This window comes from Ralstonia sp. 110700041-2 (assembly GCF_056280165.1).
On the sequence record NZ_JBSFAI010000016.1, the window covers coordinates 1 to 112097 of the forward strand.

The window sequence follows — 112097 nt, forward strand, 5'->3', positions numbered from 1 at the left end:
GACCCACAAGGCGGCCGACATCGCCGAACTGCTCCCGCATCGCTGGACGCCCAGCGCCACCTAGCTGGCAAGACGGGTTCACCGGGTGCTTACTCGAGCTCTTCGCGGCAACACATCCCAGCGCCTTCCCACCCAAAAACAAAAACCTCCCGCCGGAGGCGCTCGTGGTCTCGCACCAGGCGCCTTCGGTCAGCCGGCTAGAGCCCGTACGATCGTCCGCTCACGGCGGTGACGCGCTGGATACTCGAGGGCTGGCTGCGTTCGCTTTGTGCGGTGTGCAAGCGCCCTACATCGTATGTCTGTAGTTGTGTGGTGTAGGCCCGCCGTGGGGTCCCCGACCTTCCGTAGCTCTGCTTGCCGACTGCATTTGTGGCTTCCGAAGACGGCTACGCAAGCCCTTTGGCGGGTGCGTTGGAGGGAGGCACCGTGACGCCGCCCCCACTGGAGTGAACTTGCCGTATAAGGGTGAGAGCACCAATGCTCGAAATCTCGCGATTTCATCAAGGAACGCTTGACAGGGTGGCTTGATGGTCCCATAATCGCAAGTTCTCTTCGGAGAGGTGCCCGAGTGGCTAAAGGGGGCAGACTGTAAATCTGTTGGCTTACGCCTACGTTGGTTCGAATCCAACCCTCTCCACCAGAATTAAGCAGTGAGTTCGGTCGCAAGGCCGGGCGGCAAGGGAAGAAGTAACCCGGGCGGGTGTAGCTCAATGGTAGAGCAGAAGCCTTCCAAGCTTACGACGAGGGTTCGATTCCCTTCACCCGCTCCATTCACTGTTCGCAAGTTTTGCCCATGTGGCTCAGTGGTAGAGCACTCCCTTGGTAAGGGAGAGGTCGGCAGTTCGATCCTGCCCATGGGCACCACGCATCCACCAACGCAAATCGCTACCGAGACAGGAGTCGCGACATGGCAAAGGAAAAGTTCGAGCGGACTAAGCCGCACGTGAACGTTGGTACGATTGGTCACGTTGACCACGGCAAGACGACGCTGACGGCAGCGATCACGACCGTGCTGGCGACCAAGTTTGGTGGTGCCGCCAAGGCATACGACCAGATTGATGCGGCGCCGGAAGAAAAGGCACGCGGCATCACGATCAACACCGCACACGTTGAGTACGAAACGGCTAACCGTCACTACGCGCACGTTGACTGCCCGGGCCACGCCGACTACGTCAAGAACATGATTACCGGTGCCGCCCAGATGGACGGCGCAATCCTGGTGTGCTCGGCCGCTGACGGCCCGATGCCGCAAACGCGTGAGCACATCCTGCTGGCCCGCCAGGTTGGTGTGCCGTACATCGTCGTGTTCCTGAACAAGTGCGACATGGTGGACGACGCTGAGCTGCTGGAGCTGGTCGAGATGGAGGTGCGCGAACTTCTGTCGAAGTACGACTTCCCGGGCGACGACACCCCGATCATCAAGGGTTCGGCCAAGCTGGCGCTGGAAGGCGACAAGGGCGAGCTGGGCGAAGTGGCCATCATGAACCTGGCCGACGCACTGGACACCTACATCCCGACGCCGGAGCGCGCTGTTGACGGCACGTTCCTGATGCCGGTGGAAGACGTGTTCTCGATCTCGGGTCGCGGCACCGTGGTGACCGGCCGTATCGAGCGCGGCGTAGTCAAGGTCGGCGAAGAGCTGGAAATCGTCGGTATCAAGGCCACGCAGAAGACCACCTGCACGGGCGTGGAAATGTTCCGCAAGCTGCTGGACCAAGGTCAGGCAGGCGACAACGTCGGTATCCTGCTGCGCGGCACGAAGCGCGAAGACGTCGAGCGCGGCCAAGTGCTATGCAAGCCGGGTTCGATCAAGCCGCACACGCACTTCACGGGCGAGGTCTACATCCTGTCGAAGGACGAAGGCGGCCGTCACACGCCGTTCTTCAACAACTACCGTCCGCAGTTCTATTTCCGTACGACGGACGTGACCGGCTCGATCGAGCTGCCGGCCGACAAGGAAATGGTCATGCCGGGCGACAACGTGTCGATCACCGTCAAGCTGATCGCCCCGATCGCCATGGAAGAAGGTCTGCGCTTCGCTATCCGTGAAGGCGGTCGTACCGTCGGCGCCGGCGTCGTCGCTAAGATCATCGAGTAAGTGCTGTAACTCTTCCGTGCGGCTGCCAACCGGCCGCACGTGAAGTGCCAGAGTGGGGTTGACCGAAATGGCAACCCCAAAGCTGTTTTAGGGGTATAGCTCAACTGGCAGAGCGTCGGTCTCCAAAACCGAAGGTTGGGGGTTCGATTCCCTCTGCCCCTGCCAATTCATCAGCCGCGTCGCGCAGGAAAACGCGCCACGCGGCTTAGTCTCGTTTGGGAAACATGGCCAATCCGAACGTCGAAACCGTCAACACCGCCAGCGGCAAATGGTTGCTGGCCTTGGCGTTCCTGCTGCTGGTCGCTGGGGTGATCGGTTTTTACTTGCTGGCGCAACAGCCGAGCTATGTCCGTGCTGCCTCGCTGATTGGCGGGCTGGTGTTGGGCGCGGGCGTTGCGTTGGTGTCCGCACCTGGGCAAAGCTTCATCGAGTTCGCGCGCGAGTCGTACCGCGAAGTTCGCAAAGTGGTGTGGCCGACGCGCAAGGAAGCCGGGCAGATGACCGGTCTGGTGTTTGCGTTCGTCGTGATCATGGCCCTGTTCCTGTGGTCTGCGGACAAGCTCATTGAGTGGGTGATTTTCTCCCTCGTGCTGGGCTGGAAATAATCGGGTGAAGCCATGACGGATAACGTAGCGAACGACACGTCCACGGATTCGTCCGCACCGGCCTCAAAGAAGCGCTGGTATGTCGTGCATGCCTATTCGGGCATGGAAAAAAGCGTGCAACGCGCGCTGCAGGAGCGCATCGAGCGCGAAGGCCTGCAACATCTGTTCGGCCAGATTCTGGTGCCGTCGGAAGAGGTGATGGAGAGCAAGAGCGGTCGCAAGACCGTGACAGAGCGCCGCCTGTTCCCCGGCTACGTCTTTGTCGAAATGGAGATGACCGACGAGACCTGGCACTTGGTGAAGAACACTTCCAAGGTCACTGGTTTCATTGGTGGTACGGGCAATCGCCCCTCGCCGATCTCCAAGAGCGAAGTCGACAAAATCATGGCCCAGATCCAGGAAGGGGTCGAGAAACCGCGTCCCAAGACGCTGTTCGAAGTGGGCGAAATGGTGCGTGTGAAGGAAGGCCCGTTTACCGACTTCAATGGCAACGTCGAGGAAGTGAACTACGAGAAATCGCGCCTGCGCGTTTCCGTGACGATCTTCGGACGTGCAACGCCCGTCGAACTCGAGTTCGGTCAGGTCGAGAAGGTTTAAGAAATTTGGTGCGGTGGCGCAAGCCACTGCGCTAATCGCCCGGTCCACCGGACTTGGCGGGCAACGGTGGCGAAGCCGCCCGCGCCAACAGAGGAGCGTCGGCCTTGCGCCGATGCGTTACCACTCAACAGGATTGCCATCGTTGTTTGAACTGGGCAATCCGGATTGGAGTCAAGATGGCCAAGAAAATTATTGGCTTTATCAAGCTGCAAATTCCGGCTGGTAAAGCAAATCCGTCCCCGCCCGTCGGCCCGGCCCTGGGTCAGCGCGGTCTGAACATCATGGAGTTCTGCAAGGCGTTCAACGCGCAGACTCAAGGTATGGAACCGGGCCTGCCGGTGCCGGTGGTGATCACCGCCTTCGCCGACAAGAGCTTCACCTTCGTGATGAAGTCGCCGCCGGCGACCGTGCTCATCAAGAAGGCTGCCGGTATCCAGAAGGGTTCCGCCAAGCCGCATACCGACAAGGTTGGCAAGATCACCCGCGCGCAGGCAGAGGAAATCGCCAAGGCGAAGAACGCTGACCTTACCGCAGCTGATCTGGACGCCGCCGTGCGTACGATCGCCGGTAGCGCCCGTTCGATGGGTATCACGGTGGAGGGCCTGTAATCATGGCAAAGATTTCGAAGCGTGCGGCCGCGAACAAGGCCAAGGTCGAACGTACCAAGTTCTACCCGATCGACGAAGCGCTGAGCCTCGTTAAGGAATGCGCCAGCGCCAAGTTCGATGAGTCCATCGACGTGGCCGTGCAACTGGGCATCGATGCGAAAAAGTCGGACCAGGTGGTTCGTGGTTCGGTGGTGCTGCCTGCTGGTACCGGCAAGTCGGTGCGCGTGGCCGTGTTCGCCCAGGGCGACAAGGCCGAGCAAGCCAAGGCTGCCGGCGCTGAGATCGTCGGCATGGAAGACCTCGCCGAGCAGATCAAGGCCGGCAAGATGGACTTCGACGTCGTGATCGCTTCGCCGGACACGATGCGCGTGGTCGGTACGCTGGGTCAGATCCTGGGCCCGCGTGGCCTGATGCCGAACCCGAAGGTCGGCACCGTGACGCCGGACGTTGCCACGGCTGTGAAGAACGCCAAGGCTGGTCAGGTGCAATTCCGCGTCGATAAGGCCGGTATTATCCACGCCACCATCGGCCGCCGCTCGTTCGAGCCGGCAGCGCTGAAGAGCAACCTGGCTGCACTGCTGGACGCACTGACCAAGGCCAAGCCGGCATCGAGCAAGGGCGTGTACCTGCGCAAGGTCGCCGTCTCGTCGACGATGGGCGTGGGCGTGCGTGTTGACCAGGCAACCCTGGCTGCCTGATCGCTCTCGATCATTCGCACCGGGCGGCCCGATAACCATCCTGGTGTCAGCAGTTTTCTCTTGCGTGGCTTCGGCCGCGCAGACCCTCGAGGCTTGAGGGACAAGACTTTGGGCAGTGGCAGACGTCTGCGCAAGTAGGCAGACGCCACTGGTTATCAAAGACCGTTGGCGGTGTGGGGCTCCTCGGAGCCAACACCTTAATCGCGGCCCACTCCGGAAGCGGAGGGGACTTCAGCCAACGCAGATGGCGCCCCCGAAGGGAATGAGTGACTTTGGTATTGCCGAAGTGATTTGTGCCAATCGGACGCCGTACTTTTGGACTGACCGAGGTGACCGCAGCGACTGCGGAAGCCGACGTCGTTTTGGAGCTTAACCGTGGCACTCAATCTCGAAGATAAGAAGGCCGTCGTGGCCGAGGTAACGGCGCAAGTCGCCAAGGCCTCGACCATCGTCGTCGCCGAATATCGCGGTATCACGGTTGGCGATCTGACCAAGCTGCGCGCGCAAGCGCGCCAGCAAGGCGTCTACCTGCGCGTTCTGAAGAACACGCTGGCACGCCGCGCTGTTGAAGGCACGCCGTTTGCCGAACTCGCCGAGCAACTGACCGGCCCGCTGATCTACGGTATTTCCGAAGACGCAGTGGCCCCGGCCAAGGTGCTGAACGATTTCGCCAAGGGCAATGACAAGCTGGTGCTGCGCGCTGGTTCGTACGATGGCAAGGTTCTCGACGTCGACGCCGTGAAGGCGCTGGCAACGATTCCGAGCCGCGAAGAACTGCTCAGCAAGCTGCTGTTCGTCATGCAGGCGCCGGTGTCGGGCTTTGCCCGCGCCCTGGGTGCCCTGGCTGCCAAGCAAGGCGAAGGCGAGGCTGCAGCGGCCTAATAGGCTGCGGCACCACGTACAGATCGCACGATCGATACCGAATCACATTCTGGAGTTATTCAAATGGCAATCACCAAAGACGACATCCTGGAAGCCGTTGGCGCGATGTCCGTGATGGAACTGAACGACCTGGTCAAGGCGTTCGAAGAGAAGTTTGGCGTGTCGGCTGCTGCCGTGGCCGTGGCCGGTCCGGCTGCTGCTGGTGGCGCTGCTGCCGCTGAAGAGCAAACCGAATTCACCGTGACGCTGAAGAGCGCCGGCGCGAACAAGGTTGGCGTCATCAAGGCCGTGCGTGAAATCACCGGCCTGGGCCTGAAGGAAGCCAAGGACCTGGTCGATGGCGCACCGAAGCCCGTGAAGGAAGGCGTCGACAAGAAGACCGCCGACGAGCTGGTGAAGAAGCTGGTGGAAGCCGGCGCGGAAGCCGACGCCAAGTAAGTGCAGGTCTCGCGTGCCGTACCTGGTACGCGATGGAGGCTGGCAAAGGGAGATTTCCCGGCGCCAGCCTTTTTGCGCTTGTGGGGCCGATTGTTGAGCGATCCCGCAGTCACGCTATAAGTATCGTTGAAGTCTCTTTGCCGGGTTTTCCGGCAGCCGGCCAGGACAAGGCCAGCAGAGGCCAAACATCAGTGGCACACTAGGCAGTTCGCAGTCCGCTGATGTTTGTCTTCTGAACCGACTGCAGAAGGCAAGTTTGGTCGGGTGCTCCCCCGTCCGTAGCATGGGCTCCATGGGCTCATGTGCGGGTGGCGCGCGCAGTACCGTCAGCCAGAGGTTGGTAGCGGCCAACCGCCAAATCCCGTCACCAGTCGCTGAACACCTCAAGTGTCAGGCGTGCCTTATCGCCTTAAGTCCGTCGCGCGCACTTGCGATGATTCGGAGATCCCATGGCGTACAGCTTTACCGAGAAGAAGCGTATTCGCAAGAGTTTCGCGAAACGCGCAACGGTTCATCAGGTTCCCTTCCTGCTTGCCACCCAGATTCAATCGTATGCCCAGTTCTTGCAGGAGAACGCTCCTGTTGCACAACGCAAGAGCGAAGGTCTGCAAGCGGCGTTCAACGCCATTTTCCCCATCGTGTCGCACAATGGTCTGGCACGCATGGAGTTCGTGTCGTACCACCTGTCCAACCCGCCGTTTGACGTCAAGGAATGTCAGCAGCGTGGTCTGACCTTCCACTCGGCGCTGCGCGCAAAAGTGCGCTTGATCATCAACGACCGCGAGAATCCCACCAAGGTCAAGGAGATCAAGGAGCAGGAAGTCTACATGGGCGAAATTCCGCTCATGACCTCCACCGGTTCGTTCGTGATCAACGGGACGGAACGTGTGATCGTGTCCCAGCTGCACCGTTCGCCGGGCGTGTTCTTCGAGCACGACAAGGGCAAGACGCACAGCTCGGGCAAGCTGCTGTTCTCGGCGCGGATCATCCCGTACCGCGGCTCGTGGCTCGATTTCGAATTCGACCCGAAGGATATCCTTTACTTCCGCGTTGACCGCCGCCGCAAGATGCCGGTGACGATCCTGCTGAAGTCCATTGGCCTGACGCCGGAACAGATCCTGGCGCACTTCTTCGTGTTCGATAACTTCACGCTCAAGACCGAAGGCGCACTGATGGAATTCGTGCCCGAGCGTCTGCGCGGTGAAGTCGCTCGCTTCGACATTTCCGACAAGAACGGCAAGGTCGTGGTCGAGAAGGACAAGCGCATCAACGCCAAGCACATCCGCGACCTGGATTCCGCGGGCACCAAGCTGATCAGCGTGCCGGAAGACTACCTGCTGGGCCGCGTGCTGGCGAAGAACATCGTCGACCCGGACACCGGTGAAGTCCTGGCCAACGCCAACGACGAACTGACCGAAGGCGTGCTCGAGAAGCTGCGTGACGCCGGCGTGAAGGAAATCCAGACGCTGTACACGAACGACCTGGATCAAGGTCCGTACATGTCGGCGACGCTGCGCACGGACGACACCGCCGACCAGACCGCCGCGCGTATCGCCATCTACCGCATGATGCGCCCCGGCGAGCCGCCGACCGAAGACGCCGTTGAAGCACTGTTCCAGCGTCTGTTCTACAGCGAAGACTCGTACGACCTGTCGCGCGTTGGCCGCATGAAGGTCAACAGCCGCCTGAACCGCTCGAGCGGTACAGGCCCGATGGTGCTGACCGACGAGGACATCCTCGACACGATCAAGCTGCTGGTGAACCTGCGTAACGGCAAGGGCGAAGTCGACGATATCGACCACCTCGGCAATCGCCGTGTGCGCTGCGTCGGCGAACTGGCAGAAAACCAGTTCCGTGCCGGGCTGTCGCGTGTTGAACGCGCCGTGAAGGAACGTCTGGGCCAGGCCGAGACGGAAAACCTGATGCCGCACGACCTGATCAACTCGAAGCCGATTTCGTCGGCGATTCGCGAGTTCTTCGGTTCGTCGCAGCTGTCGCAGTTCATGGACCAGACCAACCCGCTGTCGGAAGTCACGCACAAGCGTCGTATTTCCGCCCTGGGCCCGGGCGGTCTGACGCGCGAGCGTGCGGGCTTTGAAGTCCGTGACGTGCACCCGACCCACTACGGCCGCGTGTGCCCGATCGAAACGCCGGAAGGTCCGAACATTGGTCTGATCAACTCGCTGGCGCTGTATGCACAACTGAACGACTACGGCTTCCTCGAAACGCCGTACCGCAAGGTTGAAAACGGCAAGCTGACCGATCAGGTGGATTACCTGTCGGCCATCGAGGAAGGTAAGTACGTGGTGGCGCAGGCCAACGCGACGCTGGACAAGGACGGCAACCTGATTGACGAACTGGTCTCCGCGCGTGAAGGCAGCGAGCGTGAAACCCGTATGGTCACGCCGGACCGCGTGCAGTACATCGACGTGGCACCGTCGCAGATCGTGTCGGCTGCAGCTTCGCTGGTGCCGTTCCTCGAGCACGATGATGCAAACCGTGCACTGATGGGCGCAAACATGCAGCGTCAGGCCGTGCCCTGCCTGCGTGCGGACAAGCCGCTGGTGGGTACCGGCGTCGAGCGCACCGTGGCAGTGGACTCGGGTACCGCCGTGCAGGCAACCCGTGGCGGCGTGGTCGACTACGTTGACGCGAACCGTGTGGTGATCCGCGTAAACGATGCCGAAGCCGTCGCCGGTGAAGTCGGCGTGGACATCTACAACCTGATCAAGTACACGCGTTCGAACCAGAACACGAACATCAACCAGCGTCCGATGGTCAAGGTGGGCGACGTTGTTGCCCGCGGCGACGTGATTGCTGACGGCGCCTCGACCGACATGGGCGAGCTGGCGCTCGGCCAGAACATGCTGGTCGCGTTCATGCCCTGGAACGGCTACAACTTCGAGGATTCGATCCTGATCTCGGAGCGCGTCGTGGCTGAAGACCGCTACACCTCGATCCACATCGAGGAGCTGTCGGTCGTTGCTCGCGACACCAAGCTCGGACCGGAAGAAATCACGCGCGACATCTCGAACCTGGCCGAAGCCCAACTGGCTCGCCTGGACGAATCGGGCATCACGTACATCGGCGCAGAAGTGGAAGCCGGCGACGTGATGGTCGGCAAGGTCACGCCCAAGGGCGAGACCCAGCTGACGCCGGAAGAGAAGCTGCTGCGTGCGATCTTCGGTGAGAAGGCGTCCGACGTGAAGGACACCTCGCTGCGCGTGCCTTCGGGCATGAGCGGTACCGTGATCGACGTGCAGGTCTTCACGCGTGAAGGCGTGGTGCGTGACAAGCGCGCCCAGTCGATCATCGATGAGGAACTGAAGCGCTACCGCCTGGACCTGAACGACCAGCTGCGTATCGTGGAAGGCGATGCCTTCCAGCGTCTGGAGCGTCTGCTGGTGGGCAAGATTGCCAACGGCGGCCCGAAGAAGCTGGCCAAGGGCACCGCGCTCACGAAGGAATACCTGGCCGATCTGGACAAGTGGCACTGGTTCGACATCCGCCCGGCAGAAGACGAAGTCGCGCTGCAGCTGGAAGCCGTGAAGGTTGCCATCGAGCAGAAGCGCCACGACTTCGACCTCGCGTTCGAAGAGAAGCGCAAGAAGCTCACGCAAGGCGACGAACTGCCGCCGGGCGTGATCAAGATGGTCAAGGTGTACCTGGCCGTGAAGCGTCGCCTGCAGCCTGGCGACAAGATGGCCGGCCGTCACGGTAACAAGGGTGTTGTGTCGAAGATCACCCCGATCGAAGACATGCCGTACATGGCCGACGGCACACCTGCCGACATCGTGCTGAACCCGCTGGGCGTGCCTTCGCGGATGAACGTGGGTCAGATTCTCGAAACCCACCTGGGTTGGGCCGCACGCGGTCTGGGCGAGCGCATCGGCAACATGCTCAAGGCGCAAGCCAAGGCTGCCGAGATCCGCAAGCTGCTGGGTCAGATCTACAACGAGAGCGGCAAGGTTGAAGATCTGGACAGCCTGTCCGACGCGGAAATCCTCGAGCTGGCCGAGAACCTGAAGAAGGGCGTGCCGTTCGCGACGCCGGTGTTCGATGGTGCGCATGAGGACGAAATCCGCCGCATGCTGGACCTCGCCTATCCGGAAGACATTGCGAAGGAGAAGGGCCTGACCGCTTCCAAGCAACAGGTCACGCTGTTCGACGGCCGCACCGGTGAAGCCTTCGAGCGTCCGGTCACGCTGGGCGTGATGCACATGCTCAAGCTGCACCACTTGGTCGACGACAAGATGCACGCGCGTTCGACCGGTCCGTACTCGCTGGTGACGCAGCAGCCGCTGGGCGGTAAGGCCCAGTTCGGTGGCCAGCGTTTCGGTGAAATGGAAGTGTGGGCACTCGAAGCGTACGGCGCATCCTACGTGCTGCAGGAAATGCTGACCGTGAAGTCGGATGACGTGAACGGCCGGACCAAGGTGTACGAGAACATCGTCAAGGGCGAGCACTCGATCGATGCCGGCATGCCGGAATCGTTCAACGTGCTGGTGAAGGAAATCCGCTCGCTGGGTATCGACATCGACCTCGAGCGCAACTAAGCGCCGATGCGGTGAGGGCATGGCGGCAACATCGCCATGCCCTGGTAACAGCAGCCATTGACGAAGATTTAGGGCCGGCGCCTTTGGGTCACACCAGGGCGCCAGCCTCAAACTCAAGGAGTTTGGAATGAAAGCATTGCTCGACCTATTCCGTCAGGTACAGCAAGAAGAGCAGTTTGACGCGATCAAGATCGGCCTCGCGTCGCCTGAGAAAATCCGTTCGTGGTCGTTCGGCGAAGTCAAGAAGCCCGAGACCATCAACTACCGTACGTTCAAGCCTGAGCGTGACGGTCTGTTCTGCGCCAAGATCTTCGGCCCGATCAAGGACTACGAGTGCCTGTGCGGCAAGTACAAGCGCCTGAAGCACCGTGGCGTGATCTGCGAGAAGTGCGGCGTTGAAGTGACGCTGGCCAAGGTGCGACGTGAGCGCATGGGCCACATTGAACTGGCTGCGCCGACCGCGCACATCTGGTTCCTGAAGTCGCTGCCGTCGCGTCTGGGCATGGTGCTCGACATGACGCTGCGCGACATCGAGCGCGTGCTGTACTTCGAAGCATTCGTCGTGGTTGAACCGGGCATGACCGCGCTCAAGAAGAGCCAGATCATGTCGGAAGACGACTACCTGGCCAAGTGCGACGAATACGGCGAAGGCGAATTCGTCGCCATGATGGGCGCCGAAGGCATTCGCGAGCTGCTGCGCGGCATCGACATCGAGAAGCAGATCGAGACGATCCGCGCCGAGCTGCAGGCCACGGGCTCGGAAGCCAAGATCAAGAAGTTCGCCAAGCGCCTGAAGGTGCTCGAGGCATTCCAGCGTTCGGGCATCAAGCCGGACTGGATGATCCTCGAAGTGCTGCCGGTGCTGCCGCCCGAGCTGCGTCCTCTGGTGCCGCTGGACGGCGGCCGTTTCGCCACGTCGGACCTGAACGACCTGTATCGCCGCGTGATCAACCGGAACAACCGTCTGAAGCGTCTGCTCGAGCTGAAGGCGCCGGAGATCATCGTGCGCAACGAAAAGCGCATGCTGCAGGAAGCCGTGGATTCGCTGCTGGACAACGGCCGTCGCGGCAAGGCGATGACCGGCGCTAACAAGCGTCCGCTGAAGTCGCTGGCTGAAATGATCAAGGGTAAGGGCGGCCGTTTCCGTCAGAACCTGCTGGGCAAGCGCGTGGACTACTCGGGCCGTTCGGTCATCGTGGTAGGCCCGACGCTGAAGCTGCATCAGTGCGGCCTGCCCAAGCTGATGGCGCTCGAACTCTTCAAGCCGTTCATCTTCCACAAGCTGGAAACGATGGGCATCGCCACCACGATCAAGGCGGCGAAGAAGGAAGTGGAAAGCCAGACGCCGGTGGTGTGGGACATCCTCGAAGAGGTGATCCGCGAACACCCGGTGATGCTGAACCGCGCACCGACGCTGCACCGTCTGGGTATCCAGGCGTTCGAGCCGGTGCTGATCGAAGGCAAGGCCATCCAGCTGCACCCGCTGGTCTGCGCGGCGTTCAACGCCGACTTCGACGGTGACCAGATGGCTGTTCACGTTCCGCTGTCGCTCGAAGCGCAGATGGAAGCGCGCACGCTGATGCTGGCGTCGAACAACGTGCTGTTCCCGGCCAACGGCGATCCGTCGATCGTGCCGTCGCAAGACGTGGTGCTGGGTCTGTACTACACGACCCGGGACAAGATCAACGGCAAGGGCGAGGGCATGACCTTCGCCGACATCTCGGAAGTGATCCGCGCCTACGAGAACAAGGAAGTCGAACTGGCTTCGCGCGTGAACGTGCGGATCACCGAGTATGAGCTGGTGAACCCGGAAGCCGACGGCGACGCCCGCTTCGCACCGAAGATCACGCTGCAGGCCACGACGGTTGGCCGCGCGATCCTGTCGGAGATCCTGCCCAAGGGTCTGCCGTTCTCGGTGCTGAACAAGCCGCTGAAGAAGAAGGAAATCTCGCGCCTGATCAACACGGCGTTCCGCAAGTGCGGTCTGCGCGAAACCGTGATCTTCGCTGACAAGCTGCTGCAGTCGGGCTTCCGCCTGGCAACGCGTGCCGGTATCTCCATCGCCATCGACGACATGCTGGTGCCGCCGGCCAAGGAGAAGATCATCTCCGAGGCAGCCGCCAAGGTGAAGGAATACGACAAGCAGTACATGTCGGGTCTGGTGACGGACCAGGAGCGTTACAACAACGTCGTGGACATCTGGGGCGCCGCTGGTGACCAGGTGGGCAAGGCGATGATGGAGCAGCTCCAGACCGAAGACGTGGTCGACCGCAACGGCAAGACCGTCAAGCAAGAGTCGTTCAACTCCATCTACATGATGGCCGACTCGGGCGCACGGGGTTCCGCAGCGCAGATCCGTCAGCTCGCCGGTATGCGTGGCCTCATGGCCAAGCCGGACGGCTCGATTATCGAGACGCCGATTACCGCGAACTTCCGCGAAGGCCTGAACGTTCTGCAGTACTTCATCTCGACCCACGGCGCACGTAAGGGTCTGGCTGATACGGCACTGAAGACCGCGAACTCGGGTTACCTGACCCGTCGTCTGGTCGATGTGACGCAGGATCTGGTGGTGGTGGAAGACGATTGCGGCACCTCCAACGGCGTGGCCATGAAGGCCCTGGTCGAAGGCGGTGAAGTGATTGAAGCCCTGCGCGACCGTATCCTGGGCCGCGTGGTCGTCAACGACGTGGTGAACCCGGAAACGCAGGAAACCGCGATCGAGGCCGGCACGCTGCTCGACGAAGACATGGTGGACCTGATCGACGCGCTGGGCGTGGACGAGGTGAAGGTTCGCACGCCGCTGTCTTGCGATACGCGCTACGGGCTGTGCGCCAAGTGCTACGGTCGCGACCTCGGCCGCGGTGTGCTGGTGAACTCGGGCGAAGCAGTGGGTGTGATCGCTGCGCAGTCGATCGGTGAGCCGGGCACGCAGCTGACGATGCGTACGTTCCACATCGGTGGTGCGGCATCGCGTGCGGCAGTGGCATCGAGCGTGGAAGCGAAGGCAACCGGTACCGTGCGTTTCACGGCGACCATGCGTTACGTCACCAACGCGAAGGGCGAGCAGATCGTCATCTCGCGTTCGGGCGAAGCGCTGATCACCGACGACCACGGCCGCGAGCGTGAGCGCCACAAGATCGTGTACGGCGCGACGCTGCTGGTCAAGGATGGCCAGTCCATCAAGGCCGGCACGCAACTCGCCACGTGGGATCCGCTGACGCGTCCGATCATTTCGGAGTACTCGGGCACCATCAAGTTCGAGAACGTCGAAGAAGGCGTGACCGTCGCCAAGCAGATGGACGAAGTGACCGGTCTGTCGACGCTGGTGGTGATCGATGCGAAGCGTCGTACCGCTGCCACGAAGGGCATCCGTCCGCAGGTGAAGCTGCTCGACTCGTCGGGCGCTGAAGTGAAGATCCCGGGCACGGACCACTCCGTGACCATCGGCTTCCAGGTGGGCGCGCTGATCACCGTGAAGGACGGTCAGCAAGTGCACGTTGGTGAAGTGCTCGCACGTATCCCGACCGAATCGCAGAAGACGCGTGACATTACCGGTGGTCTGCCGCGTGTGGCCGAGCTGTTCGAAGCCCGTTCGCCGAAGGACGCCGCCGTGCTGGCGGAAGTCACCGGTACGACTTCCTTCGGTAAGGACACCAAGGGCAAGCAGCGCCTGGTGATTACGGATCTCGACGGCAACGCCCACGAGTTCCTGATCGCCAAGGAAAAGCAGGTGCTGGTGCACGACGGCCAGGTGGTCAACAAGGGCGAAATGATCGTCGAAGGCCCGGCCGACCCGCACGACATCCTGCGTCTGAAGGGCGTGGAAGAGCTGGCGACCTACATCGTCGACGAAGTGCAGGACGTGTACCGTCTGCAAGGTGTGAAGATCAACGACAAGCACATCGAAGTGATTGTTCGTCAGATGCTGCGCCGCGTGCAGATCGTTGACACCGGCGACACCCGCTTCATCCCGGGTGAGCAGGTGGAGCGTTCGGACCTGCTCGACGAGAACGACAAGGTGATCGCGCTGGGCAAGCGTCCGGCGACCTACGAGAACCTGCTGCTGGGTATTACGAAGGCATCGTTGTCGACCGACAGCTTCATCTCGGCGGCGTCGTTCCAGGAAACCACGCGCGTGCTGACCGAAGCCGCCATCATGGGCAAGGTCGACGACCTGCGTGGTCTGAAGGAAAACGTCATCGTTGGCCGTCTGATCCCGGCCGGTACCGGCTTGGCCTACCACCGCGCCCGCAAGGCGAAGGAAGTGGCCGACCGCGACCGCGCTGCAGCGATTGCCGAAGAAGAAGCCGCTTCGATCTTCGAAACGCCTGCCGTTCAGCAAGAAGGCGACGCGTAAGCGAACGCAAGCAACACCATCAAAGCCCGGCCATGTGCCGGGCTTTTTTTTGTCCGCTTTTCGCCAAGGCGCCGTGTGCAGACGCCAAACAACACTGGTGCTGTCGGTTCCGTATTTTCTTGAGACGTTAACCCGCCTTAACATGCCAACCGCTATGATTTCCCGGTTATAGACCGGCACTTTTTACAATCTACGCGCCCTCCAGCGGAGCAGATTCCAGCAAGTCGCCGGCCCCTCCAGCCTTGCCGACGATTCCTCCATGAAGCTCACACGCAAGCAGATCGCCGTTGGTGCGGTCGCCCTGGTCGTTGCCGGCACGGCGGTGGTGCAGATGGTCTGGCACCCGTTTGGCCGTACACGCGCGCTGCACGCCCGCCAGGTCCAGCTCGATCTGACCTATCCCGACGCCCTGATCGACAGCCAAAGCCTGTCGCAACTGCCGCGCGACGTGCTGCGCGTGCCGCTGCTGCGCGATGTGCTGACCGAAGATTTCGTCGCCTATTACGAAGGCAACGACGACCGCCTCTCGGTGGCCGGTGCGCTGCGCCGCCTGGCGTACGAGCAGAAGCTCGATCTGGCCGAGACCGTGCTCAAGCATGTGTTTGACGAGCCCGCGCGCGTGATGCTGTGGCGGGGCCCGGACGACAAGCTGCGCTACTGGGTGCTCTCGATGCAGCGCAACGGCCTGGCCAAGGCGCTGGAAGCCGTCGCCACCGTGGCGACGAGCGACGCGCAGCTCAGCAAGGTCGCCGATGGGCTGGGCGATTCGGGCGCGCCGGTCTACGCGCTCAGGCTCTCGGCCACGCGTTCGATCCTGATTGCCAGCAAGGGCGACCGGCTGATCGCGCTGTCCGAGCCCGGCATGCTGCTGGATAAGGACGGCAAGCCGATTTCCAAGCAGGCGAACGCGCTGGCGGCCCTGTTTTCCGACGATGCCGGCAAGCGCAACGTGCAAGCCACGGCGTACGCGCTGCCCGCGCAGGAGCCGACGGGCCATCACGTTGTGGTGAGCGCCAACTATCTGTCATTCGGTTATCAGCAGTATTTTCCTGGCATTGAAGCGCTGCGTTTCGACTTCGGATCGGGTAAGGACGGCGCGGGCAACGGCTGGCAGAGCGCCGCGCTCATCGACCCGGCGCGGCTGTCGGCAAAGTGGGACAACGCCGCGCTTTGGCGCGCGTTGCCATCTGATCCTGCCGCGTGCGCGACACTGCCGGTCGACTGGAAGGCCGCCGGCACGCTGCTGAAGTCCGTGGCCGGCGACGCCAAGGAGATTAGCGAAGCCGCCGCGCACGTCGGCGATGCGTTTGCAGGGCCAGCCGCTGCGTGCTGGTACGGCAAGTCGTCGCTGGTGGCGCCGTTGTTCGTGGCGAAGCTGTCGTCGGCGTCGCAGGCCGAGGCGGTCAAGCCGGCGCTCGGCGCGCTGTTCGGCCAGATTGTCGGTTCGTACGAAGCCAAGGCGCAGGCCGACGACAAGTCCGGTCCGTACAAGCGCCTGCCGGTGACGACAAAGCCGGGCCCCGCCAACGCCACGCTGTGGCAGCGCCCGGTCAGCGCGCGCTACGGTACAGCGCAATCGGCCGGTGCACCGTTTGCGGCGCAGCTGTCGGCGGATCGCTACTTCCCGGTCACGCTGGCCATTGCGGGCGACGTGGTCGTGTTCTCGCCAGACGCGCGCCTCGTTGAAGACGCCCTGGCGGTGCTCGCGAAGCGCTTCCCCGCCGTGGCGGATAGCCTGCCGAAGGACAAGGCCGATCGCATCGTCCTGACGATGACGCCCGCGTCGCTCGCGCCGCTCGTCCGCCGCGAAGCCGGTGCCGCGCTGCCCGCCGATCAGGAAGCGGTGTTCCTCAACGCCGCGCAGACGCATCTGTTTCCCAAGCTCAAGGCGTTGTCGGGGTACGCGCCGGTGTCGCTGGCGCTGGATGGCGGTGTGCTGTCGTCGCGCGGCTGGGTGCCGGTGACGTGGCTGTCGAGCGGGCGCGGCCTGCCTGCCGGCGGAGATGGCACGCCGGCGGCGGTTGACGCAGCGGTATCGCCAGGGCCGTCGGCGGATGTGCCGGCCACGGCGGTGGCGCCCGCTTCCCAAGACAGCACCAGCTCGCAATGACGCTGCGCGCCCAGGCCGCTGCGTTGAACCGCCGCCGTTGGTTGACGGCGGTGGGAGCCAGCCTGCTCGCTCCGTCTGTGCATGCGCTGTCAGGCTGGGCCGATACGGCGCCCGCGGATGCCGATGCGCTCACGCCGGACCAATCCAGCATGTTCCGTGCGTGGTTCGTGCGCATCGTCAACGAGCAGCTCCGCCAGGGCCCGACGCCGCGCTGGACGCACCGCGACTGTGCCGGGCTGGTGCGCTTTGCCGCCGGCGAGGCGCTGCGCACGCACGACGCCCGCTGGCTGCGCGCCAACGGCATGCGCGATGCAGAATCCACACGGCAACTGCCGCCCGAGCTGAATCTCACGCCCGCCCAGCGCACGCTCACGCAGCGGTGGGCGCGCTTCGACGGCAGCACCGGCGCGTATGTGTCGGCGCTCGGGCTCATCCAGCAGAACAGCCGATTCATTGCGAAGGACGTCAACCAGGCGCTCCCTGGCGATCTGCTCTTCTTCGATCAAGGCGACGACCAGCATCTGATGATCTGGATGGATCGCTACATCGCCTACCACACCGGCACCGTTACCCGCACCGACAACGGCCTGCGTGCGGTCCCGGTCTCTGAACTGATGCAATGGAAAGACTCGCGCTGGCAGCCGCAGAGCGGCAACCCCAACTTCATCGGCGTGTTTCGTCTGGCCTTTTTGACACGGTAGAAAAACTCATGCGCAACCGTTGGCTGTCGTTCAATCTCGTTGCCGCCGTCTGCGTGACGGTGCTGGCGTTGGTCGCTTCGGTGTCGACAGCGCACGCGGCCGATGCGCAGGAAGCGCCGAACCCAACGCTGTTCGACGTGCCGGGCAGCGGCTACGAGCCGTTCAAGGGGCAGCCGTTCTTCCTGCTCTCGGATGCGAGCTACGGGACTGATCAGGAAGCGATGGTCCGCCTTGAAGCGCCGGGCCGCGAGTACAAGGACGAACTGTCCCGCTACGGCGGCGCGGACATCCTCGTCTACCGCGTGCCCCAGCCGCTGGAATTTCTGAAGGCGCAGAAGAACCTGCACCGCATCGACGTCAAGGCCAACTACACGGGCGAAGGTCTGGCCAACACGCTCGCCTATCTGTGGGACAACTGGACGCGCCAGGCCCGCCGCGCTTGGCAACGCGTGCTGTCGTTCGCCACGCGCAGCAAGGCCGTAGAGACTGCGCCGCAGTTCAGCATGGGCGATCAGATGACCGCGCCCACGCGCTTCTCGAACAACCCGCAGTACGCGCCGCTCAAGGGCTACGAACTGCTGGGCCGCTTTCGCTACCCGATCTGGGACGCCAAGCCCATCGCACCGCCCAAGGACGTGAAGCTCGAGGGCAGCAGCAGCGAATGGATGCCGCAGAACGCCGGCAACGTGATGATCCCGGTTGGCAAGCTGCCCGCCGGTTTGTACATCGTTGAAGCCGTGATTGGCGCGTACCGTGCGCACACGCTGCTGTTTGTGTCGGACACCGTGGCCGTCACCAAGGGCACTTCGCAAGGGATGATGGTGTGGACGGCCGAGCGCAAGAGCGGCAAGCCGGTCAGCGGTGCATCGGTGAACTGGACCGACGGCGTAGGCGTGCTCGCTTCCGGCACCACCGAGGTCGACGGCACGGCCGACCTGCGCCACGTGTCGCCCGAACGCAGCTACGTGATCGGCAGCGACCGCGCGGGCGGCGTGTTCATCTCCGAGAATTTCTATTACGACAGCGAGATCTACAACACCAAGCTGTACGCCTTTACCGATCGCCCGCTGTATCGCCCCGGCGACGAAGTCAGCGTCAAGTTCATCGGCCGCAATTTCAAGAACGCGATCGAATCGACCGTGCCGGCGGCCGGCGACATCAAGCTGCAAGTGCTTGACCCGAACGGCGCGCCGGTGGCCACCTCCACCACGGGGCTGGCGGGCGAGATGGGCGCCGACGCGCGCTTTACGCTGCCATCCAACGCACCGGCCGGTGGCTACTCGCTGCGCTTCGACTACAACGGCGGCACGTACGGCGGCGCCTTCCGCGTGGCCGAATACATCAAGCCGCACTTTGACGTGAGCCTGTCGCTGGACAAGGCCAGCTACGGCACGGGCGAAGCGGTCAAGGGCAAGATCAGCCTGCGCTATCCGGACGGCAAGCCGGTCAAGAACGGCAAGGTGTCGGTCAACCTGCGCGCACAACAGGTGACGATGGTGGAGGGCGAACTGCGTTACGCGGGCCTGTTCCCCGTCAAGCTGGAGCAGCAGGAGCTGACCACCGATGGTGACGGCAACGCCAAGCTGGAGTTGCCCGCCGCCAAGGAGCCCAGCCGCTACGTGGTGACCGTGTTTGCCAACGACGGCGCGGCGTACCGCGTGAAGGTCACGCGCGAATTGCTGATCGCGCGCGGCGCCACGCCGTACAAGCTGTCGACCACGTCGAACTTCACCACGCCGGGCCAGAACGTGTCGTTCACGCTCACGCCGATGCCGGTTGTCGGTGGCGCAAGCGGTGCCAGCGCGCCGCCCGCCAAGTGGGATCTGGTGCGCCTGGAAACGCGCACGCGCACCGAAGGCACGCTCGCGCCGGATGCCAAGGGCAACGCCACGTTCCCGGTCAAGTTCGACCAGCCGGGTTCGTACACGCTGTCGGTGCGCGATGCGGCCGGCAACCTGCTTGCCGCATCAAGCCACTGGGTGGCCGGCGATGGCGTGCAGACTGTGCCGGGCAACATCGAAATGGTGTTCGACCGCGATCGCTACCAGATTGGCGACACGGCCGAAGCGCTGATCACGTTCCCGCTGCCGGTGGACGATGCGCTGCTCACGCTCGAACGTGACAAGGTCGAGCACCACGCGCTGCTCACGCGCGGCGGCGAATGGCTGAGCCTGCAGAAGGTCACGCCGTCGCAGTACCGCGCCCGCATCAAGATCGGTGCGGAGTTCGCGCCGAACATGACGTTCTCGGTGCTATACGTGCGCGATGGCGACATGGTGTTCCAGAACGCCGGCATCGTCGTCACGCAACCGACGCTGGACCTGGGCGTGCATGCGGACAAGGCCGTCTACGCGCCGGGCGAGACCGTCACGCTGGACTTGACCAGCGCGCTGGCGGGCAAGCCCGTGCCGGCCAACCTGACCGTGTCGGTGGTCGACGAAATGATTTACGTGCTGCAGCCCGAAGTGGCGCCCAGCATCGTCGATTTCTTCTACCACCCCCGCCGCAACAGCGTGCGCACCACGTCGAGCCAGAGTTTCATCAGCTACGACCTGGCGCTCGCCTCGTTGCCGGGCAAGCCGGGCGGCACGTATGGCCGCCACAACGAGCGCGGCGTGAAAGTGCTCGAGCGTCCCCGCCGTGATGAGCAGGACACCGCTGCCTGGGTCGCCAACCTGCAGACCGGCGCCGACGGCCGTGCGCGCATGACCTTCAAGATGCCGGATTCGCTGGCGCGCTGGCGCATCACGGTGCGCGCGGTGTCCACCACCGGCGCATCGGACGGCATCGTCGGCCAGCGCACCGCGAGCATCCGCTCCGACAAACGGCTGTACCTGAAATGGACGGGCCCACAACGCTTCCGCGAGACCGACCAGCCGCGCCTGGACATGGTCGCCTTCAACCAAACCGACAAGGACATCACCGCCGACTGGATCGTCTCGGGCGCTGGCCTGAACATCAACCAGCGCGTGACGCTCAAGCGCGGCGCCAACTACCTGCGCGCGCCCGTCACGGCGCTGCAGGCGGGTGTGGTGAATGCCGAGCTGAAGCAGGACGACAAGGTTTCGGACCGCCTGCAGACCACGCTCAAGCTGGATGCGACCGGCTGGCTGGCCGACCGCGAAAACGTCGTCCCGCTCACGCAGTTGCAGGGCACGCGCCTGCCGCTTGGCCTGCCGGCTGATGCGCGCGACGTGCGCCTGCGGGTGGTCGGCAACACCGCCAGCCAGTTTGCTCGCGTGGCCGATGACCTCATCGAATATCCGTACGGTTGCGCCGAGCAGACGGCCAGCCGCCTGATCCCACTGGCACTCGCCCAGCAGAGTCTGGCAGCCACCGGCACGCGCCTGGGCGATGGCGGTCCGGCCGGCACGCAAGGCGTCGACGCGCTGCTGCGCACGCAACGCCAGCGTCTCGCACTGCTGGCAGGCACCAACGGCACCTTCGGCTGGTGGGGCGAGCTGACCACCAGCAGCGCGCTGATCACGTCGTATGCGTATTACGCGGATTGGCTTGCCAGCCGTTCGGTCGGCATCAGCCTGCCGGCAGACAACTGGAAGCAGGTGCTCGAAGCCTACAAGCGCACCAGCCAGAACGAGCCGCTGCTGCACCGCGCGCTGGCGCTGTGGTTTGCCAATGAGATGGGCCTGCCGGTGGCGACGCCGCTCTCAGGCGTGGCTAACGAGCTTGCGCCCAGTGGCGGCAAGGCGGCCAAGGCCACGGCTGATGCCGACCCCGCAGCGGGCGACAGCCTGATCTTCGTGGCGCCGGATTCGCCGCGCGGGCGCCAGGTCGCGACGGTGCTGACGGCACAGCTGATGCGCCAGATCGGTCAGCCGGTGCCGGAAGCGCTGGTCTCTGCCGAGATTGCTGCACGCAGTGCGCTGGCTGCCAACACCTCGCCGCTGGTGCAGAGCCTGTTGCTGATGGGCGGCGGGCGCTCGGCTGCCGACCCGGCGCCGCTGCTGGCGCGCGCCAGCGCGGCCCTGCCGACGATCGACCGTGCTGTCGCGCTGGTCTGGCTGCAGAAGGGTCTGGGTGGCCTGCAAGGCGCCAGCGTTGCCACCATCCAGCCGGCCGTCTCGGCGGGCGGTTGGCAGGCGACGCGCTCTCCGGTTGGTGTGCCGACGTGGCGCTGGACCGGCGCACAAGCCCCCGCCGCGCTGGACCTGACGGCGGCTCCGACCGACGTGACCACACAATCGGCCATCGTGTCGTACCGCAGCCGCGCGGCTGAGGCCTCCAAGCTGCCGATCACGGTGGAGCGCAAGCTGTACCGATTGGAGCCACTCGATTCGGCACCGGCCAAGCCGGACCCCAAAGCGCCCAAGCAGCCGGCGGCCGGCGCCAGCAGCAGCGGCATCGCCTTTACCGCCAAGCCGGTCAAGCCGGGCGACACACTCGACAGCAACGCACTCTACGTCGACGAGGTCGTGCTGACCCCGCGCCAGGGCACGTATCGTTACGGCCTGGTCGAAGTGCCGCTGCCGCCGGGCGCCGAAGTGGAGGCCACCACATGGGGCATCCAGATCGACGGCCTGAAGGGTGAGCCGAACGAAGGCAATGGCGCGCAGGCGTTCGAGCGCAAAGCCGCGTATGAAATGGGCCAGCTCTCGTACAACCAGCCGGTGCCCGCGCTGGAGCGCCCGACCGTGCTGCGCCAGCTGGTGCGCTTCTCGCTGCCGGGCCGCTTTGCACTGCCGCCGGTGCGCTACTTCCGCATGTACCAGCCGGAAGCCAAGGCGTTCCAGGGCGACGGCAAGACCGCCAGCTATCCGTTCAAGGTGGAGTGATCTGGCGATGCCTTCCCGCCTGCTCGCGCGCAGTGTGCTGACCGGCGTCCTCTGGGCCGCCGGCGCCTGCGCGCTTGCCGGGTACGCCATCGCTGCGCCGGTGGGCCAGTCACTTCCATCGTTGCGATATGCAGCGTTGCAAGGCGATGACGCCAAGCTATGGCAATTCAGCGTTGACCCCGCCGGCGGCGTGCCGCAGGCCACCGCGTTGCCGCGCGACACCGAAACACCGCTCGGCAGCGTCTGGAAGCTCTTCGTCTACAGCTATCTCGTCTCGCGGCGCATCAACACGCCCGACTACACGTGTCACGGCAACGACGCCGAAGAGGTCTACTGCTGCACCGCCGGCAACAGCATCGACCGCGAGCGCGCGCTCATCCAATCGTGCGGACGCTATTTCGAACCGGTGCGCCTCGGGCTGGACCGCGCGGACTGGCGCCGTTTCTGGCAGCAGGCCGGATCGCCCGCGTGGCTGCGTGATCTGCGTGCCATGCAGCCGACGCATCGCGTGCCGGTCGCCGATCTGCTCACCGCGCTGCGCAGCGTTCCGGCCGATGGGCGCGAAACTGCCGCGCAAACGCTCGTCTCTGTGCTGACCGTCGGGCGTGGCGAGGGCACGGTGTCGGACTTCGGCGGCCTGCTGCGCGCCAAGACGTGGACGATGCCCGACCCGCAGCACCCCGGCGCGTCGATCGGCGGCGCCGCGGGCTGGCTGGTCGACGGCACGCCCGTCTGGCTCGGCGGTGCCGGGTCGAGCAACCAGGTGCTGGCCGCTGCCGCCCCGCGCCTTACGCCGCTGATCGAGCAGACGCCCGTGCCCGACGACGATGCCTGTGTCGTGGTGGATTTCTTCGCGCGTTACCCGATTCGCGAAGTGCGCGACGCCAGCGGCAAGCCGGTCGCCGCCGGTCGCCTGGAAGGCCGCTACGCCGTGCGCTTCGTCAACGGCAACACGCTGCCCATCGAGAGCAAGGGGGAGCTGACGCTCGCGCACCAGAACAACGTGCCGGTCATTACCGGCCGCCTGGGCATGAACGATTACGTGGCACGGGTGGTTGAGCGCGAAGGCGAACTCGCCGAGCCCCAGGCAGCGCGTGCGTTGGCCGTGGCGGCGCGCAGCTACCTCGTGCAGCACGCCTCGCGCGACAGGGGCTGCTACCGAATCGCCGACAGCTCGCGCACCCAGCGTGTGCTGCCGCGCCCGCCGATGGCCGCCGCACGCAACGCAGCCGAATTTACCGACACGCTGGTATTGGCGGGCCAGTCCGTGCAATACCACGGCACCATCAGCGCGCGCGGCCAGATGAGCTGGACCGCCGCGCGCGCCGCTGCTCAGCGCGGCCAGGGGTTCGACGCCATCCTCGCGCAGTGGTGGCCGCAGGCGACGCTCACGTCATTTCAGAGCCCGGTGGCTGGGGATTGTTCACCCGTGGCAGGGGCACAGCAGTGGCTCCAGGCGCGTGCGCCCGGTTGGTCCGCGCGTCTTCGCGCAGAGGCGGGCTATGAGACGCCGCCGCTGCCCGCCGTGTGCGTCGTGCACGAGGGCCGGCCGTATGCCGATGCGCGCCGCAACCGGCTGTACGTGCACCGCCTTGCGACCGAGGAAGACCGCATCGCGCTGACGCACGAGTATCTGCACCTCGCCTTTGCGCGCCACCCGCGCGGGCAGGACGAACAGTTTGTCGAGGCGATGGCGCGTCGCCTGATTCGAGGGGAGGGTTTGCTGTGAAGAGTGGGATGACGCGCTTGGCGCTGTGCACTGTCGCGCTGCTGCTGGCCGCTTCGGCGCTGGCTGAGCCGGTGGCCGATCTGGAAGGGCCGATCGGCGGCTGGCGCAACAGCAAGCTGACCAACGAGCTGGAACAGTACACCGCGGCGTATCCGAAACCCCCCGTGGACCGTGGCGCGCAAAAGTACCGCACGCTCATCGCCGGGCGCATCCGCGCGGCCGGCAAGCAGCGCCGCCCGCCGGTGCTCGTCGTCAACGGCAACGCCATGCCGCTGTATGGCGATGGCGAAGGCCGTTTTGCGCGCCCCTGGGCGTTCGGCCCCGGCTCGAACAGCGTCGAAATCGTCGGCGCCGACGGGCAGTCACGCCAACGCCTGCAGTTCTACGAGGCCGACACCACCAAGACATCGGCCAAGCTGCGCGCCGTCCTCACGTGGGACGACCCGCGCGCCGAGGTCGACATGCACGTCATTTCGCCGATTGGCGACCACGCGTTCTGGGCGCAGCCGCTGCTGTCCGACGGCGGCGGCCTCGACGTGGACAGCGTCGACGGTGCCGGGCCGGAGATTTTCTCGACCGCCGCGCCACGCCCGGGCGTGTGGCTGTTCTACGTGAACTATTGGGGCAACTTCAACGCCGGCGGCTACAACTTCGACGAAAAGGCACATGACCGGGATCTCATCACCGCACAATTGACGCTGATCTATAACGAGAACACGCCCAACGAGCGGCGCGAGTTCGTCAGTGTGCCGCTGCGCAAGATCGGCGAGCTGGCGCTGATGAAATCGATCCGCTTCTGACGTGACGCACATGATGCCTTCCACTTTCCGTCTCGCCGCTGCCATCGCGCTGGCCGCGTTTGCGGCCGCTGGGAGCGTGCTTGCGCAAACCGACGCCGGCAATATCGAGATGACTGCGCCGCTCAATGGCTGGCGCAATTCGGCGGGCGATGAATCCCGCTACACGCAGGACGTGCATTACCCGGCCGTATCGGTGTCGACGCCCCAAGGGCAGGGTGTGGCGTCGATGATCGCCGGGCGCATCCGCAACCAGCCGAAGGCTGCTGCAGCAATGGACGAAAGCAAGCCGCGCCGCCGCCGTGGCGCCGACGGCTCGTCGGTGGGCACGCTGATCGTCAATGGCGTGGCCATGCCGCAGCGCATCGAGGCCGACGGTACGTTCTCGCGCCCGTATGCATTTGGCGCCGGCAGCAACAGCGTGGAGGTGCGCAGCGCGCGCGGCGACGCCAAGCGTGTGCAGTTCTACGACAGCTACGCCGGCAAGCAGCGTCCGCGTTTGCGCGTGGTCCTGTCGTGGGACACCGATGGCACCGATCTCGACTTGCACGTCATTTCGCCCGATGGCCAGCATGCCTGGTACGGCAACCGCGTGGTCGAAAACGGTGGGGCGCTCGACGTGGACGTCACCACCGGGTATGGTCCCGAGATCTATTCGAATCCGGCGCCCGTGCCTGGCACGTATCTCGTCTACGTGAACTACTACGGCAGCGGCAATGACAGCAGTGCGATCACCACCGCCACCGTCAGCATCATCACCGACGAGAACACGCCGTCCGAGCGCCAGCAGACGTTTGTCGTGCCGATGCGCAAGGCCGGCGATCTGACGCTGTTACGCAGTTTCACGATGAAATAGGATCGCCATGGACTCCCAGACTGTTGCCGCCTACGACACCCTTGCCGAAACCTTCGCGCAGGAGTGGCGCGATCAGCCGGCGCCTGAAGACCTGTATGCGTTGCTGCGCCGTGAGTTCAAGGCAGGCGGCGCCACCGCCGACATCGGCTGCGGCGCGGGCCGCGAGGTGGCGTGGCTCAACGCCAATGGTTATCCGGCCGTTGGCTACGACGCGTCGGCCGCGCTGCTGGAAGCGGCGCGCGAGCAGTATCCTGGCCTGTCGTTCCGGCAGGCGCTTTTGCCTGAATTGGTCGGCATTGCCGAAGGCGCGTTCGACAACGTCCTCTGCGAGACCGTCATCATGCATCTGCCGCCCGAGCAGATTGGCGCGGCGGTGCAGCGGCTGGTGTCGTTGTTGCGCGCGGGCGGCACGCTGTATCTGAGCTGGCGCGTCACGCCCGACGCCGACCAGCGCGATGGGCGCGGCCGGCTCTTCACGTCGTTCGATGCGGCGCCCGTGCGCGAGGCGCTGGCCGGCACTGAGGTGGTTTTCGACGAAGCGGCTGTCAGCCAGTCGTCGGGGCGGACGATCCATCGCATCGTTGCGCGCACGGTCTGATCGCTGCGTTGCCCACAATCCGACTGTCCTGATTGACCACCCCTCGGCGGGGTTTGTCACAATAGCGGTTTCGCCCAGCCCGCGCGTGACACTGCGCGCACCCGCCGTCCCGATGTACGACTCTCCCGCCATAGACCACGCGCTGCAGGCGCTGCCCGAAGACACCGCCGCCGCGACGCATGCGGTGCTGCACGATGTGTTCGGCTACAGCGCCTTCCGCGGCCCGCAGGCGGAAATCGTCGCGCACGTCGCCGACGGCGGCGATTGTCTCGTGCTGATGCCGACCGGCGGTGGCAAATCGCTCTGTTACCAGATACCGGCGCTCGTGCGGCACCGGCGCGGGCAGGGCGCCGGCATTGTGGTTTCGCCGCTGATCGCGTTGATGCAGGACCAGGTGGCCGCGCTGGAAGAAGCCGGCGTGCGCGCCGCGTACCTCAACTCCGCGCTGACGGGCGCCGAGGCCGCCCAGGTCGAGCGAGATTTGGCGGCGGGCCGGCTGGATCTCGTCTACGTGGCGCCCGAGCGGTTGATGACGCCGCGCTTCCTCGAGTTGCTTGAGCGATCGCGCATCGGCCTGTTCGCCATCGACGAAGCGCACTGCGTGTCGCAATGGGGGCACGATTTCCGGCCCGAGTACATCCAGCTTTCCGTGCTGCACGAGCGTTTTCCGCACGTGCCGCGCATCGCGCTCACCGCCACGGCCGATGCGGTCACGCGGGACGAGATCATCGAACGGCTCGCGCTCACGGGTTCCCGCGTCTTCCTCTCCAGCTTCGACCGCCCGAACATCCGCTACACCATCGTCGAGAAGGACAGCGCGCGGCAGCAGCTGCTGCGCTTCATTCGCGCCGAGCACATGGACGGCGACACCTGCGACGCCGGCATCGTCTACTGCCTGTCGCGCAAGAAGGTGGAAGAGACCGCGCAGTGGCTGGCCGAGCAGGGCATCCGCGCGCTGCCGTATCACGCCGGGATGGACTCCGACGTGCGCGCACGCCATCAGGCCATCTTCCGCAAGGAGGAAGGCGTCGTGATGGTGGCGACCATCGCTTTCGGCATGGGGATCGACAAGCCGGACGTCCGCTTCGTTGCCCACCTGGATCTGCCCAAGAGCCTGGAGGGCTACTATCAGGAGACTGGCCGTGCGGGCCGTGACGGCATGCCCGCCAACGCCTGGATGGCTTACGGTCTGGCCGACGTGGTGCAGCAGCGCCGGATGATCGACGAGTCCGATGCGGACGATGTGCATAAGCGCGTCTCAACCGCCAAGCTCGAAGCGCTGCTCGGCCTGTGCGAAGCCGCAACCTGCCGCCGTGTGGCGCTGCTCGCGTACTTCGGGGAAAGCAGCCAGCCCTGCGGCAACTGCGATACGTGCCTCACGCCGCCGCAAACCTGGGATGCCACACGCGAGGCACAGATGGCGCTGTCCTGCGCATACCGCGTCCAGCAAGCCAGCCGCGTGAGTTTTGGCGCGGGCCAGCTCATCGACATCCTGCGCGGCAACGCAACCGAGCGCATCAAGCAGTGGCACCACGAAACGCTGTCCACCTTCGGCATCGGCAGCGATCTGTCCGAAGCCGCTTGGCGCAGCGTATTCCGTCAGTTGGTTGCGCAGGGCTTGTTTGCGGTGGACCACGGCGGCCACGGTGCGCTGATCCTGACCGATGCCGCGCGCCCCGTGCTCAAGGGCGCGCAATCGGTGATCCTGCGCCGTCAGGCCGAGAAGGTGCGCGGCGCGTCGTCATCGTCGACGAAGAAGGAGCGTCGCGCCGATCCGGCCGCCGAGCTTTCCACCGAGGCGCAGGTGCGCTGGCAGGCGTTGCGGGCCTGGCGGACGCAGGCCGCGCGCGAGCACAGCGTGCCGGCGTATGTGATCTTCCACGACGCGACGCTTGCGCGCATTGCCGAGACCGATCCGGATTCGCGCGAGGCGCTCGGCGAGCTGCCGGGTATCGGCATGGCCAAGTTGGACCGCTACGGCCAGGCGCTGCTCGACGTACTGGAGAAGTGCCGCGAGCAAGCCTAGGCGGACAGCGGCAATGGCCCCATCACGGCGGTGCTGCGCAGGTGGTCGCCCAGAAAATCGACAAACGCCCGCACCTTTGGCAGCAGGTGCACACGCTGCGTGAAGACGGCGTGCAGGGGCACCTCCCGCGCTGTGTAGTCCGTCAGCACCGCCTGCAGGCGGCCGGCCGCAATATCGTCGCGCACCAGATACGCCGGCCCCAGCGACACGCCCAGCCCTGAACGCGCCGCCTCTCGCAGGACGAGGCTGTTGTTGGCTAGCATCGAGCCCGTAACGTGCGCGACATGGCGCTGTCCGTCGGCATCGGTAAGCACCCAGTCATAGGGTCCGTCGTAGTTGGCGTAGACCAGACAGTTGTGGTCGCGCAAATCCTCGGGCGACCGCGGAATGCCGTTCTTGCTGAAATACGATGGCGCTCCGTAGATGGCGTGCGCGCAATTCGCCAGCCGCCGCGCTACCAGCGACGAGTCCTCCAACATGCCAATGCGGATCGCCACGTCGATGCGCCCGGCGACAAGGTCGGCGTAGCGGTCGTTCATGTCCAGGTCGATCTGCACGGCCGGGTAGCGCGCCTGGAATGCGCCCAGGAGCGGCGCCAGCAATGTCACCGCAAACGAGGCCGGCGCCGACACCCGCAATGTGCCGCGCGCCTCATCGCGCAAGGCGCTCACGGCCTGCTCGGCTGCATCGACGAGCGCCAGGCCCTCGCGGCTTTTCTCGAAGAACGCCGCGCCCGCTTCGGTGAGTGACAGGCGCCGCGTTGTCCGCTGCAGCAGGCGCGTCTGTAACCGCGCCTCCAGCCGCACCAGCGCCTTGCTGATCACACCGCGCGATATGCCCATGGCATCGGCCGCCGCCGACAGGCTGCCGCGCTCCACCACCTGCACGAAGACCACCACGTCGGAGAGTCGATCCATATTTGCGCACTTATGGAAACAATATGGCGCCAGAGGCTACCTTAATCTGCGCGAATCGGCTGGCTAGGATGGGGTCTCCGATTCTTCGTCCCCTTCATCATGACCACCGAAGCCCCTGCCGTCGCCGTTTCCAACCCGTCGCCCGCCGACGCGCTCCCCCGCGGTGCCACGCCGTTGTTTGCAGCCGCCGTCGGGCTCATCGTCATCAACCTGTTCGGCATCCAGCCGCTTGTCGCCGAGATCGCCGCAAGTATCGGCTGGACCACCGCCGCCACCGGGCTGCTGGTGACTGCCACACTCGTCGGCTACGGCATCGGCCTGTTGCTGCTGATGCCGCTGACCGATTTGCAGGACAACCGCGCGCTGGCCTCGCGCACGCTGTGGGGCGCGGTGGCTTCGCTGGCGCTGACCACCGTAGCGCACAGCGGCCGGGTGCTGATGCTGGCCGCCTTCGCCATCGGCCTTACGTCGACGGTCATTCAGATGCTGATTGCGCTGGCAGGGCGCCTGGCCGCAGACCACCGGCGCGGGCGCGTGCTCGGCGACATCATGATCGGCCTGAACCTGGGCATCCTGCTGTCGCGCCCGGCGGCCAGCCTGATCGCGGCGCAATGGGGCTGGCGTGCGTTCTACGGCGCATCTGCGGTGGCGATTGCCGTGCTGGCCGTCCTTCTGCCGCGTGTGATGCCGACCTTCGTGCCGCCGCGTGCGCTGTCGTACGGTGCGTTGCTCAAGTCGTATGGCCATCTTCTGCGCACCGAACCGGTATTGCGTCGCCGCGCTGCCACCCAAGCTTTGCTGATGGCGGCCTTCACGCTGTTCTGGACCGCTGTTGCACTGCGGCTGGCGGCCGCGCCGTTCCATCTTTCGCAGAACGGCATCGGCATCTTTGCGCTGTGCGGCGCGGCCGGCGTCGTGGCGGCGCCCATCGCCGGACGGCTGGCGGATCGCGGCTTGGTGCGCGTTGGTACGCTGCTCGCGCATGGCAGTGCGGCGGCGGGTCTGCTGTTGGCGCTGGCTTCGGCGCTGCTGCCAGACCTGAGCGTCCCTGTCATGTTGGTGATGCTGGCCGCCGCAGCGTTGTTGCTGGACTTTGGCGCCATCGGCGACCAGGCGCTCGGCCGCTATATGGTCAACGCGTTGCCGCCCGAGGTCCGGGGGCGCGTGAACGGCCTGTACACCGGGGCGTTCTTCTTTGGTGCGGCTGCAGGCGGCGGTTTGGCCGGTGCGGCCTGGTTGCGCGCCGGCTGGATCGGCGTATCGGTTCTCGCGCTCGGGTTTGTGGTGGCCGCTGCGCTCGTTTTCGTATGGCCCACCAGTGCGCAGCGTGCCATCGGCGCCACACCGCGCCGCTGCTGACCAACTGGCTCATCGCCAGACTGGCGGCGCGCTTGACGCTTGCAAGACAGGCCGCTATAGTGCCAGATTCGAGTTTTTGGCTTCTGGTTTCGCGCGTCCATGCCCGGCAAATGCTGTGCAAGGCATCTGAAATCAGACGGGCTCGCGCTCTTTGGTCTTGATCTGTTCCCGCAGGTCCTCCCTTCAGAGCGTTCTGCTCGCCACTTCCATAAAACCCGATTGCGCCGTCCGCCTCACAAATGAGGCGTTCACGTTATGTGAGCCGGCGATTTTTCAAAAACCAAGCTGGATTGAACAATGCCAACCATCAATCAACTGGTTCGCAAGCCCCGCGTCTCGGAAAAGCTGAAGAGCAAGAGCCCGGCACTTGAGAACTGCCCGCAGCGTCGCGGCGTGTGCACCCGCGTGTACACCACGACGCCGAAGAAGCCGAACTCGGCACTGCGTAAGGTCGCCAAGGTGCGCCTGACCAACGGTTTCGAAGTCATTTCGTACATCGGCGGTGAAGGCCACAACCTGCAAGAACACAGCGTCGTGCTGATCCGCGGCGGCCGTGTGAAGGACTTGCCGGGTGTGCGTTACCACATCGTGCGCGGCTCCCTTGACCTGCAAGGCGTCAAGGACCGTAAGCAAGCGCGTTCGAAGTACGGCGCGAAGCGTCCGAAGGCGGCCTAAGTCGTCAGTGAGATCGCGCCGCTTTTGCGGTCACGGTCTTGTCATGAGCAGGCGGTACAACGGTGCGTTTTTTGACCGCACTGGCACCGTCGAGTAAGTGGTCACCCGGCTCAGATTGTTGGAAGACAAGCTAGTTGGTGGCCGGAGAACCGAAGCGGTTCTCAACTGAACAGAGAAGGAAAGAAGATGCCACGTCGTCGTGAAGTCCCCAAGCGGGAAATTCTGCCGGACCCGAAGTTCGGCAATGTGGAAGTCGCCAAGTTCATGAACGTCCTCATGCTGGACGGCAAGAAGTCGGTGGCTGAGCGTATCGTCTACGGTGCGTTCGACCAGATCGAGAAGAAAGCAGGCAAGGCGCCGATCGAGGTGTTCACGCTGGCTATCGGCAACATCAAGCCGGTGGTCGAAGTGAAGAGCCGTCGTGTTGGTGGCGCCAACTATCAGGTGCCGGTCGAAGTCCGGCCGTCGCGTCGTCTGGCATTGGCGATGCGTTGGCTGCGGGAAGCTGCGAAGAAGCGCAGCGAGAAGTCGATGGCCCTGCGTCTGGCTGGTGAGCTGCTCGAAGCCTCGGAAGGCCGCGGCGGCGCCATGAAGAAGCGCGACGAAGTGCACCGCATGGCTGAAGCCAACAAGGCGTTCTCGCACTTCCGCTTCTAAGCGACGCGAGACGTTGTTGGTTGCTGGGCGGGCTGTGTGCGCACATCTCGCCCATTTGTATTAGGGGCGCTTGGCCGTGGGCCAGCGCCCCGTTGACGAATCTGAGGATTAACCGTGGCTCGTAAGACCCCCATTGAGCGCTACCGTAACATCGGTATTTCCGCTCACATCGACGCCGGCAAAACCACCACGACCGAGCGGATCCTGTTCTACACCGGTGTGAACCACAAGATCGGTGAAGTGCATGATGGCGCCGCCACCATGGACTGGATGGAGCAGGAGCAAGAGCGCGGCATCACCATCACGTCTGCTGCGACCACCGCCTTCTGGAAGGGCATGGGCGGCAACTACCCCGAGCACCGCTTCAACATCATCGACACCCCGGGCCACGTGGACTTCACCATCGAGGTGGAGCGTTCCATGCGTGTGCTGGACGGCGCGTGCATGGTGTACTGCGCAGTGGGTGGCGTGCAGCCGCAGTCGGAAACCGTCTGGCGCCAAGCCAACAAGTACAAGGTGCCGCGTCTGGCGTTCGTCAACAAGATGGACCGTACTGGCGCGAATTTCTTCAAGGTCTACGACCAGCTGAAGACCCGTCTGAAGGCCAACCCGGTGCCCGTCGTGGTGCCCATCGGCGCTGAAGACGGCTTCCAGGGCGTCGTCGATCTGCTGGAAATGAAGGCGATCATTTGGGACGAAGCCAGCCAGGGCGTGAAGTTCGAATACCACGACATCCCGGCCAATCTGGTTGACGTCGCGAACGAGTGGCGCGAGAAGATGGTCGAGTCGGCAGCTGAAGCCAGCGAAGAGCTGATGGAAAAGTACCTGGGCGGCGAAGAGCTGTCCCGTGCTGAGATCGTCAAGGCGCTGCGCGACCGTACCATTGCCTGCGAAATCCAGCCGATGCTGTGCGGCACCGCGTTCAAGAACAAGGGCGTGCAGCGCATGCTCGACGCCGTGATCGACTTCCTGCCGTCGCCGGTCGACATTCCGCCGGTTCAGGGCATCGACGAAAACGACGAAGAGAAGAAGCTCGAGCGCAAGGCCGACGACAACGAAAAGTTCTCGGCACTGGCGTTCAAGATCATGACCGACCCGTTCGTTGGTCAGCTGATCTTCTTCCGCGTCTACTCGGGCAAGATCAACTCCGGGGACACCGTGTACAACCCGGTGAAGCAGAAGAAGGAGCGTCTGGGCCGTATTCTGCAGATGCACGCCAACCAGCGCGAAGAAATCAAGGAAGTGCTGGCAGGTGACATCGCCGCCGCGGTGGGCCTGAAGGACGCCACTACGGGCGACACGCTGTGCGACCCGAGCGCTCCGATCATTCTCGAGCGCATGGTGTTCCCGGAGCCGGTGATCTCGCAGGCTGTCGAGCCCAAGACCAAGGCTGACCAGGAAAAGATGGGCATCGCCCTGAACCGCCTGGCCGCTGAAGATCCGTCGTTCCGCGTGCGTACCGATGAAGAATCGGGCCAGACCATCATTTCGGGCATGGGCGAGCTCCACCTCGAAATTCTGGTCGACCGCATGAAGCGCGAATTCGGTGTGGAAGCCAACATCGGCGCGCCGCAGGTTGCCTACCGCGAAACCATTCGCAAGAAGGTTGAAGACGTCGAAGGCAAGTTCGTCAAGCAATCGGGCGGCCGCGGTCAGTATGGACACGCCGTGATCACGCTGGAACCGCTGGAAGAAGCAGAGAAGGCGGCAGCGAAGGCGGCGGCAACGACGGCAGCAGCAGCTGCTGCTGCGGTCAATGGTTTCGTGTTCGTCGACGCCATCAAGGGCGGTGTGATTCCTCGCGAATACATCCCGGCGGTCGAAAAGGGCATCGTCGACACGCTGCCGGCCGGTATTCTGGCGGGTTTCCCGGTGGTGGACGTGAAGGTCACGCTGACGTTTGGTTCGTACCACGACGTGGACTCGAACGAAAACGCGTTCCGCATGGCCGGCTCGATGGCCTTCAAGGAAGCAATGCGCAAGGCCACTCCGGTTCTGCTTGAGCCGATGATGGCTGTGGAAGTGGAAACGCCGGAAGACTACATGGGTACCGTGATTGGCGATCTGTCGTCCCGTCGTGGCATCGTGGAAGGCACGGACGACATGGTCGGTGGCGGCAAGATCGTCAAGGCCCAAGTCCCGTTGTCGGAGATGTTCGGTTATTCGACGTCGCTGCGCTCGGCCACGCAAGGCCGCGCCACGTACACCATGGAATTCAAGCAATACGCTGAGGCACCGAAGAACGTCGCTGACGCAGTAATGAAGAAGTCCAGCGAAGGTAAGTAATCAATGTGTTTTGGGTGATCGCGTGTGCGATCGCCCTCAATCAATATCTAGCAATTAGCCCATTCCGAATTGAGGAGCTGACATGGCAAAGGAAAAGTTCGTACGGACCAAACCGCACGTGAACGTTGGTACGATCGGTCACGTTGACCACGGTAAGACCACGCTGACCGCAGCGATCGCAACCGTGCTGTCCGCCAAGTTTGGTGGCGAAGCGAAGAAGTACGACGAAATCGACGCAGCGCCGGAAGAAAAGGCACGCGGCATCACGATCAACACCGCGCACGTCGAGTACGAGACGGCCAACCGTCACTATGCGCACGTTGACTGCCCGGGCCACGCCGACTACGTCAAGAACATGATCACCGGTGCCGCCCAGATGGACGGTGCCATCCTGGTGTGCTCGGCCGCTGACGGCCCGATGCCGCAAACGCGTGAGCACATCCTGCTGGCCCGTCAGGTCGGCGTGCCGTACATCATCGTCTTCCTGAACAAGTGCGACATGGTGGACGACGCTGAATTGCTGGAACTGGTCGAGATGGAAGTGCGTGAACTTCTGTCGAAGTATGAGTTCCCGGGCGACGACACCCCGATCATCAAGGGTTCGGCCAAGCTGGCGCTGGAAGGCGACAAGGGCGAACTGGGCGAAGTGGCCATCATGAACCTGGCCGACGCACTGGACACCTACATCCCGACGCCGGAACGCGCAGTTGATGGTGCATTCCTGATGCCGGTGGAAGACGTGTTCTCGATCTCGGGTCGCGGCACCGTGGTGACCGGCCGTATCGAGCGCGGCATCATCAAGGTCGGCGAAGAAATCGAAATCGTCGGTATCGCCGTGGACGGCGACAAGCCGAAGATCGACAAGACCACCTGCACGGGCGTGGAAATGTTCCGCAAGCTGCTGGACCAAGGTCAGGCAGGCGACAACGTCGGCATTCTGCTGCGCGGCACGAAGCGCGAAGATGTTCAGCGCGGTCAAGTGCTGGCCAAGCCGGGCTCGATCAAGCCGCACACGGAATTCACGGGCGAGGTCTACATCCTGTCGAAGGACGAAGGCGGCCGTCACACGCCGTTCTTCAACAACTACCGTCCGCAGTTCTACTTCCGTACGACGGACGTGACCGGCTCGATCGCCTTGCCGGAAGGCAAGGAAATGGTCATGCCGGGCGACAACGTGTCGATCACCGTCAAGCTGATCGCCCCGATCGCCATGGAAGAAGGTCTGCGCTTCGCCATCCGTGAAGGCGGCCGTACCGTGGGCGCTGGCGTCGTTGCCAAGATCCTGAAGTAAAAGGCGGATCGATGCGCTGTTCCTCGTAAGGGGTGCGGCGCATCGCCTGTTGCATCGCTCTTTCAATCTACCGGCGGCCCGACCGCCATGCTCTTTAAGGAAACATCATGCAGAACCAGAAGATCCGTATCCGCCTGAAGGCTTTCGACTATCGCCTGATCGACCAGTCGGCCGCTGAAATCGTTGAAACCGCCAAGCGCACTGGCGCGATCGTCAAGGGCCCGGTGCCCCTGCCGACCCGCATCCAGCGTTTCGACGTTCTGCGTTCGCCGCACGTCAACAAGACCAGCCGCGATCAGTTCGAAATTCGCACGCACCAGCGCCTGATGGACATCGTCGACCCGACGGACAAGACCGTTGACGCGCTGATGAAGCTGGACCTGCCGGCTGGCGTGGACGTCGAGATCAAGCTGCAATAAGCAAGACAACGCTACCGGACCCTTCCGGTAACGGGCAAACGGCGAGCTAAGTGCTCGCCGTTTTGCTTTTGAGCGCTGAATGTTGCATCGTCCGCGACGTCCGGACGTCTATCCGGCAATCGCCCTTGCATATTGTTCGTAACCCGGATATATTGTAGGGCTACCCCTTTAGTCAGGGGAGTGGGCTGGCCGTTTGGCCTCGCGCTGTCTCTTTAGGCGCAGTCCAGTTCAAGATTCGTAGTATCAATCAGCCCCGGCCAATCGCAGCTGGGAATGGAGCAAACCATGAGCCTTGGCCTTGTAGGTCGCAAGGTTGGCATGACCCGTATTTTCACGGACGACGGCGATTCGATTCCCGTCACCGTGCTCGAGGTCGGCGACAACCGCGTGACGCAAATCAAGACGGACGAGACCGACGGTTATACCGCGGTTCAAGTCACCTTCGGCACCCGACGCGCCAGCCGCGTCACCAAGCCGCTGGCGGGTCATCTCGCCAAAGCCGGCGTGGAAGCGGGCGAAGTCATCAAAGAATTCCGAGTGGATGCCGCTCGTGCCGCTGAATTCCAGCCGGGCGCGAACATCAGCGTCGACCTGTTCGAAGTCGGTCAGAAGATCGACGTCCAGGGTGTGACGATTGGTAAGGGCTACGCCGGTACCATCAAGCGTTACAACTTCTCGTCGGGCCGCGCCTCGCACGGTAACTCGCGCTCGCACAACGTGCCGGGCTCGATCGGTATGGCGCAGGATCCGGGGCGCGTGTTCCCGGGTAAGCGCATGACCGGTCACATGGGTGATGTCACCCGTACCGTTCAGAATCTGGAAATCGCCAAGATCGACGCAGAGCGCAAGCTGCTGCTGGTCAAGGGTGCGATTCCGGGCGCCAAGGGCGGTCAAGTCATCGTCACGCCGGCCGTGAAGGCCCGCGCCAAGAAGGCATAAGGAGCAAACGCATGGAACTGAAGCTGCTCCAGGACAACGGTCAACTCGGCGCTGGCGTTGCTGCCTCGCCGGAAGTGTTCGGCCGTGACTACAACGAAGCCCTCGTTCACCAAGTCGTCGTCGCTTATCAGGCCAACGCTCGCAGCGGTAACCGTAAGCAAAAGGACCGTGAAGAGGTCAAGCACACGACCAAAAAGCCGTGGCGTCAAAAGGGTACGGGCCGCGCCCGTGCAGGTATGAGCTCCTCCCCGCTGTGGCGTGGGGGTGGTCGTATCTTCCCGAACAGCCCGGAAGAAAACTTCTCGCAGAAGGTCAACAAGAAGATGTACCGCGCCGGCATGCGCTCGATTTATTCGCAGCTTGCCCGTGAAGGTCGCATCAACGTCGTTGACAGCCTGTCCGTCGACGCGCCCAAAACCAAGCTGTTGGCCGACAAGTTCCGCGCCATGGGCCTGGATTCGGTGCTCGTGATTACCGATAACCTGGACGAAAACCTCTTCCTGGCATCGCGCAACCTGGCGCACGTGCTCGTGGTTGAGCCGCGTCACGCCGACCCGCTGTCGCTCGTGCACTACAAGAAGGTGCTCGTAACCAAGGCAGCCGTCGCGCAGATCGAGGAGTTGCTGAAATGACGCAAGTTGCCAAGAACGACCATCGCCTGATGCAGGTGCTGCTGGCGCCTGTGGTGTCTGAAAAGGCAACCCTGGTGGCCGAGAAGAACGAGCAGGTCGTGTTCGAAGTGGCTCGCGACGCCAACAAGGGCGAAGTGAAGGCCGCTGTCGAGCTGCTGTTCAAGGTCGAAGTCGAGTCCGTCCAGATCCTGAATCAGAAGGGCAAGCAAAAGCGCTTCGGTCGCTTCATGGGTCGTCGTGACCACGTGAAGAAGGCCTATGTTTCGCTGAAGCCGGGCCAGGAAATCAATTTTGAAGCGGAGGCCAAGTAATCATGGCACTCGTCAAAACCAAGCCGACATCGCCGGGCCGCCGCTCGATGGTGAAGGTCGTTAACCCCGACCTTCACAAGGGCGCGCCGCACGCTCCGCTGCTGGAAAAGCAAATCCAGAAGTCGGGTCGTAACAACAACGGCCACATCACCACCCGTCATAAGGGTGGTGGTCACAAGCATCACTATCGCGTCGTCGACTTCAAGCGTAACGATAAGGACGGTATTCCGGCCAAGATCGAACGTCTGGAATACGATCCGAACCGTAGCGCCAACATCGCGCTCGTGCTGTTCGCTGACGGCGAGCGCCGCTACATCATCGCCCCGAAGGGCGCTGTGGTTGGCCAAGCCATCGCTAACGGCTCGGAAGCGCCGATCAAGGCCGGTAACAACCTGCCGATCCGCAACATCCCGGTCGGTACGACGATCCACTGCGTGGAAATCCTGCCGGGCAAGGGCGCTCAAGTTGCCCGTTCGGCCGGTACGTCCGCCGTGCTGCTGGCTCGCGAAGGCATCTACGCTCAAGTGCGTCTGCGCTCGGGTGAGGTGCGCCGCGTGCACATCGAGTGCCGCGCGACCATTGGTGAAGTCGGCAACGAAGAGCACAGCCTGCGCCAGATCGGCAAGGCCGGTGCAACCCGTTGGCGCGGTATTCGCCCGACCGTTCGCGGTGTGGTGATGAACCCGGTCGACCACCCGCATGGTGGTGGTGAAGGCAAGACTGCAGCAGGCCGTGATCCGGTGTCCCCGTGGGGCACGCCGACCAAGGGCTACCGCACCCGTCGTAACAAGCGCACTGACAGCATGATCGTTCAGCGCCGTCACAAGCGTTAATCGGTAGGTAGGAGCTTAGATATGACTCGTTCCGTAAAAAAGGGTCCTTTCATTGACGCCCACCTGCTGAAGAAGGTTGAGGCGGCAGTGCAGACGAAGGACAAGAAGCCCATCAAGACGTGGTCGCGTCGTTCGACCATTCTGCCGGACTTCATCGGCCTGACGATCGCCGTTCACAACGGCCGTCAGCACGTGCCCGTGTATGTCACGGAAAACATGGTTGGCCACAAGCTCGGCGAATTTGCGCTCACGCGTACGTTCAAGGGCCACGCTGCCGACAAGAAAGCGAAGCGATAAGGGGCAATCATGGAAGTTAAAGCGATTCATCGCGGCGCCCGTATCTCCGCACAGAAGACGCGCCTGGTCGCTGACCAGATTCGCGGCCTGTCGATCGAGCGCGCGCTCAACGTGCTGACGTTCAGCCCGAAGAAGGCGGCTGGCATCGTGAAGAAGGTGGTTGAGTCCGCCATCGCGAACGCCGAGCACAATGAAGGCGCCGACATCGACGAGCTGAAGGTCAAGTCGATCTACATCGACAAGGCCACGTCGCTCAAGCGCTTCACGGCGCGTGCGAAGGGCCGTGGCAACCGCATCGAGAAACAAACCTGTCACATCACTGTGACGCTGGGCAACTAAGGGGTCACGATGGGACAGAAGATTCATCCGACTGGCTTCCGTCTGGCTGTCAGCCGTAACTGGGCATCGCGTTGGTACGCGAGCAACACCCAGTTTGCCGGCATGCTCAAGGAAGACATCGAGGTTCGCGAGTTTCTGAAGAAGAAGCTGAAGAACGCGTCGGTGGGCCGCGTGGTCATCGAGCGTCCGGCCAAGAATGCCCGTATCACCATTTACAGCTCGCGTCCGGGCGTGGTGATCGGCAAGAAGGGCGAGGACATCGAACTGCTGAAGGCTGAACTGCAGCGTCGCATGGGCGTGCCCGTGCACGTGAACATCGAAGAAATCCGCAAGCCGGAAGTCGATGCGCAGCTGATCGCAGATTCGATCACGCAGCAGCTTGAGCGCCGCATCATGTTCCGTCGCGCTATGAAGCGCGCGATGCAGAACGCGATGCGTCTGGGTGCCCAAGGCATCAAGATCATGAGCTCGGGCCGTCTGAACGGCATCGAAATCGCTCGTACCGAGTGGTACCGCGAAGGCCGTGTGCCCCTGCACACGCTGCGCGCCGATATCGACTACGGCTTCTCCGAAGCGGAAACCACCTACGGCATCATCGGTGTCAAGGTGTGGGTGTACAAGGGTGACCATCTCGGTCGCAACGACGCACCCGTCGTGGAAGAGCCGCAAGAAGAGCGTCGCAAGCGTCCGGGTCGCCCGGAAGGTCGTCGCCGTGAGGGCGAAGGTCGCCCGGCCGGTCAGCGCCGCGGTGCTGGTGCGGGTGCCCGTCGTGGCACCGACGCGAAGACTGGAGAATAAACATGCTGCAACCTAAGCGCAGGAAGTACCGCAAGGAGCAGAAGGGCCGTAACACCGGTATCGCGACGCGCGGCAACGCGGTCTCGTTCGGCGAATTCGGTCTGAAGGCGATGGGCCGTGGCCGTCTGACCGCACGTCAGATTGAGTCGGCGCGTCGTGCGATGACCCGTCACATCAAGCGTGGCGGCCGCATTTGGATCCGGATTTTCCCGGACAAGCCGATCTCGAAGAAGCCTGCCGAAGTCCGTATGGGTAACGGTAAGGGCAACCCGGAATACTACGTGGCTGAAATTCAGCCGGGCAAGATGCTGTACGAAATGGACGGCGTTGGCGAAGAACTGGCACGCGAGGCATTCCGCCTGGCCGCTGCCAAGCTGCCGATCGCGACCAGCTTCGTGGTGCGTCAGGTCGGAACGTAAGGAGTACACACCATGAAAGCATCCGAACTGCGCGACAAAGATGTCGCTGGGCTGAACCAGGAGCTCTCCGAGCTGCTGAAGGCCCAATTTGGCCTGCGCATGCAAAAAGCGACGCAACAGCTGCAGAACACCAGCCAGCTGAAGAAGGTGCGTCGTGACATCGCGCGTGTCCGCACCGTGCTGGGCCAGAAGGGGAACCAGAAATGACTGAAGCCGCAACGTCCCTGAAGCGCACGCTCGTCGGTCGCGTTGTCAGCAACAAGATGGACAAGACCGTCACGGTCCTGATCGAAAACCGCGTCAAGCATCCGCTGTATGGCAAGTACGTGGTGCGCTCGAAGAAGTACCATGCGCACGACGAAGCCAACCAGTACAACGAAGGCGACAAGGTCGAGATCACGGAATCGCGTCCGCTCTCCCGCACCAAGTCGTGGGTGGTGTCGCGTCTGCTTGAAGCTGCACGCGTGATCTAAAACAACAGCGGAGCAGTTTGCTGTTGCACGGCCGAGATTATGTGATATAGTCTCGGTCTTTCCCTTTGTGAGGGTGGCTGGCAAATATGCTGGCGGCTCGGGTAAGGGGGAAAAGCGAATGGGCCAGGCGGCAATCGCCGTCGGGCAGCTACCGACTTCAAGTTGATCAACCCAATCGCAGTTGGCGCAATGCCAGCAGCCGGCGGGACCAAGACTGATCGCCTCTGCGCATTGTGCGTTTGGCGAATTAAGTTGGGACGAGAACACCATGATTCAGACAGAAAGCCGGCTCGAAGTGGCCGATAACACGGGTGCGCGTGAAGTCATGTGCATCAAGGTGCTGGGCGGTTCGAAGCGCCGCTACGCCAGCGTCGGCGACATCATCAAGGTCAGCGTCAAGGATGCTGCCCCGCGTGGTCGCGTGAAGAAGGGCGATATCTATAACGCCGTGGTGGTGCGCACCGCCAAGGGCGTGCGCCGTCCCGACGGCTCGCTCATCAAGTTCGACGGCAATGCCGCCGTGCTGCTGAACACCAAGCTTGAGCCGATCGGCACCCGTATCTTCGGGCCGGTCACTCGCGAACTCCGTACCGAGCGCTTCATGAAGATCGTGTCGCTCGCGCCGGAAGTGCTGTAATCGGAGGCCGCATGAACAAGATTCGCAAGGGCGATCGCGTCATCGTCCGTACCGGTAAAGACAAGGGCAAGCAAGGTACCGTGCTGGCCGTGCTCGCCGAGCATGTGACGGTTGAAGGCGTGAACGTTGCCAAAAAGCACGTGCGCCCGAACCCGATGCTGGGTACCACGGGTGGTGTGGTCGACAAGATCATGCCCATCCATATTTCGAACGTTGCGCTCGTGGATGCCAATGGCAAGCCGTCGCGCGTCGGCATCAAGGTTGAAGGCGGCGTGAAGACGCGCGTACTGAAGACCACCGGTGCTGCCGTCGGCGCTTGATTCTGGGCAATAGAGAGGAGTTGAGCATGACTGCACGTCTGCAAGAGTTTTATAAAGAGAAGGTTGTGCCCGAGCTGATCAAGCAGTTCGGCTACAAGTCTGTGATGGAAGTGCCGCGCATCACCAAGATCACCCTGAACATGGGTCTTGGCGAAGCCATCAATGACAAGAAAGTCATTGAGCACGCCACGGGCGACCTGATCAAAATCGCTGGCCAGAAGCCCATCGTCACGAAGGCCCGTAAGGCTATCGCCGGCTTCAAGATCCGCCAGGGTTACCCGATCGGCACGATGGTCACGCTGCGTGGCCAACGCATGTACGAATTCCTGGACCGCTTCATCACCGTGTCGCTGCCCCGCGTGCGCGACTTCCGTGGTGTGTCTGGTAAGGCGTTCGACGGTCGTGGCAACTACAACATCGGTGTGAAAGAGCAGATCATTTTCCCCGAAATCGAATACGACAAGATCGACGCACTCCGTGGTCTGAATATCAGCATCACGACGACTGCGAAGAACGACGAGGAAGCGAAGGCGCTCCTCAACGCGTTCAAGTTCCCGTTCCGTAATTAAGGGGTTACCGTGGCTAAATTGTCTCTGATCGAACGCGAGAAGAAGCGTGCCAAGCTCGTGGCCAAGTACGCTGAGAAGCGCGCCGCTCTCGAAGCCATCGTGGCCGACCAAAGCAAGTCGGAAGAAGAGCGCTACGAAGCGCGTCTGAAGCTGCAAGCGCTGCCGCGCAATGCAAATCCGACTCGTCAGCGCAACCGCTGCTCGATCACCGGTCGTCCCCGCGGTACGTTCCGTAAGTTCGGCCTGGCGCGTAACAAGCTCCGCGAGATCGCCTTCAAGGGCGAGATCCCGGGTCTGACGAAAGCCAGCTGGTAATCACGCACAGGCTACAGGAGAAACAGTATGAGCATGAGCGATCCGATCGCCGATATGCTGACGCGTATCCGCAACGCGCAAGCGGTGGAAAAAGCGTCGGTGGTCATGCCGTCGTCGAAGCTGAAGGTGGCAATCGCCAAAGTCCTGAAGGACGAAGGCTACATCGACGAATTCGCCGTGACCGAGCAGGGTGGCAAGTCCACCCTGACGATTGGTCTGAAGTACTACGCTGGCCGCCCGGTCATCGAACGCCTGGAGCGCGTCTCGAAGCCTGGCCTGCGTGTGTACAAGGGCCGTAATGAAATCCCGCAAGTGATGAACGGCTTGGGTGTCGCCATCATCTCGACCCCTCAGGGTCTGATGACGGACCGCCGCGCCCGCGCAACCGGTGTCGGTGGCGAAGTCATTTGCTACGTCGCCTAAGGGAGGGGAACCATGTCTCGCGTAGGTAAGGCCCCCATCGCGCTGCCCAAGGGCGCAGAAGTCAATTTCGCTGGTGGTCTGCTGACCGTCAAGGGCCCGTTGGGCACGCTGACGCAGCCGATCCACTCGCTGGTCAAGGTCAACACCGACAACGGCACGATCACGTTCGCGCCGGCAGATGAGTCGCGTGAAGCCAATGCGTTGCAAGGCACGATGCGCGCCCTGACCGCCAACATGGTCAAGGGTGTGACGACGGGCTTCGAGCGCAAGCTGAACCTGGTCGGCGTGGGTTATCGTGCATCGGTTCAGGGCACCGCCCTGAAGCTGCAGCTCGGTTTCTCGCACGACGTGATCCATGAGATGCCGGAAGGCGTGAAGGCGGAAACGCCGACGCAGACCGAGATCATCATCAAGGGTTCGGACAAGCAAAAAGTTGGTCAGGTCGCCGCTGAAGTGCGTGGTTATCGTCCGCCTGAGCCCTACAAGGGCAAGGGTGTGCGCTACGCCGACGAGCGTGTGATCCTGAAGGAAACCAAGAAGAAGTAAGGGTGCACATCATGAACAAAAATGACTCGCGTCTGCGCCGTGCACGTCAGACCCGCCTGAAAATTGCGGAACTGAGCGTCGCCCGTCTGGCTGTGCACCGTACGAACCTGCACATTTATGCGCAGGTCTTCTCGGAAGACGGCACCAAGGTCCTGGCTTCGGCCTCGACGGCGGAAGCCGAAGTCCGCAAGGAACTGAACGGCAACGGTGGCAACACCGCTGCTGCCACCCTGGTGGGTAAGCGTATCGCTGAGAAGGCGAAGGCTGCCGGCATCGAAGCCGTGGCGTTCGATCGCTCGGGTTTCCGTTATCACGGTCGCGTAAAGGCTCTGGCTGACGCGGCACGCGAAGCTGGCCTGAAGTTCTAAGCCGGCATAGAGGATATCGTCATGGCAAAAATTCAACCTAAGGTCCAAGGGGACGAACGCGACGACGGTCTTCGCGAGAAGATGATCGCGGTCAACCGTGTGACCAAGGTGGTCAAGGGCGGCCGGATTCTCGGTTTCGCTGCTCTGACTGTGGTCGGCGACGGCGACGGCCGTATCGGCATGGGCAAGGGTAAGGCTAAGGAAGTCCCCGTAGCCGTGCAGAAGGCAATGGACGAGGCTCGTCGCAAGATGGTCAAGGTCCCGCTGAAGAACGGTACGCTGCAGCACGAAGTGGTTGGCAAGCATGGCGCCGCAAAGGTGCAGATGATGCCCGCGAAGGACGGTACCGGCGTGATCGCCGGCGGCCCGATGCGCGCTATCTTCGAAGTGATGGGCGTGACGAACATCGTGACCAAGTCGCACGGTTCGACCAATCCTTACAACATGGTGCGCGCAACGCTGGATGGCCTGCGCAAGATGAGCACCCCGGCCGAAGTTGCCGCCAAGCGTGGCAAGTCGGTCGAAGAGATCCTCGGCTAAGCCGAAGGGATAGGTGAACGATATGTCGCAGAAAACCGTGAAAGTCCAACTCGTGCGCAGCCTGATCGGTACGCGCGAAGACCACCGCGCCACGGTGCGCGGCCTGGGCCTGCGCCGCATGAACTCGGTGTCCGAATTGCAGGACACGCCCGCAGTGCGCGGCATGATCAACAAGGTGTCCTACCTGGTCAAGGTCATCGGCTAAGGCAAGACGGAGAAGAACATGCAACTGAATAACCTGAAGCCGGCAGCCGGCTCCAAGCACGCCAAGCGCCGCGTTGGTCGCGGCATTGGCTCGGGCCTGGGCAAGACGGCTGGTCGTGGTCACAAGGGGCAGAAGTCGCGTTCGGGTGGTTTCCACAAGGTCGGCTTTGAAGGCGGCCAGATGCCCCTGCATCGTCGTCTGCCCAAGCGTGGGTTCACCTCGCTGACCAAGGAATTCACCGCTGAAGTGCGTCTGGGCGACCTGGCGGGGCTGCCGATCGAAGAAGTCGATCTGCTGTCCCTCAAGCAAGCCGGGCTCGTTGGCGAGATGGTCAAGAGCGCCAAGGTGATCCTGTCGGGTGAGATCGACAAGAAGGTAACTCTGAAGGGTATCGGCGCGACGGCTGGGGCGAAAGCTGCAATCGAAGCAGCCGGTGGCTCGCTGGCCTAATAGCCTGCTGTTTCACACTGACGGAGCATCCGTTTGGCCACGGCGAAACCTAATGTGATGGCCCAGGCCAAGAACACGGCCAAGTACGGCGATCTTCGCCGTCGGCTGGTGTTCCTGGTGCTGGCATTGCTGGTGTACCGGATCGGCGCGCACATTCCTGTGCCGGGTATCGATCCGGATCAACTGGCGCAGCTTTTCCAACGGCAGTCGGGTGGCATCCTCGGGATGTTTAACCTGTTCTCCGGCGGCGCGCTGTCGCGTTTCACAGTGTTTGCGTTGGGGATCATGCCGTACATCTCGGCGTCGATCATCATGCAGCTGCTGACGATCGTGCTGCCGCAGCTGGAATCGTTGAAGAAGGAAGGCCAGGCCGGCCAGCGCAAGATTACGCAGTACACGCGCTACGGCACGGTCATCCTGGCGACGTTCCAGGCGCTAGGGATTGCAGTAGCCCTGGAAGCGCAGCCCGGTCTGGTGCTGGATCCGGGTCTGATGTTCCGGGCCACCGCGGTGATCACGCTGGTGACGGGCACGATGTTCCTGATGTGGCTGGGTGAGCAGATCACCGAGCGTGGTCTGGGCAACGGGATCTCGATCATCATTTTTGGCGGGATTGCTGCAGGCCTTCCCAACGCGATTGGCGGGCTGTTCGAGCTGGTGCGTACGGGTTCGATGGGAATTTTCTCGGCGATCCTGGTGGTGGCGATTATTGGTGCGGTGACGTTTGTGGTCGTGTTCATCGAACGCGGCCAGCGCAAGATCCTCGTCAATTACGCCAAGCGGCAGGTTGGTAACAAGATTTATGGCGGACAGTCGTCGCATCTGCCGCTGAAGTTGAATATGGCCGGGGTGATTCCGCCGATCTTTGCATCGTCGATCATTCTGTTCCCGGCCACGATCGCGGGCTGGTTTACAGCTGGCAACTCGACGAATCCGGTGGCACGGGTTGTCAAGGACTTGGCAGCAACGCTGTCGCCGGGTCAGCCGGTCTACATCCTGCTGTATGCGGCGGCGATCATCTTCTTCTGTTTCTTCTACACCGCACTGGTTTATAACAGCCGGGAAGTGGCAGATAACCTGAAGAAGAGTGGGGCGTTCATTCCGGGCATCCGTCCGGGCGAGCAAACCACGCGGTATATCGACAAGATTCTGGTGCGTCTGACCCTGGCGGGTGCGATCTACATCACGCTGGTGTGTCTGTTGCCGGAGTTCTTGGTGCTGCGCTGGAATGTGCCGTTCTACTTCGGTGGGACGTCCCTGTTGATCATCGTGGTTGTCACGATGGACTTCATGGCGCAAGTGCAGTCCTACGTGATGTCTCAGCAGTACGAGTCTTTGATGAAGAAGGCGAATTTCAAGGGAAACCTGACACTCCGCTAGGAGTGATCGCACGAACCTGAAAGGACATGGCTAAAGATGACGTGATCCAGATGCAAGGCGAGGTGCTGGAAAACCTCCCCAACGCAACGTTTCGCGTCAAGCTAGAGAACGGCCACGTAGTGTTAGGCCATATTTCCGGCAAGATGCGTATGCATTACATCCGCATCTTGCCCGGGGACAAGGTGACGGTCGAATTGACCCCGTATGATCTGTCCCGCGCGCGCATCGTATTCCGGGCGAAGTGAGCGGACTGGAATTGAAGGAAGAGGAAAATCATGAAAGTGCTGGCTTCTGTTAAGCGCATTTGCCGCAACTGCAAAATCATCAAGCGCAAGGGCGTGGTGCGTGTGATCTGCTCGTCGGACCCGCGTCATAAGCAGCGCCAAGGCTAATTTCGCAAAGAGGATTGACGAATGGCACGTATCGCAGGGGTCAACATCCCCAACCACAAACATACCGTGATTGGCCTGACGGCGATCTACGGTATTGGCCGCTCGCGCGCTCAGAAGATTTGCGAGGCTACTGGCATCCCGACCGACAAGAAGGTCAAGGACCTGACGGATCCGGACCAGGACGCGCTGCGTAAGGAAATCGAGAAGTTCCTCGTCGAAGGCGATCTGCGCCGTGAAACGACGATGAACATCAAGCGCCTGATGGATTTGGGCTGCTACCGTGGCGTGCGCCATCGCAAGGGCCTGCCGATGCGTGGTCAGCGTACCCGCACCAATGCCCGTACCCGTAAGGGTCCGCGTAAGGCCGGCGTCGCGCTCAAGAAGTAATCCGTCGGGTAAAGGATAGGAACTATGGCAAAAGCAGCGAATACCGCCGCCCAGCGCGCGCGCAAGAAGGTTCGCAAGAACGTCGCCGACGGCATCGCGCACGTTCACGCGTCGTTCAACAACACAATCATCACGATCACCGACCGTCAGGGCAATGCTCTGTCGTGGGCGACGTCGGGTGGCCAAGGCTTCAAGGGCTCGCGTAAGTCGACGCCGTTCGCGGCCCAGGTGGCCGCTGAGAGCGCTGGCCGCGTGGCGCAGGACCAAGGCATCAAGAACCTGGAAGTGCGCATCAAGGGCCCGGGCCCGGGTCGTGAATCGGCCGTACGCGCACTGAACAACCTGGGTATCAAGATCCAGTTGATCGAAGACGTGACGCCGGTGCCCCACAACGGCTGCCGTCCGCCGAAGCGTCGTCGTATCTAAGTGATTCGGCCGCCCTCGCCAGTTGCTGGCGGGGGCGGTCTGCGGGTGCTATACTTGCCCGCCTGCCTGTCTTCCGGGTTTTCCGGAAGGCGGGTTTCGTCTTTTCATAAGCCCACTGTTCGCTGCGGTCCTGTTGTTAGGGCTGAGCAGGCGGACCATCCGAGGCCGTGTGCCACGGATGACTGATAACGAAGGAACGCAACGTGGCACGCTATACCGGCCCCAAGGCGAAACTGTCTCGCCGCGAAGGTACTGACCTTTTCCTCAAGAGCGCACGCCGCTCGCTCGCCGACAAATGCAAGCTGGACAGCAAGCCTGGTCAGCACGGCCGCACTTCCGGCGCCCGAACGTCCGACTACGGCAACCAGCTGCGTGAAAAGCAGAAGGTCAAGCGCATCTACGGTGTGCTGGAGCGTCAATTCCGCCGCTACTTCGCTGAAGCCGATCGCCGTAAGGGCAACACGGGTGAAACCTTGCTGCAACTGCTGGAATCGCGCCTGGACAACGTCGTCTATCGTATGGGCTTCGGCTCGACCCGCGCGGAAGCGCGTCAGCTGGTGTCGCACAAGGCGATCCTGGTGAATGGTCAAGCGCTGAACGTGCCGTCGGCTCAGGTCAAGTCGGGCGACGTCATTGCCATCCGCGAAAAGTCGAAGAAGCAAGTGCGTATTGCCGAGTCGCTGACGCTGGCTGAGCAGTCCGGCTTCCCGATCTGGGTTGCCGTGGATGCCAAGAAGATGGAAGGCACCTTCAAGCAAGCCCCGGATCGCGCAGATATCGCCGGCGACATCAACGAAAGCCTGATCGTCGAACTGTATTCGCGTTAATGACGACGCCCGTACCGCAGGTGCGGGCTCGTGTGCCTTTTTGGGGACGCTCATCGTCAACGACATTGTGTTCGTGCGCCAGCAGCACTTCGGTGTCGATCCAATCCGAATTGTTACGTGCCGCAAATCGATTGCGGCACGTGCGTCTTCCGTCGCAACGTTCGCGATGGAACCTTTCCAGTCCAATCCGTCAGCCTTATCGGTGTAACGAGCCGAGGGTATTGAAATAGGACAACCTAATGCAAACAGCACTCCTGAAGCCCAAAATTATTGCGGTTGAGCCGCTTGGCGATCATCACGCGAAGGTCGTCATGGAACCGTTCGAGCGCGGCTACGGCCACACGCTCGGTAACGCGCTGCGCCGCGTGCTGCTGTCGTCGATGGTCGGCTATGCCCCGACCGAAGTCACGATCGCTGGGGTCGTCCACGAATATTCCACCATCGATGGCGTGCAGGAAGACGTTGTCAACCTGCTGCTGAACCTGAAGGGTGTGGTGTTCAAGCTGCACAACCGTGATGAAGTGACGGTGTCGCTGCGCAAGGAAGGCGAAGGTGTGGTCACCGCCGCTGATATCGAGCTTCCGCACGACGTCGAGATCATCAATCCGGGCCACGTGATCGCCAACCTGTCGGCTGGTGGCAAGCTGGATCTGCAGTTGAAGGTCGAGCAAGGCCGCGGCTATGTGCCGGGCAATGTGCGCAAGTTCGGCGATGAGTCCAGCAAGGTCATCGGCCGCATCGTGCTTGACGCCTCGTTCGCACCGGTGCGCCGTGTGTCGTACGCGGTTGAGTCTGCGCGTGTGGAGCAGCGTACCGATCTCGACAAGCTGGTGATGAACATCGAGACCAACGGCGTGATCTCGCCGGAAGAAGCGATCCGCCAGTCGGCTCGCATCCTGGTTGATCAGCTGTCGGTGTTCGCTGCCCTGGAAGGTACCGAAAGCGCCGCTGAGGCCGCCGCCGCCCGCGCGCCGCAGATCGATCCGATCCTGCTGCGCCCGGTCGACGACTTGGAACTGACGGTGCGTTCGGCCAACTGCCTGAAGGCTGAAAACATCTATTACATCGGCGACCTCATCCAGCGCACCGAGAACGAACTGCTCAAGACCCCGAACCTGGGGCGCAAGTCGCTCAACGAGATCAAGGAAGTCCTCGCATCGCGTGGCCTGACGCTCGGCATGAAGCTCGAGAACTGGCCGCCGGCAGGTCTCGAGAAGTAAGTTGCAATTGTCGGCCGGTGCGCGAGCATCGGCCGGTTTTCCCGCCATCGCCGTTTGGGTGGCTTATTGGTAAGACTACCGGCCCGCGCCACGCAGCGTTATACGAGCGGCGGCGATAGAAGAGCTGGTCAAACACTCTTAAGAAGGAATCATCATGCGTCACCGTCATGGTTTGCGGAAACTGAACCGCACTTCGTCGCACCGTCTCGCGATGCTGCGCAACATGTCCAACTCGCTGCTGCAGCACGAGCTGATCAAGACCACCGTGCCGAAGGCCAAGGAACTGCGCAAGGTTGTCGAGCCTCTGATCACGCTGGCCAAGAAGGACACCGTCGCCAACCGCCGTCTGGCATTCGCCCGTCTGCGCGACCGCGACATGGTTACCAAGCTGTTCAACGAACTGGGTCCGCGTTTCGCGACCCGTCCGGGCGGCTACACCCGCATCCTGAAGTTCGGCTTCCGCCAGGGCGACAATGCGCCGATGGCGCTGGTGGAGCTGCTCGACCGTCCGGAAGTTGCCGAGGCTGTGGAAGTCGACGGCGCTGCCGAGTAAGGTCAGCTCAGGTTTGCCGGTGCGACATGGCGTCGCGCTGGCCAAGCCCCAGAATGCGTGCAGCCGCGCGCATTACAATGAAGCCAGGATCGTACCCTGGCTTTTTTGTTGCCTGCTTCGGTGGTCTGCCATCGGCGTGCGCTTCTGGAGTATCTATGTCTGCAGGAACCGAAGTGCTGCTGGTGCTGACCAATCTACCCGACGCCGATAGCGCGGATCGCGTGACGACGGCCGTGCTGGAATCTCGCGCAGCGGCGTGCGTCAATCGCTTGCCGGCTTGCGCGTCGACGTATTGGTGGAACGGCGCGATCGAGCACGCCACCGAGATCCCGCTTCTGATCAAGACCACGGGCGCAGCCTACCCTGCGTTGGAAGTCGCGCTACGGAAGGCGCACCCGTACGAGGTTCCCGAGATCATCGCTGTGCCGGTGGCTGCGGGGTTGCCGGCGTATCTTGCGTGGGTGGCCGACGAAACGCGCATGTCTTCCAATTGATGTTTGTTTGGCGTTGATATGACCTTCTCTTCGTTCGTGTCCGTGCGGCGTGTGATGCAGTTGGCGATGCTGCTGGTCGCGGTGGCGACGCTGTGCATGCCTGCACATGCTGCTGACGATTTCCTGCCACCCGAGCAGGCGTTCCGCTTCTCCGCCACGCAGGTCGACGGCCAGACCGTCGAAGTCAAGTTCGCGATTGCTGATGGCTACTACATGTACCGTGAGCGCTTCGCGGTGGCGGCGGATCCGGCAGCTGTCGCACTCGCACTCCTCGACATGCCGGCAGGCAAGGTCAAATTCGACGAGACGTTCAACAAGGATGTCGAAACCTATCGCCATGAAATCGCATTCCATGTGAAGGCGCGGAACGCGACGGCGCCATTCACGCTGATCGTCACGTCGCAGGGGTGCGCGGATCAAGGCCTGTGTTATCCGCCGATGAAGAGCCGGTTCCATGTGGAACCCGCAGCGGCTTCCCCGGCGGCGCCTTCCGCCGGCGGTGGCGACGCACTCGGCCGCATCGCCAGCACGCTGGGTAGCGGCAACCTTGGCGCGATTGCGGCGTTGTTCTTTGGGCTCGGTCTGTTGCTTACCTTCACGCCGTGTGTGCTCCCGATGCTGCCGATCCTGTCGGCGATCGTGGTCGGCGAGCACGCGACGCGTTCGCGCGCAGCGATCGTGTCGGTGGCCTACGTGCTCGGGATGGCCTTCGTCTATACCGCCGTAGGGGTGGCAGCCGGCTTAGCCGGGCAGGGCCTGCAAGCCGCGCTGCAGAACGCCTGGGTGCTGGGCGCGTTTGCCGTATTGATGGTAGCGCTGTCGCTGTCGATGTTCGGGCTGTATGAACTGCAGTTGCCGGCAGCTTGGCGCGATCACCTGACAAAAGCCTCCAGCAAGCATGGCGGCGGCGAGATTGTTGGCGCGGTCGTGATGGGCGCGCTTTCGGCGTTGATAGTGTCGCCGTGTGTGACGCCGGCGTTGGCGGGCGCGCTGGCCTATATCGCGCAGACCGGCAACGCCGCGATCGGCGGTATGGCGTTGTTTGCGATGTCGATCGGCATGGGGGTACCGCTCGTGCTCGTGGGTGTAGGCGCGGGCAACCTGCTGCCGCGCGCGGGCCATTGGTTGATCGTCACCAAGGCGGTGTTCGGTTTCATCCTGCTGGCTGTGGCGCTGTGGATCGTGCAGCCGGTGTTGCCGGCGTGGGCAGTGATGATTGCGTGGGGTGGCTTGCTGATCGGTGCGGCCGTGTTTCTGCGGACATTCGATTCGTTGCCCGACGGCGCCGGCAACGTGCAGCGCTTGGGCAAGGTCGCGGGTGTGGTGCTCGCGCTGGCTGGCGCAGCGCAACTGGTCGGAGTCGCCGCCGGCGGTCGCGATCCGCTACAGCCGCTGTCCGGACTGATTCGCGCATCGGCGGGCGCATCCGCGCAAGCTGAGGCACACGGGGTGACATTCAAGCGGGTGAAGAGCATCGCTGAACTCGATGCCGAAGTGCGCAACGCGAGCGCGTCGGGCCGTGCGGTGATGCTCGATTTCTACGCCGACTGGTGTGTGAGCTGCAAGGAAATGGAGCGCCTGACCTTTACCGATACGCGGGTGCGCAAGGCGCTTGCCGATGTGGTGCTGCTGCAGGCTGACGTGACTGCCAACAGTGCGGATGACCAAGTACTGCTCAAGCGCTTCGGCTTGTTCGGCCCGCCCGGCACGATCTTCTTCGATGCGCAGGGTCGCGAACTGAAAGCTCGTGTGGTCGGCTATGAGCGCGCCGACACGTTTCTGGAAAGCCTGCGTCGCACGATCGGCACGACGCAGGCAGCCAAGCCGACGGCCTGACTACGCGCGCAGCAGGCGGGCGGCGTCCAATGCGAAGTACGTCAGGATGCCGTTCGCGCCGGCGCGCTTGAACGCCAGCAGCGACTCCAGCACGACCTTGTCGTGATCCAGCCAGCCGTTCTGCGCAGCGGCTTTCAGCATCGCGTATTCACCACTGACCTGATAGACGTAGGTCGGGAAGCGGAACTCATCCTTCACGCGTCGCACGATGTCGAGATACGGCATGCCGGGCTTGACCATCACCATGTCGGCGCCTTCGGCGATGTCGAGTGCCACTTCGCGCAGAGCCTCGTCCGAGTTGGCCGGGTCCATCTGGTAAGTCATCTTGTTGCTCTTGCCCAGGTTGGCGGCCGAGCCCACTGCATCACGGAACGGGCCGTAGAACGCCGAAGCGTACTTGGCCGCGTAAGCCATGATGCGGGTGTAGGTGTGGTCGTCGTTCTCCAGCGCCAAGCGGATCGCGCCGATGCGGCCGTCCATCATGTCCGACGGCGCAACGATGTCCACGCCAGCCTCGGCCTGCACCAGTGCCTGGCGCATCAGGATGTCGACCGTCTCTTCGTTGAGCACGTAGCCGTTGGCGTCGAGCACGCCGTCCTGGCCATGACTCGTGTACGGATCGAGCGCCACATCGGTCAGGATGCCCAGTTCAGGGAAGCGCGTCTTGAGGGCCTTCACCGCACGCGGGATCAGGCCATCGGCATGGGTGGCCTCGATACCATCCGGCGTTTTGAGCGACGGCTCGATCACGGGGAAGAGCGCCAGCACCGGTACGCCCAGCTGCACGCACTGCTCGGCCACGCTCAGCAGCACGTCGACCGACACCCGCTCCACACCTGGCATCGACGGCACGGCCTGTCGCACGTTGGTGCCTTCGAGGATGAAGACCGGGTAGATCAGGTCGTCGGCGGTGAGGCGCGACTCGCGCATCATGCGGCGGGAGAAATCGTCGCGGCGCATGCGGCGCGGACGATGATCGGGGAAGCTTGCGATCATTTCAGCAGACCCTAAGAACACACTGTGAAGTTTGGAAACCTTTGACACGATTATCCATCTTATGCACGGACAATGCGCCAGCGACGCTGATGCGGCGTCCCCCGCGGCTCCTCCCTGACGCGGGTTCCCATCGATGGCTCGATGGGGTCGTTACCCCCGTTGCGCGTTTGGCGACGGGGTTTTTTTTGCCGGCTCGGCTTGCGGCTCCGCTTCCAGCGCCTCGGGCAGGCACAGCCAACCTGCGACAATTCGCTGCGCCTCTTCGATGCCGCGACGTTTCAGGCTGGAGAACAACTGCACCGTCAGCGATACATCGCCGTCGATCTGCGCGCGGTAGTCGGCCAGCACCTTGCGTGCCGCCATGAGCGCGCGCGAGGCGTCGTTGTTGGTCAGCTTGTCCGCCTTCGTGAGCAGCACGTGGATCGGCTTGCCCGTCGGCAGGAACCACTCGACCATCTGACAATCGAGGTCGGTGAATGGACGACGCGCATCCATCATGATGACCAGGCCGGCGAGTTGCTGGCGCGCCTTGACGTAGTCGCCCAGCAGATGGACCCAGTGCGACTTGGTCTCGCCAGGCGCTTCGGCATAGCCGTAACCGGGCAGGTCGACCAAGAAGCCGAGCGGGTCTTCCGCCTTGGCGGGCATCACCGAGAAATAGTTGATGTGCTGCGTCCGGCCGGGCGTCTTACTGGAGAAAGCCAGCCGCTTCTGATTGCACAGGATGTTGATCGCAGTGGACTTGCCTGCGTTGGAGCGGCCCGCAAACGCGACTTCCGGCACGGCGGTCGCCGGTAAATCACGCAGATGATTGACGGTGATGAAGAAACGGGCTTGATGCAGGAGCGACATGCGCGGCAGTACCTGTAAACTGCAGTTCAGAACTGCGTGGTTGCTGCGCCGCGAGGTCGCATTGCAGAGGTGTTATTGTACAATACGCCGGTTTACGGACGTCCCCACCAGATCCGTCGCAGGACCGCCCCGAGGCCCGGGCCGGTCCGTTTTCATGCGCTGGTCTGGCTCGAGGAGAAGGGGATGCCCGGCGCCGCAGGGTCCCGCGTTGGGCGGCGCACGCAGCATTCGAAAACAATCTAAACAAGGTGTGCGAATGAACCGCATAGCGAACGTTTTTGCTGTCGCAGCGCTGTCCCTGGCATCGGTCTTCTCCATGGCCCATGCCGAAGAGCAAAAAGTCGCCAAGGCCGACGCCGCGCGCGGCGAAACGATCTTCAACAACGGTGTGCCGGCCAATGGCGTGCCCGCGTGTACCAGTTGTCACGGCGCAGGCGGCAACAGCGCCATGAACGTCAACCCGAAGCTGGCCGGCCAGCACGCCGAATACGTCGAAAAGCAGCTGAAGGATTTCAAGGCAAAGACTGATCGCAACAACCCGGTCATGTCGCTGTACGCCAGTGCGCTGTCGGATCAGGACATGAAGGACATCGGCGCCTACCTGGGCAAGCAGCCGGCTTGGAAGCCGGGTTCGGCCAAGAGCAAGGACACGATCGAACTGGGCCAGAAGCTGTATCGTGGCGGGGACGCCAAGCGCGGTATCGCAGCGTGCGCGGGCTGTCACGGCCCGACGGGTGCTGGCATCCCGGCGCAGTATCCGCGTATCGCGGGTCAGTTCTCTGAATACACTGAAGCTCAACTGGTTGCCTTCCAGAGCGGCACCCGCAAGAACAGCGTACAGATGCACGACCTGGCCGGTCGCATGACGGCCCAGCAGATCAAGGCGGTGGCCGACTACATTGCCGGCCTGCGCTAATCTGCCGCACCCGGCTGTCATGTGACAGTCGCACAATCAACAAGAAGAACAGGGTGGCAATGCGCCTGGCATCGCCACCCTGTTTTCGTTTTTGAACAGGTTTTTTCCCCGCATGTCTTCGGTCTCCACTTCCGGCGTCCAGATCCGCTCCCGTCGTCGCGCGTTGCGCGAAACGGTCGAGTTGCTGTCGTCGATGCGCTTTGCGATCAGCCTGCTGACGGTGATCGCCATTGCCAGCGTGATCGGCACGGTGCTCAAGCAGAACGATCCGTATCCGAACTACGTCAACCAATTCGGGCCGTTCTGGGCCGACGTATTCCGATCGCTGACGCTGCCGACCGTCTATAGCGCGTGGTGGTTTCTGCTGATCCTGGCGTTCCTGGTGGTGTCGACCTCGCTGTGCATCGTGCGCAATGCGCCCAAGATGCTGGCCGACATGCGCGCCTGGCGCGAGAACGTGCGCGAAGGCAGTCTGCGCGCGTTCCATCACCGGGACGAATTTGATTCCCGCGCCGATACCGCCACCGTGACGGCACGCCTGGCCGCGCTTGCGCAGAACCGAGGTTTCCGCATCAAGGCGTTCGCGCGCGAGGGTGGAGCGACGCTCATCGCGGCAAAGGCGGGAGCGGGCAACAAGATCGGCTACATCCTGGCGCACACGGCCATCGTCGTGATCTGCATCGGCGGCTTGCTGGATGGCGACATGATGATCCGCGCGCAGATGTGGTTTGGTGGCAAGTCGCCCATCAAGGGCAACGCGGTCATCAGCGACATCGGCCCGGAGCATCGGCTGTCGACATCGAACCCGGGGTTCCGCGGCAACGCCTTCGTGCCGGAAGGTTCGACGGTCAGCACGGCGATCCTGAACATTGCCGATGGCGCGCTGATCCAGGACCTGCCGTTCATGATCACGCTCAAGAAGTTCACCGTCGAGCATTACTCGACCGGCATGCCCAAGCTGTTCGCCAGCGACATCGTCGTGACTGACCGCCGCACCGGCAAGCAGACCGCTGCGCGCGTGGAGGTGAACAAGCCGTTCGTGTATGACGGCGTGGCGATCTACCAGTCGAGCTTTGAAGATGGCGGCTCGAAGCTCAAGCTGACCGGCTACCCGATGCACGGTGACAACGCCAAGACGTTCGACATGTCGGGCGTCGTGGGCGAAAGCTCGAAGCTCACCGGCAAGAGCGGCGACTACACGGTCGAGTTCTCCGACTTCCGCCTGATGAATGTCGAAACGGTGACGGACGCCTCGGGCAAGCAGGACGCACGCGGTGTCGGCAAGAGGGGCGGTGCGGAAAATGGTCTGCGCGCGGAGCTTGGCAACGTCACCAAGATGACGCGCGACCGCGATCTGCGCAACGTCGGCCCCTCCGTGCAGTACAAGCTGCGCGACGCCAACGGCCAGGCACACGAGTTCAGCAACTACATGCTGCCCGTCACGCTGGACGGGCAATCGGTGTTCCTGGCCGGCATGCGCTCGCAGCCGGACGAGCCGTTCCGCTATCTGCGCATTCCCGCCGATGCGCAAGGCACCGTCGCCGACTGGATGCGCCTGCGCGCCGCGCTGCAGAATCCAGCGATGCGCGGCGAGGCAGCGCGCCGGTTTGCGCTGCTCTCCATGCCCGGCGAGCAGCGCGCGGAACTGCGCAACCAGTTGATGGAAAGCGCTCGTCGCGCGCTCGACCTCTTTGCCGGCGCTGCCGATGTCAAGGACGGTACCGCCGGTGCACAGGGCGGCTTTGCCGCAGTCGCCACGTTCTTGCAGAAATCGGTGCCTGAGGGTGAGCGTGAGAAGGCGGCCGATGTGCTGATGAAAATCATCAACAGCTCCATGTGGGAACTGTGGCAACTGGCCCGCGCACAGGATGGCCTGCCTGCACCCACGGTGGATGCGGCCAGCAGCCAGTGGTTGCAGAGCGCCATCAACGCGCTGTCGGACAACGTCTTCTACGGCGCACCCGTATATCTGCAGCTGACCGACTTCCAGCAGGTGCAGGCCAGCGTGTTCCAGCTCACACGTGCGCCGGGCAAAAACATCGTGTATCTTGGGTCGCTGCTGCTGGTGCTGGGCGTGTTTTCGATGTTCTACGTGCGAGAGCGCCGCTGGTGGCTGTGGATCCGACCGCAATCCGGTCCGGCCAACGAAAGCGCCTCCGGCGCACATGTGCTGACCGCCATGTCGACCATGCGCCGCACGCTTGACTTCGACCGCGAGTTCGAGCGCCTCAAGCACGATATCCGCGCCGCGGCAGGTGCCCAAGCCGCCCCCGATGCCGCCAGTGCAGCGAGCGTCGACCCCAAACCAACGAAGTGAGCAGGTGATGGAAGCGACCAATCCCCAAACGACCGTGGCGAGCGCTGATCTGGGTGCGCTGAAGCGTCCGTCGTATTTCCGCCGCCTGGGCTGGTTTGACTGGCTGTTTGCTGCAATGCTGGCCGCCGGCGCCGGTTACGCCTTCTCGCGCTACGGCGCCTACATGGACGGCTACGAGCGCGGCATTCTCGTTGCCGCCGTGCCCGCCTTCGCATGGCTTGGCTGGACTTGGAAGCCGGTGCGCGTACTGATGATCGGCATCGCCGTGTTGTCGCTGTTCGGTATCTCACAGTACGCCGGTGCCAACGGCCCGGATCTCGCCCGCGCTGAGCATGCCTTCTTCCTCAAGTATTTCCTTGCCAGCCAGTCGGCCATCCTCTGGATGAGCGCGCTGATCTTCCTGTCCACGCTGTTTTTCTGGACCGGGCTGGCGCTGCGCTGGGAAGCGGGCGGGGCCATCGGCAGCAAGCTGTGCTGGGCAGCGGTGGTGCTGGGCCTGACCGGCATGTTGGTGCGATGGTACGAGTCGTACCTGGTCGGCGCAGACATTGGTCACATCCCCATCTCGAATCTGTACGAGGTGTTCATCCTCTTTACGTTGATCACCTCGCTCTTCTATCTGTACTACGAGCAGCGTTACAAGACGCGCGCGCTGGGCCCCTTCGTGATGCTGGTGGTGTCGGCGGCGGTGGGCTTTCTGCTGTGGTACACGGTGTCGCGCGGCGCGCAGGAGATCCAGCCGCTGGTGCCGGCATTGCAGAGCTGGTGGATGAAGATCCACGTACCGGCCAATTTCATCGGCTACGGCACGTTCGCCCTGTCGGCCATGGTCGGTGCGGCTTATCTGCTGAAGGAGCGGGGCGTGCTGGCCGATCGCCTCCCGTCGCTCGAAGTGCTGGACGACGTGATGTACAAGGCCATCACCGTCGGCTTTGCATTCTTCACCATCGCCACGATTCTCGGGGCGCTGTGGGCGGCTGACGCATGGGGCGGCTACTGGAGCTGGGATCCGAAGGAAACCTGGGCGCTGATCGTTTGGCTGAACTACGCCGCGTGGCTGCACATGCGCCTGATGAAGGGGCTGCGTGGCCGCATGGCGGCCTGGTGGGCCCTGATTGGCCTCTTGGTGACGACGTTCGCCTTCCTTGGCGTGAACATGTTCCTCTCGGGCCTGCACAGTTACGGCGAGCTGTAAGCCGTCAGTCACAAAAAACTCAGCGGACTGGAATAAAGACGCGCCTAGCGTGTTTACTGCTCAGTGAGGGCGCGATCGGCGCGCCTCTCCATCCAAGGAGAACAAGATGAGCCAGTCCGCAGCTTCCCAGAAATGGTTCAATCCGCGCACCGCGCTGGCCAGCGCCGCGCTGCTCGCCGCATTCGGTGTGGCCGGCTGCAGCGGCATGGGCATGGGAGCCTCGTCCACGCCGTCGGCCGTCAAGGTGACCAACGGCACGCTGACGGATCAACACGGCATGGCGCTCTACATGTTTGACCGTGACGCCACGGCCGGCAAGAGCGCCTGCAACGGCAAGTGCGCCGAGAACTGGCCGCCGCTGGCCGCCAATGACGCCGACAAGCCGTCTGGCGACTACACGATCATCACGCGCGACGATGGCAAGAAGCAGTGGGCCTATCGTGGCAAGCCGCTCTACCTCTGGACCAAGGACAAGATGCCGGGCGACCAGACTGGCGACGGCTTCATGAACGTTTGGCACGTCGCCAAGCCGTAAGCACGCCGCCCTCGCTCGCGCCCCTATGTCCGATCTGGCCAGCCGGCTGATTGCGCTCACGCCACGCCTGCGCCGGCACGCGCGCGGGCTCGTGCGTGACGCCAGCCGCGCCGACGACCTCGTCCAGGACACGCTGGAACGTGCCTGGCGTTATCGCTGGCGCTTCCAGTTGCGACCCAGGCTGGGCCCGCTCGGCCAGATCGGCGCGAAAGGCGAGGGCGACGGATTGTTTGCCTGGCTGCTCACCATCATGCATCGGCTCCACCTCAACGCCGTGCGCAGGCCCGACCGAATCGAGCTGAGCGATGCGCCCCCCGAGATTCCCGTCGATGACGACCCCGGTTTGCGCCGCGATCTGCTGCGCGCGCTGGCGACGCTGCCAGAAGATCAGCGCGCGGTATTGCTACTCGTCGGCCTGGAGCAGTTCGCCTACAAGGAAGCCGCCGATGTGCTGGGCGTGCCGATCGGCACGGTGATGTCGCGGCTGTCGCGGGCGCGTGAGCGGATGCGCGCGGCGCTCGACGGGGCGCCAGCCGCATCGGCTGCATTTGCGGCATCCGGCGATGGCGGCAGCGCAACGCTGCACCGCGTGAAGTGAGGCTCGCCATGTCCTCCAATTCCATTCATATCGACGAACTCCATGCGTATGCCGACGGCCGCTTGCCCGCGGCGCGCCGTGCTGCCGTGGAGGCCTATCTTGCCGCGCACCCCGGCGCCGCGGCTGAAGTTGCGGCTTGGCGCGAGACGGATGCGCAATTGCACCGCGCGCTCGATCCGCTGCTGAACGAACCGGTGCCGCAGCGTCGCATTCCGGCAGCGATCCTTGCGGTAGCACGTCGCCCCACGGCCAGCGGCTTTGGCGCCATGCGCGGATGGAGCGTGGTGGCGCTGAGTGTGGCGTGCCTAGCCGTCGGGTCCGGGGCCGGCTGGCTGAGTCGAGGTGCCGTTGAGCGCACCATGCCCATGCAACGGTTCGCCAACGATGCACTCGTATCGCACGTCGTCTTTTCTCCGGAGTCGAAACACATCGTGGAAGTGCCGGCCGACGAGGAGGCGCATCTGGTCACATGGTTGTCGCGTCGGCTCGACGCACAGCTGCACGTGCCTGATCTGACATCGCTGGGCTACCGGCTCATCGGCGGGCGCCAGACGGTGGTGGCAGATGCGCCGACGGCCATGCTGATGTACGAGGGCCCCGGGGGCACGCGTATCTCCGTACAGTTGCGGCGCATGCCAAACAACCGCGATACCGGCTTCCGGCTGGAGACGCTCGCGCCCGACAACCGTGTGCTGCAAGCGATTCATCCGGCGGTCGATCATCCGCCGCCGATGGCGTTCTACTGGGCGGATCACGGCCTCGGGTTTGCGGTCGCCGGCCCGCTGGGGCGGACGCAGTTACTGGAAGTGGCGCAAGCCGTCTATCGGCAGTACAGCGAATTCACCGGGCCAGCGCCCCGCAAGGAATAGCGCCACATCATTTTTTGCCGCGCGCTGTCAGGTCGACAGCGCGAGCACGACCAACGCACATGGGACAGCGTTCCCGCACAACGAGGACCACGAATCATGCTGATCAAGACCGACCGCTGGCTGCATGGCGATGACATTCCCGCCAGCGAGATCACACCGCAGCACATCTTCGAGCAGCGCCGTCGCATCTTGGCCGCTGCCGCCATGGGCGCCGCCGGCGCAACGCTGGCACCATGGGCGGCGCGCGAGGCCTTCGCTGCCAACCCGCCGCTGGCCAAATTGGCAGGCAAGCCCAATCCGGCGTACACAACCGTGGAGAAGGCCACCCCGTACGACCAAGTCACCACGTACAACAACTTCTACGAATTCGGCACCGACAAGGCCGACCCGGCGCGCTATGCCGGCACGCTGCGCCCGCACCCGTGGCAAGTCAGCGTGGAAGGTTTGGTGAAAACGCCCAAAACCTACGACCTGGACGACCTGATGAAGCTCGCGCCGATGGAAGAGCGCGTCTATCGCCTGCGTTGCGTCGAGGGCTGGTCGATGGTGATTCCGTGGGTGGGCTTCCCGTTGGCCGAGTTGATCAAGCGGGTGGAGCCCCAGGGCGGCGCCAAGTACATCCAGTTCATCTCGCTGGCCGACAAGCGCCAGATGCCCGGCATCAGCAGCCCCGTGCTGGAGTGGCCGTACAGCGAAGGCCTGCGTCTGGACGAGGCGATGCACCCGTTGGCGCTGCTCACCTTCGGCCTCTACGGCCAGGTGCTGCCAAACCAGAACGGTGCGCCCGTGCGGGTGATCGTGCCGTGGAAGTACGGCTTCAAGAGCGCAAAGTCCATCGTCAAGATCCGCTTTGTCGAGAAGCAGCCGCCGACGAGCTGGAACATTGCCGCGGCCAATGAATACGGCTTCTATTCCAACGTGAACCCGACCGTGGACCATCCGCGCTGGAGCCAGGCCACCGAACGCCGCATCGGCGAGGACAAAGGCGGTTTCGGCGGCCTGTTCGCGCCCAAGCGCAAGACGCTGATGTTCAACGGTTACGACCAGGTGGCCCCGCTGTATGCCGGCATGGACCTGCGCAAAAATTTCTGAGGCCGACATGACACTGCTGCCGCCGATGTTGCCGCCCAAGCCATTGCGTGTGGTGAAGGCGATCGTATGGATCGTGGCGCTGCTGCCCTTCCTGCGCATCGTCTTCCTGGGCGCGACAGACCAGTTCGGGGCCAATCCTCTGGAGTTCGTCACGCGCTCGACCGGTACGTGGACGCTGGTGCTGCTCTGCTGCACGCTAGCCATCACGCCGCTGCGCCGCATCACGGGCATGAACTGGTTGATCCGGCTTCGCCGCATGCTCGGGCTGTACACGTTCTTCTACGGCGCGATCCACTTCCTGATCTGGTTACTGGTGGACCGCGGGCTCGATCCGGCGTCGATGCTCAAGGACATCGTCAAGCGGCCCTTCATCACCGTTGGCTTTGCGGCGTTCGTGCTGATGATTCCGCTGGCCGCCACGTCGACCAACGCGATGGTGCGCCGCCTGGGTGGCAAGCGCTGGCAGTGGCTGCACCGGCTTGTCTACGTGACGGGCGTGCTGGGCATCCTGCATTACTGGTGGCACAAGGCCGGCAAGCATGACTTTGCCGAGGTGTCGATCTACGCCGCAGTGATGGCGGTGCTGCTGGGCCTGCGGGTGTGGTGGGCATGGCGCTCGCAGCGCAGTGCGATGACCGGGGCCGTGATGCCAGCCCGCGATTGATGCCGATCGCGCCCAAAAAAAGCCGACGTTGGCGCGTCGGCTTTTTCTTTGCGATGCGGGCTTACGCCGGGAACAGATGCTCGCCGCGGATCAGGTCTTCAAAGCACTCGCGCTCGCGCGCCAGATGGATTTTGTCGCCATCGACGATGACCTCGGCCGCGCGATTGCGCGTGTTGTAGTTTGAGCTCATCGTGAAGCCGTACGCGCCGGCTGACAGGATCGCGAGCACGTCGCCCGGCTGCACCGCCAGCGAACGGTCGCGGCCCAGCCAGTCGCCGGATTCGCACACCGGGCCCACCACGTCGTAGACGACCGGCGCGCTTTGGCTTTCACGCACCGGCACGATGTGGTGATACGCCTCGTACATCGCCGGGCGGGCCAGGTCATTCATGGCCGCATCGACGATGCAGAAGTTCTTGCTGGCGCCAGGCTTGAGGTACTCGACGCGCGTGAGCAGCAGGCCGGCGTTGCCCACCAGCGACCGGCCCGGCTCGAACAGCACGGTGCGATCGCCAAAACCGCGCTGCTCGACGCGGTCCAGGAGTGTGCGCGCGAAGGCGGTGATGTCCGGCGGCGTCTCGTCCGTGTAGGTGATACCAAGACCGCCGCCCACATCGATGTGCGACAGGTGAATGCCCTCGGCGTCCAGCTGCGTCACTACATCGAGCACCTTGTCCAGCGCATCCAGATACGGCGACACCTCGGTGATCTGCGAGCCGATATGGCAGTCGATGCCGACCACGTGCAGGTTCGGCATCGCGGCGGCCGCGCGGTAGGTCGGCAGCACTTCGTCAAACGCCACGCCAAACTTGTTGCCCTTCAGACCCGTCGAGATGTACGGGTGCGTCTTGGCATCGACGTCCGGGTTGATGCGCAGCGACACGGGCGCGACCTTGCCCATCGAGGCCGCCACATCGTTCAGGCGGTGCAGTTCGGGAATCGACTCCACGTTGAAGCACGCCACGCCGACTTCCAGCGCGAAGCGCATTTCGTCCGCGCTTTTGCCAACGCCCGAGAACACCACCTTCGAGGCCGGCGCACCGGCGCGCAGCACGCGCTTGAGTTCGCCGGCGGACACGATGTCAAAGCCCGCGCCAAGCTGTGCGAACACCTGCAGCACGGCCAGGTTCGAGTTGGCTTTCATGGCGTACTGCACATGCGCGTTGCGGCCCTCGCAGGCGGCGGCGTAGGCGCGATAGTTGGCCGTGAGCGCGGCGCGCGAGTACACATAGGTGGGCGTGCCGAACTGCGCAGCAATCGCGTCGAGCGCGACGCCTTCGATCATCAGCGCGCCTTCCTGGCGGATCAGGGACTCGGACATGAGTGGGAACATTCTGGGCGTCGCACCGGATAAGGGCGTCGCCGGTTGAGCAAAAAGACGGGATTAGCGGTTCGCGGGCACCGCGCTGGCCGCATCTGCGGCTGCGGGTTTGGCGCCCGGAACCGGGGGCTGCGGCACGGCGTTCGGGCCGGCGATGCCGGGGTCAGTGGTTTGCGGCGCGGTTGGCGCCGGCGGCACCTTGGGCATGTACAGCGGCCCGCGAATCCCGCAGCCGGATAGGCCTGCGACCGTCAGGGTCAGGCCGACAGTGGCTACAATGGCGGCGGTTCGTATCATCGGATGATGGTGCAGAAAGGATGCCCCAGGGTGTGACCCTTGCGGCGATCGGAGTCATATGGGACGAGGCGCCTGCTGGTCAGGACGGGCCGCAAATGGCCGCCACGCAACGTCCGCGCAAGATTTTGGAGTGTAGCATGCCCCCCCTGAGCGAATCGGAGTTCCTGGCGCTGGCCGAAGCGGAACTCACCCGCATCGAAAACATCGTCGAAACGGCTGCCGACGAGGCCGATGCCGACATCGAGGTCAATCGCACCGGTAACGTGCTGACGCTGGAATTCGACGATGGCTCCAAGATCATCATCAACAGCCAGGCGCCGATGCAGGAACTGTGGGTGGCAGCGCGTGCCGGCGGTTTCCATTTCCGCCGGGGCGACGACGGCCGCTGGGTCGACACGCGCAGCAAGGAAGAGCTCTATGTGGCGCTCTCGCGCTATATCAGCCAGCAAAGCGATGTGGATGTGACATTGGCCGCCGGCTGAGCGTAACCGTCTCGTCGCATGACAAAAAGAAAAGCCGCCTCGAAGGGCGGCTTTTTCGTGGGCGCGACGTTCAGTTGCCGCGGAACATGTCGAGAATCTTCTGCTTCTCCTGCTCCTGCGTCGGCGCCAGGTTGATGCCCGGCTGTTGCGATTGATCGCCGGCCGGTGCGGAGCCTCCCGGCATCGCATCGCCCAGGCCAACCGAGGCCACGCCCTGGCCGTTGGCGTATTCCTCGTAAGCCCAGTCGCCGGCCATCTGCACGACGCCTTCGGGCGGCTGGCGCTCGGTCTGGGGTTCGCCCTTGAGCGCGTAGCTCATGTAGTTGATCCAGATCGGCAGGGCCAGGCCGCCACCGGTTTCGCGATCCCCCAGGCTGCGCGGGTTGTCGTAGCCCATCCAGGCCACGCCGACCAGCTTGGGCGTGTAGCCGCAAAACCAGGCGTCGAACGAGTCGTTGGTGGTGCCGGTCTTGCCAGCCATGTCGTTGCGGCCCAGCTTGACCTTGGCCTGGTAGCCCGTGCCGTTCGACACCACGCTGCGCAGCAGTGAATCCATGATGAAATCGTTGCGCGGATCGATCACGCGCACGGCGTCCTTGCCGGCGGTCATCGGATGGCTTTGCTGCACGACCGTGCCGCGCGCATCCACCACGCGATCGATGATGTACGGGTTCACGCGGTAGCCGCCGTTGGCGAACACCGAGTAGCCGCTCGCCATCTGCAGCATCGTCACCGAGCCTGCGCCCAGCGCCATCGGCAGATAGGCCGGGTGCCGATCGGCGTCGAAGCCGAAGCGGGTGATGTACTGCTGCGCGTACTGCGTACCAATCGCGCGCAGGATCCGCACCGACACCAGGTTCTTCGACTTTTGCAGCGCGCGGCGCATCGTCATCGGGCCGTCATAGCCGCCGCCGTAGTTCTTCGGCTCCCACACCTGCCCGCCGGTATCGCCGGTCGGGATCGAGAGCGGCGCGTCGTTGATGACCGTAGACGGCGAGAAACCCTTGTCCACCGCCGCCGAGTAGATGAACGGCTTGAAGCTCGAACCCGGCTGGCGCCACGCCTGCGTGACGTGGTTGAACTTGCTGCGATTGAAATCAAAGCCGCCAACCATGGAGTAGATCGCGCCCGTCTGCGGGTCCAGCGAGATGAAGCCCGACGCCACTTCCGGCAACTGCGTGATGGACCACTTCTGCGTCTTCGTGTCCTCGATCACGCGGATCACCGCACCTGGGCGCAGCTTGATCTTGGGCTGTGCATTGTTCGACAGGGCCGCCTGTGCAAAGCGCAGGCCGTCGCCGGCCAGGTCGATCGTCTCACCGGTCAGCATCGTCGCGCGCACCAGCTTGGGTGACACGCTCACCACCACGGCCGATTGCAGATCGTCGCTGTTCGGGTGCTCGAGCAAGGCGTCGTCGATGGCCTGTTCGCGCTCTTCCGCATCGGAGGGCAGGTCGATGAACGCTTCAGGGCCGCGATAACCGTGACGGCGCTCGTAATCGAGAATGCCGCGACGCACGGATTGATACGCAACGTCCTGATCGGCCTTGCGCAGCGTCGTGTAGACGTTCAGGCCGCGCGTATAGGTTTCCTCGCGGTATTGCGCATACATGAGTTGGCGCACCATTTCGGCGACGTATTCGGCGTGCACGTCGAATTCATGGCCTTCGCCGCGCACCGGCAGTTGCTCGTTGACGGCCTGGGTGTACTGTTCCGGGGTGATGTAGTGCAGGTCACGCATGCGTTGCAGGATGTACTCCTGACGCACCTTGGCGCGCTTCGGGTTCACCACGGGGTTGTACGCCGATGGCGCCTTGGGCAGGCCCGCCAGCATGGCTGCTTCGGCCAGGGTGATGTCCTTGATGTTCTTGCCGAAGTAGATCTGCTCGGCGCTGGCAAAGCCGTATGCACGCTGGCCCAGGTAGATCTGGTTCATGTACAGCTCAAGGATCTGATCCTTTGTGAGGCTCGCCTCGATCTTGTACGAAAGCAGTATCTCGTAGATCTTGCGCGTGTATGTCTTCTCGCTCGACAGGAAGAAGTTGCGTGCCACCTGCATCGTGATGGTCGACGCGCCTTGCGACAGGCCGCCGTGCAGATTCGCCAGCCCCGCGCGCAGCACGCCGATGAAGTCGACGCCGCCGTGCTCGTAGAAACGGTCATCCTCGATGGCCAGCACCGCGCGCTTCATCACGTCGGGCATCTGCGCGATCGGCACGAAGCTGCGGCGCTCTTCACCGAATTCGCCGATGAGGACGTTGTCGGCGGTGTACACGCGCAGCGGAATCTTCGGGCGGTAATCGGTGATGGCGTCGAGCGACGGCAGGTTGGGCGCGGCGACGAGCAGGGCATAGCCCAGCAGCAGCGCCCCGACGACCCCCATGGCAACGAACAGGCCGAGCATCCAGAGAAGCAGTCGCGCCCACAGCGGGCGGCGGGCTTTGGGCGGCTTGGGCGAAGCTGGGGTGGTTTGGGCAGTAGCCATTACGGGTGGGCACCGGGGGTGTCAGTCAGCGTGGCGGCGATTATATCGTTGGGGCTTCCGCAGTCCGGCCGCATCGGACGTAACAGCACGTAACGAGTGTCACGTCTGCTAACCAGACTGCACTTGTGCGCTGCGTCATGCTCGGTTGGCGCGCTGATTGTGCATCCGGAGTCCCGCGATTCAAGGCGGCTACGAATCCGCCGTTAGAAGTAGGCGGAGCGGAAATCAAGTCAGACGAAAGGGGTATCCCCCGACCGTGGGGTTTTGACAACGCTTTCGGAAGGGCATGGCGCGAAATGCGTCGCGGTCTGCTGGAGCGTTTGCCTGTTCTAAAGGATTTTGTGAGAATCCAGCAGCAAATCTAAGCAGGCTATGGCGCACGTTGGATTTGCGACGGGCGCCAGGGTTCAAAAAACTATAAACGGTGGGGTGTCTCTGTGCGACGGGGTTTGTTGTCCGGCCTGCTGCGCCGCAATATCGTCGGGATAGATATCGGGTCTTCCAGCGTCAAGGTGGTGGAGTTGTCCGCCAACGGCAAGCAGGGGGATTTCCGTCTCGAAAAGTGCGCCAGCGAGCTGATTGAACGCAGTGCCGTCGCTGACGGCAATCTGGTGAATATCGATGCGGTGGGCAATGCGCTCAAGCGCGCCATCGCCAAGGCTGGCATTCGCGGTAAGGAAGCCGTGCTTGCCATTCCTGCAAGCCTGACGGAATCGCAAACCGTCAGCCTGCCCGACAACCTGACCGAAGACGAGCTCTTCGTGCAGGTCGAGAGCGAAGCCAACCGGCTGTTTCCGCCCTCGCAGAACGTCAATTTCGACTATGTCGTGATCGGCCCGTCCGAAACCGAAGGCGGGATCGGCGTGCGCGTGACGGCAACGGTTTCCGAGCGCGTGACCGAGCGCGTGACCGCCGCCGAGATGGCCGGTCTGAAAGCGATCGTCATGGACGTGGAAGAGAACGCCATCCAGCGGGCCATGACGCACATGCTGGCGGTCAAGCCGGACGCCAGCGAAATTGAAACGCGCGACATGCCCGTCGTGGCGATGTTCCACTTGGGTGGTGCGCGCTCGCACGCACTGTTCTACCAAGGCTGGAAGGAGCTGTACGAGCAGCCGATGTCCGGCTCGGGCGACCAGCTCACGCAAAGCATCTCGCGCCTGTTTTCCCTCGACCTGCTCAAGGCCGAGGTAAAGAAGCGCAAGAACACGCTGCCCGACGAATACCGCAGCCAGCTGCTCAAGCCTTCGCTCGAGACGCTGGCCATGGAGGTCGGCCAGGCGATTCAGAATTTCCTGTCGACGTCGAGCGTCGGCCGCGTGGACGAGATCGTGCTCTCGGGCGGTCACGCATCGTTGCTGGGCGTGCAGACCGCCATCCAGCAGCAGACGCAGATCAATACGACGCTGGCCAACCCGTTCGCCAACATGGGCGCGGCCAAGAACGTCAACGCGCGCTATCTGCAGCGCGATCTGCCGGCCTACATCGTCAGCGCGGGCCTTGCCCTGCGCGGGCTGCAATAAGGAGCTGACGATGGCCAATGAAAGCGCGAATGCCGTGAATGCGCTCCCGAACGTCAACCTGCTGCCGTATCACGCAGAGCGACGCGCCGGCAAGCGCAAGAAAGTCTTCATGAGCCTGGGCGGCGCGGCCGTTGCGGGCGCGGTGGTGGTGTTCCTGGGCGGCATGGTGATCGATCACCAGACCGAAGAGGCGCAACGCATCAACGACATCCTCACGCAGAAGAACGCGGAGATGGACAAGCAGATCACCGAGGTCAACACCCTCAAGAAGGACATCGACGACCTGCTGCAGCGTCAGCAAGCGGTGGAAAGCCTGCAGAACCAGCGCAACCGCCCGGTGCAGTTGCTCGAAGAACTGGTGCGCCAGGTGCCGGACGGCATCTATCTCACCTCGCTCAAACAGGATGGCGACCGTTACACCGTCTCGGGGGTGGCGCAGTCCAACGAGCGCGTGTCGGACCTGCTGCGCAACCTGGGTGCGGTGCCCTGGCTCGATCATGCCGAGCTGGGTGAATCGGTGGCCACCACCATGACGAACAACCTGAAGGAACAGCGCCGCCTGTTCAACTTCACGATCCGCTTCCAATGGAAGGCCGAGCCGGCAGCGCCGGCCAAGCCGGGTGCGGCCACGGCGGGGAAATAACCATGGCGCTCTCGACCGAAATTTCGCTGGAAGACCTGGTCAGCCAGTTCCGTGGCCTGAACCTGAATGAGCCGGAAACGTGGCCGATCGCGCCGCGCATCCTGTTCATGATTCTCTCCGCCGTGCTGGTGATCGGCCTGGGTTGGCAGTTCTACTGGAGCGGCAAGTTTGACGAGCGCGACGCCAAGCGCACCGAGCAGGGCAACCTCAAGTCGGCATACCAGAGCAAGCTTGCGCAGGTCGTGAACCTCGAAGCGCTGCGCAAGCAGAAGGCTGAGGTGGAGCAGCGTGTCGCCAAGCTTGAACTGCAACTGCCCAACAAGACCGAGATGGATGCGCTGCTGGCCGACGTCAACCATGCCGGTATTGCGCGTGGCCTGACCTTCGACCTGTTCCGTCCGTCCGGCGCGGTGATCAAGCCTTACTACGCCGAGATCCCGGTGGCGGTGAAGGTGAATGGCCGCTATCACGACATGGCGCTGTTCGCTGCCGACGTGGCGGCGCTCTCACGCATCGTCACGCTGCAGAACATTTCGCTGACGGGCACCAAGGATGGCGGCATGGTGATGGAAACGCGTGCTGAAGCCTATCGGGCGCTCGACGCCGAGGAGCAGGCCGCGCAGCGCAAGGCGAACGCCGCCGCCAAGGGAGGCGCCAAATGAGGGGCCGCACCATGAGCCGTCGCCGCATGTCGCATCTTCTGCGTCTGTCGCCGCTGTGCCTGGCCGTCGTGCTGACGGCCTGCGGCGCGAGCGAAGACGATGAATTGCAGCAATGGATGCAGCAAGCGCGCCAGAGCGTCAGTACGACCGTGCCGCCGCTGCCCGAGCCCAAGCCTTATGCGCCGCGCGAGTACACGACCACCAAGCAGACTGATCCGTTCAGTGTGCAGAAGGTGGCAGAACTTTCGCGCGCGCAGAACGAATCGCCGGAACCGAATCGCCGTCGCGAGCCGCTGGAAGACTATCCGCTGGAAGCCTTCAAGCTGGTCGGGACGATGAAGCGCAATGGCGAGACGGAAGCCGTCGTGTCTGTCGGGGACAAGACGCAGCATGTGCATGTGGGGCAGTACATCGGACAAAACTATGGTCGCATCGTCCGCATCGGAGACCAGGAACTCACCCTGCGTGAGCTGGTGCGCGAAGGCACGACCGAATGGAAAGAAAAAATGACGACCCTGAAAGTTCAGGAGAGCGCGCAATGACGATGCGTCTTGTGAAGGGCGGCCTGTCGCAGGCAACCCGAGTGGCCCGGGGGGGCGCGGTGGCATGGCTTTCGCTGTGCCTGTTCATGGTGGCCGGTCAGGCGGTCGCTCAGCAGGCAGCGCCTGCGGCGGCCGTCTCCGGCAACACGATTGAAAAGGTAGAGCAGGCCACGGCCGGTGAATCCACCGTGGTGACGGTCACGCTCAAGAGCGCGCCGACCCAGAAGCCGGTGGAGTTCAGCACGCAGCAGCCTGCGCGTATCGCCATCGACTTCTTCGGGGCGACCTTCGCGCAAGGCCGCGCCAATTACCAGTACGGCGGCAAGCTGCTGCGTTCGGCGAACGTCGTGCAGATCGGCGACCGTACCCGCGTCGTGCTCGATCTATCGCGCCAGACGCAGTACAAGTCGGAGGTGCGTGGCAACCAGTACGTACTGACGCTGGAAGCTGCGCCAGTGGCGGCGGCTGTCGCGGCGCCGACATTCTCGGCCCCGGCCCCCGTCGCGGGCGCCGAGCGCCCTGCGGTGCGCAATGTTGATTTCCGCCGCGGCGAGGATCTCGCCGGCCGCGTGGTGGTCGACCTGTCGACTGCCAACTCGGCGATCAACATCGCCCAGCAAGGCCAGAACCTCGTCGTGGACTTCGTCGGTGCGACGCTGCCACAGTCGCTGCGCCGTCGCTATGACGTGAGCGATTTCGGCACGCCGGTGCAGGCCATGCGTGCCACCGACAACGGCACAGGCGCACGCCTGATCATCGAGCCGCGCGGTAACTGGCAATACAGCTCGTACCAGACCGACACGCAGTTCGTGGTGGAGGTGCGTCCGACCAAGGAAGACCCGAACAAGCTGATTTCCGGCCCCGGCTACCGCGGTGAGCGCCTGTCGCTGAACTTCCAGAACATCGATGTGCGTTCTTTGCTGCAAGTCTTCGCTGACTTCACGAACCTCAACATCGTGACCAGCGATAGCGTGACGGGCACCCTTTCGCTGCGCCTGAAAGATGTGCCCTGGGATCAGGCACTGCAGATCGTGCTCGATTCGAAGGGGCTGGCATCGCGTCGCAACGGCAACGTCCTGTGGGTTGCCCCGCGCGGTGAGCTGGCCACGAAGGAAAAGGCCGAGCTTGAGTCGCAGCAGCAAGTGACCGAGCTGGAGCCACTGCGCAGCCAGGTGTTCCGCCTGAACTACCAAAGCGCTGGGGATGTGCGCAACATGCTGCTGGGTGCCGGCGCCGCGGGTGGGGCAGGCGGTGTCGCTGGCGGTGCCGCGACTTCCCGGATCCTGTCCAAGCGCGGCTCGCTCACGGCGGATACGCGTACGAATCAACTGTTCGTCTCCGACATCCCGAGCAAGCTTGAAGAGGTGCAGGCCTTCCTCTTGAAGATCGACATCCCGGTTCGCCAGGTGATGATCGAAGCGCGCATCGTTGAGGCGGACGACACGTTCAGCCGCAACTTGGGTGCGAAGCTGGGCTTCGCGTCGAAGACGAATGGCGCTGGTTACGGCAATACCTACACCAACGTGGTGTCGCCGATTACGCAGGGCGCCACGTGGGACAACAGCCCGGCGATCAGCTTCCCCGCCAACGGCATCAATGGTGTGAACGCGGCCAGCGTGGCCGTGAGCCTGTTCAACGCCGGTGCCGGCCGCTTCCTGGCGCTCGAGTTGTCTGCGCTGGAAGCTGATGGCCGCGGCAAGATCGTCTCCAGCCCGCGCGTGGTCACTGCCGACAACATCAAGGCGCTGATCGAGCAAGGTACTGAGATTCCGTACCAGCAGGCGACGTCTTCCGGTGCGACTTCGGTGTCGTTCAAGAAGGCCAACCTGAAGCTGGAAGTGACGCCGAAGATCACGCCGGACGGCAACATCTTCCTGGATGTCGACGTCAACAAGGACAGCGTGGGTATCCAGACCACCAACGGCTTCGCCATCGACACCAAGCACGTGCAGACGCAGGTGCTGGTCGAGAACGGCGGCACGGTCGTGATCGGCGGTATCTACACGCAGAACGAGCGGACCGACATCAACAAGGTGCCGTTGCTAGGCGACATTCCTGTGCTCGGCAATCTGTTCAAGAGCACGAGCAAGATCAACAACCGCACGGAGCTGCTGGTCTTCCTGACGCCGCGTGTGCTGTCCGATCAACTGTCGCTGAAGTAATCGGCGGCGGTATCGCGATTGGAAAGCCCGGCCTCCTGAATGGAGCGCCGGGCTTTTTTGTGTCCTGCCGCCCGGTTTGTGCAGGATGGTGACCAAATGCCACTACAATCAAGCTCAAATTCCTGATTTCACGCGATTTTGTCTGTTTCGAACGTATTTTTCGTCGGCTTGATGGGCGCGGGCAAGACCACGGTCGGCCGGGCGGTGGCGCGTCGGCTCGATCTGCCGTTCTTCGACTCCGACCATGAGATCGAAGCCCGCTGCGGCGTGCGCGTGCCAATCATCTTCGAGCACGAGGGCGAAGTGGGCTTCCGCGACCGCGAAACCCACATGATCGACGAACTCACCTCGCGCGATGGCGTGGTCGTCGCCACCGGCGGCGGAGCCGTGCTGCGGGCGGAGAACCGCGCGTTCCTGCGTGAACGCGGCACTGTGATCTACCTGCGCGCCAATCCGCATGACCTGTATCTGCGCACGCGTCACGACAAGAACCGGCCGCTGCTGCAGACCGAAAACCCGCGTGCCAAGCTGGAAGAACTGCATGCGGTTCGTGATCCCCTATATCGTGACGTGGCGCACTTCGTCATCGAAACCGGAAAGCCCACCGTCGCCCAGCTTGTTAATATGGTGCTGATGCAACTCGAGGTGGCTGGCATTGTCGTACCGCCCGCAGGCGCCTCCACCTCCTCGCAAGTCTCTCCTCAGTCATGATTACCGTTGATGTTGACCTTGGCGATCGCGCCTATCCGATCCACATTGGCTCGGGGCTGCTGTCCAAGGCCGAGTTGTTCGCCCCCCACATTCGCGGCGCGCGTGCCGTGATCGTCACCAACGAGACTGTTGCGCCGCTGTATGCAGCCAAGGTCGAAGAAGCGATTCGTTCGCTCGGCAAGGCGGTCGACACGGTCGTGCTGCCCGATGGCGAATCGTTCAAGAAGTGGGACACGCTCAACCGCATCTTTGATGCGCTATTGACGGCAGGTGCGGACCGCAAGACCACGCTGATCGCCCTGGGCGGCGGCGTAATCGGCGACATGACCGGCTTTGCCGCTGCCTGCTATATGCGCGGCGTGCCGTTCATCCAGGTGCCGACGACGTTGCTGTCGCAGGTCGATTCTTCGGTGGGCGGCAAGACGGGCATCAACCACCCGCTGGGCAAGAACATGATCGGCGCGTTCCACCAGCCGCAAGCGGTCCTGGCCGATATCGACACGCTGCGCACCTTGCCCGCGCGTGAACTGGCTGCGGGCATGGCCGAGGTCATCAAGCACGGCGCAATTGCCGATGCCGATTACTTCGCCTGGATCGAACAGAACATCAGGGGTCTCAACGATTGCGATACCGACCTGATGACCGAAGCCGTGCGCGGCTCGGTGCGCATCAAGGCGGCTGTCGTGGCGCAGGACGAGCGGGAAACCGGTCTGCGTGCCACCCTCAATTTCGGTCACACCTTTGGCCACGCCATCGAGGCCGGCCTGGGCTACGGCGAATGGCTGCACGGCGAGGCCGTCGGCTGCGGCATGGTGATGGCGGCGGACCTCTCGCATCGCCTTGGTTTTATCGACATCGACACGCGCAACCGCATTACTGCGCTCACGCGTGCGGCTGACCTGCCGACGGTGGCGCCGGCCCTGGGCGTGGATCGGTTCATCGAGCTGATGCGCGTCGACAAGAAAGCTGAGGCTGGCGAGATCAAATTCGTGCTGCTGCGCAAGCTGGGCCAGGCGTTCGTGACCACGGTGCCCGATGCCGACCTGCGCGCCACCTTGCTGCACGCCGTGCTGCGACCACCGACCGAAGCACCCGTCGCCTGATGCGAGACGAGAGGGCCCGATGAACGACCGATTTGATTTGCCGTCCGCGCCGTTCGATCTCGAAGGCCCTCTCGCTCCCTACGCCGCGCATTCGGCGCAGACGCGCGGCCGCGTACACGCCGAGCCGCCATCCACATCGCGCACCGAGTTCCAGCGTGACCGTGATCGCATCATCCACAGCACCGCTTTCCGTCGGCTCGAATACAAGACGCAGGTCTTTGTGAACCACGAGGGCGACCTGTTCCGGACCCGGCTCACGCACAGCCTCGAGGTCGCGCAGATTGCCCGTTCGATTGCGCGCAGCCTGCGCCTGAACGAAGACTTGGTCGAAGCGGTCTCGCTGGCGCACGATCTGGGCCACACGCCGTTCGGTCATGCGGGGCAGGACGCACTCAACGATTGCATGAAGCCATACGGGGGCTTCGAACACAATCTCCAGAGCCTGCTGGTGGTCGATCGGCTGGAAGAGCGCTACGGCGGTTTCGATGGACTGAACCTGACGTTCGAAACGCGCGAGGGTATTCTCAAACATTGCTCGCGCAACAACGCGGCCACGCTCGGTGACTTGGGCCGCCGTTTTCTCGAAGGGCAACAGCCGTCGCTGGAAGCGCAGCTTGCCAATCTCGCCGATGAGGTCGCGTACAACAACCACGATATCGACGATGGCCTGCGTTCCGGCCTGATCACGTTGGAGCAACTCGAAGACGTGCCGCTGTGGGCCATCCATCGGCGCGAAGCCGAGGCGGCGTTCCCGGCCGTCAGTGGCCGGCGGCTCATCAACGAAACCATTCGTCGCATCATCAACGCGCTGATCGTCGATCTGATCGGCACCACGCGTGCCGGCATTGCTGAATTTGCGCCGCAATGTATCGACGATGTGCGTGCCGCGCCAGCGCTCGTCGCGTTCTCTGAGCCGATGCATGAAGAGGCGCGCGTGCTCAAGCGCTTCCTGTTCGATAACCTGTATCGGCACTATCTTGTGATGCGCATGTCCGCCAAAGCGCGCCGCATCATCGACGATCTGTTCCGCGTGTTCATGGACGACCCGCGCTTGCTGCCACCGCAGTACCAGGCGAAATCCAACCCCGACGAGCAGCCGCGCTGGATTGCGCATTACATCGCCGGCATGACGGATCGTTACGCCATCAAGGAGCATCGCCGCATCTTTGCGGTGGATGCGGTTTGAGCGACGGCGGCGCTGTTCGGGCCGCTACTCGCTCGCCTGGCTCCCAAACCATCTGGCAGCTGATCTAAACCAAGCGCCCAAAAAAAATGCCCGGCCGCCCCAACGCATGCCGGGCCGAACGCGCCAACCACCGCCGACGAGCGCCCCCGCCGTCGACGGCCCCTGCGGCACGTCGGTAAAAGTCGATCAGGACAGTGTCAGTTCGCTGATCGTCCTCCCTTAAAAGCGATAGCCCAGGCCGACGCCCAGCAGCCACGGGTCAACCTTGACCTTGCTGATGGTCTGGCCGCCCATCTTCACGTCGGCGCTGATCCAGGTCTTCTTCAGGTCGACGTTGAAGTAGAGGCGTTCGGTCAGGCGATAGTCGAAGCCGACCTGCAGCGCGGGGCCGAAGCTGTTCTTGCTGAGGTCCAGCGAACCAACGCCGGGCACCTGGAGATCGACATTCGAGATACGCGTGTAGTTGACGCCTGCGCCCACGTACGGCTTGAAGCGCGACTCGGGCGTGAAGTGATACTGCATCGTCAGGATGGGCGGCAAGTGGCGGAAACTGCCGATCTTGGTCGGGCCGCCCAGTGCGCTTCGCATGACCGTGACGTCCTGTTGTTGCGGGTAAGTCAGGATCAGCTCGGCGGCCAGATGCGGCGTAAAGAAATACGAGATGTCCAGTTCGGGCAGGACCTTGTTGTTGATCTGAATGGCGTCAGCCGGAATGGCCAGTGCTGGCACCGGGTCGGATTTGTTGGCGGCTGTCAGGTTGACGGCGCGCAGACGCACCATCCAATTACCGGAGGTCGGCGGCAAATCCGTGCTCTGCGCAAAGGCGGCCTGGCTGAAACCGGCGGCAAGCATTCCGGCGGCTACAGCTACAACGGCTACGCGGTGAAAAGCCATCAATCGCTCCCTCTCGTGTCGTCTCGTGATGTGATGGGAGCCAGTCTCGCGGGGAAGTCGCTTGGCCGATTTGCTTGGGATCAAGTTCCCCCGTCGTCCATCACGCGTAGGGCCACCGATTTGACGGCACGCAAACTCTGCCGTCGCATCGCGACGGCAGTGGGCATGCAAGCGTTTGCCTGTCAAAAATTGGGGACAGGTTCTCGGGCTTCAGGCTACGATGGCGCTTTTTGCCGCCCCGCATTTTCCATGGCCCGCCTGCCCCGCCTCAGTCCCACCGATGTCCCTGTGCATGTGTTGCAGCGCGGCAACAATCGCCAGACCGTCTTTCGCGGCGACGACGACTACGCGTTCTACCTCGACACGTTGCGCATGGCTGCCCGTGAGCATGACTTCGCCATCCATGGTTTCTCGCTGATGCCGAATCACGTCCATCTGGTCGGAACGCCCAAGGTGGCGGAGAGCCTTTCGCGCACGCTGCAGGCCGTCGGGCGGCGCTATACGCGGTACTTCAACGCAGCGGCTGATCGCAGCGGAACGCTGTGGGAAGGGCGTTTCCGCTCGACCGTACTGGACCCGGCTGAATGGGTGCTGCCGATCCTGTTGTATGTGGAATCCAACACCGTACGCGCTGGCCTCGTCAGCACGCCAGAAGACGACCGTTGGAGCACATATCGTCATCATGTGGGCATCCAATCCATCCCGTGGGTGAGTGATCACTATTGCTATTGGCGTCTTGGTAACACGCCTTTCGAGCGCCAGTCGCGCTACCGAACGTTGTGGCACGAAGGTTTGGGCTCCGACCAGCTCGCGCAGATTCGCCAGCATGTGCACAGCGGCTGGCCGCTCGGCAACGAGGCGTTTCTCGCGACACTTGCGCGCACCGGAGGCCGTCGCGTTGCGCCATTGCCCAAGGGGCGCCCCCCTCGCCAACCCGCTGAAGTGGGAACGGAGGACAGCGCGCGCTCCGAATAGCGGGATGGCGGCGCCGTGATGTGCGAGGCATCGATTCGGACGACTTTGATCTGTCCCTATTAATAAGCCCGCACTGAGACTGTGCATTTATTAATTTACTCCGACCCCATTTAAAAACTTTTGCCTGTTACGGGCCACTCTTTTATATTCGTTTCACCCCGCATTCATGGTGCGGCGCGCCATTGCCTGTCTGCCACCGCATCCGCACCATCGCGAGGGCCTTCTACGGCGCGCTGTACCCACAACATCGGAAGATCGCCGTGGAACAACATTCCTTCCCCATCACGCCGTCGGCGCCGTCGGCCCAGGGTCTGTACGACCCGACCAATGAACACGACGCTTGCGGCGTCGGCTTCGTCGCCCATATCAAGGGCAAGAAGAGCCACGAGATCGTCCAGCAAGGCTTGCGCATCCTGCACAACCTCGACCATCGCGGCGCCGTCGGCGCTGACCCGCTGATGGGTGATGGCGCGGGCATCCTGCTGCAGATTCCCGACCAGTTCTTCCGCGAAGAAATGGCCAAGCAGGGCATCAACCTGCCGCCGGCGGGCGAATACGGCGTCGGCATGATCTTCCTGCCGAAAGAACACGCGTCGCGCCTGGCCTGCGAACAGGAGTTGGAACGCACCGTGCGCCTGGAAGGCCAGGTCGTGCTGGGCTGGCGCGATGTGTCGGTCGACAAGACCATGCCGATGTCGCCCACGGTGCAGAAGACTGAGCCGGTGATCCGCCAGATCTTCATCGGGCGCGGTCGCGACATCATGACCACCGATGCGCTGGAGCGGAAGCTGTATGTGATTCGCAAGACCGCAAGCCACGCCATCCAGGCGCTCAAGCTCAAGCATGGCAAGGAATACTTCGTGCCGTCGATGTCGGCGCGCACGATCGTCTACAAGGGCCTGCTGCTGTGCGAACAGGTCGGCCGCTACTACCAGGATTTGGCAGACCCGCGTACGGTGTCGGCGCTGGCGCTGGTGCACCAGCGTTTCTCGACCAACACGTTCCCCGCATGGGAGCTGGCGCACCCGTACCGCATGGTTGCGCACAACGGCGAAATCAACACCGTCAAGGGCAACGTCAACTGGATCAACGCGCGTACGGGCGGCATCTCGTCGCCGGTGCTGGGCGATGACCTGCCCAAGCTGTGGCCGCTGATCTATCCGGGTCAATCGGATACCGCATCGTTCGACAACTGCCTCGAACTGCTGACGATGGCCGGCTACCCGCTGGCCCAGGCAATGATGATGATGATTCCGGAAGCGTGGGAACAGCACACGCTGATGGACGACAACCGCCGCGCGTTCTACGAATACCACGCCGCAATGATGGAGCCGTGGGACGGCCCCGCAGCCATCTGCTTTACCGATGGTCGCCAGATCGGCGCGACGCTCGACCGTAACGGCCTGCGCCCGGCGCGTTATTACGTCACCGACGACGACATGGTCGTGATGGCATCCGAGGCCGGCGTGCTGCCGATCCCCGAGTCGCGCATCGTCAAGAAGTGGCGTCTGCAGCCGGGCAAGATGTTCCTGATCGACATGGAGCAGGGCCGCATCATCGACGACAAGGAACTCAAGGACAACCTGGCCAACGCCAAGCCGTACAAGAGCTGGATCGATGCCGTGCGCATCAAGCTCGACGAGCTGGACGCGAAGCCCGAAGACGTGGCCGCCGAAACCAAGCCGGCCGCCAAGCTGCTGGATCGCCAGCAGGCCTTCGCCTACACGCAGGAAGACGTCAAGTTCCTGATGGCGCCGATGGCCGCCAACGGCGAAGAAGCCGCCGGATCTATGGGCAACGACAGCCCGCTGGCCGTGCTGTCCTCGAAGAACAAGACGCTCTACAACTACTTCAAGCAACTGTTCGCGCAGGTCACGAACCCGCCGATCGACCCGATCCGCGAAAACGTGGTGATGTCGCTCGTCTCGTTCATCGGGCCGAAGCCGAACCTGCTTGAGCTGAACAACATCAACCCGCCGATGCGCCTTGAAGTGAGCCAGCCCGTGCTGGACTTCAAGGACATGGCGAAGATCCGCAACATCGAGCACTACACCGGCGGCAAGTTCATGGCTTACGAGCTGGACATCTGCTATCCGGTGGCGTGGGGCAAGGAAGGCATCGAAGCGCGCCTGGCTTCGCTGTGCGCCGAGGCTGTCGATGCGGTCAAGTCGGGCTACAACATCCTGATCGTTTCGGACCGCGCGGTCGACGAGAAGCAGGCCGCGATTCCGGCGCTGCTGGCCACGTCCGCCATCCACCATCACCTAGTGGACAAGGGCTTGCGCACGAGCACGGGTCTGGTCGTCGAAACGGGCTCGGCCCGCGAAGTGCACCACTTCGCGCTGCTGGCCGGCTATGGCGCAGAAGCCGTGCACCCGTATCTGGCGATGGAGACGCTGGCCGAATTGGCGCCGGGCCTGGGCCTGACCGCCGAGAAGGCCATCTACAACTTCACCAAGGCGATCGGCAAGGGCCTGCACAAGGTGATGTCCAAGATGGGCATCTCGACGTACATGTCGTACACCGGCGCGCAGATCTTCGAAGCGATCGGCCTGTCGCGCGAACTGGTCGACAAGTACTTCCAGGGCACCGCATCCAACGTGGGCGGCATCGGCATCTTCGAGGTGGCTGAAGAGGCGCTGCGCCTGCACCGCGATGCCTTTGGCGATGCACCGGTGCTGGCGAACATGCTCGACGCGGGCGGCGAATACGCCTACCGCGTCCGCGGCGAAGAGCACATGTGGACGCCGGATTCGATCGCCAAGCTGCAGCACGCGACGCGCGCGAATTCGTACCAGACGTACAAGGAATACGCGAACCTGATCAACGACCAGAGCAAGCGCCACATGACGCTGCGCGGCCTGTTCGAGTTCAAGGTGGATCCGGCACGCGCGATTCCGCTGGAGGAAGTCGAACCGGCCAAGGAGATCGTCAAGCGCTTTGCTACCGGCGCCATGTCGCTGGGTTCGATCAGCACGGAAGCGCACACCACGCTGGCCGTGGCGATGAACCGCATCGGCGGCAAGTCGAACACGGGCGAAGGCGGTGAAGACGAGCGCCGTTACCGCAACGAACTGCGCGGCATTCCCATCAAGCAGGGCACCAAGCTGTCGGATGTGATCGGCCGCGAAGTGGTCGAGCGCGATCTGGAACTGCAAGAGGGCGATTCCCTGCGCTCGAAAATCAAGCAGGTAGCCTCGGGCCGCTTTGGCGTGACGGCCGAGTACCTGGCTTCAGCTGATCAGATCCAGATCAAGATGGCGCAGGGCGCCAAGCCCGGCGAGGGCGGTCAACTGCCCGGCCACAAGGTGACGGATTACATCGGCAAGCTGCGTTATGCAGTGCCGGGCGTGGGCCTGATCTCGCCGCCGCCGCACCACGACATCTATTCGATTGAAGATCTGGCACAGCTCATCCATGACCTGAAGAATGTGAACCCGCGTTCGGACGTGTCGGTCAAGCTGGTGTCGGAAGTGGGCGTCGGCACGGTGGCGGCCGGTGTCGCCAAGGCCAAGGCAGACCACGTGGTGATCGCAGGCCATGACGGCGGTACGGGCGCTTCGCCATGGTCGTCGATCAAGCATGCCGGCACGCCGTGGGAGCTGGGCCTGGCCGAGACGCAGCAGACGCTGATGCTCAACGGCCTGCGCAACCGTATCCGCGTGCAGGCTGACGGCCAGATGAAGACCGGCCGTGACGTCGTGATCGGCGCGCTGCTGGGCGCCGACGAATTCGGCTTTGCGACCGCACCGCTGGTGGTCGAAGGCTGCATCATGATGCGCAAGTGCCATCTGAACACCTGCCCGGTGGGTGTGGCGACGCAGGATCCGGTGCTGCGCAAGAAGTTCTCGGGCAAGCCCGAGCACGTGGTGAACTACTTCTTCTTCGTGGCCGAGGAAGTGCGCGAAATCATGGCGCAACTGGGCATCCGCACGTTCAACGAACTGATCGGCCGCGCAGATCTGCTCGACACGAAGTCCGGCATCGAACACTGGAAGGCCCGCGGCCTGGACTTCGCGCGCATCTTCTACCAGCCGGCCAAGAAGGAAGGCGAGCCGTGCTACCAGGTCGATGTGCAAGACCACGGTCTGGATCGTGCACTGGATCACCAGCTCATCGAGAAGTCCAAGGCTGCGCTGGAGAAAGGCGAGCGTGTTTCGTTCATCCAGCCGGTGCGCAACGTCAACCGCACGGTCGGCGCGATGCTCTCGGGCGAAGTCGCCAAGCGTTATGGCCACGAAGGTCTGCCTGATGATTCGATCCACGTGCAGATGCAGGGCACGGCCGGCCAGTCGTTCGGCGCGTTCCTGGCGCATGGCATCACGCTGGACCTGGTGGGTGACGGCAACGACTACGTGGGCAAGGGCCTGTCGGGCGGCCGCGTGATCGTACGCCCGCCGCACGAATTCCGTGGCGAGCCGACCAACAACATCATCGTCGGCAACACCGTGCTGTACGGCGCGCTGGCTGGTGAGGCGTTCTTCAACGGCGTGGCCGGCGAGCGCTTCGCGGTGCGCAACTCCGGCGCCACCACGGTGGTGGAAGGCACGGGCGACCACGGCTGTGAATACATGACCGGCGGCACGGTTGTCGTGCTCGGTGCCACCGGCCGCAACTTCGCGGCAGGCATGTCGGGTGGCGTCGCCTACGTCTATGACGAAGACGGCCTGTTCGACAAGCGCTGCAACACGGCGCAGGTCGCCCTGGAATCCGTGCTGTCGGCGGCTGACCAGGAGAAGGCACATACCCCGTCGACCTGGCACAAGGTGAACGGCGAGCGCGTGCTCGACGAGCAACTGCTCAAGGCGCTGGTGGAAAAGCACTTCCGCTACACCGGCTCCGAGCGTGCCAAGGAACTGCTGGCCGACTGGAACAACGCCCGTCGCCGCTTCGTCAAGGTCTTCCCGACCGAGTACAAGCGGGCGCTGGCCGAGATGTACGAACGCGAACAGGAAGCCGGCCGCGAACAGATCGCTGCCTGATTCCAATCGACTTGGCGAATGGCTGATCCGCTGATCGGCCGTTCGCCACCACCGAATACAACGCAACCTCACAAGACAGGCCCGACTGCCTGGCTGGTACGACTGTGCCGGCAGAGCAGCATCGGGTCAGGAAGGACACCATGGGCAAGGCGACCGGTTTTCTCGAATTTCCCCGCCAGAACGAGGCATACGAAGCGCCCGAAGCGCGTGTGAAGCATTACAAGGAATTCGTGTTCGCACTGGCGGACAACGAAGCCAAGATCCAGGGCGCACGCTGCATGGACTGCGGCATTCCGTTCTGCAACAACGGCTGCCCCGTCAACAACATCATCCCGGACTTCAACGACCTGGTGTATCGCCAGGACTGGAAGACCGCGATTGAAGTGCTGCACTCGACCAACAACTTCCCCGAGTTCACGGGCCGCATCTGCCCGGCACCGTGCGAGGCGGCTTGCACGCTGGGCATTAATGAACTGCCGGTCGGTATCAAGTCGATCGAGCACGCGATCATCGACAAGGCCTGGAAAGAAGGCTGGGTCGCGCCGCAAGTGCCCAAGCACAAGACCGGCAAGGCCGTGGCCGTGGTCGGTTCGGGCCCGGCTGGTATGGCCGCTGCGCAGCAGCTGGCACGCGCTGGCCACGACGTGACGCTGTTCGAAAAGAACGATCGCATCGGCGGCCTACTGCGCTACGGTATCCCCGACTTCAAGCTGGAGAAGGCGCAGATCGACCGCCGCATGCAGCAGATGGAAGCCGAGGGCGTGACGTTCCGCACTGGCGTGATGGTGGGTGACAAGACGGTTCCGGCCGGCATCACCAACGACGCACGCGAGACCATCGCCGCGGAAGACATCCTCAAGCAATTCGACGCCGTCGTGCTGACGGGCGGATCGGAAGTGCCGCGCGATCTGCCAGTGCCGGGCCGTGACCTGGACGGCGTGCATTACGCGCTCGAATTTCTGATCCCGCAGAACAAGGAAGTGGCCGGCGACGCGCCCAACCCGATCCGCGCCGACGGCAAGCACGTCATCGTGATCGGCGGCGGCGACACGGGTTCGGACTGCGTTGGCACGTCCAACCGCCATGGCGCCGCATCGGTCACGCAGTTCGAACTGCTGCCGCGTCCGCCCGAAGAAGAGAACAAGCCGCTGGTGTGGCCGTACTGGCCGATCAAGCTGCGCACGTCGTCGTCGCATGATGAAGGCTGCGAGCGCGACTGGTCGGTCGCAACCAAGGCGCTCATCGGCGAGAACGGCCGCGTGACGGGCCTCACCGCCGTGCGCCTGGAGTGGAAGGACGGCAAGATGGTCGAGGTCGCGGGCAGCGAATTCACCCTCAAGGCCGATCTGGTTCTGTTGGCGATGGGCTTTACCAACCCGGTCGGTGGTGTGCTGGATGCCTTTGGCGTGACAAAGGACGCGCGCAACAACGCGCGTGCCGCCACCGAAGGCGACAACGCCTACGCCACCAACGTGCCGAAGGTGTTCGCTGCCGGCGATGTGCGCCGCGGCCAGTCGCTCGTCGTGTGGGCGATCCGGGAAGGCCGCCAGGCTGCCCGCTCGGTTGATGCGTTTCTCATGGGTCATTCGGAACTGCCGCGCTGACCACGCGGTTGACCGTTTGACTCAGGCCCGCCTGCCTCGGCGGGCCTTTTTGTTTGTGCCGCGTTTGCTGTGGCGCGTTTGCTGTGGCGCGAGCGTCATGCCTCATGGTTTACGTCGACATGGTTTACATGAGTGCAGTGCGGACAGGCGGATTTCTAGAATGAGATCTCCCCGTGATCCCCAACTGCCTCATGCGACCTCGCGCCCGCAATGTGCGTGCAGATGTGCCCCACGCGCCCGATGTGCTGGATCGGCAGCGGCGGCGAGCGCTTGCGTGGCTTGGCGTGCTGCCGGCGATGCTGGCGTCGCCCGCGCGTGCTTTGCTGCAAGGGTATCCGTCGCAACCGCTGCGTCTGGTCGTGCCGGCGGCGGAAGGCAGCGCATTCGATGCACTGGCGCGCGCACTCGCGACGCAACTGCAGCAGCAGGTCGGCCGCGAGGTGGGCGTCGAAGATCGCCCGGCAGCCAATGGCATGGCCGCCGGCGAGGCCGTCGCCCGCGCGCCCTCCGATGGCCACACGTTGCTGCTCCAGCAGACCACGTTCGTCGCCCAGCCCGCGCTCGAGCCGGCGTCATATGACCCGCTGCGCGATTTCCAGCCGGTCGCGATGGTGGCCACGCTGCCCCTGTTTCTCGCGGTCGATGCGCGCCTGCCGATCCATTCCGTGACCGATCTGCTCGCGCAGGCGCGCGGTGAGTCCGTCACGGTCAATTGCGGCTCGGATATCGTCGGCACGTGGTCGCACCTTGTCGCCGAGCAGTTTGTGCGCGACTACGCTTTCCATGCACCGCATGTGGTCGTCCGCGGTGAAGCAGGGCTCGTGCAACAGATCCTGGCTGGGCGCATGACGGCGTGTTTCGCCTGCTATCCGAGTGTGGCGGCCGCCGCGGCCAACGGCCAGCTACGGTTGCTCGGGGTGACGGGCGGGGCTCGCTCGCGTTTCGCGCCCGCTGTGCCGACCCTGCGCGAAGGCGGTCTCGCCGGATTCGATCGCAGCGCCTGGATCGGCACCTTCATGCCGGCGCGCACACCCCGGCCTTTCTCGATGCGCGCGGCGGCCGAATTGCGGCGCGCCGTCGCTTCAGGTGATGTCCACGCTACGCTGCGTGCCGGCGGCTTTGAACCCGAATGGGATGCCCCCGACACGTTCGCCCAGACCGTGCGCAGTGACGCGACGCACTGGCAGGGGGTGATTCGCCAAGCCGATCTACGGCTGGATAGCGGCGAATAGGCTGCTCCCGCTGTCGCCGCAGGTGCCAACGCCAGCTTCGCAGGTGCACCACTTTCAGCAGCCCGCAAGACCCGGAAACCCCCAGCGCGGCGAACAAGCCACACAAACTGTCGGTAAGCATGGCGTGACTGACGGGCTACGCGGGTTTCCACCTATAATGGCGGGCCGCGCGAAGCTGCGTCTGTTGGCGAGCCAGCGGTAGTCAAGACAACGAGATGCGGCAGCATGAAGCCGCCAACCTGCCGAGCCCTCTGCACCGATCTCCACCGTGTCCACCCAGCCTTCCAACGCCGTTGTCGAACTCGATCAGGTCGATTTCGCCTATCAGCCAGGCGCGCGGCGCATCCTGTCCGGCCTGTGCATGCGCGTGCCCAAGGGCAGCGTGGTGGCCGTCATGGGCGGCTCGGGCTGCGGCAAGACGACGATTCTCCGGTTGATTGGCGGCCAAGTGGCCGCTGCCGCCGGCACTGTACGCGTGCACGGCCAGGATATCGGCGCCATGGACAAGCGCGCGCTGTACGCTGCGCGCCGCCAGATGGGCATGCTGTTCCAGTTTGGGGCGCTGTTTACCGATCTGTCCGTGTTCGACAATGTGGCATTTCCACTGCGCGAACATACCGAACTGCCCGAACTGCTCATCCGCGATCTGGTGCTGATGAAGCTGAACGCCGTCGGCCTGCGCGGTGCGCGCGACCTGATGCCTTCGGAAATTTCCGGCGGCATGGCCCGGCGCGTGGCGCTGGCGCGGGCGATTGCGCTGGATCCGTCGCTCATCCTCTATGACGAGCCGTTCGCCGGGCTGGACCCGATCTCGCTGGGCCTGACGGCGTCGCTCATCCGCAAGCTGAACGACGCGCTCGGCGCGACCAGCATCATCGTCTCGCACGACGTGCAGGAGACGTTCCACATTGCCGATTACGTCTACTTCATTGCCAACGGTGGCATTGCTGCCGCAGGCACGCCGGCTGAGCTGACCGCATCGACCGATCCGTTCGTCCGTCAGTTCGTGCACGGAGAGGCGGACGGTCCCGTGCCGTTCCACTATCCCGGGGCACCGCTGGCAGATGACTTCGGTCTGGGCAAGAGCGGAGGCGCACGATGATTTCCACCATCGGCCGCTTTGTTCTGGTGCTGATCAGCCGCTTCGGCTATGCCGCCCGCACGTTGATTTCGCTCATTGGCGCTTCGGGCGACGTGCTCCGTCGCCCGCGCCTGGTGATCGAGCAACTGCGCTTCATCGGCAATGATTCGTTCATCATCATTGCTGTGTCGGGTCTGTTTGTTGGCTTCGTGCTTGGTTTGCAGGGCTACAACACGCTTAACCGCTACGGCTCCGAGCAGGCGCTGGGTTTGCTGGTGGCGCTGTCGCTGGTGCGCGAGCTGGGGCCGGTGGTGACGGCCCTGCTGTTTGCCGGTCGCGCCGGTACGTCGCTCACGGCCGAGATTGGCCTGATGAAAGCCGGCGAGCAGCTGATCGCCATGGAAATGATGGCGGTCGATCCGCTGGCCCGCGTGCTGGCGCCGCGTTTCTGGGCGGGCTTCATCGCCATGCCGCTGCTGGCCGCGATTTTCAGTGCGGTGGGGATTCTGGGCGGATACTTCGTCGGGGTCGGACTGATTGGCGTGGACCCCGGAGCGTTCTGGTCGCAGATGCAGGCCGGCGTGGATGTCATGGACGACGTGCTCAACGGCGTCATCAAGAGTGTCGTGTTTGGTGTGGCGGTCACCTTCATTGCGCTGTATCAGGGTTATGAGGCGAAGGCCACGCCGGAAGGCGTCTCGCGCGCGACTACCCGGACGGTGGTGATCGCGTCGCTCACCGTGCTGGCGCTGGATTTCGTGCTGACGGCACTGATGTTCAGCTGAGCGGCCGGTTGTCGTTAGCGTTCAACGAGAAAAGATCATGCGTAAAAGCGTCCTCGATTTCTGGGTCGGCCTGTTCGTTCTGGTGGGCATCATTGCGCTGCTGTTCCTGGCGCTCAAAGCGGGCAATATGAGTTCGTTCTCGTTTGCCAAGACTTACCAGGTGAAGGCGGCCTTCGACAATATCGGCGGGTTGAAGGTGCGGGCGCCGGTCAAGAGTTCGGGTGTAGTGGTCGGCCGTGTGTCGCAGATCCTGTTCGATGACAAGAGCTACCAAGCCATCGCGGTGCTCGACATGGATCAGCGCTATCAGTTTCCAAAAGACAGTTCGGCTAAGGTCCTGACCTCGGGTCTGCTCGGTGAGCAATACATTGGCATTGAACCGGGTGGCGACTCGGTCATGCTTGCCAGCGGCAGCAAGATCACCATGACGCAGTCGGCGGTGGTGCTGGAAAACCTGATCAGCCAGTTCCTCTATAGCAAGGCCGCGGATGCCGGTGCCGGCAGCGCGAATGGCAGTGCCGGCGGAGCCAAGCCGGCCGAGGGCAGCGGGAGCAATAAGCCATGAAAATAACAACATCCATCCGTATGCTGCGCGGCATTGCGCTGGCTCTGGCTGCAGGCACCACCCTGCTGGCCGGCTGTGCGACGGGACCGAATGCTAATCCGGCTGACCCGATCGAACCGTTCAACCGCGAAGTCTTCCGCATCAACGAAGACCTCGACAAGGGCGTGCTGAAGCCAGTTGCGCAAACGTATGTCGATGTGGTGCCGTCGCCAGCGCGCACGGCGGTGTCGAATTTCTTCTCGAATGCGGGCGATGTCTATTCGGCCGTCAACAACCTGCTGCAATTGAAGGGCACCGCCGCGCTGGAAGACACCATGCGCGTGGCGATCAATACCGTGCTGGGTCTGGGTGGCCTGATCGACATTGCGTCGGACGCCGGCCTGCCCAAGCACAAGGAAGACTTCGGCCAGACGCTGGGCGTATGGGGTGTGCCGTCGGGTCCGTACGTCGTGTGGCCGCTGCTCGGCCCGAGCACTGCACGTGACACCGTGGGGTTCCTGGTCGACTGGCAGATGGACCCGCTCACGTACTGGCACGACAGCGCGATCACCTACTCGCTAGCCGCGTTGCGCGTGGTTGACGTGCGCGCGAACCTGCTCGGGGCCAGCAATGTGTTCGAACAGGCTGCGGTCGACAAGTACACCTTCCTGCGCGATGCCTATCTGCAGCGCCGCCGCTACCTGATCTATGACGGCAACCTGCCGGAAGACCAGGACAACACGAAGTCGCCGGATACCGGTGACGCGACGGTCTCGCCGTACCATCGCTTCACCCCCAACTGGCCGGTGTTCCGCCGCTGATCAGTACACGTAACAAGGTCGCCTCAAAGGTGACAAGGCGTAAAAGTGGCCGGCCCGCACGAACTTGGCTGCGGGCGGTCTGTTCTAATCGCCAACAAGATTGCCGCGAATGCGCTGCAAGCGACCCAAAAATCACACCATAAGGACGCGATATGTTGAAGAAGCTTCTCCGCTCCCTGCTCGCCGGTCTCACGCTGACGGCTGCCGTGGCAGCTGCGCCGGTCCACGCCCAGGACGCCGACGCACAAGCCACGGTCAAGACGGCTGTGGACGACGTGCTCAGCACCATCAAGAGCGATCCGGAACTGCGTGGCGGCAACATGACCAAGGTGTACCAGCTGGTCGACCAGAAGATCGTGCCGCGCGCCGATTTCAAGCGCACCACGCAGATCGCCATGGGCCGTTTCTGGAACCAGGCGTCGCCGGAGCAGCAGCAACAGATCCAGGAAGGCTTCAAAACGCTGCTCATCCGCACTTACGCCGGCGCGCTGTCGAATGTGAAGAACCAGACCGTTTCGTACAAGCCGTTCCGTGCGGCTGCCGATGACACCGACGTGGTGGTGCGTTCGACCGTGAACAACAACGGCGAACCAGTGGCCCTGGACTACCGTTTGGAAAAGACGGCCGGTGGCTGGAAGGTGTACGACATCAACATCAGCGGCCTCTGGCTGTCGGAGACGTACAAGAACCAGTTTGCCGAGGTCATCAGCAAGCGCGGCGGCGTCGCCGGCCTGGTGAGCTTCCTGAACGAGCGCAACATGCAGCTCGAGAAGGGCCCGGCGAAGTAAGCAGCCTTCCGGTAGAATCAACACAGCGGTCAGTTCTGGCCGCTGTTTCTTTTTCTGACGCATCCATTTCCACCATGTTGACCTTGTCCGGCCCGCTGACTCACCGCGAAGCGCCGCGCGTTCTGCGCGAGGGCGAGGCTCTACTCGGCCAAGCGCGCGAAGCTGGCCTTGCCGCGCTGCACGTCGATTGCGCGGGCTTGTCGCAGGTCGATTCGTCTGCGCTGGCGGTGCTGCTGTCCTGGCAGCGCACGGCCCAGGATGCCGGTATCGCGCTCGACATCGGAGGCGCTCCGCAAGCGCTGTCCAATCTCGCCACGCTGTATGGCGTGGAGTCCCTGCTGGCCGTCGCGCCTGCCCCTGCTGCGCACCATCACGCTCGACATTGAGGCGGCGTCCGGTGCGGGCGCGGGGTGATTGCTCCGAACCCGTCATCGCGATGCCGCGCTCCGGCCCAGGGTCGTGCGCGCCCCTGGCATTCGCGGTTCGGCGTCGTCAGCTGTGGCGCCGTGAGTTGGTGCAGTTCCCCTATAATTCTGGGTTTGTCGCTCTGCCGCCGCCGTGTGCGGCGTCCGCGGCCGTCATGGTGTTGTCGATCGACGGTCACGAGATGCGCAGGGTAGTTCACTTTGTCGGCCATGAAAGCCATCGAAATCGCTGACGTCCGCAAGCGCTACAAGTCGTTGCAAGCGCTCAAGGGCGTAAGCCTGTCTGTCGAGCAGGGCGAGTTTTTCGGCCTGCTGGGCCCCAACGGCGCGGGCAAGACCACGCTGATCTCCATCCTCGCGGGCCTGAATCGCGCCGATTCCGGCAGCGTGCGCGTGCTCGGCCACGACGTCGTCTCCGATTACCGCACTGCGCGCCGCAAGCTCGGCGTGGTGCCGCAGGAACTGGTGTTCGATCCGTTCTTCACGGTGCGCGAAACGCTGCGTCTGCAGTCGGGCTACTTCGGCCTGACGAAAAACGATGACTGGATCGACGAGGTCATGGCCAATCTGGACTTGACCAACAAGGCCGACGCCAACATGCGCGCGCTGTCGGGCGGCATGAAGCGCCGCGTGCTGGTGGCGCAGGCGCTGGTGCATCGCCCGCCCGTGATCGTGCTGGACGAGCCGACTGCCGGTGTGGACGTCGAGTTGCGCCAGACGCTGTGGAAATTCATCTCGCGCCTGAATCGCGAGGGCCACACCGTCGTGCTGACCACGCACTATCTGGAAGAGGCGGAATCCCTGTGCGACCGCATTGCCATGCTGAAGTTTGGCGAGGTGGTGGCGCTCGATCGCACGGCGAATCTGCTGTCGCAATTTGCGGGGCTGCAATTGGTGCTGAGCTTTGCGAAGGGCGCGCTGCCGGCATCGCTGGAAAGCCTGCGCCTGCCGGGCAACCACGGCGAGCGCGGCGTCCGTCTGCGCCTGTCGGGCTACGGTGAGGTCGAACAGATTCTCTCCATGTGCCGCCTTGCCGGATGCGAGATCGACGATATGGAAGTCGCCAAGGCCGATCTGGAAGACGTGTTCGTGCAGATCATGCGCCGCGAAGGCGGATTGCCCCTCGGGCCTCAGGCGCCTGCCATTCCTGATTCTGCGCTGGAGCCCGCCGCATGAACGCCATTCCCGAGAGCATGCCGGGCCGTTGGGTCGGTTTCCGTACGCTGCTGTACAAGGAAGTGCTGCGCTTCTGGAAGGTGAGCTTCCAGACCGTGGCCGCGCCGGTGCTGACCGCGCTGCTTTATCTGCTGATTTTCGGCCACGTGCTGGAGGACCGCGTCAAGGTGTTCGACCAGTTGAGCTACACCGCCTTTCTGGTGCCTGGTCTGGTAATGATGAGCGTGCTGCAGAACGCCTTCGCAAACAGCTCGTCGTCGCTCATCCAGTCGAAGATCACCGGCAACCTGGTGTTCATCATGCTGCCGCCGCTGTCGCATTGGGAGATGTTCGGTGCCTACGTGTGTGCGTCCGTCATTCGCGGTCTCGCTGTGGGTACGGGCGTGCTTGTCGTGACGACCTTGTTTGCGCACCTGCACTTCGCGCAGCCGCTCTGGATCATCGTGTTTGCCGTGCTGGGCGCGAGCGTGCTCGGCACGCTGGGGTTGATTGCTGGCATATGGGCTGAAAAATTCGACCAGCTTGCGGCGTTCCAGAACTTTCTGATCGTGCCGGCCACCTTCCTGGCGGGCGTGTTCTATTCGATTCATTCACTGCCGCCGTTCTGGCAGGCGGTGTCCCACGCCAACCCGTTCTTCTACATGATCGACGGCTTCCGCTACGGCTTCTTCGGCGTGTCCGATGTGCCGGTGGCGACGAGCCTCGGCGTGATGCTGATCGCGCTGGTCGTAGTGGGGGGAGTGGCCCTGCAGATGCTGCGCACGGGCTACAAGCTGCGCCATTGATGCGTCGATAACAAAACGAACGACGCTCACCCTAACGTTTTGCAGGAGAAGGGATGGCTATGTTGCCCACACCCGAACAAGTCAAGCAGTACATCGAAACCGGCCTGCCGTGCGAGCACCTCGAAGTCGAGGGCGACGGCCAGCACTTTTTTGCCACCATCGTCAGCGCGCAGTTTGAAGGCAAGCGGTTGATCCAGCGTCACCAGCTCGTCTATGCCGCGCTGGGTGAGCGGATGCGCGCCGAAATTCACGCGCTGTCCATGAAGACGCTCACCCCGGCGGAGTGGCAGTCCTGATGGCCGAGCTTGATCCCACACCGGTTACCGTTTCAACCGATTCCGACCTTGCGCTCGCCGAGCGCCCCTCCCAAAGTGATCGACGAGACGTCTCGCTCATGGACAAACTGCTGATCGAAGGCAATGGCCCGCTCTCGGGCCAAATCCGCGTGTCTGGCGCCAAGAACGCCGCGCTGCCCATCATGTGTGCCGCGCTGCTGACGGCCGAGCCGCTGGCGCTGAGCAACGTGCCGAACCTGCAGGACGTGCGCACGATGCTCAAGCTGCTGCGCCAGATGGGCGTGGAAGGCGTGCTCGACGGTCACAACCTCACGCTCGACGCTGCGGCGATCCACACGCCCGAAGCTTCGTACGACCTGGTGAAGACCATGCGTGCGTCGATCCTGGTGCTTGGCCCGCTGCTGGCGCGCTTCGGCCATGCGCGTGTGTCGCTGCCGGGCGGTTGCGGCATCGGCGCGCGTCCGGTGGATCAGCACATCAAGGGGCTGCAATTGATGGGCGCCGAGATCGTCATCGAGCACGGCTACATTGAAGCCAAGCTTGCCGATGGCGCAAAGCGTCTGCGCGGCGCGCGCATCGTCACCGACATGGTGACGGTCACGGGTACGGAAAACCTGCTGATGGCAGCCGCGCTTGCCGACGGCGAAACCGTGCTGGAAAACGCCGCGCGCGAGCCCGAGGTGACCGACCTCGCCAATCTGCTCGTGAAGATGGGTGCGCGCATCGAGGGCATCGGCACCGACCGCCTCGTCATCCAGGGCGTTCAAGCGCTGCACGGCGCTGCGCACACGGTGATTGCCGATCGGATCGAAGCCGGTACGTTCCTGTGCGCTGTGGCGGCGGCCGGTGGCGACGTGACGCTGCGCGCCGTGCCGCCCGGCATTCTCGATGCCGTGCTCGACAAGCTGCGCGAAGCCGGCGTGACGCTCACCACGGGCGATGACTGGATCCGCGTGCAGATGACGGGCCGCCCCAAGGCCGTGAGCTTCCGCACGTCGGAATACCCGGCGTTCCCGACCGACATGCAGGCGCAGTTCATGATGCTCAACGCCATCGCCGAGGGCTCTGCCACAGTGACGGAGACCATCTTCGAAAACCGCTTCATGCACGTGCAGGAACTGAACCGCCTGGGCGCCAATATCGTGATCGATGGCAAGACCGCCGTGGTGACGGGCGTCGAGCAGTTGTCGGGCGCGACCGTCATGGCGACCGACCTGCGTGCCTCGGCCAGCCTTGTCATCGCCGGGCTGATCGCGCAGGGCGAGACGCTGGTCGACCGCATTTATCACCTCGACCGCGGCTACGACCGCATCGAGGACAAGCTGTCCGCTGTCGGCGCCAAGATCCGCCGCATTCAAGCGTAAGGTAAGGAACCCGCTGGCCATGAACGCATTCCAGTCCGCCTCCAACCAGCTCACGCTGGCGCTGTCCAAAGGGCGCATCTTTGAAGAGACGCTGCCGTTGCTGAAGGCCGCCGGCATCGAGGTGACCGAAGATCCGGAAACCTCGCGCAAGCTGATCCTGCCGACGTCGGACCCGGCGCTGCGCGTGATCATCGTGCGCGCCTCCGACGTGCCGACCTACGTGCAATACGGGGCGGCGGACTTCGGCGTGGCCGGCCGAGATGTGCTGATGGAGCACGGCATGGCGGGCCTGTATGCGCCCATCGATCTGAACATCGCCCGCTGCCGCATGTCGGTGGCGGTGCCCAAGGGCTTCGATTACGCCAACGCGGTGCGCCAGGGTGCGCGCCTGTCGGTGGCGACGAAGTATCTGAATACCGCGCGCGAACACTTCGCCAAGAAGGGCGTGCACGTCGACCTGATCAAGCTGTATGGCTCGATGGAGCTGGGTCCGCTGGTGGGCCTGGCTGACGCCATCGTTGACCTGGTCAGCACAGGCGGCACGCTGCGTGCGAACAACCTTGTCGAGGTGGAAGAGATCGTGCAGATCTCGTCCCGACTCGTCGTCAACCAGGCTGCGCTGAAACTCAAGCGTGACAGGCTGGCGCCCATCCTCGACGCTTTCGAGCGCGCCTCCGCCCAGGACGAGCGTGCTGGGGAACCCGCATGAGCCTGACCATCCGTAAGCTGGATTCGGCCGAAGCCGGATTCGCGGCGCAACTGCGCCAGGTGCTCGCTTTCGAGGCGAGCGAAGACGAAGCCATTGACCGGGCGGCCGCGCAGATCCTGGCCGACGTGAAGGCGCGCGGCGACGCCGCTGTGCTGGAAGCCACGCAGCGCTTTGACCGCATTGAAGCCGATAGCGTGGCCGCGCTGGAACTGTCGCCGGCCACGCTGCAAGCTGCGCTGGATGGCCTGGAGCCCAAGCGCCGCGCGGCGCTGGAAGCCGCTGCCGCCCGCGTGCGTGCGTATCACGAGAAGCAGAAGATCGAGTGCGGCACGCACAGCTGGGAATACGCCGAAGCCGACGGCACGGTGCTCGGCCAGAAAGTCACGCCGCTCGATCGCGTGGGCATCTACGTGCCGGGCGGCAAGGCTGCGTACCCGTCGTCGGTGCTGATGAACGCCATCCCGGCACGTGTGGCCGGCGTCAAGGAAATCATCATGGTCGTGCCCACGCCCGGTGGCGTGCGCAACGAGCTGGTGCTGGCTGCGGCCTGCATCGCCGGGGTGGACCGCGTGTTCACCATCGGCGGCGCACAGGCCGTGGGTGCGCTGGCTTATGGCACGGAGACCGTCCCCGCCGTCGACAAGATCGTCGGCCCCGGCAATGCCTATGTGGCGGCGGCCAAGCGCCGCGTGTTCGGTACGGTGGGCATCGACATGATTGCCGGCCCGTCGGAAATCCTCGTCATCTGCGATGGCACGACCGATCCGGACTGGGTGGCGATGGACCTGTTCTCGCAGGCCGAACACGACGAGCTGGCTCAGTCGATTCTGCTGTGCCCGAACGCCGAGTTCATCGCGCAGGTGGAAGCCAGCATCAACCGTCAGCTTGAAGACATGCCCCGCCGAAGCGTGATTGCCGAGTCTCTGTCGGGCCGGGGTGCCCTCATCAAGGTGCGCGACATGGAAGAGGCGTGCGACATCGCCAACGACATCGCGCCGGAGCATCTGGAGATTTCGGCGGAGAACCCGCGCCAGTGGGCCGAGCGCATCCGCCACGCCGGTGCGATCTTCCTCGGCAAGTACACCAGCGAGTCGCTGGGCGATTACTGCGCGGGCCCGAACCATGTGCTGCCCACCTCGCGCACGGCGCGTTTCTCGTCGCCGCTGGGCGTGTACGACTTCATCAAGCGCTCGAGCCTGATTGAGGTGAGCGAAGCCGGCGCGCAGATGCTGGGCGAGATTGCTGCCGAACTGGCCTACGGCGAAGGCTTGCAGGCGCATGCCCGCAGCGCCGAATATCGCCTGCAACGCCCAACCTCCGAATAACGCCTGCAGCACGACGATGAACGCCACAGCTCCGGCCCAAGCCTCTCTCGATGACCTGCTCGCCCGCATCGTGCGCGACGACGTTCGCGCCATGGGCGCATACCACGTGCCCGACGCGACCGGCATGGTCAAGCTGGACGCGATGGAAAACCCATATCTGCTGCCGGCGATGCTGCGCGACGCGCTGGGCAAGCGCCTGGCCGAAGTCGCGCTCAACCGCTACCCGGTGCCGACGGCCGACGCGTTAAAGGCGCAGCTCAAGCAGGTGATGCATGTGCCGGCCGGTGCCGAGGTGCTGCTGGGCAATGGTTCGGACGAGATCATCAGCCTGATCGCCATTGCGGCGGCCAAGCCGGGCGCGACCGTGCTGGCGCCGGTGCCGGGTTTCGTGATGTACGCGATGTCGGCGCAGCTGCTGGGCTTGAACTTTGTCGGCGTACCGCTCAAGGCGGACCTGACGCTTGACCGTGAAGCGATGCTGGCGGCCATGGCCGAACACCAGCCCGCCGTCATCTACCTGGCGTATCCGAACAACCCGACGGGCAATCTGTTCGACGCGGCGGACATGGACGCGATCATCCGTGCCGCACGTGGCCCGGTGTGCCAAAGCCTGGTGGTAGTCGACGAGGCCTACCAGCCATTCGCGCAACATAGCTGGATGCCGCGCCTGCGCGATTTCGATCATCTTCTGGTGATGCGCACCGTCTCCAAGCTGGGCCTGGCCGGCATCCGCCTCGGCTACGTGGCCGGCCACCCGAAGTGGATCGCCGAGCTGGACAAGGTGCGCCCGCCGTATAACGTGAATGTGCTGACCGAGGCGACCGCCCAGTTCATGCTCGAACACGTGGACGTGCTGGATGCCCAGGCAGCGACCCTGCGTGCCGAGCGCACCAAGCTGATCGATGTGCTGTCGGCTCAGCCGGGCGTGACGGTGTTCCCAAGCGCGGCGAATTTCATCCTGCTGCGCGTGCCGAATGCCGCCACCTTGTTCGAGCGCCTGCTCAATCGGCGGATTCTGATTAAAAACGTCAGTAAAATGCACCCGTTGCTGGCCAACTGTCTGCGCGTGACGGTCAGCAATCCCGAAGAAAACGCGCAATTTATCGATGCCTTTGTCGCATCGATGCAGGAAGCCCCATGAGCCGCCGTGCCGAGGTCACTCGTAACACCTCTGAAACGCAGATCCGCGTCGCCCTTGATTTGGACGGCACGGGCAAGCAGACGCTGAACACCGGCGTCCCCTTCCTGGACCACATGCTCGACCAGATCGCCCGACATGGCATGGTCGACCTGGACGTCTCGGCCACTGGCGACACCCATATCGACGATCACCACACCGTGGAAGACGTCGGCATCACGCTGGGCCAGGCCGTCGCCAAGGCCATCGGCGACAAGAAGGGCATCGTGCGCTACGGCCACAGCTACGTACCGCTGGACGAGGCCCTGTCGCGCGTGGTCATCGACTTCTCGGGCCGTCCGGGCCTGGAGTTCCACGTGCCGTTCACGCGCGCACGCGTGGGCAACTTTGACGTTGACCTGTCCATCGAATTCTTCCGCGGGTTCGTCAACCATGCCGGCGTGACGCTGCATATCGACAACCTGCGCGGCGTCAACGCGCACCACCAGATCGAAACCGTGTTCAAGGCCTTTGGCCGCGCGCTGCGCATGGCGGTAGAGATCGATCCGCGCGCTGCCGGCACGATTCCGTCGACCAAGGGCGCCCTGTAAATCACTGCGTCGGCCTGGCCGCGCCTACCGACTCAGAAACCGGCCGCCGATCCGATGGATCTGACAAAAAGCTTCTTCTCGCTGCTCGCGCTGATCAACCCGATCGGGGCGATCCCGTTCTTCATCAGCCTGACCGAGAGCCAGACGGATGAGGAGAAGCGCCGCACCATCAAGGTTGCGTCGATTTCGGTGGCAATTGTGATTGGCCTGTCGGCGTTGCTGGGCGAGCAGATCATCAGCTTTTTCGGGTTCTCAGTTGGCTCGTTGCAGGTCGGCGGCGGGATCATCATGATCATGATCGCGCTGAACATGCTCAATGCGCAGACCAGCCGCACCAAGGCCACGCCCGAGGAAGAGGACGAGGCCGGCGCCAAGGCCAGCATTGCCGTCGTGCCGCTGGCGATTCCGCTGCTCACGGGCCCCGGCTCGATCAGCACCGTGATCGTCTATGCGGGAAAGACCAAGCACTGGTGGGAGCTGTTGCTTCTGGCCGGCGTGGGCGTGGCAATCGCGGGCGTGGTCTGGATTGTGTTGCGCGCGGCGGAGCCCATCGCCCGTGTGATCGGCCGCACCGGCATCAACGTCGGTACGCGGTTGATGGGCTTGATCCTGGCGGCGCTTGCCGTGGAATTCATCGTTGACGGGCTGAAAACCCTGTTGCCCGTACTTAGGGCCTAAGTGAAGTCATGACTAAGATCGCAATCGTCGATTACGGCATGGGCAATCTGCGCTCGGTGGCGCAAGCCCTGATGGCCGTTGCTCCGGAGGCCGATGTGCGCATCAGTGCGCAAGCGGATGAAATTCGTTCGGCCGACCGTGTGGTGCTGCCAGGGCAGGGCGCCATGCCCGACTGCATGGCCGCGTTCGACCAGTCCGGCCTGCGCGATGCTGTGCTGGAGGCATCGCGCAGCAAGCCGATGCTGGGCGTATGTGTGGGCGAGCAGATGCTGCTCGAGCGCAGCACCGAGGCGCGCCCCGGGCAGCCGTACACGGAAGGGTTGGGCCTCATCAAGGGCGATGTGGTCCGCTTTGAGCTGGACGGCCAGTTGCAGCCGGACGGTTCACGGTACAAAGTGCCTCAGATGGGCTGGAACCGCGTGCACCAGAGTCGTGCCCACGCCCTTTGGGAAGGTGTGCCGGACCAGAGCTACTTCTATTTCGTGCACAGTTACTACGCGCGGCCCGCCAATGCCGACGAATCGGTCGGAGAGACCGAATACGGCGTGCGGTTTACCTCCGCCATCGCCCGGGATAATATTTTTGCAACACAGTTTCACCCGGAAAAAAGTGCGCAAGCCGGGCTGCAGATCTACCGGAACTTCGTGCACTGGAACCCGTGAAATCGGGCTCACAGTCGCGACCGAATCCCTTTTGCCCGTTTAACCTCACCCCCTCAACTTTGTCGTTACGACTATGCTGCTCATCCCGGCCATCGACCTGAAGGACGGTCAGTGTGTGCGCCTCAAACAAGGCGATATGGATCAAGCCACCGTATTCTCGGAAGACCCCGCGGCCATGGCGCGGCATTGGGTCGAGCAGGGTGCGCGCCGCTTGCATCTTGTCGATCTGAATGGCGCTTTCGCGGGCAAGCCGCGTAACGAGGCGGCCGTCAAGGCCATCCTCGCCGAGGTGGGCGACGAGATCCCCGTGCAACTCGGCGGCGGCATCCGCGATCTGGGCACCATCGAGCGCTGGCTCGACGACGGCTTGTCGTACGTGATCATCGGCACGGCGGCGGTCAAGGACCCGGGCTTTCTGCGGGACGCATGCACGGCATTCGGCGGCCATATCATCGTCGGGCTCGATGCCAAGGACGGCAAGGTCGCGACCGACGGCTGGAGCAAGCTCTCCGGCCACGAAGTCGTGGACCTCGCCAAGAAGTACGAAGACTACGGCGTCGAAGGCATCATCTACACCGACATCGGCCGCGACGGCATGCTGCAGGGCATCAACATCGATGCCACCGTCAAGTTGGCACAGTCGGTGAAAATTCCGGTCATTGCCAGCGGCGGCTTGTCGAACCTCAAGGACATCGACCACCTGTGCGCGGTCGAAGAGCATGGCGTGGAAGGCGTGATCTGCGGTCGCGCCATCTATTCGGGCGACCTGAACTTCAAGGAAGCACAAGCCCTCGCGGACAAACTCGGCGCGGCCTGATCGTTGATCCAGCCGTGCACAACGGGCGCTCCGGCGCCCGACTCATCATGCTAGCCAAACGAATCATCCCCTGCCTGGACGTGACCAACGGCCGGGTGGTCAAGGGCGTCAACTTCGTCGAATTGCGCGACGCCGGCGACCCCGTCGAAATCGCACGCCGCTACGACGAGCAGGGCGCCGACGAAATCACCTTCCTCGACATCACCGCCACGTCGGACGGCCGCGACCTGATGCTGGGCATCATTGAAGCGGTGGCGTCGCAGGTGTTCATTCCGCTGACGGTGGGCGGCGGTGTGCGTGCGCTGGAAGATGTGCGACGGCTGCTCAATGCCGGTGCGGACAAGATCAGCATGAACTCCTCGGCGGTGGCGAATCCGCAGCTCGTGTCGGACGCCAGTGCCCGCCATGGCGCGCAGTGCATCGTCGTGGCTATCGACGCCAAGAAGGTGTCGGCCGAAGGCGAAGCGCCGCGCTGGGAAGTCTTCACGCACGGCGGCCGAAAAGGCACGGGCCTGGACGCCGTGGCATGGGCGCGCGAAATGGCGCAGCGCGGCGCCGGCGAAATCCTGCTCACCAGCATGGACCGCGACGGCACGAAAGCCGGCTTCGACCTGGAACTCACGCGCGCCGTGTCGGACGCAGTGCCGGTGCCGGTCATCGCCTCGGGCGGCGTGGGCAACCTGCAGCATCTGGCTGACGGCATTCAGCGAGGTCACGCCGATGCGGTGCTGGCCGCCAGCATCTTCCACTACGGCGAATACACCGTTGGCCAGGCCAAGCAATTCATGGCAGAGCAAGGCATTCCAGTACGGATCGGATCATGAGCAAGAAGTGGCTGAACAAGGTCCACTGGGACGACAACGGCCTGGTGCCGGTGATCGTGCAGGAGCAGGGCAGCAATGACGTCCTGATGTTCGCGTTCATGAACCGCGAGGCGCTGCAGAAGACGGTTGAAAGCGGCGAGGCCGTGTTCTGGTCGCGCTCGCGCAAGCGCCTGTGGCACAAGGGCGAGGAGTCCGGCCACATCCAGAAGGTGCACGAGATCCGCCTCGACTGCGATGAAGACGTGATCTTGCTCCGCGTCACACAAATCGGCGGCATCGCCTGCCATACTGGCCGCCACGCGTGCTTTTTCCAGAAGTTCGAAGGCAATGTGGAAGACGGCGATTGGCACACCGTCGAGCCGGTGCTCAAGAACCCCGACGACATTTACGCCGGCAAGCCCGGCCACAATCATGAGTGACACCCTGCGCCGCCTGGGCGAGGTGCTCGAATCCCGCAAGCTCGCCAACGGCGGTGACCCGGAAAAGAGCTACATCGCGCGCCTGTTCAACAAGGGCGACGATGCCATCCTCAAAAAGATCGGCGAAGAGGCCACCGAGACCGTCATGGCCGCCAAGGATGCTCGGGCCGCGGGCATGACCGACGAGGCGCGCAGCAAAGTCGTCTACGAAGTAGCCGACCTGTGGTTCCACACCATGGTGCTGCTGTCGCACTTCGACCTCACGCCGGATGACGTCGTGGGCGAACTGGCGCGCCGCGAGGGGCTTTCCGGTCTGGAAGAGAAGGCGCTGCGCAAGTTGCAGGCACGCGACGCAGCGGGGGACTGACTACGGTGACGGATCGTCGCAGGGAGGCAGTGTGGACAAATACGCAGCGGCAGTGGTGATGACGGACGACGCGGAGCGCCTAGCCGGGCTGCGTCGCCTCACGCATATTTTGTATGCGCTCTACGCCATTTTTTGGCTGACCGGCGGTATCACTGCATTGATTGCCATCATCGTTGGGTATGTTAAGCGCGACGATGTGCGCGGCACGCTGTATGAGTCGCACTTTCGTTGGCAAATCCGTTCGTTCTGGTGGTGCGTATTGTGGGGTGTGATCGGGGTGTTGCTCATTCCCGTAGCGTTCATCGGCTTTGCCGTCCTGTGGGCTCTGGGCATCTGGATGCTGTATCGTATTGTGAAAGGTTGGCTGTATCTGAATGACAGCAAGCCGATGTACGCAAATCCGTAAAATCAACCAATGGCGTCGCCACCGTTGCGACGCCACCAGCCGTATTTACGTGGGAGTAGGACATGGGTTCCTTTAGCATTTGGCACTGGCTGATCGTGCTGGTCATCATCATGATGGTCTTCGGCACGAAGAAGCTGCGCAACATCGGTTCGGATCTGGGCAGCGCCGTGAAGGGCTTCAAGGACGGCATGCGCGAAGGGCAGGAAGACAAGCCCGCCGGTTCGCAACAGCCTCAACAGACCGCCGGTCAGCCGCCGCGCGAGTTGCACGATGCGACGACGATCGACGTCGAAGCGCGCGACAAGTCCAAGCAAGGCTGAACACAGACGCCCCGCTGACCGATGATCGATCTCGGCATTTCCAAGCTGGCGCTGATTGGCATGGTGGCGCTCGTCGTCATCGGGCCCGAGCGTCTGCCCAAGGTGGCGCGTACCGCTGGCGCCTTGCTTGGCCGCGCACAGCGCTACATCGCCGATGTGAAGGCCGAGGTCAGCCGCGAAATCGAGCTCGAGGAACTGCGCAAGATGCGCACCGACTTCGAGCAGGCCGCGCGCAATGTCGAGCAGACCATCCACCAGGAGGTCAGCAAGCACACGACCGAGATCAACGAACGCCTGAACGAGGCGCTTGGTGATCCCGCGCACACGGCGACCTCCGCCCCCGACTGGCGCCCGGCACCGGGCAAGTCGCGCAACGGTCGCAACAGCTGGCGCAACAAGCAGCTCTCGATGCCCAAGTGGTACCGCCAGAAGCAGGGCGTGCGCATGTGGGCGCAATCGGGTGCGGCACGCGTCAAGCGTCATCGTCCGCCCATCGTTGCCGCACAGTCGCGTGCGCGCTCCTTCTTCGAATGATCTTCCGGGCGCGAGCCGTGTCTGCGGTGTCGCGTCCTGACTTCCCCCTTTCCAACCCGACATGAGTGCCGCTCCACTCGATCCGCAAGAGTCGCCCGAGGACGGCGCGCAGGAAACCTTCATTTCGCACCTGGTCGAGCTGCGCGAGCGCATCGTCAAGGCGGGTGCCGGCGTGCTGCTGATCTTTCTGGGCCTGGTCTACTGGGCGCCGGATATTTTCAACCTGTTCTCGCGGCCGCTGATCCAGGCGTTGCCCAAGAACGGTCACATGATCGTGACGGACGTCACCGGCTCGTTCTTCGTGCCGATGAAGGTGACGCTGCTGGCCGCCTTTCTGATCGCACTGCCGTGGGTGCTGTACCAGATCTGGCGCTTTGTAGCGCCGGGGCTGTACACGCACGAGAAGCGGATGATCATGCCGCTGGTGGTGAGCACCTATGTGCTGTTCCTGTGCGGTGTGGCATTTGCGTATTTCCTGGTCTTCCCGACGGTGTTCAAGGTGATGGCGCACTACAACGCGCCCCTGGGGGCCGAGATGTCGACCGACATCGACAAGTATCTGAGCTTTGCGATGACCACCTTCCTGGCTTTCGGCATCACCTTCGAGGTACCTGTGGTGGTGATGGTGCTGGTGCGCTTTGGCATCGTGAGCCTGGAGAAGCTCCGACAGGCGCGGCCATACGTGGTGGTGGGCGCCTTCGTGATTGCCGCGGTCGTGACGCCGCCGGACGTGATGTCGCAGTTGCTGCTGGCGGTGCCGCTGTGGTTGCTGTACGAGCTGGGGTTGATCTTGGCGGCAATCTTCATCCGTAACACCACGGCACCGGAGAACGATCCGGAGCACCTGCCGGTGGTGAAAGACTGACGGGCCGATCCAGTATCAGCCAAAGAAGAAAAGGCAGCCGAGGCTGCCTTTCTTGTTGCCGATGAATCCGCTGTTGCGTTTGTTGCTTCAAGCGGCGTACAGCCAAAACTGTTCGCGCGGGAAGGTCAGCGCGTACTTGCCGTCGCTCGGTGCGCTGGCGGAGTAGGCGCGCAGGCCTGTGCCGGTCGCGCCGCTGTCGTCGGTGGCGCGGAACAGGCATTCCCAGCGGTCACCCAGATACATGCGCGTTGCGAGCGGCAGGTGGATGGTGTTGTCGGCGTTGTCGACGCCCACGCGCACCTGTTCCAGGCGGATCACGCCGTGCGCCGATGCACCCGGCTTCAGATCACCGCGCGCCACACCCCACAGAGACCAGCCGCCCGTCTCGTCTACCAGGCGCGCCATGCCGTCACGCACTTCGGCGATCTTGCCATTGATGCGGTTGTTGCTGCCCATGAATTCGGCGGTGAAGAGAGTCTCGGGCGCGCCGTACATCTGCTCGGGCGTGCCCTGCTGTTCGATCACGCCGTTGTTCAGCAGCAGGATGCGATCGGACATGGCCATCGCTTCGCTCTGGTCGTGCGTGACCATCAGTGCAGAGAGGCCCAGGCGCACAATCAGCTCGCGCAGGAAGGCGCGGGCTTCTTCGCGCAGCTTGGCGTCGAGGTTCGAGAGTGGCTCGTCGAGCAGTATCACAGGCGGGTTGTAGACCAGCGCGCGGGCGATCGCCACACGCTGCTGCTGGCCGCCGGAGAGCTGGCTCGGGAAACGCTCGCCCAGGTGGCCGAGGCCCAGTTGCTGCAGCACGGCCTGCACGCGTTCCTTGATCTGCGCGGAGGGCGTCTTGCGCAGCTTGAGCGGGTAGGCGACGTTCTCGGCCACGGTCTTGTGCGGCCACAGCGCGTACGACTGGAACACCAGGCCCAGGTTGCGCCCTTCGGCCGGCACGTCGAGCTTCTTGGCGCCGTCGAACATGACGCGATCGCCGATCTGGACAGTGCCCTGGCTCGCTTGCTCGAGGCCGGCGACAGCACGCAGCAGCGTGGTCTTGCCCGAACCCGACGGGCCCAGCAGCGAGACGACCTCGCCCTTCTGCAGCTGCATCGAGACACCCTTGAGAACCGGGTTGTTGCCGTATTGCAGGTGCAGGTCGTTGACAGTGAGTTCAATCATGGAGCTTCACTCCGAAACGCAGTGCGATGCCGAGGCCGACGGCCACCAGCACGATATTGACGAAGGACAGCGCGGCAACGATATCGATGGCGCCGCCCGCCCACAGGGAAACCAGCATCGAGCCGATCGTCTCGGTGCCCGGCGACAGCAGATACACACCGGTCGAGTACTCGCGCTCGAAAATCAGGAAGATCAGCAGCCACGCCCCGAGCAGGCCGTAGCGCGTGAGCGGTACCGTCACGTCGCGCGTGGTGCGGGCGCGGGTGGCGCCGACCGAGCGTGCCGCCTCTTCCAGTTCCGGACCGACTTGTAGCAGCGCGGCCGAGATCAGCCGCAGGCCATAAGCCAGCCACACGACCGTGTAGGCGATCCACACGCTGAAGATCGTGCTGCGCAGGTCGCGCAGGCTCGGCACGACGTTCTCGATGATCCAGTTGGCGAACGGCAGGCCGCTGTCGGTCAGGCCGGTCTCGATCCAGTTCGGCACGAACAGGAACACCCACAGGAACGCCAGGCCAGCCAGGAGACCCGGAATGGCGCGGGGCACCAGCACGCTGTAGTCGAGGAAACGCGTCCAGCCATCCGGCTTGCGGTGCATGGCCAGGCCGATGCAGGTGTAGCAAGCCACGGCGATGGCGCCACCGATCACGCCAATCAGTACCGTGTTGACCATCGCGCGCAGGAATTGCGGCTGCTCGAAGATCTGCTGGAACGCGGTGGTCGAGAACGCTTCCACCAGCGACACCCCTTCACCCCAGTTCGATACGAAGGCGCGCAGCGCGATGCCCGACAGCGGCACCACCACCGTCACGAAGAACCACAGCACCACGACAGCCCAGGCCGGCCAGCGCCACGAGCCCAGCGGCAGCGGGCGGCTGCGCGTGACCTTACCCTTGACGGTGACGAAGCGGTTGGCCGAGCGCAGCATGTAGCGTTGCAGCAGCACCAGCGGGAACGTCACCATCACCAGGCAGACCGCCACGGCTGCCATCAGGTGATAGGCCGGCGTGCCGAGTTTGTTGGTCAGCTTGTACAGGTACGTGGCGAGCACCAGGTGGCCTTCCGGATCGCCCAACACGAGCACCAGGCCGAAGACCTCGAAGCCCAGGAAGATCACCAGCACGGCTGCGTACAGCAGCGCGGGGCGCACCATCGGCAGGCTCACGTTGAGCGCCACCGACAGCGGCGATGCCCCCGCGATACGCGCGGCTTCTTCCACATCCGAACCGAGGCTGCGCAGCGCTGACGAGACATACAGATACACGTGAGGCACATGCGTCAGGCCCGCAATGATGATGATGCTGATGAACGAATACACGTTCCACGGCGCACCGCCAAACAGGCTCTTGAACCACACGGTGTAGAAGCCCACCGGGCCGGCGGACACCACGTAGCCGAACGCCAGCACCATCGGCGAGACGAACACCGGAATCATCAGCAGCGGTTCGAGAATGCGGCGGCCGGGCAAGTCGGAACGCACCATCAGGAACGCCAGGATGCCGCCCAGCGGTACCGAGATCACTGCCAGGCCGAAAGCGAGCGCGGTGGATTTCTCGAAGGCGTGCCAGAAGTCCGAATCCGTAAAGATGAAGCGATACGCATCCAGCCCCGCCAGCGCGTCGGGCATGAAGAACGGCGCAGACAGAAAGCTCTGGTAGAAGATCAGCGCCAGCGGCGTGAAAATCGCCAGCGCGGTAAGCAGAATGACCACGCCGCGCGGCAAAGCCTGTCCCACACGCGTCCAGGGCGAGCGCTTGAGGGTGGCTTGGCGAGCGGCGGCACGGTCTTGCGCTAGAGAACGCATGGTGCCTCCAGGAGGAACCGGCGCCAGATACGGATGGCGCCGGCAGGTCGGTCAGATGAGAGGTGTGCCGGTGATCAGCGGATCAGATCTCAGATCAACGGCCGGCGGCGGTGCGCCATTGCTTGATGAAGTCCAGACGCTTCTTGGGTTCCAGGAACGCCAGGATCGATTCGTCGACCGGAATCGGCTTGATGCTGTTGCCGAGAATCTTCTTCAGGCCGGCGGCGGTGGCTTCGCCCGTCACGTCGTCCCGCAGCGAGTGCAGATCCGACTTGTTGGCGAGGATTTCCTGGCCGCGCTTGGACAGGATGTAGTCCAGCCACAGCTTGGCCGCGTTCGGGTTCTTCGCCTTCTTGGCGATCATCGCCACGCGCGACACCACCAGCGTGTAGTCCTTCGGATAGACGATGCCGATCGACGGATCCTTCTTGGCGCGCGCAATCGCGTAAGAACCGAGGATGTTGTACGCCACCAGGTTTTCGCCCGAGGCCACGCGCTCCATCATCGTGCCGGTCGAGGACTGCAGCACCAGGTTCGGGCCCACTGCCTTGACGAAGTCGAAGTACTGCGGCGAATCCAGATTGTCCTGCGCAGCCATCATGAAGCCCACGGCCGACTTCTCGATGTCGTACGTCGTGACCTTGTTCTTGAAGCGCTCGGGTTGGCTGGCGACCAACTTGGCGAAATCGGCGTGCGTTTGCGGCACTTCCGAATCCTTGATCAGGCGCTTGTTGTACAGGAACACGGCGGGCTCGTACGTCGTGCCGTAGGCCAGGCCTTTGTAGACAGCCCACTTCGGCACGTTCGGCACTTCCGGCGAGTCGTACTTCATCGCGTAGGTCTGCGCCAGCTTGAGCTGCGAGTCCATCGACGAGTTCCACATCATGTCAGCCGAGGCGCCGCCGGCAGCCTGCTCACTGATGAAGCGGTTGTACAACTCGCTGCTGTTCATGTCGTTGTACTCGACCTTCACGCCGGGGTAGAGCGACTCGAAATCCTTGATCAGCGGGTCGGCGGCCTTGGTGTCGGTCGTCGCATAGACCACCACCTTGCCTTCCTTCTTGGCGGCGGCAATGGTGTCGGCATAGCTGGCGGGGTAGCCGGCCGGAACTTGCGCGAAGGCGGCGGCGCTGAGGGTCAGTGCGGCAGCTGCGATTGAGGCGAGAGCGGCGTGCGCAGGCGTAAAGCGTCCACGAAGCATGGGTTTGTCTCCTGTTTGCTTGTGATGGTGTGGGGCCGGCTACTTATGGCGTGTTGCTTGTAGCTCGGACGGATGGCCCCAGGTGTGGCGGATTATAGAAATCGCGCGCTTTCGTCACGCTTTCATTGCGGCTGCTGCGTCGCAGCATGCTCGGTCGAGGCTGCCGCAGCCGCCAGCGGCACGCGGATCCGCGCCGACAAACCGACGCCGCCGTACTCGTTCGGCTCCCCGTCGGCCAGCTCGATTTGCCCGCCGCTACGCGCTGCATAGGCTCGCGCGATGGCCAGACCAAGGCCGGAGCCTTCGGCGGCGTAGCGGGCGTCTTTGGGCGCGACCTTGGGTTTACCCGAGCGACTTCCGCCCTCGTGCGCTCGGCGGAAGCGCTGGAACGCGTGTGCGCGCTCGTCGGCGTTCATGCCCGGCCCGGTGTCGTCCACGCAGACCAGTGCGGCATCGCCGTCAGCCGTGGCGCGTACGGTGATGCGTCCGCCGGCCGGCGTGTAGCGGATGGCGTTGTGCACGAGGTTGGAGAGCGCCTCGCGCAGGAAGGCCGGATAGCCGATGACGGGCAGCGCCATGACGAGGCCGCCGTCATCCCAGCCGAGGTCCTGCTGTTTTTCACGCGCCAACGGCAGCGCATCGACCACCACGTCGCGTGCCAAAACACCCAGGTCGAAGGTTTCGGCCGGCGCATCCTGCCCCGCATGCCGGGCGCGGGCAAGGGCGAGCAGCTGTGTGGTCAGCCGGTTCGTCGACTGCAGGCGCGCGATGATGGCGGACAGGCTTTCGCGTACGCGCACCGGGTCGGTTTCGCGCAGTGCGTATTCCGCTTGCGTGAGCAGCACGGCCAGCGGCGTGCGCAACTGGTGCGACGCATCGGCTAGGAACTGGCTTTGCGCCTCCGCAAGTTCGGCATAGCGATGAATGTGGTGGTTGATCGCGTCGACCAGCGGGCGGACTTCTGCAGGCACGTCGGTGGCGTCGAGCGGACGCAGGTCATCCGACGCGCGCACGCCGATGCTGCGTGCCAGGCGACTGAGCGGCCGCAGCGCGACGGTTACGCCGAGCCACAGCAGCGCGGCGCTGACCGCCACCAGCGCTGCATCGCGCAGCAGCGTGCCGCGCCACACCGCCTGCTGCAGCGCGCGGCGCGTCTCGATGGTTTCTGCCACCTGAATGACGATGCGCGCCGGCAGCCCCGGTTGATAGAGCGGCTTGGCCACGGCGGCCACGCGTACGGGCTCGTCGTGGTATGTCGCGTCGTAGAAGAGCGGGGTGTCGTTTTCCAGCCGGGTGACGGGCAGCGGCAGATCGTCGTAGCCGGTCAGCGCCGCTTCAGGCGCCTTGCCCGGCAAGGGCTCGAAAGCGACGCGGTAATAGACGTTGCTCTGCGCCGTCGATTCGAACATGGACAGCGCCACATACGGCACGTTGACCTGCACCTGGCCGCGCTCGATCGTCACGCCGTTTTCGATGGCGCGCACCGAGCCGAGCAGGGCGCGATCGTACGCGCGGTCGGTCGCGCCACGCAGCGCTTGGTACGCCGAGACGATGTCGATCGCCAGCACACCTACCAGCCCCGGCAGCAGCAACCAGAGCAGCGTGAGTTTCAGGCTGCGCGGCAGCCGAAGCCAGGCGGGCCGCTGCATCATGCGCTGCTGTCGCCGGCGGCGGGCCCTTCACCATCGCCGGCCTCGAGCAGGTAACCCAGCCCCCGTACGGTGACGATCTGCACGCCCGTGCCCGCCAGCTTCTTGCGCAGGCGGTGCACGACCACCTCGACTGCGTCGGGGCTGGAATCGCTGTCCAGGTTGAAGACCTTGTCGAACAGATGCACCTTGCTGATCGGCTGGCCGGTCTTGTGCAGCAGTGCCGACAGTGCGGCGTGCTCGCGCGGCGTGAGCGATAGCGGCTCGCCCGACAGCAGGAATGCCTTGCGTCCGGTATCGAATTCCAGCGGCCCGCAACGCAGGCGCGGGAACGCCCGGCCGCGGCTGCGGCGGATAAGCGCCATCAACCGCGCTTCCAGCTCGGACAGCGCGAACGGCTTGGTGAGGAAATCGTCCGCGCCGGCATTGAGCCCGCGCACGCGCTCATCCAGTGCGCCCTGCGCCGTGAGGATCAACACCGGCGTGCGGTCGTCGCGCGCGCGCATGTCGGCCAGCACGGCAAAGCCATCCTTGCGCGGCAAGCGCAGGTCCAGCACCACTGCGTCAAATTCTCCGGAGCCCAGGAAGGCTTCCGCGATGACGCCGTCAGCGGCGCGCTCGATCACGAAGCCGCTTTGCGCCAGCGCGCGCGCCAGCCATGCGGCCAATTCTTCCTCATCCTCCACCAGCAAGATCCGCATCGGGTGTCTCTCAATATCGTTCTGGCCACTTTTTCATGATAATGCGTGGCGCCTTGATCTCGGCCACATGCCGATCACTCCGTCCACCTGACGCGTCGCACAGATGCGCTCCAACCGGCATGTCGTCCATCCCCAATTCCCGTCGCCGCTGGCTTTGTCAGACCGCCGCATTGCTGGCTGCAAGCGGCGCCGTCGCGCGTGGGGCGCACGGGCAATGGCTGGCCCGCCAGGCCCCGGAGTTGCCGTCGTACTACCCGCGCGACTACGGTGCGATGATCGACGCCGCGCGTCGCGAAGGCCGCGTCACTGTGTATTCCACGACGGATTTCTCTGCCGCCTACCCGCTGATCCGCGCCTTCGAAACGCGCTACCCCGGCATCACCGTCGACTACCGCGAGCAGAACAGTGACGATATCTACCGCCGCTTCCTCGCAGAATTCGCCGCCAAGTCGCCGGGCGCCGACGTGGTCTGGAGTTCGGCCATGCCCGAGCAGTTCAAGCTCGTGAACGACGGCCACGCACTTCCTTACGCATCGCCCGAGCGGCCTTACCTGCCATCGTGGGCGATCTGGAAGAACGAGGCGTACGGCACGAGCTACGAGCCGGTCGTCTTCGTCTACAACACGCGCCAGTTACCGGCGGAGTTGATTCCTTCCACCCATGCCGACTTCGCCCGCATTCTGAATAGCCATCGTGACTTGCTGCGCGGTCGCGTCGCCTCCTACGACATCGAACACTCCGGCTCCGCGTTCCTCTTCGCCGCCGAAGACGCCCGCACAACGCCGGTGTTCTGGGATGTTGCCAAGGCATTGGGCGGCGTCAACGTCAACCTGTACATCACCACGGCCGCGATGCTGGAGCGCGTCGCTTCCGGCGAAAGCCTGCTCGCCTACAACGTGATCGGCTCGTACGCCGCACGCTACGCCGATCGCAACCCGGCGCTCGCCATCAAGATGCCGACCGACTACACGCTGGTCGCTACGCGCGTCGCCTTCATTGCGCGGCGCGCTGCCCGCCCGAACGCCGCGCGCCTCTGGCTCGACTTCATGCTCTCGCGCGACGGCCAGAGCGTGATGGCGGACCGTGCGTTCCTGTTTTCGCTGCGCCAGGACGTTGAGACTGGGCTCACCGCCAAGCGCCTGCTCGCCGAACTGGGAAACACGCATCGGCCCATTCCCGTTGGCCCGGGTTTACTCGCCCATCAAGATCAGCTCCGCCGTGCCGATTTCCTAAAGCGATGGCACGCCGCACTCGGCCGATAAAAAAGAGGACAAGGAAGCACTTATTGCCGTAACGTGGTGCGAAGGCGACAATTCAGAACTGTCACCGACTGCCAAATTTGTTGCGCAGTAAGAGGGTGACAATCGCCCGCCAACCCCTGTGCCACCGCGCAACAAGCGGGTCGCGCCCCCCTCTCAATGGGGCTGGGCGCGTGTTGCCCATGAGCAACAACTTGGCCGCAAATCGCGGCCCAGAGCCAGAAAGGGTTTCCGGAATCAGTCAGCGCTGGCACATAATGCGGTCAGACGTGAGGTATCTGCGTCGTCCATAAGGACAGTCAAGATTTCCCAATCAGTTGACAAGGAAAGTGTCGATATGAAGATGAAACTGTTTGCAGCTGCTGTTGCAGCTTTGGCCGCCGGTGGCGCCTATGCACAATCCTCCGTGACCCTGTACGGCGTGGTCGACGCTGGTCTGACCTACGCAAACAAGGTGCCGGGCGCAACCGCTGGTTCGAGCGGCTCGCGTTTTGGCCTGGATTCGGGCGGCCTGTCGGGCTCGCGTTGGGGCCTGCGTGGCGTTGAAGACCTGGGCGGTGGCCTGAAGGGTATCTTCAACCTGGAAAGCGGCTTTAACCTGGACACCGGCACGTCGGCTCAAGGTGGCCGTCTGTTCGGTCGTAACGCCTACGTTGGTCTGCAAGGCCAGTGGGGTCAACTGACCCTGGGTCGTCAGCAAAACCTGCTGTATGACTTCTCGCTGGTCTATGACCCGATGGCAATCGCCACGCGTTACTCGCTGGCTGCGCA

112 protein-coding genes and 4 tRNA genes (1 of these 116 running past the window's edge) are annotated in these 112097 nt (G+C 63.5%); 104 read left to right on the top strand and 12 right to left on the bottom strand.

Annotated elements, in window-relative coordinates; translation table 11 throughout:
* Window positions 1-554: 554 nt before the first annotated feature.
* From ACUXH0_RS21260 to recQ, 21 genes are all read left to right on the top strand, one after another.
* A tRNA-Tyr gene (locus tag ACUXH0_RS21260) sits at window positions 555-640 on the top strand.
* Window positions 641-696: 56 nt separating this feature from the next.
* Window positions 697-770, top strand: a tRNA-Gly gene (locus ACUXH0_RS21265).
* Window positions 771-789: 19 nt separating this feature from the next.
* Window positions 790-864, top strand: a tRNA-Thr gene (locus tag ACUXH0_RS21270).
* A gap of 43 nt (window positions 865-907) precedes the next feature.
* Window positions 908-2098 (top strand): elongation factor Tu, encoded by a 1191-nt coding sequence (gene tuf, locus ACUXH0_RS21275; protein WP_004634449.1) that lies wholly within the window; start codon window positions 908-910, stop codon window positions 2096-2098.
* Window positions 2099-2187: 89 nt separating this feature from the next.
* Window positions 2188-2263: transfer RNA gene (locus tag ACUXH0_RS21280), tRNA-Trp, on the top strand.
* 59 nt (window positions 2264-2322) lie between these two features.
* Window positions 2323-2703: a preprotein translocase subunit SecE gene (gene secE, locus ACUXH0_RS21285; protein ID WP_004634450.1), complete on the top strand. Its 381-nt coding sequence runs from the start codon at window positions 2323-2325 to the stop codon at window positions 2701-2703.
* A 12-nt stretch (window positions 2704-2715) separates the two neighbouring features.
* A complete protein-coding gene (gene nusG, locus ACUXH0_RS21290; RefSeq protein ID WP_004634452.1) occupies window positions 2716-3300 on the top strand; it encodes a transcription termination/antitermination protein NusG in 585 nt (194 codons plus the stop codon).
* 176 nt (window positions 3301-3476) lie between these two features.
* Entirely contained in the window at window positions 3477-3908 is a 432-nt protein-coding gene (gene rplK, locus ACUXH0_RS21295) for a 50S ribosomal protein L11 (RefSeq protein WP_004634453.1), read from the top strand.
* Between the two features lie 2 nt (window positions 3909-3910).
* The gene (gene rplA / locus ACUXH0_RS21300) at window positions 3911-4606 is read left to right on the top strand and encodes a 50S ribosomal protein L1 (RefSeq protein ID WP_004634454.1); all 696 of its coding nucleotides are present in this window, start codon (window positions 3911-3913) and stop codon (window positions 4604-4606) included.
* A 375-nt stretch (window positions 4607-4981) separates the two neighbouring features.
* Window positions 4982-5488, top strand: a complete 507-nt coding sequence (gene rplJ / locus ACUXH0_RS21305) for a 50S ribosomal protein L10 (protein ID WP_004634455.1) — start codon at window positions 4982-4984, stop codon at window positions 5486-5488.
* A 63-nt stretch (window positions 5489-5551) separates the two neighbouring features.
* Entirely contained in the window at window positions 5552-5926 is a 375-nt protein-coding gene (gene rplL, locus ACUXH0_RS21310; protein WP_182594625.1) for a 50S ribosomal protein L7/L12, read from the top strand.
* 449 nt (window positions 5927-6375) lie between these two features.
* Window positions 6376-10482, top strand: a complete 4107-nt coding sequence (gene rpoB / locus ACUXH0_RS21315; RefSeq protein ID WP_004634457.1) for a DNA-directed RNA polymerase subunit beta — start codon at window positions 6376-6378, stop codon at window positions 10480-10482.
* Between the two features lie 127 nt (window positions 10483-10609).
* A complete protein-coding gene (gene rpoC / locus ACUXH0_RS21320) occupies window positions 10610-14839 on the top strand; it encodes a DNA-directed RNA polymerase subunit beta' (protein WP_024972894.1) in 4230 nt (1409 codons plus the stop codon).
* 259 nt (window positions 14840-15098) lie between these two features.
* The gene (locus ACUXH0_RS21325; RefSeq protein ID WP_012436592.1) at window positions 15099-16949 is read left to right on the top strand and encodes a DUF2138 domain-containing protein; all 1851 of its coding nucleotides are present in this window, start codon (window positions 15099-15101) and stop codon (window positions 16947-16949) included.
* Window positions 16946-17650, top strand: a complete 705-nt coding sequence (locus ACUXH0_RS21330) for a DUF1175 domain-containing protein (RefSeq protein WP_012436591.1) — start codon at window positions 16946-16948, stop codon at window positions 17648-17650. Before ACUXH0_RS21325 ends, ACUXH0_RS21330 begins: the two co-directional genes overlap by 4 nt.
* 8 nt (window positions 17651-17658) lie before the next feature.
* Complete coding sequence (locus ACUXH0_RS21335) at window positions 17659-22443, top strand: alpha-2-macroglobulin family protein (RefSeq protein ID WP_012436590.1); 4785 nt, start codon at window positions 17659-17661, stop codon at window positions 22441-22443.
* A gap of 7 nt (window positions 22444-22450) precedes the next feature.
* Window positions 22451-24172 carry a YfaQ family protein gene (locus ACUXH0_RS21340; protein ID WP_182594624.1) on the top strand — a complete coding sequence of 574 codons (1722 nt, stop codon included), beginning with the start codon at window positions 22451-22453 and terminating at the stop codon, window positions 24170-24172.
* Window positions 24173-24180: 8 nt separating this feature from the next.
* Window positions 24181-24972: a YfaP family protein gene (locus ACUXH0_RS21345; RefSeq protein ID WP_027693346.1), complete on the top strand. Its 792-nt coding sequence runs from the start codon at window positions 24181-24183 to the stop codon at window positions 24970-24972.
* Window positions 24973-24982: 10 nt separating this feature from the next.
* Window positions 24983-25825, top strand: coding sequence for a YfaP family protein (locus ACUXH0_RS21350; RefSeq protein WP_012436587.1), 843 nt, complete (start codon window positions 24983-24985; stop codon window positions 25823-25825).
* Between the two features lie 7 nt (window positions 25826-25832).
* The gene (locus ACUXH0_RS21355; RefSeq protein ID WP_012436586.1) at window positions 25833-26423 is read left to right on the top strand and encodes a class I SAM-dependent methyltransferase; all 591 of its coding nucleotides are present in this window, start codon (window positions 25833-25835) and stop codon (window positions 26421-26423) included.
* 112 nt (window positions 26424-26535) lie between these two features.
* Window positions 26536-28449, top strand: coding sequence for a DNA helicase RecQ (gene recQ, locus ACUXH0_RS21360; RefSeq protein WP_012436585.1), 1914 nt, complete (start codon window positions 26536-26538; stop codon window positions 28447-28449).
* Here recQ and ACUXH0_RS21365 read toward each other — a convergent pair.
* The gene (locus ACUXH0_RS21365; protein WP_004634468.1) at window positions 28446-29366 is read right to left on the bottom strand and encodes a LysR family transcriptional regulator; all 921 of its coding nucleotides are present in this window, start codon (window positions 29364-29366) and stop codon (window positions 28446-28448) included. The genes recQ and ACUXH0_RS21365 overlap by 4 nt on opposite strands.
* A 99-nt stretch (window positions 29367-29465) precedes the next feature.
* Here ACUXH0_RS21365 and ACUXH0_RS21370 point away from each other — a divergent pair, with 99 nt between their 5' ends.
* From ACUXH0_RS21370 to dsbD, 36 genes are all read left to right on the top strand, one after another.
* Window positions 29466-30725, top strand: a complete 1260-nt coding sequence (locus tag ACUXH0_RS21370) for an MFS transporter (RefSeq protein ID WP_012436584.1) — start codon at window positions 29466-29468, stop codon at window positions 30723-30725.
* 297 nt (window positions 30726-31022) lie between these two features.
* The gene (gene rpsL / locus ACUXH0_RS21375; RefSeq protein ID WP_003265519.1) at window positions 31023-31400 is read left to right on the top strand and encodes a 30S ribosomal protein S12; all 378 of its coding nucleotides are present in this window, start codon (window positions 31023-31025) and stop codon (window positions 31398-31400) included.
* Window positions 31401-31586: 186 nt separating this feature from the next.
* Window positions 31587-32057 (top strand): 30S ribosomal protein S7, encoded by a 471-nt coding sequence (rpsG, locus tag ACUXH0_RS21380; protein WP_004634470.1) that lies wholly within the window; start codon window positions 31587-31589, stop codon window positions 32055-32057.
* 114 nt (window positions 32058-32171) lie between these two features.
* Entirely contained in the window at window positions 32172-34343 is a 2172-nt protein-coding gene (fusA, locus tag ACUXH0_RS21385) for an elongation factor G (protein ID WP_012436583.1), read from the top strand.
* A gap of 82 nt (window positions 34344-34425) precedes the next feature.
* Window positions 34426-35634 (top strand): elongation factor Tu, encoded by a 1209-nt coding sequence (gene tuf / locus ACUXH0_RS21390; RefSeq protein ID WP_004634472.1) that lies wholly within the window; start codon window positions 34426-34428, stop codon window positions 35632-35634.
* Between the two features lie 107 nt (window positions 35635-35741).
* Window positions 35742-36053 carry a 30S ribosomal protein S10 gene (rpsJ, locus tag ACUXH0_RS21395; protein WP_004634473.1) on the top strand — a complete coding sequence of 104 codons (312 nt, stop codon included), beginning with the start codon at window positions 35742-35744 and terminating at the stop codon, window positions 36051-36053.
* Between the two features lie 285 nt (window positions 36054-36338).
* Window positions 36339-36992, top strand: coding sequence for a 50S ribosomal protein L3 (gene rplC, locus ACUXH0_RS21400; RefSeq protein WP_004634474.1), 654 nt, complete (start codon window positions 36339-36341; stop codon window positions 36990-36992).
* An 11-nt stretch (window positions 36993-37003) separates the two neighbouring features.
* Window positions 37004-37624 carry a 50S ribosomal protein L4 gene (rplD, locus tag ACUXH0_RS21405; RefSeq protein ID WP_004634475.1) on the top strand — a complete coding sequence of 207 codons (621 nt, stop codon included), beginning with the start codon at window positions 37004-37006 and terminating at the stop codon, window positions 37622-37624.
* Window positions 37621-37935 carry a 50S ribosomal protein L23 gene (gene rplW, locus ACUXH0_RS21410; RefSeq protein WP_004634476.1) on the top strand — a complete coding sequence of 105 codons (315 nt, stop codon included), beginning with the start codon at window positions 37621-37623 and terminating at the stop codon, window positions 37933-37935. The genes rplD and rplW overlap by 4 nt, the downstream gene beginning before the upstream one ends.
* 2 nt (window positions 37936-37937) lie before the next feature.
* Window positions 37938-38768, top strand: a complete 831-nt coding sequence (gene rplB / locus ACUXH0_RS21415) for a 50S ribosomal protein L2 (RefSeq protein WP_004634477.1) — start codon at window positions 37938-37940, stop codon at window positions 38766-38768.
* Between the two features lie 21 nt (window positions 38769-38789).
* Window positions 38790-39065, top strand: coding sequence for a 30S ribosomal protein S19 (gene rpsS, locus ACUXH0_RS21420; RefSeq protein ID WP_004634478.1), 276 nt, complete (start codon window positions 38790-38792; stop codon window positions 39063-39065).
* 9 nt (window positions 39066-39074) lie between these two features.
* Window positions 39075-39404 carry a 50S ribosomal protein L22 gene (rplV, locus tag ACUXH0_RS21425; RefSeq protein ID WP_004634479.1) on the top strand — a complete coding sequence of 110 codons (330 nt, stop codon included), beginning with the start codon at window positions 39075-39077 and terminating at the stop codon, window positions 39402-39404.
* A 9-nt stretch (window positions 39405-39413) separates the two neighbouring features.
* Entirely contained in the window at window positions 39414-40202 is a 789-nt protein-coding gene (rpsC, locus tag ACUXH0_RS21430) for a 30S ribosomal protein S3 (RefSeq protein WP_004634480.1), read from the top strand.
* Window positions 40203-40204: 2 nt separating this feature from the next.
* Window positions 40205-40621 carry a 50S ribosomal protein L16 gene (gene rplP, locus ACUXH0_RS21435; RefSeq protein WP_003264123.1) on the top strand — a complete coding sequence of 139 codons (417 nt, stop codon included), beginning with the start codon at window positions 40205-40207 and terminating at the stop codon, window positions 40619-40621.
* Between the two features lie 12 nt (window positions 40622-40633).
* A complete protein-coding gene (gene rpmC / locus ACUXH0_RS21440) occupies window positions 40634-40828 on the top strand; it encodes a 50S ribosomal protein L29 (protein WP_004634481.1) in 195 nt (64 codons plus the stop codon).
* Window positions 40825-41094: a 30S ribosomal protein S17 gene (rpsQ, locus tag ACUXH0_RS21445; protein WP_004634482.1), complete on the top strand. Its 270-nt coding sequence runs from the start codon at window positions 40825-40827 to the stop codon at window positions 41092-41094. The genes rpmC and rpsQ overlap by 4 nt, the downstream gene beginning before the upstream one ends.
* 268 nt (window positions 41095-41362) lie before the next feature.
* Window positions 41363-41731 (top strand): 50S ribosomal protein L14, encoded by a 369-nt coding sequence (rplN, locus tag ACUXH0_RS21450; RefSeq protein WP_003264129.1) that lies wholly within the window; start codon window positions 41363-41365, stop codon window positions 41729-41731.
* An 11-nt stretch (window positions 41732-41742) separates the two neighbouring features.
* Window positions 41743-42051 (top strand): 50S ribosomal protein L24, encoded by a 309-nt coding sequence (gene rplX / locus ACUXH0_RS21455; RefSeq protein WP_004634483.1) that lies wholly within the window; start codon window positions 41743-41745, stop codon window positions 42049-42051.
* A 26-nt stretch (window positions 42052-42077) separates the two neighbouring features.
* On the top strand, window positions 42078-42620 hold the full coding sequence (gene rplE, locus ACUXH0_RS21460; protein WP_009241894.1) for a 50S ribosomal protein L5: 543 nt from the start codon (window positions 42078-42080) through the stop codon (window positions 42618-42620).
* Window positions 42621-42629: 9 nt separating this feature from the next.
* Entirely contained in the window at window positions 42630-42935 is a 306-nt protein-coding gene (gene rpsN, locus ACUXH0_RS21465) for a 30S ribosomal protein S14 (RefSeq protein ID WP_004634486.1), read from the top strand.
* A gap of 27 nt (window positions 42936-42962) precedes the next feature.
* Window positions 42963-43358 carry a 30S ribosomal protein S8 gene (gene rpsH / locus ACUXH0_RS21470; RefSeq protein WP_004634489.1) on the top strand — a complete coding sequence of 132 codons (396 nt, stop codon included), beginning with the start codon at window positions 42963-42965 and terminating at the stop codon, window positions 43356-43358.
* A 12-nt stretch (window positions 43359-43370) separates the two neighbouring features.
* Entirely contained in the window at window positions 43371-43904 is a 534-nt protein-coding gene (rplF, locus tag ACUXH0_RS21475; protein ID WP_004634491.1) for a 50S ribosomal protein L6, read from the top strand.
* An 11-nt stretch (window positions 43905-43915) separates the two neighbouring features.
* The gene (gene rplR, locus ACUXH0_RS21480) at window positions 43916-44272 is read left to right on the top strand and encodes a 50S ribosomal protein L18 (protein ID WP_004634492.1); all 357 of its coding nucleotides are present in this window, start codon (window positions 43916-43918) and stop codon (window positions 44270-44272) included.
* A 21-nt stretch (window positions 44273-44293) separates the two neighbouring features.
* Window positions 44294-44812 (top strand): 30S ribosomal protein S5, encoded by a 519-nt coding sequence (gene rpsE, locus ACUXH0_RS21485; RefSeq protein WP_004634493.1) that lies wholly within the window; start codon window positions 44294-44296, stop codon window positions 44810-44812.
* A 22-nt stretch (window positions 44813-44834) separates the two neighbouring features.
* A complete protein-coding gene (gene rpmD, locus ACUXH0_RS21490) occupies window positions 44835-45017 on the top strand; it encodes a 50S ribosomal protein L30 (RefSeq protein WP_003264137.1) in 183 nt (60 codons plus the stop codon).
* 18 nt (window positions 45018-45035) lie between these two features.
* A complete protein-coding gene (gene rplO, locus ACUXH0_RS21495) occupies window positions 45036-45467 on the top strand; it encodes a 50S ribosomal protein L15 (protein WP_004634495.1) in 432 nt (143 codons plus the stop codon).
* Between the two features lie 57 nt (window positions 45468-45524).
* Entirely contained in the window at window positions 45525-46847 is a 1323-nt protein-coding gene (secY, locus tag ACUXH0_RS21500; protein ID WP_012436582.1) for a preprotein translocase subunit SecY, read from the top strand.
* A 26-nt stretch (window positions 46848-46873) separates the two neighbouring features.
* On the top strand, window positions 46874-47092 hold the full coding sequence (gene infA, locus ACUXH0_RS21505; RefSeq protein WP_003264140.1) for a translation initiation factor IF-1: 219 nt from the start codon (window positions 46874-46876) through the stop codon (window positions 47090-47092).
* Window positions 47093-47122: 30 nt separating this feature from the next.
* Window positions 47123-47239 (top strand): 50S ribosomal protein L36, encoded by a 117-nt coding sequence (rpmJ, locus tag ACUXH0_RS21510; RefSeq protein WP_003264141.1) that lies wholly within the window; start codon window positions 47123-47125, stop codon window positions 47237-47239.
* Between the two features lie 21 nt (window positions 47240-47260).
* Window positions 47261-47626 carry a 30S ribosomal protein S13 gene (gene rpsM, locus ACUXH0_RS21515; RefSeq protein ID WP_004634501.1) on the top strand — a complete coding sequence of 122 codons (366 nt, stop codon included), beginning with the start codon at window positions 47261-47263 and terminating at the stop codon, window positions 47624-47626.
* A gap of 24 nt (window positions 47627-47650) precedes the next feature.
* Complete coding sequence (gene rpsK, locus ACUXH0_RS21520) at window positions 47651-48052, top strand: 30S ribosomal protein S11 (protein WP_003264143.1); 402 nt, start codon at window positions 47651-47653, stop codon at window positions 48050-48052.
* A gap of 203 nt (window positions 48053-48255) precedes the next feature.
* Window positions 48256-48879, top strand: a complete 624-nt coding sequence (gene rpsD / locus ACUXH0_RS21525) for a 30S ribosomal protein S4 (protein ID WP_004634505.1) — start codon at window positions 48256-48258, stop codon at window positions 48877-48879.
* Window positions 48880-49118: 239 nt separating this feature from the next.
* Window positions 49119-50099: a DNA-directed RNA polymerase subunit alpha gene (locus ACUXH0_RS21530; RefSeq protein ID WP_004634508.1), complete on the top strand. Its 981-nt coding sequence runs from the start codon at window positions 49119-49121 to the stop codon at window positions 50097-50099.
* Window positions 50100-50253: 154 nt separating this feature from the next.
* Complete coding sequence (gene rplQ, locus ACUXH0_RS21535; protein ID WP_004634511.1) at window positions 50254-50652, top strand: 50S ribosomal protein L17; 399 nt, start codon at window positions 50254-50256, stop codon at window positions 50650-50652.
* Between the two features lie 155 nt (window positions 50653-50807).
* Window positions 50808-51146, top strand: coding sequence for a divalent-cation tolerance protein CutA (gene cutA, locus ACUXH0_RS21540; protein WP_004634513.1), 339 nt, complete (start codon window positions 50808-50810; stop codon window positions 51144-51146).
* An 18-nt stretch (window positions 51147-51164) separates the two neighbouring features.
* Window positions 51165-52982, top strand: a complete 1818-nt coding sequence (gene dsbD / locus ACUXH0_RS21545) for a protein-disulfide reductase DsbD (RefSeq protein ID WP_012436581.1) — start codon at window positions 51165-51167, stop codon at window positions 52980-52982.
* Here the strand turns inward: dsbD and hemB are convergent, their stop codons facing one another.
* Both hemB and yihA read right to left on the bottom strand, forming a co-directional pair.
* Window positions 52983-53978: a porphobilinogen synthase gene (gene hemB, locus ACUXH0_RS21550; protein ID WP_182594623.1), complete on the bottom strand. Its 996-nt coding sequence runs from the start codon at window positions 53976-53978 to the stop codon at window positions 52983-52985.
* A gap of 150 nt (window positions 53979-54128) precedes the next feature.
* Window positions 54129-54830, bottom strand: a complete 702-nt coding sequence (gene yihA / locus ACUXH0_RS21555; RefSeq protein ID WP_012436579.1) for a ribosome biogenesis GTP-binding protein YihA/YsxC — start codon at window positions 54828-54830, stop codon at window positions 54129-54131.
* A gap of 256 nt (window positions 54831-55086) precedes the next feature.
* Here yihA and ACUXH0_RS21560 point away from each other — a divergent pair, with 256 nt between their 5' ends.
* From ACUXH0_RS21560 to msrQ, 8 genes are all read left to right on the top strand, one after another.
* Entirely contained in the window at window positions 55087-55746 is a 660-nt protein-coding gene (locus ACUXH0_RS21560; protein WP_012436578.1) for a c-type cytochrome, read from the top strand.
* A gap of 112 nt (window positions 55747-55858) precedes the next feature.
* Window positions 55859-58063: a cytochrome c biogenesis protein ResB gene (locus tag ACUXH0_RS21565; protein WP_012436577.1), complete on the top strand. Its 2205-nt coding sequence runs from the start codon at window positions 55859-55861 to the stop codon at window positions 58061-58063.
* 7 nt (window positions 58064-58070) lie between these two features.
* Entirely contained in the window at window positions 58071-59258 is a 1188-nt protein-coding gene (gene ccsB, locus ACUXH0_RS21570; protein ID WP_004634525.1) for a c-type cytochrome biogenesis protein CcsB, read from the top strand.
* 106 nt (window positions 59259-59364) lie between these two features.
* On the top strand, window positions 59365-59793 hold the full coding sequence (locus ACUXH0_RS21575; protein WP_004634529.1) for a COG4315 family predicted lipoprotein: 429 nt from the start codon (window positions 59365-59367) through the stop codon (window positions 59791-59793).
* 25 nt (window positions 59794-59818) lie between these two features.
* Window positions 59819-60391, top strand: coding sequence for an RNA polymerase sigma factor (locus tag ACUXH0_RS21580; RefSeq protein ID WP_012436576.1), 573 nt, complete (start codon window positions 59819-59821; stop codon window positions 60389-60391).
* An 8-nt stretch (window positions 60392-60399) separates the two neighbouring features.
* Window positions 60400-61260: an anti-sigma factor family protein gene (locus ACUXH0_RS21585; RefSeq protein ID WP_004634532.1), complete on the top strand. Its 861-nt coding sequence runs from the start codon at window positions 60400-60402 to the stop codon at window positions 61258-61260.
* Window positions 61261-61356: 96 nt separating this feature from the next.
* Entirely contained in the window at window positions 61357-62352 is a 996-nt protein-coding gene (gene msrP / locus ACUXH0_RS21590; RefSeq protein ID WP_004634534.1) for a protein-methionine-sulfoxide reductase catalytic subunit MsrP, read from the top strand.
* A gap of 7 nt (window positions 62353-62359) precedes the next feature.
* Complete coding sequence (gene msrQ, locus ACUXH0_RS21595; protein ID WP_012436575.1) at window positions 62360-63016, top strand: protein-methionine-sulfoxide reductase heme-binding subunit MsrQ; 657 nt, start codon at window positions 62360-62362, stop codon at window positions 63014-63016.
* A gap of 61 nt (window positions 63017-63077) precedes the next feature.
* On the opposite strand, the gene lysA is transcribed toward msrQ, so the two are convergent.
* Both lysA and lptM read right to left on the bottom strand, forming a co-directional pair.
* Complete coding sequence (gene lysA / locus ACUXH0_RS21600; RefSeq protein ID WP_024542183.1) at window positions 63078-64337, bottom strand: diaminopimelate decarboxylase; 1260 nt, start codon at window positions 64335-64337, stop codon at window positions 63078-63080.
* A gap of 63 nt (window positions 64338-64400) precedes the next feature.
* A complete protein-coding gene (lptM, locus tag ACUXH0_RS21605; protein WP_004634541.1) occupies window positions 64401-64634 on the bottom strand; it encodes an LPS translocon maturation chaperone LptM in 234 nt (77 codons plus the stop codon).
* A gap of 137 nt (window positions 64635-64771) precedes the next feature.
* On the opposite strand from lptM, the gene cyaY reads away from it, so the two are divergent.
* Complete coding sequence (gene cyaY / locus ACUXH0_RS21610) at window positions 64772-65116, top strand: iron donor protein CyaY (RefSeq protein ID WP_012436573.1); 345 nt, start codon at window positions 64772-64774, stop codon at window positions 65114-65116.
* 70 nt (window positions 65117-65186) lie between these two features.
* On the opposite strand, the gene ACUXH0_RS21615 is transcribed toward cyaY, so the two are convergent.
* Complete coding sequence (locus ACUXH0_RS21615; protein ID WP_024542182.1) at window positions 65187-67601, bottom strand: penicillin-binding protein 1A; 2415 nt, start codon at window positions 67599-67601, stop codon at window positions 65187-65189.
* A 452-nt stretch (window positions 67602-68053) separates the two neighbouring features.
* Between ACUXH0_RS21615 and pilM the strand changes: the two genes are divergently transcribed.
* From pilM to ACUXH0_RS21655, 8 genes are all read left to right on the top strand, one after another.
* Window positions 68054-69124 carry a type IV pilus biogenesis protein PilM gene (gene pilM, locus ACUXH0_RS21620; protein WP_024542181.1) on the top strand — a complete coding sequence of 357 codons (1071 nt, stop codon included), beginning with the start codon at window positions 68054-68056 and terminating at the stop codon, window positions 69122-69124.
* Window positions 69125-69134: 10 nt separating this feature from the next.
* On the top strand, window positions 69135-69767 hold the full coding sequence (locus tag ACUXH0_RS21625) for a PilN domain-containing protein (protein ID WP_004634550.1): 633 nt from the start codon (window positions 69135-69137) through the stop codon (window positions 69765-69767).
* A 2-nt stretch (window positions 69768-69769) separates the two neighbouring features.
* Entirely contained in the window at window positions 69770-70429 is a 660-nt protein-coding gene (locus tag ACUXH0_RS21630) for a type IV pilus inner membrane component PilO (RefSeq protein ID WP_012436571.1), read from the top strand.
* The gene (locus ACUXH0_RS21635; RefSeq protein ID WP_012436570.1) at window positions 70426-70971 is read left to right on the top strand and encodes a pilus assembly protein PilP; all 546 of its coding nucleotides are present in this window, start codon (window positions 70426-70428) and stop codon (window positions 70969-70971) included. Before ACUXH0_RS21630 ends, ACUXH0_RS21635 begins: the two co-directional genes overlap by 4 nt.
* 2 nt (window positions 70972-70973) lie before the next feature.
* Window positions 70974-73133 carry a temperature dependent type IV pilus secretin PilQ gene (pilQ, locus tag ACUXH0_RS21640; protein ID WP_280818566.1) on the top strand — a complete coding sequence of 720 codons (2160 nt, stop codon included), beginning with the start codon at window positions 70974-70976 and terminating at the stop codon, window positions 73131-73133.
* A 138-nt stretch (window positions 73134-73271) separates the two neighbouring features.
* A complete protein-coding gene (locus tag ACUXH0_RS21645) occupies window positions 73272-73844 on the top strand; it encodes a shikimate kinase (protein WP_027693053.1) in 573 nt (190 codons plus the stop codon).
* Entirely contained in the window at window positions 73841-74947 is a 1107-nt protein-coding gene (gene aroB / locus ACUXH0_RS21650; protein ID WP_004634560.1) for a 3-dehydroquinate synthase, read from the top strand. Before ACUXH0_RS21645 ends, aroB begins: the two co-directional genes overlap by 4 nt.
* Before the next feature lie 19 nt (window positions 74948-74966).
* Window positions 74967-76133 carry a deoxyguanosinetriphosphate triphosphohydrolase gene (locus ACUXH0_RS21655; protein ID WP_012436568.1) on the top strand — a complete coding sequence of 389 codons (1167 nt, stop codon included), beginning with the start codon at window positions 74967-74969 and terminating at the stop codon, window positions 76131-76133.
* A 219-nt stretch (window positions 76134-76352) separates the two neighbouring features.
* On the opposite strand, the gene ACUXH0_RS21660 is transcribed toward ACUXH0_RS21655, so the two are convergent.
* Window positions 76353-77027, bottom strand: a complete 675-nt coding sequence (locus ACUXH0_RS21660; RefSeq protein WP_012436567.1) for an OmpW/AlkL family protein — start codon at window positions 77025-77027, stop codon at window positions 76353-76355.
* A gap of 249 nt (window positions 77028-77276) precedes the next feature.
* Between ACUXH0_RS21660 and ACUXH0_RS21665 the strand changes: the two genes are divergently transcribed.
* The 28 genes from ACUXH0_RS21665 (at window position 77277) to tatC (ending at window position 103539) form a co-directional block, all read left to right on the top strand.
* Entirely contained in the window at window positions 77277-78002 is a 726-nt protein-coding gene (locus ACUXH0_RS21665) for a transposase (protein ID WP_182594622.1), read from the top strand.
* 260 nt (window positions 78003-78262) lie between these two features.
* Window positions 78263-82984 (top strand): glutamate synthase-related protein, encoded by a 4722-nt coding sequence (locus tag ACUXH0_RS21670; protein WP_024542180.1) that lies wholly within the window; start codon window positions 78263-78265, stop codon window positions 82982-82984.
* 140 nt (window positions 82985-83124) lie between these two features.
* Window positions 83125-84588 (top strand): glutamate synthase subunit beta, encoded by a 1464-nt coding sequence (locus ACUXH0_RS21675; protein ID WP_182594621.1) that lies wholly within the window; start codon window positions 83125-83127, stop codon window positions 84586-84588.
* Between the two features lie 191 nt (window positions 84589-84779).
* Window positions 84780-85820: a Bug family tripartite tricarboxylate transporter substrate binding protein gene (locus ACUXH0_RS21680; protein WP_004634571.1), complete on the top strand. Its 1041-nt coding sequence runs from the start codon at window positions 84780-84782 to the stop codon at window positions 85818-85820.
* A gap of 268 nt (window positions 85821-86088) precedes the next feature.
* Complete coding sequence (locus ACUXH0_RS21685; RefSeq protein WP_004634573.1) at window positions 86089-86922, top strand: ABC transporter ATP-binding protein; 834 nt, start codon at window positions 86089-86091, stop codon at window positions 86920-86922.
* The gene (gene mlaE, locus ACUXH0_RS21690) at window positions 86919-87686 is read left to right on the top strand and encodes a lipid asymmetry maintenance ABC transporter permease subunit MlaE (RefSeq protein ID WP_004634575.1); all 768 of its coding nucleotides are present in this window, start codon (window positions 86919-86921) and stop codon (window positions 87684-87686) included. The genes ACUXH0_RS21685 and mlaE overlap by 4 nt, the downstream gene beginning before the upstream one ends.
* Before the next feature lie 37 nt (window positions 87687-87723).
* Window positions 87724-88251, top strand: coding sequence for an outer membrane lipid asymmetry maintenance protein MlaD (mlaD, locus tag ACUXH0_RS21695; protein WP_004634577.1), 528 nt, complete (start codon window positions 87724-87726; stop codon window positions 88249-88251).
* The gene (locus tag ACUXH0_RS21700) at window positions 88248-89051 is read left to right on the top strand and encodes an MlaA family lipoprotein (RefSeq protein WP_182594620.1); all 804 of its coding nucleotides are present in this window, start codon (window positions 88248-88250) and stop codon (window positions 89049-89051) included. Before mlaD ends, ACUXH0_RS21700 begins: the two co-directional genes overlap by 4 nt.
* Window positions 89052-89203: 152 nt before the next feature.
* On the top strand, window positions 89204-89839 hold the full coding sequence (locus ACUXH0_RS21705) for an MlaC/ttg2D family ABC transporter substrate-binding protein (RefSeq protein ID WP_024542179.1): 636 nt from the start codon (window positions 89204-89206) through the stop codon (window positions 89837-89839).
* Between the two features lie 74 nt (window positions 89840-89913).
* Window positions 89914-90225: an STAS domain-containing protein gene (locus tag ACUXH0_RS21710; RefSeq protein WP_012436562.1), complete on the top strand. Its 312-nt coding sequence runs from the start codon at window positions 89914-89916 to the stop codon at window positions 90223-90225.
* Window positions 90226-90474: 249 nt separating this feature from the next.
* A complete protein-coding gene (locus ACUXH0_RS21715) occupies window positions 90475-91440 on the top strand; it encodes an ABC transporter ATP-binding protein (RefSeq protein WP_004634585.1) in 966 nt (321 codons plus the stop codon).
* Window positions 91437-92225 (top strand): ABC transporter permease, encoded by a 789-nt coding sequence (locus ACUXH0_RS21720; protein WP_004634587.1) that lies wholly within the window; start codon window positions 91437-91439, stop codon window positions 92223-92225. Before ACUXH0_RS21715 ends, ACUXH0_RS21720 begins: the two co-directional genes overlap by 4 nt.
* A 59-nt stretch (window positions 92226-92284) precedes the next feature.
* Window positions 92285-92521 (top strand): BolA family protein, encoded by a 237-nt coding sequence (locus ACUXH0_RS21725; protein ID WP_024542178.1) that lies wholly within the window; start codon window positions 92285-92287, stop codon window positions 92519-92521.
* 98 nt (window positions 92522-92619) lie between these two features.
* Window positions 92620-93885: a UDP-N-acetylglucosamine 1-carboxyvinyltransferase gene (murA, locus tag ACUXH0_RS21730; RefSeq protein ID WP_041672601.1), complete on the top strand. Its 1266-nt coding sequence runs from the start codon at window positions 92620-92622 to the stop codon at window positions 93883-93885.
* Between the two features lie 19 nt (window positions 93886-93904).
* Entirely contained in the window at window positions 93905-94594 is a 690-nt protein-coding gene (gene hisG, locus ACUXH0_RS21735; RefSeq protein ID WP_004634593.1) for an ATP phosphoribosyltransferase, read from the top strand.
* Window positions 94591-95919, top strand: coding sequence for a histidinol dehydrogenase (hisD, locus tag ACUXH0_RS21740; protein ID WP_004634596.1), 1329 nt, complete (start codon window positions 94591-94593; stop codon window positions 95917-95919). Before hisG ends, hisD begins: the two co-directional genes overlap by 4 nt.
* A gap of 16 nt (window positions 95920-95935) precedes the next feature.
* Window positions 95936-97060 carry a histidinol-phosphate transaminase gene (gene hisC / locus ACUXH0_RS21745; RefSeq protein WP_004634599.1) on the top strand — a complete coding sequence of 375 codons (1125 nt, stop codon included), beginning with the start codon at window positions 95936-95938 and terminating at the stop codon, window positions 97058-97060.
* A complete protein-coding gene (gene hisB, locus ACUXH0_RS21750; RefSeq protein ID WP_004634601.1) occupies window positions 97057-97647 on the top strand; it encodes an imidazoleglycerol-phosphate dehydratase HisB in 591 nt (196 codons plus the stop codon). Before hisC ends, hisB begins: the two co-directional genes overlap by 4 nt.
* Before the next feature lie 54 nt (window positions 97648-97701).
* Entirely contained in the window at window positions 97702-98325 is a 624-nt protein-coding gene (locus tag ACUXH0_RS21755) for a MarC family protein (RefSeq protein WP_012436560.1), read from the top strand.
* Between the two features lie 8 nt (window positions 98326-98333).
* Entirely contained in the window at window positions 98334-98987 is a 654-nt protein-coding gene (gene hisH / locus ACUXH0_RS21760; RefSeq protein ID WP_004634605.1) for an imidazole glycerol phosphate synthase subunit HisH, read from the top strand.
* 73 nt (window positions 98988-99060) lie between these two features.
* A complete protein-coding gene (gene hisA / locus ACUXH0_RS21765; RefSeq protein ID WP_004634607.1) occupies window positions 99061-99804 on the top strand; it encodes a 1-(5-phosphoribosyl)-5-[(5-phosphoribosylamino)methylideneamino]imidazole-4-carboxamide isomerase in 744 nt (247 codons plus the stop codon).
* A gap of 47 nt (window positions 99805-99851) precedes the next feature.
* On the top strand, window positions 99852-100628 hold the full coding sequence (gene hisF / locus ACUXH0_RS21770) for an imidazole glycerol phosphate synthase subunit HisF (RefSeq protein WP_004634609.1): 777 nt from the start codon (window positions 99852-99854) through the stop codon (window positions 100626-100628).
* A complete protein-coding gene (gene hisI, locus ACUXH0_RS21775; protein WP_004634611.1) occupies window positions 100625-101047 on the top strand; it encodes a phosphoribosyl-AMP cyclohydrolase in 423 nt (140 codons plus the stop codon). The genes hisF and hisI overlap by 4 nt, the downstream gene beginning before the upstream one ends.
* Window positions 101040-101414 (top strand): phosphoribosyl-ATP diphosphatase, encoded by a 375-nt coding sequence (locus ACUXH0_RS21780; RefSeq protein WP_004634613.1) that lies wholly within the window; start codon window positions 101040-101042, stop codon window positions 101412-101414. Before hisI ends, ACUXH0_RS21780 begins: the two co-directional genes overlap by 8 nt.
* A 31-nt stretch (window positions 101415-101445) precedes the next feature.
* Window positions 101446-101820 (top strand): DUF4870 family protein, encoded by a 375-nt coding sequence (locus tag ACUXH0_RS21785; protein WP_004634615.1) that lies wholly within the window; start codon window positions 101446-101448, stop codon window positions 101818-101820.
* A 62-nt stretch (window positions 101821-101882) separates the two neighbouring features.
* Window positions 101883-102140 carry a Sec-independent protein translocase subunit TatA gene (gene tatA, locus ACUXH0_RS21790; protein WP_004634617.1) on the top strand — a complete coding sequence of 86 codons (258 nt, stop codon included), beginning with the start codon at window positions 101883-101885 and terminating at the stop codon, window positions 102138-102140.
* 21 nt (window positions 102141-102161) lie between these two features.
* On the top strand, window positions 102162-102674 hold the full coding sequence (gene tatB, locus ACUXH0_RS21795) for a Sec-independent protein translocase protein TatB (protein WP_004634619.1): 513 nt from the start codon (window positions 102162-102164) through the stop codon (window positions 102672-102674).
* Window positions 102675-102735: 61 nt separating this feature from the next.
* Window positions 102736-103539: a twin-arginine translocase subunit TatC gene (tatC, locus tag ACUXH0_RS21800; protein WP_004634621.1), complete on the top strand. Its 804-nt coding sequence runs from the start codon at window positions 102736-102738 to the stop codon at window positions 103537-103539.
* An 87-nt stretch (window positions 103540-103626) separates the two neighbouring features.
* Here the strand turns inward: tatC and ACUXH0_RS21805 are convergent, their stop codons facing one another.
* The 5 genes from ACUXH0_RS21805 to ACUXH0_RS21825 all read right to left on the bottom strand — a co-directional run bounded on the left by ACUXH0_RS21805 (window position 103627) and on the right by ACUXH0_RS21825 (window position 110067).
* On the bottom strand, window positions 103627-104712 hold the full coding sequence (locus ACUXH0_RS21805) for an ABC transporter ATP-binding protein (RefSeq protein WP_012436559.1): 1086 nt from the start codon (window positions 104710-104712) through the stop codon (window positions 103627-103629).
* On the bottom strand, window positions 104705-106516 hold the full coding sequence (locus ACUXH0_RS21810) for an ABC transporter permease (protein ID WP_012436558.1): 1812 nt from the start codon (window positions 106514-106516) through the stop codon (window positions 104705-104707). The genes ACUXH0_RS21805 and ACUXH0_RS21810 overlap by 8 nt, the downstream gene beginning before the upstream one ends.
* 94 nt (window positions 106517-106610) lie before the next feature.
* Entirely contained in the window at window positions 106611-107717 is a 1107-nt protein-coding gene (locus ACUXH0_RS21815; protein WP_004634626.1) for an ABC transporter substrate-binding protein, read from the bottom strand.
* Window positions 107718-107839: 122 nt separating this feature from the next.
* Window positions 107840-109369, bottom strand: coding sequence for a sensor histidine kinase (locus ACUXH0_RS21820; protein ID WP_012436557.1), 1530 nt, complete (start codon window positions 109367-109369; stop codon window positions 107840-107842).
* Window positions 109366-110067, bottom strand: a complete 702-nt coding sequence (locus tag ACUXH0_RS21825; RefSeq protein ID WP_004634631.1) for a response regulator — start codon at window positions 110065-110067, stop codon at window positions 109366-109368. Before ACUXH0_RS21825 ends, ACUXH0_RS21820 begins: the two co-directional genes overlap by 4 nt.
* Before the next feature lie 119 nt (window positions 110068-110186).
* Between ACUXH0_RS21825 and ACUXH0_RS21830 the strand changes: the two genes are divergently transcribed.
* Entirely contained in the window at window positions 110187-111329 is a 1143-nt protein-coding gene (locus ACUXH0_RS21830) for an ABC transporter substrate-binding protein (RefSeq protein ID WP_012436556.1), read from the top strand.
* A gap of 334 nt (window positions 111330-111663) precedes the next feature.
* Window positions 111664-112097, top strand: partial view of a porin gene (locus ACUXH0_RS21835; RefSeq protein WP_182594619.1) — the start only. 673 nt of this gene lie beyond the right edge of the window; only the first 434 of its 1107 coding nucleotides appear in the window; its start codon is at window positions 111664-111666; its stop codon lies off the right edge, out of view.

What these genes read in the sequence shown, in the direction of transcription:
- tuf (WP_004634449.1), top strand. Translation starts at nt 908, where the DNA reads ATGGCAAAGGAAAAGTTCGAGCGGACTAAGCCGCACGTGAACGTTGGT.
- secE (WP_004634450.1), top strand. Translation starts at nt 2,323, where the DNA reads ATGGCCAATCCGAACGTCGAAACCGTCAACACCGCCAGCGGCAAATGG.
- nusG (WP_004634452.1), top strand. Translation starts at nt 2,716, where the DNA reads ATGACGGATAACGTAGCGAACGACACGTCCACGGATTCGTCCGCACCG.
- rplK (WP_004634453.1), top strand. Translation starts at nt 3,477, where the DNA reads ATGGCCAAGAAAATTATTGGCTTTATCAAGCTGCAAATTCCGGCTGGT.
- rplA (WP_004634454.1), top strand. Translation starts at nt 3,911, where the DNA reads ATGGCAAAGATTTCGAAGCGTGCGGCCGCGAACAAGGCCAAGGTCGAA.
- rplL (WP_182594625.1), top strand. Translation starts at nt 5,552, where the DNA reads ATGGCAATCACCAAAGACGACATCCTGGAAGCCGTTGGCGCGATGTCC.
- rpoB (WP_004634457.1), top strand. Translation starts at nt 6,376, where the DNA reads ATGGCGTACAGCTTTACCGAGAAGAAGCGTATTCGCAAGAGTTTCGCG.
- rpoC (WP_024972894.1), top strand. Translation starts at nt 10,610, where the DNA reads ATGAAAGCATTGCTCGACCTATTCCGTCAGGTACAGCAAGAAGAGCAG.
- ACUXH0_RS21325 (WP_012436592.1), top strand. Translation starts at nt 15,099, where the DNA reads ATGAAGCTCACACGCAAGCAGATCGCCGTTGGTGCGGTCGCCCTGGTC.
- ACUXH0_RS21330 (WP_012436591.1), top strand. Translation starts at nt 16,946, where the DNA reads ATGACGCTGCGCGCCCAGGCCGCTGCGTTGAACCGCCGCCGTTGGTTG.
- ACUXH0_RS21335 (WP_012436590.1), top strand. Translation starts at nt 17,659, where the DNA reads ATGCGCAACCGTTGGCTGTCGTTCAATCTCGTTGCCGCCGTCTGCGTG.
- ACUXH0_RS21340 (WP_182594624.1), top strand. Translation starts at nt 22,451, where the DNA reads ATGCCTTCCCGCCTGCTCGCGCGCAGTGTGCTGACCGGCGTCCTCTGG.
- ACUXH0_RS21345 (WP_027693346.1), top strand. Translation starts at nt 24,181, where the DNA reads ATGACGCGCTTGGCGCTGTGCACTGTCGCGCTGCTGCTGGCCGCTTCG.
- ACUXH0_RS21350 (WP_012436587.1), top strand. Translation starts at nt 24,983, where the DNA reads ATGATGCCTTCCACTTTCCGTCTCGCCGCTGCCATCGCGCTGGCCGCG.
- ACUXH0_RS21355 (WP_012436586.1), top strand. Translation starts at nt 25,833, where the DNA reads ATGGACTCCCAGACTGTTGCCGCCTACGACACCCTTGCCGAAACCTTC.
- recQ (WP_012436585.1), top strand. Translation starts at nt 26,536, where the DNA reads ATGTACGACTCTCCCGCCATAGACCACGCGCTGCAGGCGCTGCCCGAA.
- ACUXH0_RS21365 (WP_004634468.1), bottom strand. Translation starts at nt 29,366, where the DNA reads ATGGATCGACTCTCCGACGTGGTGGTCTTCGTGCAGGTGGTGGAGCGC.
- ACUXH0_RS21370 (WP_012436584.1), top strand. Translation starts at nt 29,466, where the DNA reads ATGACCACCGAAGCCCCTGCCGTCGCCGTTTCCAACCCGTCGCCCGCC.
- rpsL (WP_003265519.1), top strand. Translation starts at nt 31,023, where the DNA reads ATGCCAACCATCAATCAACTGGTTCGCAAGCCCCGCGTCTCGGAAAAG.
- rpsG (WP_004634470.1), top strand. Translation starts at nt 31,587, where the DNA reads ATGCCACGTCGTCGTGAAGTCCCCAAGCGGGAAATTCTGCCGGACCCG.
- tuf (WP_004634472.1), top strand. Translation starts at nt 34,426, where the DNA reads ATGGCAAAGGAAAAGTTCGTACGGACCAAACCGCACGTGAACGTTGGT.
- rpsJ (WP_004634473.1), top strand. Translation starts at nt 35,742, where the DNA reads ATGCAGAACCAGAAGATCCGTATCCGCCTGAAGGCTTTCGACTATCGC.
- rplC (WP_004634474.1), top strand. Translation starts at nt 36,339, where the DNA reads ATGAGCCTTGGCCTTGTAGGTCGCAAGGTTGGCATGACCCGTATTTTC.
- rplD (WP_004634475.1), top strand. Translation starts at nt 37,004, where the DNA reads ATGGAACTGAAGCTGCTCCAGGACAACGGTCAACTCGGCGCTGGCGTT.
- rplW (WP_004634476.1), top strand. Translation starts at nt 37,621, where the DNA reads ATGACGCAAGTTGCCAAGAACGACCATCGCCTGATGCAGGTGCTGCTG.
- rplB (WP_004634477.1), top strand. Translation starts at nt 37,938, where the DNA reads ATGGCACTCGTCAAAACCAAGCCGACATCGCCGGGCCGCCGCTCGATG.
- rpsS (WP_004634478.1), top strand. Translation starts at nt 38,790, where the DNA reads ATGACTCGTTCCGTAAAAAAGGGTCCTTTCATTGACGCCCACCTGCTG.
- rplV (WP_004634479.1), top strand. Translation starts at nt 39,075, where the DNA reads ATGGAAGTTAAAGCGATTCATCGCGGCGCCCGTATCTCCGCACAGAAG.
- rpsC (WP_004634480.1), top strand. Translation starts at nt 39,414, where the DNA reads ATGGGACAGAAGATTCATCCGACTGGCTTCCGTCTGGCTGTCAGCCGT.
- rplP (WP_003264123.1), top strand. Translation starts at nt 40,205, where the DNA reads ATGCTGCAACCTAAGCGCAGGAAGTACCGCAAGGAGCAGAAGGGCCGT.
- rpmC (WP_004634481.1), top strand. Translation starts at nt 40,634, where the DNA reads ATGAAAGCATCCGAACTGCGCGACAAAGATGTCGCTGGGCTGAACCAG.
- rpsQ (WP_004634482.1), top strand. Translation starts at nt 40,825, where the DNA reads ATGACTGAAGCCGCAACGTCCCTGAAGCGCACGCTCGTCGGTCGCGTT.
- rplN (WP_003264129.1), top strand. Translation starts at nt 41,363, where the DNA reads ATGATTCAGACAGAAAGCCGGCTCGAAGTGGCCGATAACACGGGTGCG.
- rplX (WP_004634483.1), top strand. Translation starts at nt 41,743, where the DNA reads ATGAACAAGATTCGCAAGGGCGATCGCGTCATCGTCCGTACCGGTAAA.
- rplE (WP_009241894.1), top strand. Translation starts at nt 42,078, where the DNA reads ATGACTGCACGTCTGCAAGAGTTTTATAAAGAGAAGGTTGTGCCCGAG.
- rpsH (WP_004634489.1), top strand. Translation starts at nt 42,963, where the DNA reads ATGAGCATGAGCGATCCGATCGCCGATATGCTGACGCGTATCCGCAAC.
- rplF (WP_004634491.1), top strand. Translation starts at nt 43,371, where the DNA reads ATGTCTCGCGTAGGTAAGGCCCCCATCGCGCTGCCCAAGGGCGCAGAA.
- rplR (WP_004634492.1), top strand. Translation starts at nt 43,916, where the DNA reads ATGAACAAAAATGACTCGCGTCTGCGCCGTGCACGTCAGACCCGCCTG.
- rpsE (WP_004634493.1), top strand. Translation starts at nt 44,294, where the DNA reads ATGGCAAAAATTCAACCTAAGGTCCAAGGGGACGAACGCGACGACGGT.
- rpmD (WP_003264137.1), top strand. Translation starts at nt 44,835, where the DNA reads ATGTCGCAGAAAACCGTGAAAGTCCAACTCGTGCGCAGCCTGATCGGT.
- rplO (WP_004634495.1), top strand. Translation starts at nt 45,036, where the DNA reads ATGCAACTGAATAACCTGAAGCCGGCAGCCGGCTCCAAGCACGCCAAG.
- secY (WP_012436582.1), top strand. Translation starts at nt 45,525, where the DNA reads ATGGCCCAGGCCAAGAACACGGCCAAGTACGGCGATCTTCGCCGTCGG.
- infA (WP_003264140.1), top strand. Translation starts at nt 46,874, where the DNA reads ATGGCTAAAGATGACGTGATCCAGATGCAAGGCGAGGTGCTGGAAAAC.
- rpmJ (WP_003264141.1), top strand. Translation starts at nt 47,123, where the DNA reads ATGAAAGTGCTGGCTTCTGTTAAGCGCATTTGCCGCAACTGCAAAATC.
- rpsM (WP_004634501.1), top strand. Translation starts at nt 47,261, where the DNA reads ATGGCACGTATCGCAGGGGTCAACATCCCCAACCACAAACATACCGTG.
- rpsK (WP_003264143.1), top strand. Translation starts at nt 47,651, where the DNA reads ATGGCAAAAGCAGCGAATACCGCCGCCCAGCGCGCGCGCAAGAAGGTT.
- ACUXH0_RS21530 (WP_004634508.1), top strand. Translation starts at nt 49,119, where the DNA reads ATGCAAACAGCACTCCTGAAGCCCAAAATTATTGCGGTTGAGCCGCTT.
- rplQ (WP_004634511.1), top strand. Translation starts at nt 50,254, where the DNA reads ATGCGTCACCGTCATGGTTTGCGGAAACTGAACCGCACTTCGTCGCAC.
- cutA (WP_004634513.1), top strand. Translation starts at nt 50,808, where the DNA reads ATGTCTGCAGGAACCGAAGTGCTGCTGGTGCTGACCAATCTACCCGAC.
- dsbD (WP_012436581.1), top strand. Translation starts at nt 51,165, where the DNA reads ATGACCTTCTCTTCGTTCGTGTCCGTGCGGCGTGTGATGCAGTTGGCG.
- hemB (WP_182594623.1), bottom strand. Translation starts at nt 53,978, where the DNA reads ATGATCGCAAGCTTCCCCGATCATCGTCCGCGCCGCATGCGCCGCGAC.
- yihA (WP_012436579.1), bottom strand. Translation starts at nt 54,830, where the DNA reads ATGTCGCTCCTGCATCAAGCCCGTTTCTTCATCACCGTCAATCATCTG.
- ACUXH0_RS21560 (WP_012436578.1), top strand. Translation starts at nt 55,087, where the DNA reads ATGAACCGCATAGCGAACGTTTTTGCTGTCGCAGCGCTGTCCCTGGCA.
- ACUXH0_RS21565 (WP_012436577.1), top strand. Translation starts at nt 55,859, where the DNA reads ATGTCTTCGGTCTCCACTTCCGGCGTCCAGATCCGCTCCCGTCGTCGC.
- ccsB (WP_004634525.1), top strand. Translation starts at nt 58,071, where the DNA reads ATGGAAGCGACCAATCCCCAAACGACCGTGGCGAGCGCTGATCTGGGT.
- ACUXH0_RS21575 (WP_004634529.1), top strand. Translation starts at nt 59,365, where the DNA reads ATGAGCCAGTCCGCAGCTTCCCAGAAATGGTTCAATCCGCGCACCGCG.
- ACUXH0_RS21580 (WP_012436576.1), top strand. Translation starts at nt 59,819, where the DNA reads ATGTCCGATCTGGCCAGCCGGCTGATTGCGCTCACGCCACGCCTGCGC.
- ACUXH0_RS21585 (WP_004634532.1), top strand. Translation starts at nt 60,400, where the DNA reads ATGTCCTCCAATTCCATTCATATCGACGAACTCCATGCGTATGCCGAC.
- msrP (WP_004634534.1), top strand. Translation starts at nt 61,357, where the DNA reads ATGCTGATCAAGACCGACCGCTGGCTGCATGGCGATGACATTCCCGCC.
- msrQ (WP_012436575.1), top strand. Translation starts at nt 62,360, where the DNA reads ATGACACTGCTGCCGCCGATGTTGCCGCCCAAGCCATTGCGTGTGGTG.
- lysA (WP_024542183.1), bottom strand. Translation starts at nt 64,337, where the DNA reads ATGTCCGAGTCCCTGATCCGCCAGGAAGGCGCGCTGATGATCGAAGGC.
- lptM (WP_004634541.1), bottom strand. Translation starts at nt 64,634, where the DNA reads ATGATACGAACCGCCGCCATTGTAGCCACTGTCGGCCTGACCCTGACG.
- cyaY (WP_012436573.1), top strand. Translation starts at nt 64,772, where the DNA reads ATGCCCCCCCTGAGCGAATCGGAGTTCCTGGCGCTGGCCGAAGCGGAA.
- ACUXH0_RS21615 (WP_024542182.1), bottom strand. Translation starts at nt 67,601, where the DNA reads ATGGCTACTGCCCAAACCACCCCAGCTTCGCCCAAGCCGCCCAAAGCC.
- ACUXH0_RS21625 (WP_004634550.1), top strand. Translation starts at nt 69,135, where the DNA reads ATGGCCAATGAAAGCGCGAATGCCGTGAATGCGCTCCCGAACGTCAAC.
- ACUXH0_RS21630 (WP_012436571.1), top strand. Translation starts at nt 69,770, where the DNA reads ATGGCGCTCTCGACCGAAATTTCGCTGGAAGACCTGGTCAGCCAGTTC.
- ACUXH0_RS21635 (WP_012436570.1), top strand. Translation starts at nt 70,426, where the DNA reads ATGAGGGGCCGCACCATGAGCCGTCGCCGCATGTCGCATCTTCTGCGT.
- pilQ (WP_280818566.1), top strand. Translation starts at nt 70,974, where the DNA reads ATGCGTCTTGTGAAGGGCGGCCTGTCGCAGGCAACCCGAGTGGCCCGG.
- aroB (WP_004634560.1), top strand. Translation starts at nt 73,841, where the DNA reads ATGATTACCGTTGATGTTGACCTTGGCGATCGCGCCTATCCGATCCAC.
- ACUXH0_RS21655 (WP_012436568.1), top strand. Translation starts at nt 74,967, where the DNA reads ATGAACGACCGATTTGATTTGCCGTCCGCGCCGTTCGATCTCGAAGGC.
- ACUXH0_RS21660 (WP_012436567.1), bottom strand. Translation starts at nt 77,027, where the DNA reads ATGGCTTTTCACCGCGTAGCCGTTGTAGCTGTAGCCGCCGGAATGCTT.
- ACUXH0_RS21665 (WP_182594622.1), top strand. Translation starts at nt 77,277, where the DNA reads ATGGCCCGCCTGCCCCGCCTCAGTCCCACCGATGTCCCTGTGCATGTG.
- ACUXH0_RS21675 (WP_182594621.1), top strand. Translation starts at nt 83,125, where the DNA reads ATGGGCAAGGCGACCGGTTTTCTCGAATTTCCCCGCCAGAACGAGGCA.
- ACUXH0_RS21680 (WP_004634571.1), top strand. Translation starts at nt 84,780, where the DNA reads ATGCGACCTCGCGCCCGCAATGTGCGTGCAGATGTGCCCCACGCGCCC.
- mlaE (WP_004634575.1), top strand. Translation starts at nt 86,919, where the DNA reads ATGATTTCCACCATCGGCCGCTTTGTTCTGGTGCTGATCAGCCGCTTC.
- mlaD (WP_004634577.1), top strand. Translation starts at nt 87,724, where the DNA reads ATGCGTAAAAGCGTCCTCGATTTCTGGGTCGGCCTGTTCGTTCTGGTG.
- ACUXH0_RS21700 (WP_182594620.1), top strand. Translation starts at nt 88,248, where the DNA reads ATGAAAATAACAACATCCATCCGTATGCTGCGCGGCATTGCGCTGGCT.
- ACUXH0_RS21705 (WP_024542179.1), top strand. Translation starts at nt 89,204, where the DNA reads ATGTTGAAGAAGCTTCTCCGCTCCCTGCTCGCCGGTCTCACGCTGACG.
- ACUXH0_RS21710 (WP_012436562.1), top strand. Translation starts at nt 89,914, where the DNA reads ATGTTGACCTTGTCCGGCCCGCTGACTCACCGCGAAGCGCCGCGCGTT.
- ACUXH0_RS21715 (WP_004634585.1), top strand. Translation starts at nt 90,475, where the DNA reads ATGAAAGCCATCGAAATCGCTGACGTCCGCAAGCGCTACAAGTCGTTG.
- ACUXH0_RS21720 (WP_004634587.1), top strand. Translation starts at nt 91,437, where the DNA reads ATGAACGCCATTCCCGAGAGCATGCCGGGCCGTTGGGTCGGTTTCCGT.
- ACUXH0_RS21725 (WP_024542178.1), top strand. Translation starts at nt 92,285, where the DNA reads ATGTTGCCCACACCCGAACAAGTCAAGCAGTACATCGAAACCGGCCTG.
- murA (WP_041672601.1), top strand. Translation starts at nt 92,620, where the DNA reads ATGGACAAACTGCTGATCGAAGGCAATGGCCCGCTCTCGGGCCAAATC.
- hisG (WP_004634593.1), top strand. Translation starts at nt 93,905, where the DNA reads ATGAACGCATTCCAGTCCGCCTCCAACCAGCTCACGCTGGCGCTGTCC.
- hisD (WP_004634596.1), top strand. Translation starts at nt 94,591, where the DNA reads ATGAGCCTGACCATCCGTAAGCTGGATTCGGCCGAAGCCGGATTCGCG.
- hisC (WP_004634599.1), top strand. Translation starts at nt 95,936, where the DNA reads ATGAACGCCACAGCTCCGGCCCAAGCCTCTCTCGATGACCTGCTCGCC.
- hisB (WP_004634601.1), top strand. Translation starts at nt 97,057, where the DNA reads ATGAGCCGCCGTGCCGAGGTCACTCGTAACACCTCTGAAACGCAGATC.
- ACUXH0_RS21755 (WP_012436560.1), top strand. Translation starts at nt 97,702, where the DNA reads ATGGATCTGACAAAAAGCTTCTTCTCGCTGCTCGCGCTGATCAACCCG.
- hisH (WP_004634605.1), top strand. Translation starts at nt 98,334, where the DNA reads ATGACTAAGATCGCAATCGTCGATTACGGCATGGGCAATCTGCGCTCG.
- hisA (WP_004634607.1), top strand. Translation starts at nt 99,061, where the DNA reads ATGCTGCTCATCCCGGCCATCGACCTGAAGGACGGTCAGTGTGTGCGC.
- hisF (WP_004634609.1), top strand. Translation starts at nt 99,852, where the DNA reads ATGCTAGCCAAACGAATCATCCCCTGCCTGGACGTGACCAACGGCCGG.
- hisI (WP_004634611.1), top strand. Translation starts at nt 100,625, where the DNA reads ATGAGCAAGAAGTGGCTGAACAAGGTCCACTGGGACGACAACGGCCTG.
- ACUXH0_RS21780 (WP_004634613.1), top strand. Translation starts at nt 101,040, where the DNA reads ATGAGTGACACCCTGCGCCGCCTGGGCGAGGTGCTCGAATCCCGCAAG.
- tatA (WP_004634617.1), top strand. Translation starts at nt 101,883, where the DNA reads ATGGGTTCCTTTAGCATTTGGCACTGGCTGATCGTGCTGGTCATCATC.
- tatB (WP_004634619.1), top strand. Translation starts at nt 102,162, where the DNA reads ATGATCGATCTCGGCATTTCCAAGCTGGCGCTGATTGGCATGGTGGCG.
- tatC (WP_004634621.1), top strand. Translation starts at nt 102,736, where the DNA reads ATGAGTGCCGCTCCACTCGATCCGCAAGAGTCGCCCGAGGACGGCGCG.
- ACUXH0_RS21805 (WP_012436559.1), bottom strand. Translation starts at nt 104,712, where the DNA reads ATGATTGAACTCACTGTCAACGACCTGCACCTGCAATACGGCAACAAC.
- ACUXH0_RS21810 (WP_012436558.1), bottom strand. Translation starts at nt 106,516, where the DNA reads ATGCGTTCTCTAGCGCAAGACCGTGCCGCCGCTCGCCAAGCCACCCTC.
- ACUXH0_RS21815 (WP_004634626.1), bottom strand. Translation starts at nt 107,717, where the DNA reads ATGCTTCGTGGACGCTTTACGCCTGCGCACGCCGCTCTCGCCTCAATC.
- ACUXH0_RS21820 (WP_012436557.1), bottom strand. Translation starts at nt 109,369, where the DNA reads ATGATGCAGCGGCCCGCCTGGCTTCGGCTGCCGCGCAGCCTGAAACTC.
- ACUXH0_RS21825 (WP_004634631.1), bottom strand. Translation starts at nt 110,067, where the DNA reads ATGCGGATCTTGCTGGTGGAGGATGAGGAAGAATTGGCCGCATGGCTG.
- ACUXH0_RS21830 (WP_012436556.1), top strand. Translation starts at nt 110,187, where the DNA reads ATGTCGTCCATCCCCAATTCCCGTCGCCGCTGGCTTTGTCAGACCGCC.